General features: G+C 57.6%; 107 protein-coding genes, 1 tRNA gene and 1 pseudogene (1 of these 109 only partly in view). 43 read left to right on the top strand and 66 right to left on the bottom strand.

Annotated features, from left to right (window positions below):
- Both QMG40_RS12085 and QMG40_RS12080 read right to left on the bottom strand, forming a co-directional pair.
- Nucleotides 1–619: the 5' portion of a DMP19 family protein gene (locus QMG40_RS12085; protein ID WP_283531308.1), read on the bottom strand. Its footprint begins 212 nt before the window's first position; the window shows 619 of its 831 coding nt (coding positions 1–619); the start codon lies at nt 617–619; its stop codon lies off the left edge, out of view.
- A gap of 141 nt (nt 620–760) precedes the next feature.
- Nucleotides 761–2,248, bottom strand: coding sequence for a helix-turn-helix domain-containing protein (locus QMG40_RS12080; RefSeq protein WP_283531307.1), 1,488 nt, complete (start codon nt 2,246–2,248; stop codon nt 761–763).
- 171 nt (nt 2,249–2,419) lie between these two features.
- Here QMG40_RS12080 and aceA point away from each other — a divergent pair, with 171 nt between their 5' ends.
- The 4 genes from aceA to QMG40_RS12060 all read left to right on the top strand — a co-directional run bounded on the left by aceA (nt 2,420) and on the right by QMG40_RS12060 (nt 6,924).
- Nucleotides 2,420–3,742, top strand: coding sequence for an isocitrate lyase (gene aceA / locus QMG40_RS12075; RefSeq protein ID WP_283531306.1), 1,323 nt, complete (start codon nt 2,420–2,422; stop codon nt 3,740–3,742).
- A 109-nt stretch (nt 3,743–3,851) separates the two neighbouring features.
- The gene (gene aceB / locus QMG40_RS12070) at nt 3,852–5,516 is read left to right on the top strand and encodes a malate synthase A (protein WP_283531305.1); all 1,665 of its coding nucleotides are present in this window, start codon (nt 3,852–3,854) and stop codon (nt 5,514–5,516) included.
- Nucleotides 5,517–5,692: 176 nt separating this feature from the next.
- Nucleotides 5,693–6,397, top strand: coding sequence for a DsbA family oxidoreductase (locus QMG40_RS12065; protein ID WP_283531304.1), 705 nt, complete (start codon nt 5,693–5,695; stop codon nt 6,395–6,397).
- Nucleotides 6,398–6,540: 143 nt separating this feature from the next.
- Nucleotides 6,541–6,924: an RNA-binding S4 domain-containing protein gene (locus QMG40_RS12060; RefSeq protein ID WP_283531303.1), complete on the top strand. Its 384-nt coding sequence runs from the start codon at nt 6,541–6,543 to the stop codon at nt 6,922–6,924.
- 91 nt (nt 6,925–7,015) lie between these two features.
- Here the strand turns inward: QMG40_RS12060 and QMG40_RS12055 are convergent, their stop codons facing one another.
- The 4 genes from QMG40_RS12055 to QMG40_RS12040 all read right to left on the bottom strand — a co-directional run bounded on the left by QMG40_RS12055 (nt 7,016) and on the right by QMG40_RS12040 (nt 13,785).
- Nucleotides 7,016–8,689 (bottom strand): ribonuclease J, encoded by a 1,674-nt coding sequence (locus QMG40_RS12055; RefSeq protein ID WP_283531302.1) that lies wholly within the window; start codon nt 8,687–8,689, stop codon nt 7,016–7,018.
- A gap of 301 nt (nt 8,690–8,990) precedes the next feature.
- A complete protein-coding gene (locus QMG40_RS12050) occupies nt 8,991–10,736 on the bottom strand; it encodes an ABC transporter ATP-binding protein (protein WP_283531301.1) in 1,746 nt (581 codons plus the stop codon).
- Nucleotides 10,736–12,517: an ABC transporter ATP-binding protein gene (locus QMG40_RS12045; protein ID WP_283531300.1), complete on the bottom strand. Its 1,782-nt coding sequence runs from the start codon at nt 12,515–12,517 to the stop codon at nt 10,736–10,738. Before QMG40_RS12045 ends, QMG40_RS12050 begins: the two co-directional genes overlap by 1 nt.
- Before the next feature lie 260 nt (nt 12,518–12,777).
- Nucleotides 12,778–13,785: a 1-aminocyclopropane-1-carboxylate deaminase gene (locus QMG40_RS12040; protein ID WP_283531299.1), complete on the bottom strand. Its 1,008-nt coding sequence runs from the start codon at nt 13,783–13,785 to the stop codon at nt 12,778–12,780.
- 161 nt (nt 13,786–13,946) lie between these two features.
- Between QMG40_RS12040 and QMG40_RS12035 the strand changes: the two genes are divergently transcribed.
- Nucleotides 13,947–14,600: a GntR family transcriptional regulator gene (locus QMG40_RS12035; RefSeq protein ID WP_283531298.1), complete on the top strand. Its 654-nt coding sequence runs from the start codon at nt 13,947–13,949 to the stop codon at nt 14,598–14,600.
- Nucleotides 14,601–14,624: 24 nt separating this feature from the next.
- Here the strand turns inward: QMG40_RS12035 and QMG40_RS12030 are convergent, their stop codons facing one another.
- Nucleotides 14,625–15,173: an OsmC family protein gene (locus QMG40_RS12030; protein WP_283531297.1), complete on the bottom strand. Its 549-nt coding sequence runs from the start codon at nt 15,171–15,173 to the stop codon at nt 14,625–14,627.
- Between the two features lie 258 nt (nt 15,174–15,431).
- Between QMG40_RS12030 and QMG40_RS12025 the strand changes: the two genes are divergently transcribed.
- The 3 genes from QMG40_RS12025 (at nt 15,432) to QMG40_RS12015 (ending at nt 19,454) form a co-directional block, all read left to right on the top strand.
- A complete protein-coding gene (locus QMG40_RS12025) occupies nt 15,432–17,069 on the top strand; it encodes an ABC-F family ATP-binding cassette domain-containing protein (protein ID WP_283531296.1) in 1,638 nt (545 codons plus the stop codon).
- 363 nt (nt 17,070–17,432) lie between these two features.
- A complete protein-coding gene (locus QMG40_RS12020) occupies nt 17,433–18,833 on the top strand; it encodes an NAD(P)-binding domain-containing protein (protein WP_283531295.1) in 1,401 nt (466 codons plus the stop codon).
- Nucleotides 18,834–18,992: 159 nt separating this feature from the next.
- Nucleotides 18,993–19,454 (top strand): hypothetical protein, encoded by a 462-nt coding sequence (locus tag QMG40_RS12015; RefSeq protein ID WP_283531294.1) that lies wholly within the window; start codon nt 18,993–18,995, stop codon nt 19,452–19,454.
- Nucleotides 19,455–19,531: 77 nt separating this feature from the next.
- Here QMG40_RS12015 and ccsB read toward each other — a convergent pair whose 3' ends face one another.
- The 5 genes from ccsB to QMG40_RS11990 form a co-directional block, all read right to left on the bottom strand.
- Nucleotides 19,532–20,632: a c-type cytochrome biogenesis protein CcsB gene (ccsB, locus tag QMG40_RS12010; protein WP_283531293.1), complete on the bottom strand. Its 1,101-nt coding sequence runs from the start codon at nt 20,630–20,632 to the stop codon at nt 19,532–19,534.
- On the bottom strand, nt 20,632–22,341 hold the full coding sequence (gene resB / locus QMG40_RS12005; RefSeq protein ID WP_283531292.1) for a cytochrome c biogenesis protein ResB: 1,710 nt from the start codon (nt 22,339–22,341) through the stop codon (nt 20,632–20,634). The genes ccsB and resB overlap by 1 nt, the downstream gene beginning before the upstream one ends.
- Nucleotides 22,341–23,096: a cytochrome c biogenesis CcdA family protein gene (locus tag QMG40_RS12000; protein ID WP_283531291.1), complete on the bottom strand. Its 756-nt coding sequence runs from the start codon at nt 23,094–23,096 to the stop codon at nt 22,341–22,343. The genes resB and QMG40_RS12000 overlap by 1 nt, the downstream gene beginning before the upstream one ends.
- Before the next feature lie 16 nt (nt 23,097–23,112).
- Nucleotides 23,113–23,700, bottom strand: a complete 588-nt coding sequence (locus tag QMG40_RS11995; RefSeq protein WP_283531439.1) for a TlpA family protein disulfide reductase — start codon at nt 23,698–23,700, stop codon at nt 23,113–23,115.
- A gap of 122 nt (nt 23,701–23,822) precedes the next feature.
- Nucleotides 23,823–24,485 (bottom strand): histidine phosphatase family protein, encoded by a 663-nt coding sequence (locus QMG40_RS11990; protein WP_283531290.1) that lies wholly within the window; start codon nt 24,483–24,485, stop codon nt 23,823–23,825.
- A gap of 162 nt (nt 24,486–24,647) precedes the next feature.
- On the opposite strand from QMG40_RS11990, the gene QMG40_RS11985 reads away from it, so the two are divergent.
- The 3 genes from QMG40_RS11985 to QMG40_RS11975 all read left to right on the top strand — a co-directional run bounded on the left by QMG40_RS11985 (nt 24,648) and on the right by QMG40_RS11975 (nt 27,014).
- Nucleotides 24,648–25,205 carry a YceI family protein gene (locus QMG40_RS11985; RefSeq protein ID WP_283531289.1) on the top strand — a complete coding sequence of 186 codons (558 nt, stop codon included), beginning with the start codon at nt 24,648–24,650 and terminating at the stop codon, nt 25,203–25,205.
- A 129-nt stretch (nt 25,206–25,334) separates the two neighbouring features.
- Nucleotides 25,335–26,117, top strand: a complete 783-nt coding sequence (locus tag QMG40_RS11980; protein ID WP_283531288.1) for a hypothetical protein — start codon at nt 25,335–25,337, stop codon at nt 26,115–26,117.
- A gap of 186 nt (nt 26,118–26,303) precedes the next feature.
- Nucleotides 26,304–27,014 carry a hypothetical protein gene (locus tag QMG40_RS11975; RefSeq protein WP_283531287.1) on the top strand — a complete coding sequence of 237 codons (711 nt, stop codon included), beginning with the start codon at nt 26,304–26,306 and terminating at the stop codon, nt 27,012–27,014.
- Nucleotides 27,015–27,134: 120 nt separating this feature from the next.
- Here the strand turns inward: QMG40_RS11975 and QMG40_RS11970 are convergent, their stop codons facing one another.
- Complete coding sequence (locus tag QMG40_RS11970) at nt 27,135–27,833, bottom strand: redox-sensing transcriptional repressor Rex (protein ID WP_283531286.1); 699 nt, start codon at nt 27,831–27,833, stop codon at nt 27,135–27,137.
- A gap of 158 nt (nt 27,834–27,991) precedes the next feature.
- Complete coding sequence (locus QMG40_RS11965) at nt 27,992–28,285, bottom strand: glutaredoxin family protein (RefSeq protein WP_283531285.1); 294 nt, start codon at nt 28,283–28,285, stop codon at nt 27,992–27,994.
- 185 nt (nt 28,286–28,470) lie between these two features.
- Here QMG40_RS11965 and QMG40_RS11960 point away from each other — a divergent pair, with 185 nt between their 5' ends.
- Nucleotides 28,471–29,283 (top strand): HAD family hydrolase, encoded by an 813-nt coding sequence (locus QMG40_RS11960; RefSeq protein ID WP_283531284.1) that lies wholly within the window; start codon nt 28,471–28,473, stop codon nt 29,281–29,283.
- A gap of 115 nt (nt 29,284–29,398) precedes the next feature.
- Here QMG40_RS11960 and QMG40_RS11955 read toward each other — a convergent pair whose 3' ends face one another.
- The 3 genes from QMG40_RS11955 to QMG40_RS11945 form a co-directional block, all read right to left on the bottom strand.
- Entirely contained in the window at nt 29,399–29,497 is a 99-nt protein-coding gene (locus QMG40_RS11955; RefSeq protein WP_074712200.1) for a 30S ribosomal protein bS22, read from the bottom strand.
- A 113-nt stretch (nt 29,498–29,610) separates the two neighbouring features.
- Entirely contained in the window at nt 29,611–29,847 is a 237-nt protein-coding gene (locus QMG40_RS11950; RefSeq protein ID WP_283531283.1) for a helix-turn-helix domain-containing protein, read from the bottom strand.
- Between the two features lie 136 nt (nt 29,848–29,983).
- Complete coding sequence (locus QMG40_RS11945; RefSeq protein WP_283531282.1) at nt 29,984–31,111, bottom strand: 3-deoxy-7-phosphoheptulonate synthase; 1,128 nt, start codon at nt 31,109–31,111, stop codon at nt 29,984–29,986.
- 664 nt (nt 31,112–31,775) lie between these two features.
- Between QMG40_RS11945 and QMG40_RS11940 the strand changes: the two genes are divergently transcribed.
- Nucleotides 31,776–32,045 (top strand): hypothetical protein, encoded by a 270-nt coding sequence (locus QMG40_RS11940; RefSeq protein ID WP_283531281.1) that lies wholly within the window; start codon nt 31,776–31,778, stop codon nt 32,043–32,045.
- A gap of 5 nt (nt 32,046–32,050) precedes the next feature.
- Here QMG40_RS11940 and QMG40_RS11935 read toward each other — a convergent pair whose 3' ends face one another.
- From QMG40_RS11935 to QMG40_RS11915, 5 genes are all read right to left on the bottom strand, one after another.
- The gene (locus tag QMG40_RS11935; protein WP_283531280.1) at nt 32,051–33,310 is read right to left on the bottom strand and encodes an NAD(P)/FAD-dependent oxidoreductase; all 1,260 of its coding nucleotides are present in this window, start codon (nt 33,308–33,310) and stop codon (nt 32,051–32,053) included.
- A gap of 111 nt (nt 33,311–33,421) precedes the next feature.
- The gene (locus QMG40_RS11930) at nt 33,422–34,102 is read right to left on the bottom strand and encodes a DUF1961 family protein (RefSeq protein ID WP_283531279.1); all 681 of its coding nucleotides are present in this window, start codon (nt 34,100–34,102) and stop codon (nt 33,422–33,424) included.
- Nucleotides 34,103–34,405: 303 nt separating this feature from the next.
- Complete coding sequence (gene gdhA, locus QMG40_RS11925) at nt 34,406–35,746, bottom strand: NADP-specific glutamate dehydrogenase (RefSeq protein ID WP_283531278.1); 1,341 nt, start codon at nt 35,744–35,746, stop codon at nt 34,406–34,408.
- Between the two features lie 162 nt (nt 35,747–35,908).
- Complete coding sequence (locus QMG40_RS11920; RefSeq protein ID WP_283531277.1) at nt 35,909–36,685, bottom strand: ArsR/SmtB family transcription factor; 777 nt, start codon at nt 36,683–36,685, stop codon at nt 35,909–35,911.
- Between the two features lie 136 nt (nt 36,686–36,821).
- Nucleotides 36,822–37,970 (bottom strand): acetoin utilization protein AcuC, encoded by a 1,149-nt coding sequence (locus QMG40_RS11915; RefSeq protein ID WP_283531438.1) that lies wholly within the window; start codon nt 37,968–37,970, stop codon nt 36,822–36,824.
- Nucleotides 37,971–38,169: 199 nt separating this feature from the next.
- Between QMG40_RS11915 and QMG40_RS11910 the strand changes: the two genes are divergently transcribed.
- Genes QMG40_RS11910 through QMG40_RS11890 form a run of 5 tightly spaced genes read left to right on the top strand, consistent with a single transcriptional unit; the run spans nt 38,170 to nt 42,005 of the window.
- Complete coding sequence (locus QMG40_RS11910) at nt 38,170–39,522, top strand: TrkH family potassium uptake protein (protein ID WP_459253003.1); 1,353 nt, start codon at nt 38,170–38,172, stop codon at nt 39,520–39,522.
- Nucleotides 39,515–40,201: a potassium channel family protein gene (locus QMG40_RS11905; protein WP_283531276.1), complete on the top strand. Its 687-nt coding sequence runs from the start codon at nt 39,515–39,517 to the stop codon at nt 40,199–40,201. The genes QMG40_RS11910 and QMG40_RS11905 overlap by 8 nt, the downstream gene beginning before the upstream one ends.
- A gap of 51 nt (nt 40,202–40,252) precedes the next feature.
- Nucleotides 40,253–40,762, top strand: a complete 510-nt coding sequence (locus QMG40_RS11900; RefSeq protein ID WP_283531275.1) for a methylated-DNA--[protein]-cysteine S-methyltransferase — start codon at nt 40,253–40,255, stop codon at nt 40,760–40,762.
- Nucleotides 40,759–41,379, top strand: coding sequence for an RNA polymerase sigma factor (locus QMG40_RS11895; RefSeq protein ID WP_283531274.1), 621 nt, complete (start codon nt 40,759–40,761; stop codon nt 41,377–41,379). The genes QMG40_RS11900 and QMG40_RS11895 overlap by 4 nt, the downstream gene beginning before the upstream one ends.
- Nucleotides 41,376–42,005, top strand: a complete 630-nt coding sequence (locus QMG40_RS11890; protein WP_459253000.1) for a methylated-DNA--[protein]-cysteine S-methyltransferase — start codon at nt 41,376–41,378, stop codon at nt 42,003–42,005. Before QMG40_RS11895 ends, QMG40_RS11890 begins: the two co-directional genes overlap by 4 nt.
- A gap of 74 nt (nt 42,006–42,079) precedes the next feature.
- On the opposite strand, the gene proC is transcribed toward QMG40_RS11890, so the two are convergent.
- From proC to QMG40_RS11855, 7 genes are all read right to left on the bottom strand, one after another.
- On the bottom strand, nt 42,080–42,916 hold the full coding sequence (gene proC / locus QMG40_RS11885; protein ID WP_283531272.1) for a pyrroline-5-carboxylate reductase: 837 nt from the start codon (nt 42,914–42,916) through the stop codon (nt 42,080–42,082).
- A 284-nt stretch (nt 42,917–43,200) separates the two neighbouring features.
- Nucleotides 43,201–44,037, bottom strand: coding sequence for a sugar phosphate isomerase/epimerase family protein (locus tag QMG40_RS11880; protein WP_283531436.1), 837 nt, complete (start codon nt 44,035–44,037; stop codon nt 43,201–43,203).
- Entirely contained in the window at nt 44,024–45,046 is a 1,023-nt protein-coding gene (locus tag QMG40_RS11875) for a Ppx/GppA phosphatase family protein (RefSeq protein ID WP_283531271.1), read from the bottom strand. Before QMG40_RS11875 ends, QMG40_RS11880 begins: the two co-directional genes overlap by 14 nt.
- Nucleotides 45,047–45,204: 158 nt before the next feature.
- Complete coding sequence (gene topA / locus QMG40_RS11870; protein ID WP_283531270.1) at nt 45,205–47,970, bottom strand: type I DNA topoisomerase; 2,766 nt, start codon at nt 47,968–47,970, stop codon at nt 45,205–45,207.
- Nucleotides 47,971–48,095: 125 nt separating this feature from the next.
- On the bottom strand, nt 48,096–48,845 hold the full coding sequence (locus tag QMG40_RS11865; RefSeq protein ID WP_283531269.1) for an MgtC/SapB family protein: 750 nt from the start codon (nt 48,843–48,845) through the stop codon (nt 48,096–48,098).
- 87 nt (nt 48,846–48,932) lie between these two features.
- The gene (locus QMG40_RS11860; RefSeq protein WP_283531268.1) at nt 48,933–50,582 is read right to left on the bottom strand and encodes a DUF7059 domain-containing protein; all 1,650 of its coding nucleotides are present in this window, start codon (nt 50,580–50,582) and stop codon (nt 48,933–48,935) included.
- Nucleotides 50,583–50,611: 29 nt separating this feature from the next.
- Complete coding sequence (locus QMG40_RS11855) at nt 50,612–51,031, bottom strand: VOC family protein (protein WP_283531267.1); 420 nt, start codon at nt 51,029–51,031, stop codon at nt 50,612–50,614.
- 120 nt (nt 51,032–51,151) lie between these two features.
- Between QMG40_RS11855 and QMG40_RS11850 the strand changes: the two genes are divergently transcribed.
- On the top strand, nt 51,152–52,132 hold the full coding sequence (locus QMG40_RS11850) for a helix-turn-helix transcriptional regulator (RefSeq protein ID WP_283531266.1): 981 nt from the start codon (nt 51,152–51,154) through the stop codon (nt 52,130–52,132).
- A 60-nt stretch (nt 52,133–52,192) separates the two neighbouring features.
- Here QMG40_RS11850 and QMG40_RS11845 read toward each other — a convergent pair whose 3' ends face one another.
- The 3 genes from QMG40_RS11845 to trhO form a co-directional block, all read right to left on the bottom strand.
- Nucleotides 52,193–52,774, bottom strand: coding sequence for a DUF421 domain-containing protein (locus tag QMG40_RS11845; protein WP_283531265.1), 582 nt, complete (start codon nt 52,772–52,774; stop codon nt 52,193–52,195).
- A 74-nt stretch (nt 52,775–52,848) separates the two neighbouring features.
- A complete protein-coding gene (locus tag QMG40_RS11840) occupies nt 52,849–53,364 on the bottom strand; it encodes a tetratricopeptide repeat protein (RefSeq protein WP_283531264.1) in 516 nt (171 codons plus the stop codon).
- A 213-nt stretch (nt 53,365–53,577) separates the two neighbouring features.
- Nucleotides 53,578–54,471: an oxygen-dependent tRNA uridine(34) hydroxylase TrhO gene (gene trhO, locus QMG40_RS11835; protein WP_283531263.1), complete on the bottom strand. Its 894-nt coding sequence runs from the start codon at nt 54,469–54,471 to the stop codon at nt 53,578–53,580.
- Between the two features lie 75 nt (nt 54,472–54,546).
- Here trhO and QMG40_RS11830 point away from each other — a divergent pair, with 75 nt between their 5' ends.
- Complete coding sequence (locus QMG40_RS11830; protein ID WP_283531262.1) at nt 54,547–55,260, top strand: GNAT family N-acetyltransferase; 714 nt, start codon at nt 54,547–54,549, stop codon at nt 55,258–55,260.
- Between the two features lie 24 nt (nt 55,261–55,284).
- Nucleotides 55,285–57,612 (top strand): DEAD/DEAH box helicase, encoded by a 2,328-nt coding sequence (locus QMG40_RS11825; protein WP_283531261.1) that lies wholly within the window; start codon nt 55,285–55,287, stop codon nt 57,610–57,612.
- 136 nt (nt 57,613–57,748) lie between these two features.
- Here QMG40_RS11825 and QMG40_RS11820 read toward each other — a convergent pair whose 3' ends face one another.
- The 3 genes and pseudogenes from QMG40_RS11820 to QMG40_RS11810 form a co-directional block, all read right to left on the bottom strand.
- Nucleotides 57,749–58,123, bottom strand: coding sequence for an Rv3654c family TadE-like protein (locus tag QMG40_RS11820; protein ID WP_283531260.1), 375 nt, complete (start codon nt 58,121–58,123; stop codon nt 57,749–57,751).
- Nucleotides 58,107–58,598: a TadE family type IV pilus minor pilin gene (locus QMG40_RS11815; protein ID WP_283531259.1), complete on the bottom strand. Its 492-nt coding sequence runs from the start codon at nt 58,596–58,598 to the stop codon at nt 58,107–58,109. The genes QMG40_RS11820 and QMG40_RS11815 overlap by 17 nt, the downstream gene beginning before the upstream one ends.
- 192 nt (nt 58,599–58,790) lie before the next feature.
- A pseudogene (locus QMG40_RS11810) lies at nt 58,791–58,907 on the bottom strand (DUF4244 domain-containing protein); the annotation flags it as partial.
- 98 nt (nt 58,908–59,005) lie between these two features.
- Here QMG40_RS11810 and QMG40_RS11805 point away from each other — a divergent pair.
- The 3 genes from QMG40_RS11805 to QMG40_RS11795 all read left to right on the top strand — a co-directional run bounded on the left by QMG40_RS11805 (nt 59,006) and on the right by QMG40_RS11795 (nt 60,196).
- Complete coding sequence (locus QMG40_RS11805; RefSeq protein WP_283531258.1) at nt 59,006–59,134, top strand: hypothetical protein; 129 nt, start codon at nt 59,006–59,008, stop codon at nt 59,132–59,134.
- Nucleotides 59,131–59,547, top strand: a complete 417-nt coding sequence (locus tag QMG40_RS11800) for a helix-turn-helix domain-containing protein (protein WP_283531257.1) — start codon at nt 59,131–59,133, stop codon at nt 59,545–59,547. Before QMG40_RS11805 ends, QMG40_RS11800 begins: the two co-directional genes overlap by 4 nt.
- Before the next feature lie 424 nt (nt 59,548–59,971).
- The gene (locus tag QMG40_RS11795; protein WP_283531256.1) at nt 59,972–60,196 is read left to right on the top strand and encodes a hypothetical protein; all 225 of its coding nucleotides are present in this window, start codon (nt 59,972–59,974) and stop codon (nt 60,194–60,196) included.
- Between the two features lie 17 nt (nt 60,197–60,213).
- Here QMG40_RS11795 and QMG40_RS11790 read toward each other — a convergent pair whose 3' ends face one another.
- From QMG40_RS11790 to QMG40_RS11780, 3 genes are read right to left on the bottom strand one after another with little or no spacing between them, the layout of a single operon-like run.
- A complete protein-coding gene (locus QMG40_RS11790; protein WP_283531255.1) occupies nt 60,214–60,735 on the bottom strand; it encodes a hypothetical protein in 522 nt (173 codons plus the stop codon).
- Nucleotides 60,719–61,189, bottom strand: coding sequence for an arsenate reductase/protein-tyrosine-phosphatase family protein (locus tag QMG40_RS11785; RefSeq protein ID WP_283531254.1), 471 nt, complete (start codon nt 61,187–61,189; stop codon nt 60,719–60,721). Before QMG40_RS11785 ends, QMG40_RS11790 begins: the two co-directional genes overlap by 17 nt.
- Nucleotides 61,186–61,671, bottom strand: coding sequence for an NUDIX domain-containing protein (locus QMG40_RS11780; protein WP_283531253.1), 486 nt, complete (start codon nt 61,669–61,671; stop codon nt 61,186–61,188). Before QMG40_RS11780 ends, QMG40_RS11785 begins: the two co-directional genes overlap by 4 nt.
- Before the next feature lie 148 nt (nt 61,672–61,819).
- Between QMG40_RS11780 and QMG40_RS11775 the strand changes: the two genes are divergently transcribed.
- Complete coding sequence (locus QMG40_RS11775) at nt 61,820–62,266, top strand: hypothetical protein (RefSeq protein ID WP_283531252.1); 447 nt, start codon at nt 61,820–61,822, stop codon at nt 62,264–62,266.
- Between the two features lie 807 nt (nt 62,267–63,073).
- Here the strand turns inward: QMG40_RS11775 and QMG40_RS11770 are convergent.
- The 13 genes from QMG40_RS11770 to ssd all read right to left on the bottom strand — a co-directional run bounded on the left by QMG40_RS11770 (nt 63,074) and on the right by ssd (nt 73,728).
- Nucleotides 63,074–63,850: a hypothetical protein gene (locus tag QMG40_RS11770; RefSeq protein WP_283531251.1), complete on the bottom strand. Its 777-nt coding sequence runs from the start codon at nt 63,848–63,850 to the stop codon at nt 63,074–63,076.
- 14 nt (nt 63,851–63,864) lie between these two features.
- A complete protein-coding gene (locus tag QMG40_RS11765; RefSeq protein ID WP_283531250.1) occupies nt 63,865–64,011 on the bottom strand; it encodes a hypothetical protein in 147 nt (48 codons plus the stop codon).
- A gap of 301 nt (nt 64,012–64,312) precedes the next feature.
- Nucleotides 64,313–64,552, bottom strand: a complete 240-nt coding sequence (locus QMG40_RS11760; RefSeq protein ID WP_283531249.1) for a hypothetical protein — start codon at nt 64,550–64,552, stop codon at nt 64,313–64,315.
- Between the two features lie 188 nt (nt 64,553–64,740).
- Nucleotides 64,741–64,938, bottom strand: coding sequence for a hypothetical protein (locus QMG40_RS11755; RefSeq protein WP_283531248.1), 198 nt, complete (start codon nt 64,936–64,938; stop codon nt 64,741–64,743).
- Nucleotides 64,939–64,967: 29 nt separating this feature from the next.
- Nucleotides 64,968–66,230, bottom strand: a complete 1,263-nt coding sequence (locus QMG40_RS11750) for a DUF3631 domain-containing protein (RefSeq protein WP_283531247.1) — start codon at nt 66,228–66,230, stop codon at nt 64,968–64,970.
- Between the two features lie 493 nt (nt 66,231–66,723).
- Nucleotides 66,724–66,852: a hypothetical protein gene (locus QMG40_RS11745; RefSeq protein WP_283531246.1), complete on the bottom strand. Its 129-nt coding sequence runs from the start codon at nt 66,850–66,852 to the stop codon at nt 66,724–66,726.
- On the bottom strand, nt 66,849–67,031 hold the full coding sequence (locus QMG40_RS11740) for a helix-turn-helix domain-containing protein (RefSeq protein WP_283531245.1): 183 nt from the start codon (nt 67,029–67,031) through the stop codon (nt 66,849–66,851). Before QMG40_RS11740 ends, QMG40_RS11745 begins: the two co-directional genes overlap by 4 nt.
- Nucleotides 67,032–67,588: 557 nt before the next feature.
- A complete protein-coding gene (locus QMG40_RS11735; RefSeq protein WP_283531244.1) occupies nt 67,589–69,016 on the bottom strand; it encodes a recombinase family protein in 1,428 nt (475 codons plus the stop codon).
- A 17-nt stretch (nt 69,017–69,033) separates the two neighbouring features.
- Nucleotides 69,034–69,300 carry a hypothetical protein gene (locus tag QMG40_RS11730; protein ID WP_283531243.1) on the bottom strand — a complete coding sequence of 89 codons (267 nt, stop codon included), beginning with the start codon at nt 69,298–69,300 and terminating at the stop codon, nt 69,034–69,036.
- 306 nt (nt 69,301–69,606) lie between these two features.
- Nucleotides 69,607–70,032 carry a type II secretion system F family protein gene (locus QMG40_RS11725; protein WP_283531242.1) on the bottom strand — a complete coding sequence of 142 codons (426 nt, stop codon included), beginning with the start codon at nt 70,030–70,032 and terminating at the stop codon, nt 69,607–69,609.
- A gap of 185 nt (nt 70,033–70,217) precedes the next feature.
- Entirely contained in the window at nt 70,218–71,090 is an 873-nt protein-coding gene (locus tag QMG40_RS11720; RefSeq protein ID WP_283531241.1) for a type II secretion system F family protein, read from the bottom strand.
- Nucleotides 71,087–72,505: a TadA family conjugal transfer-associated ATPase gene (locus QMG40_RS11715; protein ID WP_283531240.1), complete on the bottom strand. Its 1,419-nt coding sequence runs from the start codon at nt 72,503–72,505 to the stop codon at nt 71,087–71,089. Before QMG40_RS11715 ends, QMG40_RS11720 begins: the two co-directional genes overlap by 4 nt.
- Nucleotides 72,502–73,728, bottom strand: coding sequence for a septum site-determining protein Ssd (gene ssd, locus QMG40_RS11710; RefSeq protein WP_283531239.1), 1,227 nt, complete (start codon nt 73,726–73,728; stop codon nt 72,502–72,504). Before ssd ends, QMG40_RS11715 begins: the two co-directional genes overlap by 4 nt.
- Before the next feature lie 120 nt (nt 73,729–73,848).
- Between ssd and QMG40_RS11705 the strand changes: the two genes are divergently transcribed.
- On the top strand, nt 73,849–75,579 hold the full coding sequence (locus QMG40_RS11705; protein WP_283531238.1) for a bifunctional 3'-5' exonuclease/DNA polymerase: 1,731 nt from the start codon (nt 73,849–73,851) through the stop codon (nt 75,577–75,579).
- A 68-nt stretch (nt 75,580–75,647) separates the two neighbouring features.
- Here QMG40_RS11705 and QMG40_RS11700 read toward each other — a convergent pair whose 3' ends face one another.
- From QMG40_RS11700 to QMG40_RS11690, 3 genes are read right to left on the bottom strand one after another with little or no spacing between them, the layout of a single operon-like run.
- Nucleotides 75,648–76,343, bottom strand: coding sequence for an NUDIX hydrolase (locus QMG40_RS11700; protein ID WP_283531237.1), 696 nt, complete (start codon nt 76,341–76,343; stop codon nt 75,648–75,650).
- Nucleotides 76,340–77,176 (bottom strand): endonuclease III, encoded by an 837-nt coding sequence (nth, locus tag QMG40_RS11695; protein ID WP_283531236.1) that lies wholly within the window; start codon nt 77,174–77,176, stop codon nt 76,340–76,342. Before nth ends, QMG40_RS11700 begins: the two co-directional genes overlap by 4 nt.
- A gap of 5 nt (nt 77,177–77,181) precedes the next feature.
- A complete protein-coding gene (locus tag QMG40_RS11690; RefSeq protein WP_283531235.1) occupies nt 77,182–78,564 on the bottom strand; it encodes a hypothetical protein in 1,383 nt (460 codons plus the stop codon).
- A gap of 339 nt (nt 78,565–78,903) precedes the next feature.
- Between QMG40_RS11690 and acs the strand changes: the two genes are divergently transcribed.
- Both acs and aroQ read left to right on the top strand, forming a co-directional pair.
- Nucleotides 78,904–80,880, top strand: coding sequence for an acetate--CoA ligase (gene acs / locus QMG40_RS11685; RefSeq protein WP_283531234.1), 1,977 nt, complete (start codon nt 78,904–78,906; stop codon nt 80,878–80,880).
- Nucleotides 80,881–80,981: 101 nt separating this feature from the next.
- The gene (aroQ, locus tag QMG40_RS11680) at nt 80,982–81,440 is read left to right on the top strand and encodes a type II 3-dehydroquinate dehydratase (protein WP_283531233.1); all 459 of its coding nucleotides are present in this window, start codon (nt 80,982–80,984) and stop codon (nt 81,438–81,440) included.
- 40 nt (nt 81,441–81,480) lie between these two features.
- On the opposite strand, the gene QMG40_RS11675 is transcribed toward aroQ, so the two are convergent.
- Nucleotides 81,481–82,701: a MarP family serine protease gene (locus QMG40_RS11675; protein WP_349361620.1), complete on the bottom strand. Its 1,221-nt coding sequence runs from the start codon at nt 82,699–82,701 to the stop codon at nt 81,481–81,483.
- Nucleotides 82,702–82,901: 200 nt separating this feature from the next.
- On the opposite strand from QMG40_RS11675, the gene QMG40_RS11670 reads away from it, so the two are divergent.
- The gene (locus QMG40_RS11670; protein ID WP_283531232.1) at nt 82,902–83,579 is read left to right on the top strand and encodes a Crp/Fnr family transcriptional regulator; all 678 of its coding nucleotides are present in this window, start codon (nt 82,902–82,904) and stop codon (nt 83,577–83,579) included.
- Between the two features lie 134 nt (nt 83,580–83,713).
- On the opposite strand, the gene QMG40_RS11665 is transcribed toward QMG40_RS11670, so the two are convergent.
- From QMG40_RS11665 to QMG40_RS11655, 3 genes are all read right to left on the bottom strand, one after another.
- Complete coding sequence (locus QMG40_RS11665; protein ID WP_283531231.1) at nt 83,714–84,538, bottom strand: 3-oxoacyl-[acyl-carrier-protein] synthase III C-terminal domain-containing protein; 825 nt, start codon at nt 84,536–84,538, stop codon at nt 83,714–83,716.
- Nucleotides 84,539–84,711: 173 nt separating this feature from the next.
- Complete coding sequence (locus QMG40_RS11660) at nt 84,712–85,479, bottom strand: MBL fold metallo-hydrolase (RefSeq protein ID WP_283531230.1); 768 nt, start codon at nt 85,477–85,479, stop codon at nt 84,712–84,714.
- Nucleotides 85,472–86,485, bottom strand: coding sequence for an NAD-dependent epimerase/dehydratase family protein (locus tag QMG40_RS11655; protein ID WP_283531229.1), 1,014 nt, complete (start codon nt 86,483–86,485; stop codon nt 85,472–85,474). Before QMG40_RS11655 ends, QMG40_RS11660 begins: the two co-directional genes overlap by 8 nt.
- A 154-nt stretch (nt 86,486–86,639) precedes the next feature.
- Here QMG40_RS11655 and QMG40_RS11650 point away from each other — a divergent pair, with 154 nt between their 5' ends.
- Nucleotides 86,640–87,878 carry a glycosyltransferase gene (locus tag QMG40_RS11650; RefSeq protein WP_283531228.1) on the top strand — a complete coding sequence of 413 codons (1,239 nt, stop codon included), beginning with the start codon at nt 86,640–86,642 and terminating at the stop codon, nt 87,876–87,878.
- A gap of 22 nt (nt 87,879–87,900) precedes the next feature.
- Here QMG40_RS11650 and QMG40_RS11645 read toward each other — a convergent pair whose 3' ends face one another.
- The 3 genes from QMG40_RS11645 to QMG40_RS11635 are packed head-to-tail and all read right to left on the bottom strand — an operon-like array spanning nt 87,901 to nt 89,472.
- Nucleotides 87,901–88,845: an NUDIX hydrolase gene (locus tag QMG40_RS11645; RefSeq protein WP_459252999.1), complete on the bottom strand. Its 945-nt coding sequence runs from the start codon at nt 88,843–88,845 to the stop codon at nt 87,901–87,903.
- On the bottom strand, nt 88,829–89,269 hold the full coding sequence (locus QMG40_RS11640) for a RidA family protein (protein WP_283531433.1): 441 nt from the start codon (nt 89,267–89,269) through the stop codon (nt 88,829–88,831). Before QMG40_RS11640 ends, QMG40_RS11645 begins: the two co-directional genes overlap by 17 nt.
- 47 nt (nt 89,270–89,316) lie before the next feature.
- Nucleotides 89,317–89,472, bottom strand: a complete 156-nt coding sequence (locus tag QMG40_RS11635) for a hypothetical protein (RefSeq protein WP_233913031.1) — start codon at nt 89,470–89,472, stop codon at nt 89,317–89,319.
- Between the two features lie 36 nt (nt 89,473–89,508).
- On the opposite strand from QMG40_RS11635, the gene QMG40_RS11630 reads away from it, so the two are divergent.
- From QMG40_RS11630 to QMG40_RS11605, 6 genes are all read left to right on the top strand, one after another.
- Complete coding sequence (locus QMG40_RS11630; protein ID WP_283531227.1) at nt 89,509–91,740, top strand: transglycosylase domain-containing protein; 2,232 nt, start codon at nt 89,509–89,511, stop codon at nt 91,738–91,740.
- Nucleotides 91,741–91,752: 12 nt separating this feature from the next.
- On the top strand, nt 91,753–92,703 hold the full coding sequence (locus QMG40_RS11625) for a metallophosphoesterase (protein WP_283531226.1): 951 nt from the start codon (nt 91,753–91,755) through the stop codon (nt 92,701–92,703).
- 180 nt (nt 92,704–92,883) lie between these two features.
- Nucleotides 92,884–92,960: transfer RNA gene (locus QMG40_RS11620), tRNA-Pro, on the top strand.
- 119 nt (nt 92,961–93,079) lie between these two features.
- Nucleotides 93,080–93,439, top strand: a complete 360-nt coding sequence (locus QMG40_RS11615) for a zinc ribbon domain-containing protein YjdM (RefSeq protein WP_283531225.1) — start codon at nt 93,080–93,082, stop codon at nt 93,437–93,439.
- A 32-nt stretch (nt 93,440–93,471) separates the two neighbouring features.
- A complete protein-coding gene (locus QMG40_RS11610) occupies nt 93,472–95,478 on the top strand; it encodes a DUF6541 family protein (protein WP_283531224.1) in 2,007 nt (668 codons plus the stop codon).
- 112 nt (nt 95,479–95,590) lie between these two features.
- Nucleotides 95,591–96,832 (top strand): helix-turn-helix domain-containing protein, encoded by a 1,242-nt coding sequence (locus QMG40_RS11605; RefSeq protein WP_283531223.1) that lies wholly within the window; start codon nt 95,591–95,593, stop codon nt 96,830–96,832.
- A gap of 18 nt (nt 96,833–96,850) precedes the next feature.
- Here the strand turns inward: QMG40_RS11605 and QMG40_RS11600 are convergent, their stop codons facing one another.
- Nucleotides 96,851–97,801 (bottom strand): phosphoribosylaminoimidazolesuccinocarboxamide synthase, encoded by a 951-nt coding sequence (locus tag QMG40_RS11600; protein WP_283531222.1) that lies wholly within the window; start codon nt 97,799–97,801, stop codon nt 96,851–96,853.
- A gap of 15 nt (nt 97,802–97,816) precedes the next feature.
- Entirely contained in the window at nt 97,817–99,109 is a 1,293-nt protein-coding gene (gene purD, locus QMG40_RS11595) for a phosphoribosylamine--glycine ligase (RefSeq protein WP_283531221.1), read from the bottom strand.
- A gap of 379 nt (nt 99,110–99,488) precedes the next feature.
- Between purD and QMG40_RS11590 the strand changes: the two genes are divergently transcribed.
- From QMG40_RS11590 to QMG40_RS11570, 5 genes are all read left to right on the top strand, one after another.
- Nucleotides 99,489–101,633: an LPXTG cell wall anchor domain-containing protein gene (locus tag QMG40_RS11590; RefSeq protein ID WP_283531220.1), complete on the top strand. Its 2,145-nt coding sequence runs from the start codon at nt 99,489–99,491 to the stop codon at nt 101,631–101,633.
- Between the two features lie 165 nt (nt 101,634–101,798).
- Nucleotides 101,799–102,326, top strand: a complete 528-nt coding sequence (locus QMG40_RS11585) for a hypothetical protein (RefSeq protein ID WP_283531219.1) — start codon at nt 101,799–101,801, stop codon at nt 102,324–102,326.
- Nucleotides 102,327–102,362: 36 nt separating this feature from the next.
- Nucleotides 102,363–103,367: an asparaginase gene (locus QMG40_RS11580; protein WP_283531218.1), complete on the top strand. Its 1,005-nt coding sequence runs from the start codon at nt 102,363–102,365 to the stop codon at nt 103,365–103,367.
- A gap of 102 nt (nt 103,368–103,469) precedes the next feature.
- Nucleotides 103,470–103,823: a sterol carrier family protein gene (locus tag QMG40_RS11575; protein WP_283531217.1), complete on the top strand. Its 354-nt coding sequence runs from the start codon at nt 103,470–103,472 to the stop codon at nt 103,821–103,823.
- Nucleotides 103,824–103,878: 55 nt separating this feature from the next.
- Nucleotides 103,879–104,202 carry a hypothetical protein gene (locus QMG40_RS11570; RefSeq protein WP_283531216.1) on the top strand — a complete coding sequence of 108 codons (324 nt, stop codon included), beginning with the start codon at nt 103,879–103,881 and terminating at the stop codon, nt 104,200–104,202.
- 116 nt (nt 104,203–104,318) lie between these two features.
- On the opposite strand, the gene QMG40_RS11565 is transcribed toward QMG40_RS11570, so the two are convergent.
- From QMG40_RS11565 to QMG40_RS11555, 3 genes are all read right to left on the bottom strand, one after another.
- Complete coding sequence (locus QMG40_RS11565) at nt 104,319–106,229, bottom strand: glycosyl hydrolase family 18 protein (protein ID WP_283531215.1); 1,911 nt, start codon at nt 106,227–106,229, stop codon at nt 104,319–104,321.
- 314 nt (nt 106,230–106,543) lie between these two features.
- Nucleotides 106,544–109,204 (bottom strand): glycosyl hydrolase family 18 protein, encoded by a 2,661-nt coding sequence (locus QMG40_RS11560; RefSeq protein WP_283531214.1) that lies wholly within the window; start codon nt 109,202–109,204, stop codon nt 106,544–106,546.
- 125 nt (nt 109,205–109,329) lie between these two features.
- On the bottom strand, nt 109,330–111,789 hold the full coding sequence (locus tag QMG40_RS11555; protein ID WP_283531213.1) for a helix-turn-helix transcriptional regulator: 2,460 nt from the start codon (nt 111,787–111,789) through the stop codon (nt 109,330–109,332).
- 323 nt (nt 111,790–112,112) lie between these two features.
- Here QMG40_RS11555 and purF point away from each other — a divergent pair, with 323 nt between their 5' ends.
- Both purF and purM read left to right on the top strand, forming a co-directional pair.
- Nucleotides 112,113–113,678: an amidophosphoribosyltransferase gene (gene purF / locus QMG40_RS11550; RefSeq protein WP_283531212.1), complete on the top strand. Its 1,566-nt coding sequence runs from the start codon at nt 112,113–112,115 to the stop codon at nt 113,676–113,678.
- Between the two features lie 23 nt (nt 113,679–113,701).
- Nucleotides 113,702–114,847, top strand: coding sequence for a phosphoribosylformylglycinamidine cyclo-ligase (gene purM, locus QMG40_RS11545; protein WP_283531211.1), 1,146 nt, complete (start codon nt 113,702–113,704; stop codon nt 114,845–114,847).
- Nucleotides 114,848–114,915: the final 68 nt, after the last annotated feature.

Below are 114,915 nucleotides of genomic sequence, written 5' to 3'. Positions count from 1 at the left end.
CACGAATGATCAGCTCAAACTCGGGGGCATCCTCTAGTTCAGCTTCCATTCGACGCTCTTCAAGGTCTGTCACAGTGCCAACGCGGGCTTCGATGTGAGCCCTCAGATCGTCGGCGTTCAGTATCAGCAGCCCATCCTGACCGCGCAGCCACTGCGCGTTCAGACCAGTGACGTCCTCGGTTTCCAGCAGTTCTTCAAATTCACTATCAAGGGCTTCAAGCGCTGCAACACCATCAGAGCGGTCAGCGCTTTGATCTACTTCATCTTCAAGGTAAGCGGCAGTATCGGCTTCGGAGAGGAGTTCATAAAGTGCCGCGGTACGGTTGAAAAGTTCCAGATGCCCTTTCGCCCCCATGCCTTCCAGCCCTTCCCGGATGTAGCCATCGAGCTCTTCTCGGTCTGGTGTCATGAAAACATACTGGGCGAATCCGCCGTCGAGCGCCGCGGTGAGGTAAAAGTCTACGAAGTAGCTGCGCAAGGCATTGGGTGCGATCTCATCGGCGTTCAACAGCGCCAAGTACATCTCGTTCACCACTGAAACGTTGTCGCCAACAACATCTTCGTTATCGGCGGCGGCGCCTTCAGTGGTCAATACGACGGGGAATTGTTGCGTGCTCATGAAAGTTCCTCACGTTTGGGAGCCTTATTGCCCTTGACACCTTCACGCTATGCGGCGCTGCCGGATAGGGACCCTAGACCAAGTGAACGTCAGAGGAAAATCAGTGGAACATATTGCGCCTTGCCCCTTAGCTAGCCCGTTTTACCTCCCTTGGTGGGCCTGCAGAAATTTGTACACTTCAGTCTCATCAACGCCTGGAAACGCTCCCTGGGGCATGGCTGCCAGCAAGTGTGAGTTGGCGCGCGTTGACGGCCAAGCAAGCCCCGCCCATTCAGCCGAAAGCTCCTCCGGCGGGCGACGGCAGCATGAAGGATCAGGGCATTTGGATGCCGAGCGCTCAGTGGTTTCCCGGCCACGGAACCACTTCACATGCGCATAAGGCACCCCGATGCTCAGTGAATAGTCACCCGAGGAGTGCTTTTCCGTCCGGGCGGTGCACCAGAACGTTCCCACCTCTGTGTCGGTGTACTGATTAAAGGCCCTGAACTTATCTGGCACGTCAAAAACGGCTCGTGAGGTCCAGAATCTGCACACCGCCTGCCCTTCGATGGCACCTGTGTGATCGGCGGGGAAGTTCACGTCGTCATTCTCATACGCTTTGTGGATAATCCCGGATTCATGCACTTTTTGAAAATGTGTGGTGATGCCTAAATGTTCGGTGGCTAGATTAGTGAACCGGTGAGCTGCCGTCTCATATGAAACAGCGAAGGCATCACGAATGTCCTCGATGGCCAACTCTTTAGCTGCCTTGGCTTCTTTAAGGAAGCTGACAGTGGCACGTTCTGGCATTAGCAGTGAAGCGGCAAAATAATTGGTGTAAACGCGCTGGCGTAAAAAGTCTGCGTAGTTACGGGGAGTCTTATGCCCCAAAACGTAGTGCCCCAGCGCCTGCAGCAGCACCGAACGGGGGTCATGATCCGATCGCTGACCCTGGGTGAGATAAATTCGGCGATTCTTCAAGTCCGTCACTGACCGGGTTGAATGTGGCAAATCCCCCACATAATGCAGGTCAAAGCCAAGGTGCTCCGCCACGTCTGCAGCCACGTGGTGGGACAACGGGCCCCTGTCGTGCCCCACAGCTTTCAACAGGTCTTGAGCTTGACGTTCAATCTCCGGGTAGTAGTTGTTGCGTTCACGCATTTCCATCCGCAACTCATTGTTGGCCCGCCGCGCTTCTTCCGGCGTGGCCGACTGCTCATCAAGGCGGCGTTCCAGCTCGTGCTGCAAACCAACAAGCGACTCCAAAACTTCCGTGGAAAGCCGCGAACCCACGCGCACTGTGGGTAATCCCAGCGACTGATAGAGCGGCCCACGCTGCGCCCGCTCCAGCTCAATTTCAAGAGCCGCCCGTCGGTTTGGCGGCTCCGCTCCCAGCAGCTGTTCAAGCCCAACTCCCAGTGCCACCGCTAGTTGCTGCAGCAGGGTTAGCTTGGGCTCCCGCTTGCCGTTCTCAATGAGAGAAAGTTGTGACGGGGCGGTCCCTACTTTCGCACCCAAATCATCCAGTGTCATGCCCAGATTCTTGCGCAGATGGCGGACCCTCCTGCCCAGCGAGATGATATCCAATTCACCCGCACCCTCGCCTCGCAGCGCCGGTGTTTTGCCCACATACCAACCAGTATTAGCCATTTCTTGAGTATATGCGAAGAAATGCGAATCTTTCCACTAAAGACCACTAGCTTTGGGCCGAAAACACCTGAATAGTTGAAATCACGAAGAAAGAACGTGGTTCTACAACCTCAGAGACGAGTTTGAGCCCGTGACTTCGGCAAAGGACACCCCCAACAAGGAGCCATCACCATGACTGCAGCATTCGAACCCGCAACGACGCCCGAGCAGACCAATGCACAGGCGGCCACAGCCCTCGAACTCGAGTGGGCAGCCAACCCCCGTTGGTCCGGCCTCGAACGCTCGTACCCTGCCGCCGATGTGATTAAGCTCCGCGGCCGGGTCCAAGAAGAGCACACCCTGGCCCGTCGCGGCTCCGAAAAATTGTGGGATCAGCTGCGCAACGCCGCCCCGGGTGGCTACACCAACGCACTGGGTGCCCTGACAGGAAATCAGGCAGTCCAGCAGGTCAAGGCTGGCCTGAAGGCCGTTTACCTCTCCGGCTGGCAGGTTGCTGCTGACGCCAACTCAAACGGCAATACCTACCCTGATCAGTCCCTGTACCCGGTGGACTCGGTGCCCAAGGTTGTGCGCCGCATCAACAATGCGTTGCTTCGCTCGGATCAGATCGAATTCTCCGAGGGTCTGAAAAGTGTTGATGATTGGCTAGTGCCGATCGTGGCCGACGCCGAAGCCGGCTTTGGTGGTCCGTTGAACGCCTACGAGCTCATGAAATCCATGATCGTTGCCGGCGCATCCGGTGTGCACTGGGAAGACCAGTTGGCCAGCGAGAAGAAGTGCGGCCATTTGGGCGGCAAGGTTCTCATTCCCACCTCCCAACATGTGCGGACACTGAACGCTGCACGCCTGGCAGCCGACGTTGCCGGCGTACCTTCAGTCATCATTGCCCGTACTGATGCCGAAGCCGCCACCCTCATCACCTCAGATGTGGATGAACGCGATCAGCAGTTCGTAACCGGCGAGCGCACAGCAGAAGGTTTCTACCACATCAAGAACGGTCTGGAGCCCTCCATTGCCAGGGCCCGCGCCTACGCCCCGTACTCCGACCTCATCTGGATGGAGACGGGAACCCCCGATCTGGAGCATGCGAAAAAGTTTGCCGAAGCCGTCAAATCCGAATTCCCTGACCAGATGCTCGCCTACAACTGCTCACCGTCATTCAACTGGAAAAAACACCTGGATGACTCAACAATCGCAAAGTTCCAACGGGAGCTTGGCGCCATGGGATACACCTTCCAGTTCATCACACTGGCTGGTTTCCACTCCCTGAATTACTCGATGTTTGATCTTGCCCATGGCTACGCCCGAGAAGGCATGAGTTCATACGTCGAACTGCAGGAGCGAGAATTCGACTCCGAAGCACGCGGCTACACCGCTACCAAGCACCAGCGCGAAGTGGGCACAGGCTACTTCGATCTGGTCGCGACAGCCCTGAACCCAAACAGCGGCACCCTCGCATTGGCTGGTTCCACCGAAGCCCAGCAGTTCCACTAACAGCTTTCACCTTTCTCATTTATGAGGCAGTTGATGGTGCAAAGAGGTCCAACCCGGTCTGCTTTGTTCCCCAGCTGCCTCATAGGTGAACCAGACTTGGAGAATTCCCATGAACTCGACTAACAGCCTGAACGGAATTACGTTCAACGGCATCACACTGACAGCCCCGCCGATTCACCGCCAGGATGAAATCCTGACTCCGGAGGCTCTGGATTTCATTGCGGCACTGAACCGCAAAACAACTGCACGCAGGCACGAGCTGCTCGCAGCCCGCCAGACTCGACGTCGCCAGATTCTCAGCGGCACCGATCCTCGCTACCTGCGCGAAACCTCCACTATCCGGGAAGATCCTAACTGGCGAGTAGCTCCGCCGGCACCCGGGCTGGAAGACCGTCGTGTAGAGATTACGGGTCCGGTTGATAAAAAGATGACCATCAACGCCCTGAACTCGGGGGCTAAAGTGTGGCTGGCTGACATGGAAGACTCCTCAACCCCTACCTGGGGCAACGTAATCCGTGGACAGCTGAACTTGATTGATGCGCTGGAACGCCGCATTGATTTCACCAGCCCCGAGGGCAAAGAATACCGTTTGGCCCCGCAGGAGGACCTGCCCACTATTGTTGTCCGTCCGCGCGGATGGCACCTGCCAGAGAAGCACCTGCTGATCAATTCCAAGCCGATGGCTGGTGGAGTTGTGGACTTCGGGCTGTACTTTTTCCACAACGCCCACCGTTTGATCGCCCAGGGCAAGGGACCGTACTTCTACCTTCCAAAGATTGAAAACCATTTGGAAGCCCGCCTGTGGAATGACATCTTCATCCACGCCCAGGACCTGTTGGGCATCCCGCAGGGCACCATCCGTGCCACGGTTTTAATCGAGACCATTACGGCCGCTTTCGAAATGGAAGAGATCCTCTACGAACTCCGTGATCACGCTGCCGGGTTGAACGCCGGACGCTGGGATTACCTGTTCTCAGTGATCAAGAACTTCCGTACCCGCGGGCCTCGTTTTGTACTCCCTGACCGCAACCAAATCACCATGACAGCACCGTTCATGCGCGCCTACACCGAACAGCTGGTAAGGGCCTGCCACCGTCGTGGCGCCATGGCTATCGGTGGGATGGCAGCATTTGTGCCCAACCGTCGCGATCCGGAAGCCAACGCCAACGCGATGGACAAGGTTCGCGCTGATAAGACCCGTGAAGCCAATGACGGCTTTGACGGCTCTTGGGTTGCCCACCCTGACCTGGTTCCTGTTGCCATGGAGGTCTTCGACGAGGTACTTGGCTGGAATCCCAATCAGATCAGCCGGCTGCGTGAGGATGTGGAGCTTGATGACAGGGCACTGCTGAACGTTGCCGGCACCCAGGGCAATATCACCGAACAGGGGATCCGAGACAACATTTGGGTTGGTGTCCAATACATCGAGTCTTGGTTGCGCGGGCACGGTGCCGTTGCACTGAACAACCTCATGGAGGATGCCGCCACCGCGGAGATCTCCCGCTCTCAGATCTGGCAGTGGATCAACAGCCAGGCCATCACAGACACAGGGGAACTGATTACCTACGACTGGGTCCACGAGATGGTTCAAGAGGAGTTCGCCAAACTTCCCCGATTCGATGCGGACCGTTTTGACGATGCCCTGGAAATCTTCACCGATGTTGCCATGGGCGAGGAATTTCCGGCCTTCTTGACCACATCCGCCTACGCCAACTACCTCCACGCAACACCAGAGCAGGCCTCCAGCGGAACACGCCAGCTGGCGGCAGCATAAGTTTGGTTGTTTCCCGGACGCTAGCCACTGCAGGCCCGATCGTCGGGTCCCGGTGAAGCAACCTTAATAGTGAGTATCCATAAGTACGACGGCGTTTGGCGGGTTCACATGGAACCCGGCAAGCGCCGTCGTGCTTGGGCTGGAATAACGGGCGTGCTGCCATGGTTCTGGCAGATATGAAGATCGAAATTTTCTCCGACGTGGCCTGCCCGTGGTGCTATATTGGCAAGCGCCGTTTTGAAACCGCCCTGAACGCATTCCCGCACAAGGATTCGGTGGAGGTGCTGTGGCGCAGTTATCAACTGGACCCCACACTTCCTCAGCACTATGACGGCACCGAGATGGACTACCTTGTGGAGCGCAAGGGCATGGATCGCGAGCAGCTCATGGGCATGCTCGGCCAGGTCAAGGATGCGGCTGAGGGCGAGGGGCTGCACTACAAATTTGAAGAGATTGTGGTGGCGAACAGTTTCTCCGCCCACGAACTGCTCCATTTGGCTGCCGCACACGGCAAGGCGGATGCTGTTAAAGAAGCGTTGCTCTCAGCGCACTTTGAGCACGGTGCGGACATCGGAGACCGCGAGGCGCTGGTGAGCATTGGCACCCGTGCGGGTCTTTCCGCCGTTGATATCAATGAGGCGCTGGACACCGGCAAGTATGCCGATGAGGTCCGCAACGACTTCGCCGAGGCACGTGCCATTGGTGTTACCGGTGTGCCGTTCTTTGTGATCGATCGGAAGTACGGAATTTCCGGCGCCCAACCGGCGGAATTGTTCAGCCAAGCACTCGAGGAGGCGTGGCAGGAAGCCAACCCGCTGACAATGGTTGACTCAGGATCTGAAACCGCCGAGTCCTGCGGTCCCCAGGGCTGCACCCCTTGAGAGTCCCTTGGCATTTAGCAACAAGGACTGAACTTTTTTCGCAAAAGCCGCCGTTTGGGAGATAAGCCACCGCGCGCGGGGTGGCTTATCTCCCAAACGGCGGCTTTTTTCGTATTCTGTGCCCGCGATAGAGTGGTTGAACTATGAGCATCCCCAAGAACGCGCCCGCTTCGGTGCGCATCGACGCGTGGTTGTGGTCAATTCGCGCGTACAAGACTCGTTCCATGGCCACCGCAGCCTGCCGCGCCGGTCACGTAAAACTCAACGACGCCAACGCCAAGGCCGCGCACACAGTTGTTCCCGGGGACACTATTCGAGTCCGTCAACCCGGTTACGACAGAATCCTTGAGGTCCGCAGGCTCATCAACAAGCGCGTCGGGGCCGAGGCCGCCTCGCACTGCTTCACCGACCACACTCCCGCACGCCCCGCCCTTCCGGCGCTTGGTCTGCCGCAGCGTGATCGCGGCACCGGCCGGCCCACTAAGAAGGACCGTAGAGACATGGACAAATTGCGCACAGAAGACTAGCCCGCACCCAGGGCAAAGTTTGCAGCGCAAAGCAAAGTGCCGCCGTCGTTCTTGAAGAACGACGGCGGCACGCAACTTGCAGTGGTGCGGATTACGCTTCCACGATGATGACTGTGTAGACCGGCTTGCGGCGCAACGCCCTGTCCGACCAGCGCAGCAAGGAATCGGCAATAGCCTTTTCTGCGACTGGACCCGTCTTCTCGCCACGGAGACCGGAGATTGCCTTCTCCACAACGCCGGTGGCCTTTTCCAGGTCCTTCTCAGTGAGGTTGAAGCCAACCGGGAAGAATTCCGGGTCTTCTTCAATGCTGCCGGTGTCAGGATTGACGATCAGCAATAAGGTCACAGCGCCGTCTGCACCCAAGCGGAGACGGTCCTGCAAGGACTCCTCCGTGGCGGCACCGGCAACCATATTTTCTACGTAGACGTACGCGGCGGGAACACTACCGCTCACCCGTGCCACGCCGTCCTTGAGGTCGATCGTGGTGCCATCTTCAACGATCAAAGTGTGCTTGGGATCAACACCGGTGCGGATGGCAAGTTCGGCGTTGGCCTTCAAGTGCCTGTACTCACCGTGGACCGGCATCACATTGCGCGGGCGGACCAGGTTGTAGCAGTAGACGAGTTCACCGGCGCTGGCGTGGCCAGAGACGTGAACCTTCGCGTTGCCCTTGTGAATAACATTTGCGCCCTGCTTGGTGAGATCGTTGATCAACCGGTAAATAGAGGATTCGTTACCCGGGACCAATGAGCTGGCCAACAGGACGGTGTCACCCTCTGTCAGGTTGATCTGGTGGTCGCCGTTGGCCATACGCGCCAGAGCAGCCATCGGCTCACCCTGAGAACCGGTGCAGATCAGAACAGCCTTGTTCGGCGCCATCTTCTCCAGTTCCCTGGCTTCTACCAGCATGCCGCGCGGGATTTTCAGGTATCCCAGTTCGCGCGCAGTGGTCATGTTCCGGACCATGGAGCGGCCAACGAACGCTATCTTGCGGTTGTATTTGTGCGCAGAATCGATGATCTGCTGGATGCGGTGCACGTGGCTGGCGAAGCTGGAGACCACTACGCGGCGCGGGGCGGTGCGCATAACCTGGTCAATCGCTGGAATCAGGTCAGCCTCAGCTGCCAAAAATCCAGGGACTTCGGCGTTGGTGGAATCAGGCATGAACAAGTCAACGCCTTCTTCTCCCAAGCGGGCAAAGCCGGCCAGGTCAGTGATGCGCTTATCCAACGGGAACTGGTCCATCTTGAAGTCACCAGTTTCCAGCACCAAACCGGCGGGCGTGCGGATGGCAACTGCAAGGCCGTCCGGGATGGAGTGGTTTACTGCCAGGAATTCAACGTCGAACGGGCCGAACTTGCGGCGGTCGCCTTCCTTGACCTGGATCATCTTGCCCTTGATCCGGTGCTCATCCAGCTTGGTCTTCAGGAACGCCAGCGTCAGTTTGGCTGAGATCACGGGGATGTCCCCGCGGTGCTTGAGCAGGTACGGCACTCCGCCAATGTGATCCTCGTGGCCGTGAGTTAGCACCAAGCCAACCACGTCCTGCCATCTGTCCTTCAAGTAGGAGAAGTCAGGCAGGATCAAATCGACGCCGGGGTGGTGCTCTTCAGGGAACAAAACTCCGCAGTCAACGATCAGCAGTTTTCCTGCGAATTCGAAGACGGTCATATTACGGCCAATCTCCCCCAAACCACCAAGGGCAACAATGCGCATGGCACCATCGGCAAGGGCGGGCGGGGTTTGGCGGGCAGTTCTTCTCATGGATTCCAGACTTTATGCTGTAGTGGGCGACAGGCTGGCGAGGTTGCGCCGCCGTTTGTTGCGATTCTTTCGGTCAAGTTTCAGACCGGTATCGCTAAAAATTTTGGGGTTGCTTAGCTGATTTTACCACCGCCACCGCACTTGATTTCCCGCATCCACGAAGAGCATGCATCACTTCGACCAAACGCGGGGGTAGTTGATACTTTTTGCACCCGGTAGACCACGTGCAAAAAGTATCAACTACCCCCGCGTAGACGAAAAATGGGTCTCGACTACGCACCCACCCACAACACGTGCAGGCTTACGCGTCTTGCCGCCACGAGTTCCACAACGCAGCGTAGGATCCGCCTTGCGCCAGCAGTTCATCGTGGGAACCCAGCTCGGAAATTCGTCCCTTTTCCACCACCGCCACACGATCGGCGTCGTGCGCGGTATGCAGGCGGTGCGCAATCGCCACAACAGTCCGTCCGGCCAAAACGGCGCTGAGTGAAAACTCCAGATCGCGGGCGGCCTGCGGATCGATCAACGAGGTCGCCTCGTCCAGCACCAGTGTGTGCGGATCCGCCAGCACTAGCCGGGCCAACGCCAGTTCCTGCGCCTGAGCGGGGGTCAGCGTGTGTGATCCCGAACCCACTTCAGTGGCAATACCTTCGGGGAGGGCACGCACCCAAGATAAGGATCCGACGTCGGAGAGGGCCTTTTCGATCTGCGCGTCAGTTGCATCGGCCTTCCCCAAGCGGACGTTGTCTGCCAGCGTTCCCACGAACACGTGGTGTTCTTGGGTGACCAAGGCGACCTCTCCACGTAATTCATCCAGCGGGCGGTCAACCAACGGCACCCCGCCCACCGTGACGGAACCGGAAGTAGGTCCATGGATTCCGGCCAGCAACCGGCCAAGGGTGGACTTACCCGCCCCAGAAGGACCCACCATGGCCAGACGCTCGCCGGGACGGAGCGTGAGATCGATCCCGTGCAAAACGTTGTGGCCTTCACGGTAGGCGTAACGGGCGTTGTTGAGAATAATTTGCTCATCTGTGGGCACCGCATCCGTGGCGATCCTGTCCGGAGAAACGTTGCGGATGCCCACAATGCGGGCCAACGATGAGGCGCCCACCTGGATCTCGTCGATCCACATGATCAGCGTGTCCACGGGGTCGATGAGTTGCATGGCATACAGCGCAACCGTGGCCACCATGCCAGTGGTGACAAGGTCTTGGGATGACAGCCAGCCGCCCCACAACAGCACGGCAGCCACCGGGAGCCAGAAAGCGAGTTCGGTCACCGGGAACAGTATTGTGCGCAATCCCAGCGTGTACTTTTCACGTTCAAAGCAGTTTTTTAGAGCCGCATCGATCCTGTTGCGCCGGTGCGGCCCAAGACTCAGCGCGTCAACTGTGCGGGCACCCTCGATGGTCTCGGTGATGGCGCCATTGAGCACCGCGTAGCTTTCGCGCTCCGCCAAGTATCCGGCGGTGGCGCGCTTGAGGTACCAGCGTGTGACGGGAATCAGCAATGGTGTACCCACCAGCAGGGCCACGGCCACAAGTGGACTGGTCAAGAGTGCTGCGGTGGCCGTCAGCGCAATGGTTGCTACTGAAACCAGCACCTGTGGAACACCAAAGCGGACGGTGTGTGAGACCGAGTCAACGTCGTTGGTTGTGCGGGACACAAGGTCACCGGTCCCCGCCTTTTCCACGGTAGATAGCGGAAGCGAGGTGACCTGCTCCATGAATTCCTCACGGAGTTGGGCAAATACTTTCTCCCCCAACACCATGCCTTTACGCCTGGCCCATCGCGCCAGTATGGTCTGCACAATCACAAAGCCAGCCAAGCTCATCGCCACAGTGGCAATAAACCCGGCCGTTGTGCCAACGCTGATGGCGTCTACCAGCCTGCCCAAGAGGAACGGTCCGGCCAGACCTGCCGCAGCAGACACAACATAGAGCCCAACCACACCGGCCAGTGGCTTTTTGTGTGCGCTCATCAAACGCAGACCCTCTGCCTTGACCTGAGCGGAATCCGCCACAGGAAGCTTGTTATCAGCCATCAGTTTCCCCCACCGTTTGTGCCGGTATTGTTCATAACTTCGGCGCTGTGGCCATCCATACCTTCGCCGCGGATCACCACTTTGCGGTAGTCCGGAACGGTGTCCAGGAGCTCCCGGTGCGTACCCTGCGCTAAAATTTTCCCGTCCTGCAGGAACACCACAGTATCCATGGCGCCCAGTAGCAGCGGGCTAACACTGACCACCACTGTGGTGTTCTCAGGTACCCCGCGAGTGCGTTGCAGGGCCGTGGCGATCCGTGATTCGGTGTGCGCATCAACAGCACTGGTCGGTTCAATTAGCACCAACACTTCCGCTTCCGTCAGCACTGCGCGCGCCAAAGTTAAACGTTGGCGCTGCCCGCCGGAGAAACCGCGCCCTTTCTCCGTTACTTCGTCATCTAGTCCGTGGTCCAGACCATCAAATACGTCATGGGCACTAGCTACCTCAATGGCATCCATGATCTGGGCATCGGTGTGCTTTCCCGTGGGATCCAGTTCCTCCCGCAGTGTTCCGGTGAACAACTGCGGCTCAGCATCAGAGACGACGATCCGTGAGCGCACCTCACGCAGCGGCATCAGGTGCAGCGCCTCGGCACCCCAGCGCACCTCCGCCTCACGCAATACAGCATCCTCAAACCGGCCAAGCCGCCGGGCCAGGTTCGCTGACTGGGCAGGATCGCCGGAGACGACGGCGGTTAGCGTACCTGGCGCAATCACCACCCCCGTTGCCGAGTCGAGCAAAGCGCTCGGTGCGAAGGGGGCCGGCACTGTAGTCTCGACGTCGTGCACGGCAGAAGGGGTGGCCAAAACATCAATGATTCGCCGGGCTCCCACTTGGGCGCGAATAAAACGTGAGACAGCATCGGCTGCGGTGCGGATGGGGGACACCAGGAATACCGCGTATCCATAAAGTGCCACGAGCTGGCCGGTGTCGATTTGTCCGGATAAAGCCTGCAGGGCGCCGATCCAGGTGAAAGCCACGCTGAACACGCCAACCACCAGGACCTGCGCAGCATCCAAATCGGCCAGCGAATACGCCACCTTATTACCCGCAAGCTGCGTAGTACGTGAACGCTCCCTGTAACGCTGAACGAAGATGTGCTCCCCGCCAATGCCACGCAGCACGCGCAGACCCGTCACGGTGTCCGCGCCCAGGGCAGTCATCTGCCCGGCGGCCTCGCGCTGTTCCTTTTGACGCCTTTGCAAAGGCCGGATCACGAACATCAGTGCGGCACCGCATAGCGGCACACCAAATAACACCACCAGGCCCAACTGCCACGATGATTGGAAGACTAAATAGGAGACCAGCAGGTAGCCCACCACGGAACCGGCCAAGCGCGCGGCCACGTCAAAGATTTCCCCAATGCGCATGGCATCGGAGGCACAAGTGGAGACCACTTCCCCCGTGGAGAATTTTTGCGGCAACGCATCTCCACTGCGGGTCACCTTGTAACCCACCACTTGGGCGGAACGGTACGCGGCCTGCAACCAATTGCTCACGGCTGCGCGGTGACGCAAGGTAGCGGAGATGGACTGCACGATTGTCAACGCAACCAATACGCCCACCCAGGTAGAGAGGCGGGCGAAGTTGCCGGGCAGAATGCCCTGGTCAATCGCCTGACCCAGTACATAGGGAGTCAGCGCTTGGCAAACAGTCCAAATGGAGCCGTACACGATGCCAATCAAGAGGGTCCCACGCTGAGCGCCAGCCAACCACAGAAGATAACGGCCAGGGGAGCTCAGATTCGGTTTTTTAGCGGATTTGTAAGGAAAAGAGCGCACTACGGCCTTCTAACACATTGCGGATTGGCAGGCATTTCTGACGCGATCCAGCAGTCCGCAGGCAATGCGGAGCGATCGGCGTGGGGCGGAGGCTGCGTTATCTATCTCACAAGTATTTACTCTAGTGCACATCGGGTTGAGATTGTTCACCAAAGAGCGGGCCACCACAAATTCATTGGCTGGCTGACCGCGTCCGGTGACTGGCTGGCTGTTGGGGAGCTCCCTAACAAAGCGCCCTAACCAACCGCTAGTAAAAAATCCTAGCGAAACAGCCCGCTGTAGGCGTTGAGCGCCAGTTGTCCGCCGAGGTGCGCGTAGAGGACGTTGCTAGTAGTCGGGATGTCCTTGGAACTGACCAGATCAATAAGTCCGGCCATGGACTTGCCCTCATAGACGGGATCAATAATCATTCCCTCGAGTGTGCCGGAGAGGCGGATAGCTTCCAGGGTGGAATCCACGGGAATCCCGTAGTAGTCACCGGCCCAGCCTTCCAGGACGGTGATCTCATCATCGCGAATGTCGCGCTCCAAGCCAATCAGTGCCGCGGTATGGCGGGCGATCCTTGCCACCTGAGCACGAGTTTTTTCGATCGTTGCGGAGGCGTCAATGCCAATGACTCGCCGCGGGCGGTCCTGTCCGGCGAACCCCGCGATCATCCCTGCGTGGGTGGATCCTGTCACTGTACAGACCACGATGGTGTCGAAAAAGATGCCAAGTTCCTGTTCCTGTTTTTCAACCTCGTAGGCCCAGTTCGCGAAACCAAGTCCGCCTAGGTGGTGCTCCGAGGCTCCAGCGGGAATGGGATAGGGCTTGCCGCCAGCGTCTTGCACATCTTTGATGGCCTGCTCCCAGCTGTTGCGAATGCCAATGTCAAAGCCCGCGGAGTCGAGGTGGACCTCAGCACCCATGATGCGGCTTAGCTGGATATTGCCCACACGATCACTGAGTGGGTCAGGCCAGTCCACCCAGTTTTCCTGCACGAGCCGGGCTTTCATCCCGAGTTTGGCGGCAACGGCAGCTACTTGGCGGGTGTGGTTGGACTGGTAGCCGCCAATGGACACCAAAGTGTCAGCGCCTTGGGCGATGGCGTCCGGGACGATGTATTCCAGTTTGCGTGTTTTGTTGCCGCCAAAAGCCAGGCCACTGTTCACATCCTCGCGTTTTGCCCAGATTTTTGCCCCGCCCAGGTGCTCACTTAAGCGTGGCAGGTCATGGATGGGACTGGGGCCAAAAGTCAGGGGATAACGCTCGAAATCTGAGATTGCCATGACGTCCTTGAACTTTAGAGTAAAACACACTAGGTATGCAATATATTGCATTCCATTAATACACTCTTGTCAAGGGCGCCGTTCAGGTGTTGGCACGCCTTCAGCATTCATACCGTCCCACGTGCGCCCACCACGCGGCTTGGCGATATATCCTATGTTGCATGCCCACTCCCTTGCCCCACGGAATCCACAAACGGTCTCTGCTGCGCAATGATGTCTATGAATCCATTCGCGACGCCATCATTGATGGCACCTTCGCCCCCGGCGAGCGGCTGCGTGATCCTGAACTGGAAGCGTGGCTGGGCGTGAGCAGGACCCCGATTCGGGAAGCTTTGCTGCGTTTGGAACGGGCCGGGCTGATTGTTTCCCAGCCGGGCAGGGCCACGATGGTGGCGTCCTTGGACCCTGCCGCCACAAAGGATGCCCGGCAGGTGGTGGCGGCGATGCATGAGCTGGCAACCAGATTGGCTGTCCCGGTCCTGACCGAAGAACATCTTGCCAATATGGTCGCGGCCAACGCCAAGTTCTCCGCCGCGCTGAAGACCGACGACGTCGATGCCGCCTTAGCTGCCGACGATCAGTTTCATGCCGAAATGGTTGCAGCCTGCGCCAACGCAATGATTCCGCTGGTGCTTGAGCAGAGCATGCCTGTGCTGCGGCGGATGGAGTATCAGCGCTTTAGTTCCGATCAGGCACGGCATTCGGTCACGGCACATGCGCAGATCATTAAACTGGCCAGCCTTGGGGACACCGAAGCCGCCTCGCTGGCTACCCGGGACAACTGGTTGTCACTGGATACTCAGATACAAAACTAAGTGCACCTGAAGTGCCAGCGGCGACTAGCTTTTCCTAACCACAGCGCTCACGGGTGTGGAGTTGCTGAGCATGTCCTGCACGGGACAGCGCGCCTCCACTGTACGGGCAAGTTCCTCATAGCGTTCCTGCGTTTCGGGGCCGGAGATCGAAACAGCCAACCGGATATCACTGAATCCAGGCCGCACGGCGGGGTCGATCCCAAACAGGCCGCGCACGTCCAAATCCCCTTCGGCGTTAATGGTGATGTCATCGATCTGGATCCCGAGTTGTTCGGCATATAGCCGGTACACCACCACCTGGCAGGCGATGACAGCGCCCAGCACGTACTCCACCGGACTGGCCGCCGCGTCGTCCCCGGCCAGCGCTGCCGGCTCATCCACAGTGAATTGGTGCTTGCCAGCGTTGAGTCGCGTGGCTACCGAGCCGACACCCACACCAGCCACCTTGTACGTCAGCTTGGCATTCTCGGCGTTGAGATCGATCCGCTGCGCCCAGGCTGCCCCGGCCTCACCCAACCGGGCCGAACGCTGTGCCGCGTCGTTGCTGTTTTCGGTAAGAGTTGCTTCGCTCATCTGCGTTTCCTTTGATTGCGGGCCAGTGCCTGTGGTTGAAATTCTTGATTCTTCAGTGTGACCACCCACCACTGGCGGCTTCAAACCGTTCGTCACATCTTGCAATACTTGGGCGGCTGTGGCCCCTTGCCCAGTACGACGCCGGGAATCATCTTCCAGCACCGGGCCACCCCCTTGCGGGTCAACAGATGCCAAGGAGTGAGAGGGCACACTTCGCTGAGGTTCAGAGAGTGCTCCGAAGCAACTTAAGATGGAGTCATGAGCGCAACACTTGTGGCAAAGGACCTTGCCGGCGGCCACGCACACCGCACCTTGTTCAATAACCTTTCTTTCACCGTGGCCCCAGGCGATGTGATTGGCGTTGTGGGCGCTAATGGTGCCGGGAAATCAACGCTGCTCAGTCTCTTAGCGGGTGCATCGATACCGCAGGGCGGCTCCGTCAGCACGGCCCCGCAGGATGCCTTTATCGGCTGGCTGCCACAGGAACATGAACGGATTGAGGGCGAATCAATTGCCTCCTACATTGGCCGACGTACCGGCTGCACCCAAGCAACGGTTGAGATGGAGACCTCGGCTGAGGCGTTGGGCACGGGCACCTCTGCGGATAATGACAGGTATGCTGCCTCGCTTGATCGCTGGCTGGCCTCTGGCGCCGTTGATCTTGCGGAGCGCATCCCTGCGATACTGGCAGAACTGGGACTCACCGTTGATCCCCATGGCGCCATGACAGGACTTTCCGGCGGTCAGGCCGCTCGCGTAGCGCTTGCCGCGCTGCTGCTGAGCCGTTTTGACATCGTCCTGCTGGACGAGCCCACCAACGACCTCGATTTGGCCGGACTTGCCCGGCTCGAAGATTTCGTAAAGGGACTACGCGGTGGTGTGGTTCTTGTTTCTCACGACCGGGAATTTCTTTCGAGGTGCATAACTTCGGTGGTGGAGCTGGACCAGGCACAAAACAAGGTAGCTGTTTATGAAGGTGGCTATGACTCGTTTCTGGAGGAGCGCGCCATCGCCAAACGGCACGCCCGCGAAGCTTATGACGAATTTTCCGATAAAAAGGCTGACCTCGTAGGGCGTGCACGGACCCAGCGTGAGTGGAGCTCTCAGGGTGTACGCAACGCCATGAAGAAGAGCCCGGACAATGACAAAATCCGTCGTCGCGCCAGCGCTGAGTCCTCCGAGAAGCAGGCCCAAAAGGTACGCCAAATGGAGTCCCGCATTGCCCGGCTCGATGAAGTAGAAGAACCACGCAAAGAATGGGCACTGCAATTTCGTATTGGTGAGGCACCGCGTTCCAGTACTGTAGTTTGCACATTAAATGCCGCCGTTCTCACTCAAGGCAGCTTCACCATGGGCCCGGTCTCGTTGCAAGTCAACGCGGGCGAACGGATTGGCATCACAGGCCCCAATGGCGCAGGCAAGTCGACCCTGCTGCGATTGCTGCTTGGCCAGCGCGCCCCGGACAGCGGAACAGCGTCTCTGGGGGCAAATGTCTCAATCGGAGAAGTAGACCAAACTCGCAGCCAGTTCCCCGAAGACCAGCCCCTGGGTGCTGCTTTTGAAGAGCTTGTGCCGGAGCTAAACCAAGGTGAGGTCAGGACGCTCTTGGCCAAGTTTGGCTTGAAGGCTGACCAAGTGAGTAGCGTCGTGGGCGCCCTCTCCCCCGGGGAGCGCACCCGTGCATCCTTGGCGCTTCTGCAGGCACGCGGAGTGAACGTCCTGGTGCTGGATGAACCAACCAACCATCTGGATCTGCCTGCGATCGAGCAACTGGAGCAGGCTCTGGATAGTTACGAAGGCACACTGCTACTTGTCACCCATGACAGGCGGCTATTGGAGAACGTTTCCCTTGACACCAGGTGGGCTGTCGATGGCGGTCAGGTCACAGAGCTTTAAAACGCCTTGATCAGTAAGCAGAAATAAACTATTTGTTGATTTTGACTTATTTTTACTAAAATGTTGCAATGGTTACAGGTTTGCTGCTTCTTGGATCTGCGGCAAACCGCTTAACGAATCCGGGTGCCCACAAACACCCAACCCCGGTTCCGGACAGTGCCACTGGCGCTTGAGTTCGGCATAACCGCAGGCGATCAACCGCCCGAACATTTGCCGCAGTCTTTATCTGCCGCCGCGCATTACGCGCCTTTGACGCTCTACCTTGAGGAACCGATCACGGCACCTCGCAACATAGCCACTGAGCGTGGATTCGAAGCGTCGATTCATGAAGACACAGAGGATCCAAGTGATGAGGAGAGCAGCATGAGATTACGAGTTGGAATCATTGGTGCCGGGCCCAGCGGTATGGCTCAGTTGCGGGCGTTTGAGTCTGCCCGGCAAAACGGCGCGGATATCCCTGAGATTTTGTGTTTTGAAAAGCAGAACAACTGGGGTGGCCAATGGAATAGTAGTTGGCGCACCGGTTTGGATGAGCATGGCGAGCCTGTGCACTCCAGCATGTACCGCCACCTGTGGTCCAACGGCCCCAAAGAGTGCCTGGAATTCGCCGACTACTCCTTTGATGAGCACTTTGGCCGCGCCATCTCATCATTCCCGCCCCGTGAAGTCCTTTTTGATTACATCAAGGGCCGCGTTGAAAGCTCCGATGTTCGCAAATATGTCCAGTTCAACACTGTGGCCCGCCACACCAGCTACAACCCGGACACGGAAGAATTCACCGTGACAGTGGAGGATCTAACCACGGCCACCACTACTGATCACGTCTTCGATAAACTGGTAGTCGCTACGGGCCACTTCTCCACTCCTGCCGTGCCGGAATTCACTGGTATCAACACCTTCCCCGGCGAAGTCCTCCACGCTCATGACTTCCGCGGTGCAGAACGCTTCGCAACCAAAAATCTACTCATGATCGGCAGCAGTTACTCGGCCGAAGACATTGGCATGCAAGCCCATAAAATGGGTGCGGCCTCCATTACTTTCAGCTACCGCACAGCTCCGATGGGCTTTGACTGGCCAGAAAACACAGTTGAACGCCCCCTCGTCAGCCACTTCCAGGGCAGCACCGCGCACTTCAGTGATGGCACCTGCGGGGAATTTGACGCCGTGGTACTTTGCACCGGGTACCAGCACAAATACCCGTTCCTACCCAGTGAGCTGAGCCTGAAATCCAAAAATGTGCTCTACCCTGCCAACCTGTACAAGGGCGTGGTGTGGCAAGAAAACACCAACCTGTTTTACTTGGGCGCGCAGGACCAGTATTACACCTTCAACATGTTTGACGCACAGGCATGGTTTGCCAGGGACGTCATCAGTGGCGCCATCGAGCTACCAGCCCCGGCTGAGCGCGAAACAAATATTCAGCTCTGGTTGGAACGCCAAGCGGCACTGCCCGATCACAACGCCCAAGCCGATTTCCAGTCGGAGTACCTGCGCGAGCTCATCGCAGCCACCGACTATCCAACCTTCGATCTTGACGCCGTTTCGCAGCTGTTTAAGGATTGGATGAGACAGAAGGAAACGGACATTCTGGGTTACCGCGACACTATCCACCGCTCGGTAATTACCGGAACGATGGCCAAAAAACACCACACGCGCTGGATCAACGCTATGGATGATTCCCTAGGACGCTACCTCAACGGCCCATCGCAGGATATTGATACTGGCACGCTAAAAGCTGTCACAGAGGAAATGCCCGCCAAGTAGCTTTTTTTGCACCGGGGAGCAGCGTGGCTTGGGGCTAGCCGGGAGGTTGATTCCGACAAGCCCCAAGCTGCAAAAAAAATAAGTCTCTTCGGGGCATTGACATGCAATCGCATCAGGCGCATTCTAAAAACATAAGAACAGTTTTTAGATGGAGGAGTCATGACAACGCATTCAATCCCCGCCCCATCCAGTGGATGGAGATCACAGGCACTGACGCGGGCCAGGTCCGAGCCAGCCTACGGCGCATTCTTGCTGCTGTGGGTTGGCTTTATCGCAATCCCCTTGATCATGGGACTGGATAAGTTCTTCAACGTCCTCGCCAATTGGGAAAGCTACTTGGCTCCGTGGATCGCGAATATTTCACCCTTGAGCGCCCAGGGCACCATGATGGCCATTGGCGTTGTTGAGATCATCGCAGCTATCTCTGTTGCCTTGCGGCCGCGGTATGCAGCCTATGTGGTGGCCCTGTGGCTGGCGGGGATCATCATGAACCTGCTCACCTACTCCGGGTTCTACGATGTGGCGCTGCGTGACTTTGGCCTGATGGTGGCAGCCATCGCCCTGGCCCTTCTTGCGCGCACATACACCAAGCCAGGTCTGCGCTCACCACAAAAGCGCTGATCAGGCCTATTGGGTGCACAAACAGCAACGCCCCAAAACGCGAAAATGCGTTCCGGGGCGTTGGCGCCTAACGGGGGTTAGCTGCCAACTCCTGCGTATGAGTGCAATCCGGAGAAGTACACGTTCACGATGGTGAAGTTAAAGACAACGCAAAGGTAGCCAACTATGGAAAGCCAAGCAGCGCGCGTCCCTGTCCAGCCCTTGGTAGCCCGGGCGTGCAGGTAGCCGGCGTAAACCACCCAGATTACGAACGTCCAAACTTCCTTGGTATCCCAGCCCCAGAAACGTCCCCACGCCTTTTCAGCCCAGATGGCACCGAACATGAGCGTCAATGTCCAGCCCACAAACGCAATACCGTTGATCCGGTAGGAGAGATTTTCAAGGCTTAGGGCGTTGGGCACAAGACGCAAAACAGGTGCCTTGTCTTTTTTGCCCAGAGCGATCGAGGCCTCGCGGCGGCCCTGAATAAGCTGCAGAACCGACATGGCAAAGGTAATAGTGAAGAATGCTGAGGACAGCACGGCAATGGAGACGTGGATGATCAGCCAGTAGCTTTGCAGAGCGGGCACCAGGTGGCCCACAGGCGTCCAGAACGAGACGGACGCGGCAACAATCATCACCAGCACCAGGCCAATGACGAACGTCCCAAGGAACCGCAGGTCCCGGCGGGTGAGGACCAGCAGGAACACTATCGCGACAACGAAGCTGCCCGTCGTGCAAAATTCGTACATGTTGCCCCACGGAACACGCCCTGCAGCCAGTCCGCGGAAAAGCACCGCAAAACCTTGTACGACGGCGGCCACAACTGTCAGTGCCACGGCCACGCGGGCAACAACCCGGCGTTCCTTGCCGTAAAGCATGGAGTCTCCGGCGGTAACACCGTCGGAGACGGTATGGGTCTTACTGCTGGGACGCGTGGCGCGGTCCAACGGGCCTGAGCCTAGATCCTGTCCCTCGGAGCTGCGCGCGCCAACACCACTAAGCGCCAGTTCTCTAGCCTCGGCGCCCTGACCAGCAGCCTTGCCTGCTGTTTCTTGGCCTGCCAAACCTTTCTTAACCGCTTGGTTAAATGTCACCAGGTCCCACGCGTAGGCACAAAACGCGACAGCATACGCCAGCCCGGCAACCAGCATGAGCTGCTCGCTGAGCTGGGCAAAGCTTTCATTGATCTCTGGCATTACTGATCCTTACTTGCCGCGGTGACGCTTTGTGCGGAGTCGTTGATTATTGGTTGTGCCTGCTCACCATTTTGCCCTGCAACATCAAATGGCACCAGCCATTTGGCATGCAGAGCTTTGTTGATTGCAGCATATTCGCCAGCCAGCCGGTGGTCCTCACCTCGAGCGAGTAGGCCGAACTCGACCATGGTGCGTCCATCAGGGTGATTTCCTGTGCGTACCCATACACGACGTCGGTTCAGGAACAGTGAACCCATGAGCCCGGCCAGCGCTATAAGTGCGAACACCAGAACATATACCTGTCCCGGGTCGTGCCTGATGTCCAGAGCAGCAAATCGTTTGATTCCGTCAAAGCTAATGGTGCCGCTACCTTCAGGCAATGTGTAGCTTTGGCCCGGCACCAGCACAATGCCTCCCGAGTCAAGGCTCCTGGAGTTGATCTCCTTCAGCTCTGAGGTATCCAGCGTGTACACGTTGCGCGGTACGCCATTATCCAAACCCAGATCGCCTGTATAAGCGTTCAGGTTCAGCTGGGGATTGAACGGATCAGGGTCGGAGCCGAAAGCAACACCTTTTTCATCAATGAGTGCCGTAGGCAGAAAAAATCCAACAAAGCCAAGCTGCTTCGGCTTGGCGTCAGGGACCTTGACAACCATCAAAGAGGTGTAAGCACCATCAGTGGGGATGGTGATGACGGGGCCCTGAAAAGCAACCTTGCCCTGTCCGTCCTTGACAGTGATGATCGGGGCATAACCATTACCCACCAAATACACGTTCGTTCCGCCCACAGCTACCGGTTCGTTGACTTTAAGCGTCTTTTTTTCCGGCGCCGCTCCGGGCTTGTCTTTGAGCGTGAGCGTGGCGTTGAAGTCCAGCGGCTGCCCATAATGAGCTTCTGTTGAGCGATCATATTTAACTACCAACCGGTCTAACTGAACAGAGTAGGGGCTCAAGCTCTCGTCACTGAAATTGGCTCCGGGCGTGAACGTGTCATAGCCCGTAAGAGTATTCACGAATGTCTCCCCCTCCACCAAAACTCGCTGACCGCTGTAGCCAAAGAGCCCGCTGAACGCGATCGCCGCAAGGACACCAATCATGGCCGTATGAAAGAGCAGGTTGCCTACTTCTTTGAGGAAGCCCACCTCAGCGCCCACTGAGGGACGGTCTGTATCAAGATCGCGCACATCAACCCGGTAGCGGCGGCTCTTTAAAATATCTGCGGCATCTTTTACTGCCGTCTCTGCGTCAATGCCACTACCAGCGGGGATCTCCACTGTGCCGTATTCGGCCAGGCGCGAGAGACGTTTGGGCGTACGCGGCGGTGCCGAACGCATAGCCTTCCAGTGAATTTTGGCTCGCGGCAATACACAGCCAACCAGGGAAGTGAATAACAACAGGTAAATGGCTGCGAACCAGGGCGATGAGTAAACATCGAAGAGTTTGAACCAGTCCATGACGGGCCCGGAACCAGGATTGTCCTTCAGGTACTGAGCAACTTCCGCCGGTGCTGACGGGCGTTGCGGGAAGAGTGAACCGGGCACTGCAGCCACGGCAAGCATCAGCAGCAGGAACAAGGCCGTGCGCATGCTTGTCAACTGCCGCCAAGCCCAGCGGAGCATACCGACAAACCCGAGTTGCGGCAGGACGGCTTCCTGGCCACTCGTCTTCGGCTTTTTGCTCTTGGCTTCTTTCACCACTGTCTCTTTCATTAGATTGGCAATCTCACATCATTGGCAAACCAGAACTGCAGTTGATTGATCCATATTCCCCACAACCCAGAAACCATCAGCAGACCCAACACAATCAACATGCCACCGCCAAAGTACTGCAACCCGCGGCGGTGTTTGCGGAAGAAAGCTAAAGCACCCAATCCCCTGCGTGCGCCCAGCGCAATCAGCAGGAAGGGCAAACCCAGCCCCAGGCAGTAAATAAACGTTAGGAACGCGCCCTTAATTGCATTTGGTCCGTCCGAGACCGCCAACAACTGTACGGCGCTGAAGGTGGGGCCTATACAAGGCGCCCAGCCCAATCCAAAGGTTAGCCCCAAAACAGGCGCACCCCACAGTCCAGCAGGTGGTTTCGCATGAATTTTGGCTTCTGACTGAAACCAACCCATGCCACCAAGGAAGACAACACCCATCAGGATCACAACAACACCAAGCACTTGCGTGACCCACGCGGCGTCGGGCCCCATCAGCCACGCACCCAACTGGCCGAATACGGCGCCGATGAGCATAAAGACAACTGAGAAGCCCAGCACGAAAAGGCCGATTCCGGCAAACATCCGCCCACGCCGCTGGTCCTGAAGATCAGCACCACTGAGCCCGCTCACATAGCCTAAATACCCTGGAACCAGCGGTAGTACGCAGGGTGACAGGAAGGAGACTAGCCCGGCGAGCAGGGCAACGGGGATGGCCAGCAGCATTGACCCGCTGAGGATTGTTTCGGCAAATGGATTGTTCATAGGGTGGGGGCGGCTGCTATTTTTCTGCCAGCGCGGTGGTGATAAGGGCTTTCAAAGTGCCCTTGTCGGCGACGCCCAGGATGCGGGCGGAGACCCTGCCCTTCTTGTCCAGAATCAGGGTGGTGGGAACGGCTGCCGGAGGAACAAACTTTGTCAGCGCCAACAGCACCCCGCCATCTTTGTCAGCGATGCTCGGGTAAGTCAGGGAGAAATTGCGTTCAAACGCTTCTGCGGTGGCTTTTTCATCCCTGACGTTGACTCCTAAGAAAGCAACACCCTGGGGTCCCATCTCCGCATGGAGTGCCTGCAAATCCGGAGCCTCCAGACGACACGGTGCACAAGCTGCATACCAAAAATTCATAACAGTGACTCGGCCAGGAAAATCGGCGGCATCAATCTTTCCACCATCGAAAAGTGTGCCTGTGAATGTGACGGGTTCCTTGCGGTCCGCTGCCCCGTACTCGGTTACTGAGCCGTCTCCGGCAATATAATTTTTATTATCACCGGCGTTAGCCTGCTGTGCCAGCGGGTCGTTGCTGGTGCAGGCGGCTAGTGCCATAGTGAGCACGGCGCCACCAGCCGCCAAAAGCGATCTACGGCTCATCGAAGAAGTCACGGCGCAAGTCTTTCATTTCATTGGGAAGCCACGTCACTGACGCAGACATGACACATTCTTCTACGCTACGTCGAAAAGCTGACTGTCAGCTGAGTGTAACGCCTTCGGCGCTAGGCCCCTGGGGTGGTGGCCGCACCGGGGAGCAGCGCGGCAGCGGGTTCGCTGTAGTGGACATCCACAATGTCATCGCCGTCAAATGTCAAAGAAGTCAGGGAGGCAAGTGTGCACTCTCGGTTCCGCGGGTCATGCCACAGCCGCTTCCCCTCTGCACTGCGCCGTGTGGACCAGATCGGCAACTGGTGGCTCACCATAACGGCCTGAGCGCCATCACCACCAATCTCCAGTGCACATCTGGCAGCATCCCGCGCCGCTTCAATCATGCGCTGAGCCTGCGCCGCGTACGCCTCGCCCCAGGAGGGGCGGAACGGATTGAGGAAATATGGCCAATGTTTGGGCTTGCCTAACTCAGTCTTGCTCATGCGCAGGCCCTCGAAATGATTCTCCGCTTCTATGATCCGCGGATCGGTCACAATCTCCAGACCCAACGCCTCAGCCGTGGGCTGTGCGGTTTCTTGGGCACGCGTCAGTGGTGAGGCAACAAGATAAACCGGTGCGCCGCCGTCGTTCGCCATAGCTGCGAAGTGCTCACTGACCATAACGGCCATGGCGCGGCCACGCTCGGAAAGATGAAATTCAGGGAGTCGACCGTAAAGGACGCCATCGGGATTGAATACCTCGCCGTGGCGCAGAAGATGAACTGTTACTCGGGACATGTCTGCCAGTTTCTCAAAGTTAGTGACCAAGAGGTTAATCCGGCTCTGGAAAGTTTTTTCAGGGCACGGGAATAGTATATGCAAACGCATGCTTATACGGGGTGGAAGTCAAGGACACGGGCCATTGCGCCCATGTGCGGACAAAATTAAAAGGAGCTCCACATGTCAGTCACCACCATTGAGTCAACCGGCCTCACCCAAGGCAACTGGAACTTCGACGCCTCGCACTCGGAGGTGGGTTTCACGGTTCGCCACGCAGGCATCTCTAAAGTTCGCGGAAAATTCACCGACCTCAGCGCCTCACTGACACTCGGGGAAACATTGGCACAATCCGTTGTCACGGCCACTATTCAGGCCGCGAGCTTCAACTCCGGCGATGAAAACCGCGACGGGCATGTCCGCGGCGCCGACTTCCTGGACGTTCAGGAGCACCCCACCCTGACATTTGTATCTTCCGCCGTGACTGGGGATGCACAGGACTTTGCGCTCACAGGCGAGCTGACGATCCACGGAATTACAGTCCCTGTCACGTTTAAGGGCGAGTTTAACGGCGTCGCAGTAGACCCCTTCGGCGCAACTCGTGCCGGCTTTGAAGCTAAAACCGTCATCAGTCGCAAGGAGTTCGGTTTGACGTGGAATGCAGCCCTGGAAGCCGGCGGAGTCCTAGTTTCAGATAAAGTCACAATTTCACTGGATGTGGCATTTGTGAGGAGCGCCTAGGCCGTTGCGCTAAAGTCCAGATCTTTAGCACACGCACCTCAAGGCCGGTCCGTCAGCGTGGTGGACCGGCCTTTTACGTGCTGTTTGCGTGCCTATACAACCGTTCTTCCCCCGACTAGGGTTCATGCTATGAGCACATCAAATGAGTTCCCAGGTCCCGAGCAGCCCGCCTCCGAGCCATCTGCTCCCGGTTATGGATCCCAGCGTGATCCAAATACGCCACCAGCACCCACTGGCGCTACGCCCACTGGTGCTACGCAGCCTCCCCCTGGCTACCAGGGCGCCCCGGGGCAACAGCCTCCTGCGGGCTACCAGCCACCTCCGAATAATCAGCCGCCAGCTGGCAATCAGCCTCCGCCGGGTTACCAGCAAGCCCCTGGCACATACCAGCAGCCTCAATACCAGCAGCCTCGATACCAGCAGCCTGGAGCACCTGCGGGCAGCGGGAAGTTTGAGATGCCAGCGGACATGCCCCGGTCAATCAAAGATGTCATGCCAGCGGGTGGCTTCACCGGCATTTTTAAAATGGGTGATTTACCTCAGCTACTGAAGATCTCTTACATCATCTGGCTGGTGACAGCGGCCCTTTGGCTGTTTTTCACTTTCTTCGCGTTTATCGGTTCGCTGTTCCTGTTGAGCTCTTCTTACTACCGCGGTTCAGGTGTGCGGGGAATCGTCATCTCCATCATTTCCTTGGCGCTGATCGCTGCGATCGTCGTCTGTGCCATGAAACTCAAGGAAGGAATGCAGTGGGCGAGGATAGCCCTTTCGATCATCGCACTGATCAGCATCTTCTTGTTCGTGACCAGCAGCCGTGGTGGCGGTTTGTTGAGCGTAGTGGCCGCCGTGTTGATGTGGCTGCCAGAATCCACTGCATGGCTGAATTCCAGGTCCAAGGGAGTTAGACAGTAGTTTGAGCACACAGTTCTAAGTCAACTTGATCAGGTGGTTGAGTTGGAGGAGGTCGCGTAGGGTTTGTAATAAACCCGACGCGGCCTTCCTTCTTCTGGTGCCACGTTCCGGCGTAATCATTTGGCCCGCACTTTCGGCCAAATCCTCAGCAATACCGAAATCGGCCACACTGAAAGAGCAGCTGTCATGAGCACCCATGGTGAAGAACCCCAAGAGCAACCTGCTTCCCGCCCGGGAAGCTACGGTGAGATCGCCCCAGGCGTGCCGCGCTACGGCCAGTACGCTCCGGTCGGGTGGGAACCGCCTCAGGACGTTATAGACGCACAGAAGGGCACCTCGCAGCCAGGCTCAATCACCCCATCGTCGGCATATCCCGGATTTACGGGCCTACAGCCTGGCGCTCGGGAGGACTCTGGGGCACCTACGGAAGCGCCAAAGAGGGTGCTGCTGGCTACCAAGTTCATTATGGCTGCCGGAATCTTGCAACTCATTGCACTGCTAATTTGGGCGTTTGCCCTAACGACACCGGGCGGACAAGAGGTCCTGAGATCCGCCGTCGGGCAAGCCATGGCTACGAACCCGGAAGCGGCGGCCACCGTCAGCGCCCAGCAGCTTTTCATTACAGTGGCCATCTTTATGGGCATCATTCAGCTCACCTGCGCTGCCGGCTATTTTTGGATTGCCGCCAAGCTGCGCCGAGGCCGTAATTGGGCCCGGACCACCGCGCTAGTCTTCGCCATCGTCTCGATTGTTCTTGTCCCGGAAGGTGGATCATATGCGTTTTATTCCGGTGCCCGCATCATTTTGGGGTTAGTCGCCGTATTCATGCTGTTCAGGTCCCCGGCGAAGGAATTCTTCTTGGCACACAAGGCCAAACGGAACGCATTGAAGCGGTAATCCGTTCAAACCCGGCGCTGCGCGTCGCCAGTTGCCACTTATGGCGCCCAAACACACGTTTTGGGCGCCATAAGTGGCAACTGGCGAAGGATCGGCCACAAAAATAGCACCCGTAGGGGTTTATGCTCCCGGCAGATCCTGTATGAGGGAGGGTTCTTGCAGACGTTGGGCGTGATAAGCCAGAATCTGCAGCTCGGTAGCCATGTCCACTTTGCGCAGATTCACGTGATCCGCCACCGTCAGTGCAATGGGAGCAAAGCTCAGCACGCTGCGCACCCCGGCTGCCACAACCCTGTCGCATACCGCTTGAGCCACGGAAGCAGGGAGTGCTAAAACAACCATGTTCACCCTGGCGCTCTCAACCACATCTTCCAGATTTGCCACATCGCTGACACGCAACCAACCGATTTCATTGCCAATGATCATCTGGTCTGCATCCAGTAGTGCCACAACGTCGAATCCACGCGATTCAAACCCGGCGTACCGTGCAAGAGCCCGGCCCAGGTTTCCCGCACCGACAATGGCTACCCGCCATTCGTTGGTTAAGCCAAGCGCTTGGGAGATTTTGCGGCTCAGATTGGCCACATCGTAGCCAACCCCACGTGTCCCGTAGGTCCCGAGGTAAGAAAGATCTTTCCTGACATTTGATGAGCCCACGCCGGCCGACTCCGCGAGAGCCTCAGACGATACACTTTCGGCACCTTCAGCAAGGAGCGCGTTGAGCGTACGAAGGTACAGCGTCAAGCGCGAAACGGTGGCAGAGGGTAACTGCCGGGCTGGCTCGTCCGGCTGACCATCCGAGGTCTGCGCTGAGGTCAAGACTTCACTCCACATTCTCAAACTAAGGCCGCGCCCAGATGCTGAACACGTGTCCGTGAGGTCCGCACCGACCTTCACCCACTGTAAGTCGTGGCACGGCCATAGCCAAAAATACGCAGCCCAGACCAAGCATCAAGGCAGAGCATCAGGGCAAGCGGCTAGCTCAGGAGGCGCCGGAGACGGGCAGGGTCTATATGCCAGAAGTCTCTCTGGATCCCGTCCACAAGCACCACCGGGATTTCTTCCCCGTAACGCGCTATGAGCTCGGGGTTGTTATCAATGCTCAGCTCGGACCAGGTCAAGCCAAGACTGCCCGTCACTTCGGCGACGACTGTGCGGGCAGCCTCACACAAGTGGCAATTGGACTTGGTGACCAGCTCCAGTAATGGAACGTGAGCATTACCTGCGGTAGAGACATCACTTGTGGCCGGATGGTTGGCAGCATATTCCATGTCTATAACGGTACCTAGTCAAAGTGTGTGGTGCCGCATCTGTTCCTTTGGCAGCGTCAGGACGGGCTCTGCTGCGTAAAGAGCGGGTTTCTCCACCAAACGGTAAATGAAAGTTTCACCACAGTTAACCGCTGCCTCCGGTGGCGGAGCGGGCAGAGCGTGTCTGGATTGACTAGACTCATTCCATGCCCGACGTGATTACCAACAGTGCCGAGGCCGCCTCGACCACTGCGCAACACCAGGGTGAGGCCGCTTTCTTTGATGTGGATAACACATTGATGAAGGGTGCCAGCTTGTTCCACGTGGCACGAAAAATGTATCAAAAAAAGGCATTCACGTTGACTGATGTCGCTGGCTTCGCGTGGAAACAAACCAAATTCATCATGCGCGGCGAGAACATGAACGACGTTCATTCCGTTCAGGACTCAGCACAGAAGTTGGCCGCTGGAATCAGTGCCGATTTTATCCGCCAACTCGGCGAAGAAGTCTATGACGAGATGATCGAATCTAAGATTTGGCCCGGCACCAAAGCCCTGACGAAAGAACACCTCAAATCTGGGCGGCAAGTGTGGCTCGTGACAGCCACCCCTGTTGAGGTTGCTGCTGTCATTGCGACTCGGCTGAACCTTACGGGCGCCCTTGGCACTGTGGCCGAGATAGAAGACGGCATCTACACCGGCCGCCTGGTGGGTGAGATCCTCCACGGCGCAGCAAAGTCACGTGCCGTGCGTGAACTGGCACACAGAGAAGGTGTGGATCTTTCGCGCAGCTGGGCCTACAGCGACTCTTACAACGACATCCCGCTGCTAACAGCCGTAGGTAATCCGGTTGCCATCAATCCCGACGCCAAGTTGCGAAAGCATGCACGGGAAAATAATTGGCCCGTTTACGATTACCGTTCAGGCCGTCGGGCCGCAACTCTGGGCCTACAAGCCGCAACGGGTGCCGGAGTGGTCTACGGATTGTGGAAAGGCATCGCGATGGTGCGTAAGCGCTAAATGATGCTGGCCACGTACTAAACCGGAAGCAGAAATCTCACACGCTAAGTTTGCTTGGACATAAAAACACCCGCACACCACAACGGTGAACGGGTATTTTTGTGAAGACGAAGCTTTACTTCTTGTTACGACGCTGGTGACGCGTCTTACGAAGCTGCTTACGGTGCTTCTTCTTGGACATCCGCTTGCGGCGCTTCTTAACTACTGAACCCATGAAAGTTCCTCACAAACTGCATAGAACAACCTCGAATGAGGCCGTAAACGATTAGGTTGACCGATCGCAGGAATCGGTCTAGCCGAAAATGGATCTTTCCTAGGGTACCGCCTTTACCCTGTATGCGCCGAACCGGAGGGGCCGTGAGTCTCTGTGCCATCCACCACGGCCGAGCGCAAATAGCTCTCAACTGCGTTGGCAGGCACCCGATATGACCGGCCAAAACGTACGGCAGGCAGTTCTCCAGCATGAACCATGCGGTAGACGGTCATTTTGGACACGCGCATGAGCTCGGCCACTTCCTGAACCGTCAAAAAGGTCACATTGGAGAAATTCTGCTCCTGCGTCATCGCTGTCCTCGGTATCCATTTCCATTAGAAAAGATCTAGCTGCCGGAGCACAGCACCTTCCGCTCCTAGAGCTAACTGTAGGTGCTGAAGGTGCTTATGTGAAAGCTGTTCCCTCGAATGACGACCTGAGAGCGTGCTAGCCCCTCTTCTCTGTACGGCGTGCACTGGAGGCGTAAGCCAACTTTGCCAGCACCTCTGCCGTTACTTCCCAGTCCATGCAGGCGTCCGTGACGCTCTGCCCGTAGACCAGCTCTGAACCGCCGGCGGCAATCTGCTCCACGTTGAGGTTCTGGGCTCCGCCTACAAGAAAGCTCTCCAACATGACCCCGGCAATGGTGTGCGCCGAGGCGTCACCCGCTTCCAGCTGGGCACCAATTTCCAACGCAACCTGGGCCTGACGGTGGTGACTTTTCCCAGAATTTGCGTGACTGGCATCAATGATCAGGCGTGGATTGACTCCAGCCGTTGTCGCAGCCGCCGTGGCCTGGGCGACGTCAGCGCTTCGGTAATTCGGTGCGTCGCGCCCACCACGCAGGATGATGTGCGCATCCAAGTTCCCGGAGGTGCTGACAAGGGCGGCCCGGCCATCGGCGTCGATCCCTAAGAACGACTGGGCAGCCAACGCGGCGTTGCACGCGTCAAGGGCCACTTGAAGTCCGCCGTCGGTCCCGTTCTTGAAACCCACCGGCATGGACAGCCCCGAAGAGAGTTGGCGGTGAATCTGACTTTCGGCAGTCCTGGCCCCTATGGCGCCCCAGGAGATAAGATCTGCCGTGTACTGCGGGCTGATCGGTTCAAGGAATTCGGTGCCGGTAGGCACGCCCAGTCGGGCAACCTCCAGCAAGAAACTACGCGCCAGCTCAAGTCCCCTGGCCACATCGTGGCTGCCATCAAGTCCTGGATCGTTGATCAGCCCCTTCCAGCCCACAGTGGTTCGGGGCTTCTCAAAGTACGCACGCATCACTATCAACAGGTCCGCTTGATGCTCCGTAGCCACTTCGGCGAGCCGGCGAGCGTATTCCAGCCCGGCTTCGGTGTCGTGAATTGAGCAAGGACCAACCACCACCAGCAGTCTGTCATCGAGCCCGTTCATGATGGCCCGAACCTGATCACGGCCGCGTTCGACGACGGTGCTGGCGTAGTCGTCGATCGGTAGCTTAGCGGCCAACTCCGCAGGAGACACCAACGCGGTGAATTGGCTGACACGCAGGTTGGCTGTGGTGTGCGGCGTGGCCGGGATTTTTTTGGCTGCTGTAAGGCTCATGGAAAGAATTTCCTTTGGTGGGAGCTGGCAGCGAGCCCCCACTTCGGAACCCGCTTGAAAATAGCGAAGGACAGAGAAAGATTTCTCTGTCCTGTTGGCTCTGAAGGTGATTGGATGCGTGTCAGTTAGACGCAGGCCCCTCCAGAGCCAACGAAAAATACGCATACCAACGGTTTGTCATGCACACACCATACTCCCGAATTTATTCGGTCAACAAATCTGTTTCGTCACAAAGCAGCCCTCAGCCTGTCAGCAAATGTGCAGATCTTGCCCGACCTGAATTGCTCGCAGCGGTGGTAGCCCCGGATCGCCTCATCATCGCCATATCTATCCACACTCATGCTGCCCTAGGGGTCGCTGTCCTGGCCGCCGGCGCCGGTGTATATATGCAAAGAGCCAACAGCTGCCTCCATGCCACAATTCCAGGAGCTACGCGCCGTCGCAGAGCTCACACGCGGAGCGGTTTAAGTTGGCTTCCACTCACGAGGTTCCCTAGCATTGCCGGGATTCACTCCGGGGATGCCGTTGAATCCGTAGAGACCGATCTGCACGGCGCCCACGACATCGAAGGCGATGACACTTCCACAGTGAGCATCACGCCCAGGGTGGGGCCACAGTTGTAAGCGCCTTGACGCTCTGTGCACCTGCTCAGATGGAACGATTCGTGAGCGTTCACGGCACTGCTGTGCTGGGCTCGCTGGAGAACAGCGGCGCCTTTGTGCGCGTACTGGAGGCAGTGCGCACGGCCGAGGCTCCCCAAATCATCCCCGCCACGTACATCAACTGCGTGGGAGAGGGGCAGGATGCATACCCAGTCATCGCCGATGCTGAGGCGTGGATAGGGCGCGCGATGTGGGCGCAAGCCACTTTTGCCGAACTGGGCGCCCGTGGGCCCGCCACCACAAGAACTGAAATGGTAGTGCGGACCCACTGAGCGTACTAGCGCAGGGGGTTGAAGTGGCGCATGCTCGGTGGCGGGGTGTTTGCCGTCATTTGTGCGGCAATCATTTTGCCCGTCAGCGGACCTAGCGCGATTCCCCACATACCGTGGCCGCCGGCAACGTGGACGCGCGGAGACCTTGTGGCCCCTACCAATGGGAAACCGTCGGTGGTGCACGGCCGCGCCCCCACCCATTCTTCGGCACGGTTCTCCCAGTCAATGCCTGTGAACATGGGAGATGCGGCCTCCACGATCGCCTTGATGCGCCGCGGATCCAAGGTTGCATCAACGTTGCGAAACTCCATCATCCCCGCAACCCTGAACCTGTCCCCCAAGGGTGTGCAAGCAACACGCTGCGCCGGAAAGTAGATGGGGTGACTGGGCATGGCTTCGGGAACCACCGTGAAACTGTAGCCGCGACCAGCCTGAACCACGGCTTTCACACCAAATTTACGCGCAAGGGCACCCAGCCACGCACCTGTGGCGAGGACGACGGCGTCGGCCGTAAGTGAGCGTCCTTCCGAGCCAATCACTTCCACTGCGGTGCCGGTGTCACGGACGTCAAGAACGTTGAAGGAATTCACCAGCGTGGCGCCTCTGGCCACCACAGTCTGCGCCAGGGAGTCCATAAACGCAGGTGGGTTAATGAACTTTTGATTGCGGATTTCTATTCCGGCAACAACACCAGCACCCAGGGTGGGTTCCAGCTGCCGGATCTCATCCCCGGTGATGAGGTTGAAATCGACCTGGCCGCCCGTTTCGCGGATCACGTGGAACTCTTTGACGAGGGCGTCACGGTCCTTCAGTGAAGCGAATCCAGTCAGGAACGGTTCGGCTGGATGAGTCGTTTCAGTCAGCGGAGGCGTCCCGGCGGCAAGCTCGTCGAAGGCATCGATCCCAGTGCGGCCGATTTCGGCAAAGACTGCCATGGCCGCCCGCCATCTCGCTGGAGTGCAGTTCCGGGCAAAGCCAAGAAGGAATTTCAATAGCGAGGGGTCAGTGGAAAACGGAATATACAGCGGGGATGCCGGATCCAACATGGCCTTGAGCCCATATTTCAGCACGGCTGGCTCGCTCAGCGGCAATGTTAGTGCCGGAGTGATCCAGCCTGCGTTTCCCCACGAGGAACCTGCGGCCACACCGCCACGGTCAACGATGGTGACTTTAATGCCGTGCTCCTGCAGATACCACGCAGTGGACAGCCCAATGATTCCTGCACCAACAATAACCACATGCTCAGGCGCCTTTGCACTGACCACGATTCACTCTCCTCGCGCGTTGGCCGGCCACTTTACTGCCGGTACTAGCACCAGCCTAACCGCGTTTGGGTTGGAGGTTCTCGCACTCACGCGGATCCAAGGATTGCACCCTCAATCCAGCTCAGTGACCACAAGATTTCTATAGGCTGCCCGCAACGGTGCCATCTGCCGAAACCCTATATAACCGCCGCCTAACTGCGGCCCTGTGGAGGGATCGTCGTCCATCCAGTCAAAAATGACAAGATTATTGATGCGCAAACGCACCCGGGCACCGTCCTTACACACTTCCATCCGGTAAAAACCGTCCGCTTCTTCAGGTGGCGGCAGCGGATCTGCCCCTTGGGCAACCAGGTGCGCGCCGGGACTTTTGCGCAAATTACAGGTCCGAAAGGCCCGTTCAGAGGCAAATTTTCGCCGATGGTAAGAGACATGCAACGTATTGATATCCGAGGAATGATACTGCGGATAAACGCCCTTGCGCGAGGCAAGTTCCGGGGAGAATAAATCCAAATTCTCCCCGCCTTCTGCACTAAAGAACAACATGGCAAGACCCTGGCCCTCCAGAGGGTAGTATTCCCAGGAAATCCGGATGCGATCGGGGAATTTTTCCGGACACCACAAGAGGAAGTGGGCCTGTTTGCCGAGTTCCTCCGCGCCCGCAGAGCTGCTCAGCACAGCACCACCCTCGCCATCAGCGACGGAGACCGGCCCCTCCCCCACCCAGTCCGCCAACGAATCAGCCGACATCTTATTGCTGTACAGGATGCGTTCTGGTTGGCTGGAGGCACTCATTTGTGTCCCCGGAGACGCAGAATCCTGCACCGGAGCGGCTCGGTCCCGAAGTAGCCACAGGTGGCTCCGTCTCCCACTACCCCGTCACCGGGGCCACCGGTGCCACTACTCTCGCCGCTCAGCAGGGTTCTCATTCTCCGACTCTCAGTTTCAGTTTCAGTTTCAGTTTCAGTTTCAGTTTCAGTTTCCATGTGCGGTGTTCTGGCATACATATATAGTTCCGCAATAAATGCTGCTACGGCGCGCCCCGGGATGATCCGGGACGCGCCGTCGAGTGTTCAGAGACTTTGTACAGAAAAGCCCTTAGATGAGCCCTTGGGCCAGCATGGCGTCAGCAACTTTGACGAAGCCGGCAATATTGGCGCCGACCACGTAGTTCCCCGGTGATCCGTACGTGTCCGCAGTTTCAGCGCAACGGTCGTGAATGCCCACCATGATCTGCGCCAGGCGAGATTCCGTGTGCTCAAACGACCATGCGTCCCGGCTAGCGTTTTGTTGCATCTCCAATGCGGATGTTGCAACGCCACCGGCGTTGGCTGCCTTGCCGGGTGCGAACAAGATTCCGGCTTCCTGGAAGACAGCTATGGCGCCGCTGGTGGAGGGCATGTTGGCCCCTTCCGCGATGGCTGTCAGCCCGCTTTTGACCATGCGGGTGGCGGACTCGGTGTTGATCTCATTCTGCGTTGCACAAGGCAGAGCGACCGAGGCGTTAACGTCCCATACGGAGCCGCCTTCAACGTAGCTGACAGAAGCGCCACGGCGCACAGCGTATTCCTTGAGTCGTCCACGCTCTTTTTCTTTGATCTGGCGCAACATGGGAACATCAATACCGTTCTCATCCACAATGTAGCCGGAGGAATCAGAGCAGGCCACTACTTTGGCGCCGAGCTGTTGTGCTTTGGCGATCGCGAAGGTGGCAACGTTACCGGAACCTGACACCACAACGCGCTTGCCATCAAGGGAGGTGCCGCGTGTTTTGAGCATTTCCTGAGTGAACATCACAGTGCCGAAACCCGTGGCTTCTGGACGGACAAGCGATCCGCCCCAACCAATACCCTTACCAGTCAATACGCCCGATTCGTAGCGATTGGTGATGCGCTTGTACTGGCCGAACAGGTAGCCGATCTCCCGACCACCAACACCAATGTCGCCCGCCGGGACGTCGGTGTACTCGCCAATGTGGCGGTACAACTCGGTCATGAAGCTCTGGCAGAAACGCATGACCTCACCATCAGACTTGCCACGCGGGTCAAAGTCGGAACCGCCCTTGCCGCCGCCAATGGGCATACCCGTCAGGGCATTTTTGAAGATCTGTTCGAAGCCAAGAAACTTCACAATGCCCAGGTACACCGAGGGATGAAACCGTAGCCCACCCTTGTACGGGCCGAGAGCTGAGTTAAACTCGACTCGGAAACCGCGGTTGATCTGCACGCGGCCGGCATCATCCATCCACGGCACGCGAAAGATAATCTGCCGCTCGGGTTCGCAAAGACGCTGGAGAACCGCTGCATCTACGAATTCTGGATGTTTATCCAAAACCGGGCCCAGACTTTCAAACACTTCCAGAACAGCCTGGTGAAATTCTTTTTCCCCGGGGTTGCGTTCTAGAACCTGCTCGCGAATGGCTTCTAACCTAGTATCCATGCGTCTCCTGAAAGGGTACGGCGCCGATGCACGGCGCATAAATATGCTCAATGGCAATTTTCCAGTCAGGCATGCACTTCGACTAATTTTGCTCAATAATCGAAACAGTATGCAAGATCATGCGTATATTATTAGTTCAGGACGAACATTCTGTGGTACTTTTCAGTCTTTTCGTCGCCTGAATGTAGGTAAAGCTGGGAGGTTCGCCAGTAAATCAGCAGCCTTGTTCGCCGCTCGGCCCACGCTGCGGCTAATTTGCCCCTGCACACCTCCGTCGGCCTCGCTCGATTGCACAACGCCCACCTGCGCTGAAGAGCTGGGGACGGCAATAAGCGAAGACTGACGGGGGGTTGCACCAGTGCCGTTGACAGTATTTTTTGCAGTCTGCGCTCCGGCGGCTATGTCTGCTCCGGCGGCTATGTCTGCTCCGGCGGCTGCCTCAGCGGCTAGAACATTAGCGGCATGAGAAGGCAGGCGATTCACAGCCGCTGCACTGACAGATGGCCTAACTATCTGCTGCCCCCTCTCTTCTCGCTCCGGAAGGAGTGCCGCCTTGGGCACCAGCTCAGATAGGGCCGCAGGTAGGGCCGTCTCAACGCCGTAATCGACTTTTCCGGGCTGCGCACCAGAAGCGGAAACGCGAGCAGCCGCTGAACTCGTGCTGGCGCCGTCAGGGGCGCCTGCGCCGAGCGATTCCAGCCAGAGCGAGACCAATGTCAAGGGCTCGGTGTTAATGCCGTAGAAGCGTTTCTGCCCCTGGGCTCGCATAGTCACCACTCCGGCCTCACGCAGAACACGCAAGTGTTTGGACACTGTTGGCTGCGAAACCCCGAGTTCATCCACCAGCTGGCCCACAGCTTTGCTCTCCTGGGCCAGCGCTGCCAAGATGTCCCGGCGGGTGCTTTCGGCAATTACCGCGAAGACTTTTTCTGCAACCATTCCACTACCCTAACGACATATGTCCGGCACAGCATCTTGAAAGATAAGATCCGCCGGTGCCTATGTGCAAAATGATCCGGACTGGTTAGGTTCTGCAGAGATTACTTCGGCGATTTATTCCGCAGGCTGGCGGGCACTAGTCAAACCACGGGTCAAGCCCGTACAAGGGAAAAACGGCTTTTCTGGTGGCCATGACTGTGCGATCCAACGCATCCGATGGGTTGTACCCAACTTCCCATGAGCGCCACCACGTATCAGCGTCTTCACCCATCAGCAGCGGAGCGACTTTGCCGTATTTTTCGGCCACGTAGTTTCGCCACGAGTCGGGTACGGGGGTGCGCAGCGGTACCGGTTTTCCGGCCACTATCGCCATCAGATGTGACCAGACCCTTGGCACCACGGAGACAATGTTGTATCCACCGCCTCCGGTGGCGATCCAGCGACCACCGCACACCTTATCGGCCAAGGCGGCGATGCTCAGGGCTGCCTCTCGTTGACCGTCTACCGATGTGTTTAGGTGGGTCAGCTCATCGTCTCGGTGGGAGTCACAGCCGTGCTGGCTGACTATAACTTCGGGGCCGAAGGCTTCAACGAGTTGAGGTACCACGGCGTGGAAGGCTCGCAACCAGCCGGCATCCGAGGTGCCCGCTGGCAGGGCGACGTTCACGGCTGAGCCCACAGCCTGCGGGCCGCCTAGATCGTTGGCGAAGCCCGTGCCGGGAAACAGCGTCAGGCCTGTTTCATGTAGTGAAATTGTTAGCACGCGCGGATCATCCCAAAAGATGCGTTCGGTGCCATCCCCGTGGTGCGCGTCTATGTCGATGTAGGCAACTTTAGAAACACCGGAGTCCAGCAACTTCTTGATGGATAACGCCGTGTCGTTGTAAATGCAGAATCCACTGGCCTTTTCCGGAAAAGCGTGGTGCATACCACCGCCGAAATTTACCGCCCGCGGGACTGCACCACTGATGAGGGCGTTGGCGCACACTATTGATCCACCGCCAAGCCGTGCACTGGCTTCATGAATTCCAGCAAACGCCGGGTCGTCTTCGGTGCCTAGCCCGTGATCAGGATCGGTCAGTGTGGGGTCATCTCCAACCCGGCGCACCGCCGCAATGTAGTCAGGGGTATGTACGGTGGCCAGTTCGTCGTCAGAGGCCACGTAAGACTCAACAACATCCACCTGTGGCATATCGAAGATCCCCAGCTCTCGCGCCAGCGAGGCAGTAAGGTCAAGGCGCTTGGGCGACATGGGATGATTTGGGCCGAAGTTGTACGCAGACATAGCTGCATCGCAGACTATGCTTGTCGGGACGGCCACTGGCCCTGAGCTGACAAAGGATGACATTCCTCACAGGCTACCGAAGTCTGGCCACAATTGCCGTATCCGCGGCATCTAAATAGTTTCTGGCAGGAGGGGCAATAGAGCGTTGAGCGCTAATTCGACACTTTCCCAGCGGCTGCCACAATGGCCTTTAAGAGTTGTGGTGAGCGTCCGCGACTTTGTTGACAAGGTTGCCAACAGCTCACCTGCCAGATTGGCGCTTATTGTTTTTGCCCTGGTCATCCTTGCCTTCACCCTAACGTTGTGCCTGCCCGCAGCGTCCCGTGACGGCCAGCCAACGGCTTTTCATGACGCATTGTTCACAGCCGCTTCAGCTGTCTGCGTGACGGGGCTGACAACTGTTTCAACTGCCTTGCACTGGTCTTTTTTTGGTCAGCTCGTCATTTTGATTGGTATTTTTGTTGGTGGTCTGGGCATCCTCACGCTGGCCTCCCTGATGTCACTCATGGTGAGCAAGCGCCTCGGTGTGCGTGGGAAACTTATTGCCCAAGAAGCCATGAATGCCGGGCGGCTAGGTGAAGTTGGTACCCTGCTGCGCATTGTTATCAGCACCTCCGTAGCCATTGAACTGGTGCTTGCCCTTGCACTGGCACCACGCTTTCTCATCTTGGGAGAGTCCTTGCCGGAGGCAATCTGGCATGCGGCCTTCTACTCCATCTCCGCTTTCAACAATGCTGGTTTCACACCACACTCAGACGGAGTTGTCCCCTACGAGGCGGACCTGTGGATCCTGACCCCGCTGATGATTGGCGGGTTCATCGGCAGCCTCGGTTTCCCAGTGTTGATGGTTCTGCTGGCCACCGGATTCCGCTTCAAAAAGTGGACCCTGCACGCCAAGCTCACCATTCAGGTCTCTTTGATGCTTCTTCTCACTGGCACCATCCTGTGGGGTGCCATGGAGTGGACTAATCCGGACACCATTGGCGGGTTAAGCGTGGGAGATAAAATCACGCACTCTCTGTTTGCTTCGGTGATGACACGCTCCCTTGGTTTCAACTTGGTGGATATGAATTCCATGCACTCCTCCACCATGTTGCTCACCGATGCCCTGATGTTTGTGGGAGGTGGTTCCGCCTCAACGGCCGGCGGTATCAAAGTCACTACACTGGCCGTGATGTTCTTAGCGATCGTCGCCGAGGCGCGAGGGGATAATGATGTAAAAATCTATGGCCGTACCATTCCCCAAGGCACCATGCGGGTCGCCATTTCAGTGATCATGATGGGCGCAACGTTCGTAATGATCGCCTGCGGTTTGCTGTTGGCAATCTCTGGGGAAAGCCTTGACAGGGTACTTTTTGAAACCATTTCGGCATTTGCCACGGTGGGCTTGAGCACGGGGCTCAGCGGTGAGCTGCCGCCCTCGGGCAAGTATGTGCTTAGTGCCATGATGTTCTTTGGTCGCGTCGGTTCCATCACTCTGGCAGCCGCTTTGGCCTTGCGTCAGCGTCGTCAGCTGTTCCACTACCCGGAAGAAAGGCCAATCATTGGCTGAGAAAATAGACTCCAGCAATCGTCCCCCGCACAACGCGCCGGTACTCGTCATTGGGCTGGGCCGCTTTGGGGCAGCCACCGCTCACCAACTTGTCAAACAGGGACGTGAAGTGCTGGCTATTGAGCGTGACCCCGCCCTTGTGCAGAAGTGGGCCGGCGTACTCACCCACGTGGTTGAGGCGGACGCCACAAATATTGATGCCCTCCGCCAGCTCGGCGCACAGGACTTCAGCTCCGCCGTCGTCGGAGTGGGTACCTCCATTGAATCCAGCGTGCTCATCACGGTGAATCTAGTGGACCTGGGCATCGCACACCTGTGGGTTAAAGCCATCACACAGTCGCACGGGAAAATCCTCACCCGAATTGGTGCCAATCACGTCATTTATCCTGAGGCTGACGCTGGCGTCCGTGCCGCACACTTGGTGGGCGGGCGAATGCTTGACTTCATTGAGTTCGATGACGATTTCGCCATCGTAAAAATGTACCCACCCAAGGAAACCCAGGGCTTCACTCTCGAGGAGTCCAAGGTGCGCTCCAAGTACGGGGTGACGGTGGTGGGAGTGAAGTCCCCGGGTGAAGATTTTACCTACGCACAGCCGAACACCCGGGTTTCCAGCCGGGACATGCTCATTGTCTCCGGCTATGTTGACCTCCTTGAGCGCTTCGCCTCCCGACCCTAAAACTCACGTTTTCCCATCGCGCCGCGTCTACAGGACAAGGAGGTAATTTTGATGCTCAGGCACTCAATTTTTGACTCGCCTTTGGGCCTGTTGACGGCAGTGGCGAACGACGGCGTACTGGCAGCTGTGTACATGGCGGAACATGTGCGCCGCCCGGCATTGGCTACGTTTGGTGAACGGGTGGCTGGCTCTGCCTGGCCCGTTCTGGCTGCGACGGAGGCACAATTGGGCGAGTACTTTGGAAGTGACCGGCGTACATTTTCCATTCCGTTGGCGCCGCAGGGCAGTGAATTCCAGCATCGTGTCTGGGCTGCGCTTAGTGAAATTCCTTTCGGTGAGCTACGCAGTTACGGTGAGCTCGCCGCGTTGTTGGGCGATAAATCTATGGCCCAAGCGGTGGGATCAGCCAACGGCCGCAACCCCATCAGCATCATCGTGCCGTGTCACCGGGTGGTGGGGGCCAACGGCTCCCTCGTTGGCTACGCAGGTGGACTTGAACGCAAACAGTTCCTGCTTGAGTTGGAAAACCCGTTGAGGTTCCACACAGAAGCGCTCTTTTGAGCACCGCTGCCGCGTTGCCACCCTTTGAAACTCTTGTGAGCGCCCACGGCGCCTGCGTATTGCGGGTGGCCCGGGGACTGGTGGGAGTTGTTGACGCCGACGATATTTGGCAGGAAACGTTCCTAGCAGCCTTGCGCGTCTACCCAAGCTCAACGAACGTGCACAACTGGGAGGCCTGGTTGGTCTCGATCGCCCGGAACAAGTCCATTGACCACCACCGTAAAGCTCTCAGGCTCCCCATCCCCATGAATAACCCCCTGGACGGCTTTGGGTCCATTGCTGGCGCATCCCGGGACGGGCGGCCACCGGATGCCAGCCCGGTCGGGTCCCCACGACCGTCAGGAGGTGCTTCTGGCGACAATGGCTGTGACAGCGTGGTGCGCGCAGTGGAAGCCGGTGAGGCTGCCACTGAGGTATGGGCGGCGCTAGCCAAGCTGCCACCAACACAACGGGAGGCGGTGGTTTATCATCATCTGGCCGGGCTCCGCCATGCTGTGGTGGCCGAACTTTTGGGCAACTCCGAGGCTGCTTCACGGCGAGCCTCTGCGGATGGGATGAAGACGTTGCGCACGCTACTATCGCCACCGGAAACTAGCGCCACCGGAAGAAAAGGATGACAGGGATGCTCTCTAGGCATGAAGTACCTGAACGGCTCGAGTCCTTACACGATGCAGAGCCTACGAAACTGACGCACTTGGGCCGGGCACTGTCTCAGGCAGCTGTAGCTGCTGGGCTCGTCGATGTTGCTTACAGGATTGTGGACTCTCCTGTTGGAGAGTTACTCCTGGCCGCGACGAGTGCCGGTTTGGTCCGTGTGGCTTTCGCGCGGGAAGGCCACGAGGCAGTGCTGGAATCATTGGCAGCAACTATCAGCCCCCGCGTTTTATTTGCACCTGGCCGGCTGGATGATGCCGCCAGGGAACTTGAGGAGTACTTTGCGCACCGGCGCCAGTCCTTTGACCTACCCCTGGATTTCCGGCTGACTCAGGGCTTCCGACGCGAGGTCCTGGGATATTTGCCTCGTATTGCCTACGGCCACACAGCCAGCTACGCCGCCCTGGCAGCCATGACCTCAAGCCCGCGTGCGGTGCGGGCCGTAGGAACTGCCTGTGCCCGCAATCCTCTCCCGCTAGTGGTCCCGTGCCATCGAGTTATCCGTACCGATGGAGGACAGGGAGCCTATCTGGGCGGGCCGGAAGCCAAAGCAACCCTGCTGGCCTTGGAGCTGGAATTAACAACTTAGCCCCTGACAGCCTCAGCGTCCGCTGGCAGCCGCACCAGTGGCCCAGCTGCCACCGGCGCCGTTCGCAGTGCCGCCTACTTTGAGTTGAGCTCTTCGGTGATCTGAGCGGCCCTGGCAGCAGCGGCCCGAGCACCAGTTTTGATAACTTCTCCCAGATTGTCCCGTTCGAAGCTTTTAATGGCCTGTTCGGTAGTGCCGTTGGGGCTGGTGACAGCACGACGCAGCTTTTGTGCATCGGCACCGGGCTCGGTCAGCATGATGCCCGCGCCTGCGACGGTTTCGCGTGCCAGCACCTGAGCGACTTCGGGGGTAAGGCCCATGGCTTCACCAGCGGCAGCCATGGCCTCGGCCAGGAAGAACGTGTAGGCGGGTCCGGAGCCACTGATGGCCGACACCGCGTTTTGTGCCTCCTCAGGTACATCCAGGACCACGCCAGCGCCATTGAAGATCTCGTGAACTGCGTTCAGGTGCTCCTCCTTGACGGCGGAGCCAGCAGAAAGGGCGACCACTCCGCGGCCCACCTTCAGCGGCGTATTGGGCATTGAGCGCACAGCAGGCTGCCCGGGTAAGAGTGCGCTTTCCATCTGCGCCAAGGAAACAGCAGCCGCGACGCTGACCACTACCGTATGGGAATCCAGGGCCTGGGCAACTTCTAAGCACATATCCATGATCCCGATGGGTTTAACCGCCAGAATCACTACACTGGCACCCTCGACGGCCTGGACGTTGGCCCCGGCTTCCTCATTTGTGGCCATAGCGGTGACGCCGTGGCGACTGGCTAGTTCAGTGGCCCGCTCCGGCCTGCGAACAGTAACAACCACTGACTGCGGAGATACACCGGAAGCCAACAAACCAGCAAGAATAGCTTCACCCATGGAACCACAGCCAAGAAATACAATCTTTTTCATCATCGTTCCATACTTCTATGCTGGGCCAAGGCATGCAAACGCGCGGTTGCTGCAGCCAACGAATCCCGCCAATAAATAGCCGTTCAGGGCAAACGCACAGCTTGTGCCCCGGCAATTCCCAAACGGGGGACGTATTCTTTTAATTACCTCATAAGGGTGCGAGTGATGATCGGATTGACCTTGTCCTGAAGGTCAATCAAATCGCCGGAGACCTCGCCAGTGAATCCCCCCTCCACTGGTGAAGCGTCTCCGGCGATTTCACGTTAACGCGCTGTTTAGCGCCGGCCCTATTTGGCCTTCTGGCCCAAGTGCATCCGGGCAAACTCCAACGTTTCCGCCAGCCATTCTTCGCGCTGCCCGGCTCCCTTGGCTTTGCGGGTGGATATTTCCGCCACCACTGCGCCGTCGAACCCGTTGTTGGCAATGTGCTCCAACACCTCAACACACTCTTGAGTGCCGTGACCTGGAATCAAATGCTGATCCTTGGTGGAGGGTGAGACACCGTCAGTGAGGTGAATGTGCCGCAAACGTGAACCCAAGGCCTTCACAGCGTCAAGGCTGGAGGCTCCCGCAGAAGCTGCATGGGAGAAATCCCAGGTGACGTCTTTGTAATCTTGCGGAACCGGATCCCAATGCGGCAGATATGCTAACGCCTCGCGGCCGCGCAGCCTCCACGGGTACATGTTTTCAACAGCGATCTTGACCCCAAACGCATCAGCAATGTCACGCACACCCTGGGCGAACGTTTCCGCGTAATCGTTTTGCCAGCGGAACGGCGGATGCACCACAACAACGTCCGCGCCAACATCCACAGCCATTTGCGCGGAGCGCTGGACTTTATTCCATGCACTGCCCCAGACCTGTTGAGTCAGAAGCAGTGTAGGGGCATGGATAGCGAGAATGGGTTGCTCGTAGCGCTCCGAGAGCCGCATCAGTGCTGACGCATCCTGACTGTCGCCGTTATGCGTCACAAGCACCTCAACGCCGTCGTACCCGAGGTCTGCAGCCACGGCAAAGCCGTCATGAACCGAGAGCGGATACACCGAGGCGGTGGACAGTGCCACAGGAATGTGAGCGCGGGCCACACCGAAATCATCAGCGCCTTGATCGTCAGTGGAATTCATGGGTGTTTGGGTCATTTTTTCCTTGTTTTGTCTCCGAATTGCTCAGCTTACCAACGTGGGCGGGCGGGTCCAGCGGGCCGTCAAACACCAACTGATCAAGGCGGCGTAAAATCAGCCCTTCACGCAACGCCCACGGGCTAATCTGCATGCTCGTCACATTGAACATTTCTAATGCGGTTTGTGCCACCAGCGCCCCGGCCAGCACCTGTGGGGCTCGTGCGGCGGACACTCCTGGAAGGTGCAGCCTGTCAGCCGAGGACATTGCCGATAACCGTTGAGACCATAACCCTAAGTCACTTAGGTGCAGTTCCCTGCGAACATAGGGTCCCATGGACGACGGCGCTGCTCCCGTTATGCGTGCCAGTGCCCGGAACGTCTTGGAAGATCCAGTGACAATATTTGGTGCGCCAAGAGTCTTGGTGGCGGCCACAGGATCCTTCAGTGTCTCTTTGATGTGCTTGCGCAGCCGTTTCACACTCTTGGCCGTGGGAGGATCCTCCTCCAGCCATTCCCGGGTCAACCGGCCCGCACCTAGCTGTACCGAATGTGCCAGCTCAGGCAACTCGTTGCTGCCTTGGGAGATTTCAAAGGACCCGCCGCCAATGTCCAGATTCAAAATCGTGCCCGCACCCCAACCATGCCAACGCCGCACAGCAAAGAAGGTCATAGCTGACTCTTCTTCACCGGTGAGTTCGGTCAGCCGGATGGTGGTTTCATGTTGCACCCGCTCCAGCACTGCGGCCCCGTTGGTTGACTCCCGGATGGCGGAGGTACAAAACGCCAACAGGTCCTTGGCCTTGTGCTTGGCCGCGAATTCCCACGCTTCAAGAATGAACTCAATCAGTTCATGTTGGCCTTCATCACTGATGTTGCCCTCGGCATCCAAGTATTTCACCAGGCTCAACGGCCGCTTGTGCGAGGCGTATGGCACAGGATTAGCCCCCGGGCGGGCATCAACAAGGAGCAGGTGGACAGTATTTGAGCCGATATCGAGCACGCCTAATCTCATGAGGCCATTATTCCCCCTCCACCCCCTTTCCACGCCAATGGCCGCACCGCTCCTCCCACCCGAGGTGGGTTTGTGTCAGGATATGCACCATGAAAAAGCAGCCCCGCGCTCCCTTTCGGGAATGCGGGGCTGCTTTTTGCGGAGCGCTTTTCTCTTGATTACTTCTTAGCGGCTGCTTTTTTCTTGGGTGCAGCTTTCTTGGCTGGCGCTTTTGTGGCCCGCTTAACAGGTCCACGCTCACGTTTATCGGCCAAAAGTTCAACGGCGGTTTCCCGGGTCAGCTCCTCAACATCAGTACCGCGAGGCACAGTAATGTTGGTGATGCCGTCGGTGATGTAGGCGCCGAAGCGGCCTTCCTTGACCACAATATTTTTCCCTGAGACGGGATCTTCACCGAACTCAGCCAGCGGAGCCACTGCTGCACGAGCTCCGCGCTGCTTGGGCTGCGAGTAGATCTCCAGCGCGGCCTCCAAGGTGATGCTGAAGATCTCCTCCTCAGTGCCGATGGAACGTGAGTCTGAGCCCTTCTTCAGATAGGGTCCGAAACGGCCGTTTTGAACCGTGATTTCATTCTCTTCAGCATCGGTTCCTAGGACTCGAGGCAGGCTCATAATCGCCAGCGCCTCCTCCAAAGTGACACTGTCAACGCTCATGGTTTTAAACAACGAACCAGTACGCGGTTTGGCCTTGACTGGCTTCTTCGCGGGCTTTGGTTTCCCGTTCTTGTAGTACTCCACCGGCTGATTGGCGATCTCTTCTTCTGTCATCTCCGGGATCAGTTCGGTGACGTAAGGACCGTAGCGGCCGTTCTTGGCAACAATCGTGTGCCCGGAAACGTCGTCAATACCAAGAACACGCTCTTCGGGGGCGGCTGTATCCATGAGTTCTTGCGCTTTATCAGGCGTGAGCTCATCCGGGGCCAGGTCCTCGGGCACGTTGGCGCGTGCGGCCTCAATGATCTCGCCGGTTTTGGCATCCAGGGTGGGGACGGTGCTCTCCAGATACGGACCAAATTTGCCCACCCGCAGTACCAGGGTGTCGGTGATGGGCATGGAGTTGATGTCCCGTGCGTCAATCTCGCCCAAGTTATTGACAATGTCTTGCAGTCCACGGTTGCCGTCATCACCAAAGTAGAAGTGCTTGAGCCAGTCGGAGCCCTGCTCTTGGCCGTTGGCAATCCTGTCCAAGCCTTTTTCCATGCCGGCGGTGAACTCGTAGTCCACGTAGTCAGTGAAGTGCAGTTCCAGCAGGCGCACCACAGAGAACGCAATCCAGCTCGGAACCAGAGCCGAGCCCTGTTTGCTCACGTAGCCGCGGTCCATGATGGTGGACAGGGTCGAGGCGTAGGTGGATGGGCGGCCAATGCCGCGTTCTTCCATTTCCTTCGTCAGCGACGCTTCGGTAAAGCGTGGCGGTGGTGAGGTGTCATGGCCGTTGGCCTTGACTTCGGTGGCGCTGAGAGTGTCCTTTTCCTTGACGTTGGGCAGGCGGCGGTCCGAATCCTCGGAGTCGTTGCGGGACTCGTCACGGCCTTCCTCGTAGGCAGCCAGGAAGCCGCGGAAGGTGATGACAGTACCGGAGGCAGAGAACTCCGCATCCTGACCATCTGCAGCACCGCCGGAAGCGGTGGCGCCCAACTTAATGGTGGCCGTGGAACCTTTCGCATCAGCCATCTGGGAGGCAACTGTGCGCTTCCAAATCAGCTCGTACAGTTTGAACTCATCCTTGCCCAAGGCGCTTGCCACTTGTGCCGGGGTGCGGAATGAGTCACCGGCGGGGCGGATGGCCTCGTGCGCTTCTTGGGCGTTCGCGCTCTTGCTGGCGTAAACCCGCTTGGCGGCGGGCACAAATTCGGGGCCGTACAGCTCCGAGGCCTGGCGGCGTGCTGCGTTCACTGCCTCATCGCTGAGCGAGGATGAATCGGTACGCATATACGTGATGTAACCGTTTTCATACAGACGCTGGGCTGTCTGCATGGTGGATTTTGAGGAGAAGCGCAACTTGCGCCCGGCCTCCTGCTGCAGGGTCGAGGTCGTAAACGGCGCAGCGGGACGGCGGGTGTACGGCTTGTGCTCAACTGAGCGGACGGCGAAGGGCGCATCTTGCAGGGCTGAGGCGAGAGCCTTGGCGGCAACCTCGTCCAGGTGGGCAACGTTCTTGCCCGTCAACTCACCCTTGTCGTTAAAGTCCCGTCCTGAAGCCACCCGTTTGCCATCCAAAGCGGCCAGTTTGGCGTTGAACGGCTCTTGACCGTCCACTGGAGCGAACGTACCAGCTAGGTCCCAATAGTTGGCGGTACGGAACGCCATACGCTCACGCTCACGCTCAACCACCATGCGGGTTACCACGGACTGAACTCGACCCGCCGAGAGTTTTGGTGCCACCTTGCGCCACAGCACCGGGGACAGTTCGTAACCAAACAAGCGGTCAACCACACGGCGCGTTTCCTGCGCATCCACCAAGTCAGTGTCCAGCTCCCGCAGGTTCCCGAGAGCGCGCTGCAGTGATTCCTTGGTGATTTCCGCAAATGTCATCCGGTGCACCGGCACCTTGGGCTTGAGCACCTCAAGTAAATGCCACGCGATGGCTTCGCCTTCGCGATCCCCATCAGTTGCGAGGTAAAGTTCGTCGGCGTCTTTGAGCTGTGCTTTGAGCTCCGCCACCTTCTTTTTCTTGTCGGAAGAGATGACGTAGTAGGGCTTGAAATCGTTCTCAAGATCCACGGCAAACTTACCGATTGAAGACTTCTTCAGCTCCGCGGGCAGCTCGGAAGGCTGCGGCAGGTCACGGATGTGACCAATGGAGGCTTCGACGACGAAACCCTCGCCCAGGTACTTGGCGATGGTCTTGCTTTTGGCCGGGGACTCTACAATTACGAGCTTTTTGCCGGTCTTGGGCTTGCTGGCTGCTGCCTTGCTGGGCACTGTACTCCTACGGGGAATGAAAGGTGGACGAACGGCGTCCCCAAGAGCCTAGTTCACCATATTTTTGTCACGAACGCGTATTGGACCCAAATCTGAACGCAAAATCTAGGCCCCACACACCGTCGCTATTCGTTCTCATCGTCAAAGGAAATAGCCTTAATACCGGGTAGCGCCGAAAGCTCTTGGAGGAGCGTCCCACGTGGCGCCAGTCCCTCAATTTCCAGCTCAACTTCGATAAAGTCAGTTCCGTTGGCATCAGTTTCGTCATTGAGCACCCGGCCTAGTACCCCGCTGCCTGAATGTTCCAACGGCCGTGTGGTGAATCCCTGGACCTGAAAGCCAAGACTCGTACAATGTTGCAGGATTTCTCGCAGGGCACCTGTCCCGTCCACATACGTAACCTGCAGCGCGTGGTAACGCCGTCCGGATACCCGCAACCGCGCAATGACCTTGGCATACACCACTACCACCAGGAAATATGCACCGGTGGCGAAGACTGCTGGCAACACGAGCCCGGCCCCGGCTGCCGAACCCACGGCGGCCGTGAGCCAAACTGAGGACGCCGTGGTCAGCCCCCGCACCTTGTTTCTGCGCACAAACACCAGCCCTGCGCCAATGAAACCAATACCTGTCACAATCTGTGAAGCCACCCGAGACGGATCCAACCGGACCAGATCAACCTCAAGCACATCAGAAAATCCGTATTTGCTGACCACCACAAAAAGCGCCGCACCCAACCCAACGAGGGCGTGAGTACGCATGCCTGCTGACTTGTTGTTGATCTGCCGTTCCAGCCCAATCAGCGTGGGAAGCACGACGGCGGCAAGCAAGCACAGCAAAATGGCCCACCAAGGAGCATTGCTGGCCAACATCATATCGACTGCCTCATTCAGGTTCCCTTATTGTCCTCGTGCCGTGCCCTCACCGTACTACTCCACTGCCGTCCTGCGGGCCCACTGCTGTCATGCGGGGAGGAGAAAGCCATCGCGCACCAGGTTGCACACCTCGGAGTAGAGGTTCCGGGAAAATTCGGCGTCAGGCCGATCCAGGAGATCCGCGAGCGCACCAATCAGCGCTGCTACGGTGAGATCGCCGTCGCTGGCGGAGACGAACCCGGCGAGTTCGGTGCTGAGCAAGTTGGTGCGGCGCAGCCCAGCGCCCTGCCGCAGCAGGATGACTCCGGGATGTTCGGCGCCCGGGCGTTGATGGCGTTCCTCGGTGACATCCTCAGCCGCCACAAGGAGTTCATCATGGATGGACTCTCGGTGCTCCAGCCACCTTTCCCGGTCCAACGCGGCGGCCAGGTGGGGACCTACGGGTTGTTCAATGGGGTACAGAATTTCCTCAAAGCGCGCTTCTGGCACACCCTCCCCTGCAGCGGGTGTGCGCAGCAAGATGTAGCCGAATCCAATTCCAGCCACGGCACGGGAGGCAAAGTCCAGCACATAGTTCTCGTAGGCGGTCACATAAGCCTGGGACTCCCGCCCTTGGGAAGCATCCTGCAGCCACGTTTCGGCGTAGCCGCCGGGACTGACCTGCTCTCGCTGGATAAACCAGGCCTGTACCCCCTCTGGTATCCACAGACGGGGGCGGTCGGACCACTCAACTGGGGCGCCGGCGTCGTTCGCGGTGGTCTTGATCTCCCAGTTGCCCAACATTTGCGCCGTACCACCGGGAGCAAGAACTGCAGGTAGTTCCCGAACCAGCCTCTCCACTATTGCATCCCCGGCCAGGCCGCCGTCCCGGTAGGTGAACTGTTGGCCCGCATCTTCACCGAAGTGACGAGGAGTGATGACGAAGGGCGGGTTGGAAACAATGAGATCGAAGCTCTCCCCGGCGACGGGCTCCAGCAAGCTGCCAAGGCGCAGAGAAACGCGCGGGGCAACCCGCTCTGGGTTCCCGGCAGGGTTCACATCATTGGGCTCCAAGTCACCAACGTTGAGGCCCAGTGCGGGAGCGTTCAGGAGCAGATTGAAACGGGTGAACGCTAGCGCGCGGACGGAAATATCGGTGGCTACAACGGTTTTGGCGTGCTGGAGTAGATGGAAAAGCTGGATGCCACAGCCCGTTCCCACATCCAATGCCTTATTTACTTCACGGCGGATGGTGCCCTGAGCCAAAGTCAGTGAAGCCTGCCCGATGCCCAAAACATGATCATGACGCAGAACCCCGGGACGCTGGTGTGCGCCGAGATCGCTAGCCACCCACAGATTTGTATCATTTCCACCTTTCCCGTCAGCCGGCCAGCCATAAGGACGCAGATCGATGGCAGCGCGCACCCTGTCCGCACCCGGAACCGCTTCAATGAGCCCAAGCAATGAAAGCGTCTCGATGCTCAAGCTGGGCAGTACCACGCTCAGCTCCTTGTTCTGGATGTCTTGGGCCAACAGCCAAAGCTTGCACACAGTTGCCAGTGGCTCCGTACTCTCACGCAACACCAGAACGGCGGGCACTGTCTGGTCCCTGCCCAAGGCTTGGTGAGCTTCCTCACCCAGGAGCTCCGCCACGCCGTCGACCGTGTAATCAAGGGCGAGCAAATCGGCAGCCAGGGCGGCTAGCAGGTCAGGGTTGTCGCTGCGCGGGGCATCTGGCACTGTGGAGAAGTCAGTCATACACCAAGCTTAACGACTCTTTCAGGCGCTTAGACGCTGTTGCGGCGCGTCCGCATTTCTAGGAAGTGCGGGTTTGTCATCACACCCAAAATGTTGCCGAAGGGGTCAATGAACGATGCAGTGGCGAACCCGGATTCGCGCTCCGTCAACGGCTCATATTCGCTGGCTCCCATTGCCACCAGTTCATTCACAGTCGCGGACAGGTCATCCACATGCCAAAATGCCACGGCACCGCCCGAACCGCTGGAGGCTGCGGACGGTGCATACTTGCGATCGATGAAACCAAGCTCGGCTTGGTCCCCGCCAACTCTAAACTCGATGTACGCCGCGGGCGCAGGCTGCGCAGGAAACACGTAATAAGGTTCGACCCCGAGCAACTCGGTGTACCAGTGTGCTGCCGCGACCAGGTCGTCCGCGTAGAAACTTATAGTGGCTAGTCCTTGAAACATCGTTGCTCCCTTTGCTGATGCGGTTATCTGAGCAGGTGTGTGGCTGCTCACTTGATATCCATCAGCATGACGGATGAAAGTGCTCACCTGGTGAGCACTTTCATCTGTCAAACTTATGCCATGAGAGCGGACAGGCTGCTTGCCACGTTGTTGCAAATGCAGGCCCGCGGCCGGGTTACCGCCGCCGAAGTCGCAGCAGAGCTCGAGGTGTCTCTGGCGACCAGCCGGCGTGATTTCGTGGCGCTGTCCACGGCGGGCATTCCTGTGTACGCGCAACCAGGGCGTGGTGGCGGCTGGACATTGCTCGGTGGTGCTCGCACGGATCTGACGGGCCTGACTTTGGGTGAAGTAAGGGCCCTGTTTTTGCTCACAGGTTCTGCCGCAACATTGGATTCCACGGCGCGTTCTGCTCTGTCGAAGCTTGTGCAGGCCCTGCCCCAGACCTTTCGCGCTCAGGCTCAAACGGCGGCCACTGCCATGGCTCTGGATCCCACGCCGTGGGGTGAGCATGAGCACCTCCGCCCCGAACCGGTTGCTGCACTTCAGGACGCCATTGTTGCTGGCCGCAAGGTCACGCTCGAATATGAAAATCATGCCCATGAATTAACCCGACGCTTGGTTGACCCGTGGGGCGTAGTTAGCAAAAACAATATCTGGTACCTCATCGCCGGAACCGAGGCGGGGCAGCGCACGTTCCGTATAGAGCGGATCATTGAGACAGTAGTTAGCGACCTTGCCTCTACCCGTCCCAGCAACTTCGAGCTGACGCGTGAATGGGGGCTTATAGTTGAGGACCTCGAGCAGCGACGCTCCCTGGTCCAAGCCACAATACTTACCGATCCTGGCCTGGTTCTGCCACTTCGCGAACATTTTGGCCGTCACTGCCAGGAGCTCGGCCTCGATGCTGACGGACGGGTTCGGTTGCAAGTCGCGGCGCCAATGGCCCGCTCGATCGCAGAACAGCTCGCGGGTTGGGGAGGTGGCGTGGAAGTACTGGAACCTGAAGCGGTCAAAACTCATTTGGCCGCTCTAGGGGCGGAGTTGGTTCACTTATACGACCCTAATCCAGCAGGGCGTCCGCAGGCTCAGCAGGAGGGTTGACGCTGTCTTTTTTCGGCGTTCACACAGGTTGCGCTCGGGCAAGCAGTAGCCGGGGGAGGACTAGGGGACGGCTAGATATGATGCTGGAATTAGCTCCGCACCCTTCACATTGGCAAGAAACTCCGGTTCAATAGGGAAACCTGCTCGCAACACACTGATTTCTCCTGTCGATTCAAGGATCACACAGGCGACTTCCTTGCGGCTGCGGATACCGGCCACGCGTAGCCGCGCGGTAATTTCCGCCTCCGAGACGTGCGTTCTGCGAAGGTTTGAGACAACGATCTCGCTTCCAGCCATGAGCAGATACGCGCGGTTATTGACCGCGGCTAGGCCTCCGGGAAAGCGGCGCAGCTGCCCCGTGAGCGCCTGCAGAACCAGCAACGTCACCAAGCCCAAGGCTCCGGCCACCAACGTAGGGGTGTAACCCAGTATTGCCCGTCCCACAACAGCGCCGAGGGCAACCGCGGCCGCGAGATCAAAGCTGGACAAGTTCGCCATAGTGCGCTGGCCCATGAACCGAATCAGAAGCAGCACAAGAGCGTACAACCCCACTGCGGAGAGCACTACCCGGCCAGCATCGCCCCAAGTCAAGCCAAATTCATTCCACATGATGCTGCCTTCCTGAAGATCTATTTCTGTCATCCTGGCGCTACCTGGCACCAACAAACTTATGCAGATTCCTTTATGCCGATGACCGGTTACTTGATTGCTCGGCGTTACGTGCCTGAGGCAGGTGCTTCGTTTCTGTCCAGAGACCGGATGTAAGCTGCGTTTCCGCTAATAGCGCTCTTGTAACGATCTATATCGGAACTTTCTACGTAGTCCACCGTCAGCTCGAGTAGCGAAGCAAAAGCTTCATTTGCTCGTCCCTCCGCATGGAACGTGATTGCTTCAAATACAGCCAACGCAGGGGAATCGGGGAACTCTTTGCGGGCTGCTGCAAAAACATCACGGGACTTCCCGAACTCACCCACGTTCCGGAGGGTGGAACCATATTGAACATAGCATCGGCGAAGAAGATCACCTTCCAGACCGGCCTCAAGAGCTCGCTCGTAAAACCCCTGCGCTACTTGTTCTTGACCTGCCGTGTCATAAGCGCCCGCAACCTCATAAAGCACGCGAGCGTTCTCGGGATGAGCTGCATGGAGGCACAGCACAGCCTCGATCGTTGGCGCCATGTTGTTGCGGTCCCGGGTGGCTAAAAGATGGTCAAGCTCGTCATTCAAGGTCATGCCGATCATTCTCCCACGCACCGATAAAGCGGGAGGGCGCCGGTAGTCCTACACTCACCAGATTCCCACGGGAGGCTGTGGAGGGCATGGGCGTGGGTGGGCCCACGCGCCCGGGGGACCCGGCACGAGCTTGCGAGTGTTGGGAGGGCGTGGGTGGGCCCACGCGCCCGGGGGACCCGGCACGAGCTTGCGAGTGTTGGGAGGGCGTGGGGACTAGTCGGTGCAGCCTTGGGGGCAGAGCAACGTTTCGGGTGTGCTGGCGCAGTCAGCACAGTAAAGATTGAGATTTCGACAGCTTGGGTTGGAGCAGTTCTCAAACTTATTGCTGGGTTTATTGCATCGGATGCAATGGCCGATTTCTAGAGCTTCGTCACTGAATTCAAGGTGCATGCGCTTGTCAAACACATAGAGCGAGCCTTCCCACAGGCCTTTGTCCTTGAACGTTTCTCCGTAGCGGACTATGCCGCCGTCCATTTGGTAGACCTCTTTAAAGCCACGGTTGATCATAAGCGAGCTGAGGACTTCACAGCGGATCCCACCCGTGCAGTACGTGACAACCGGTTTGTCTTTGAGCCCGTCGTATTTACCGGAGTCCAGTTCCTTGATGAAGTCTGCTGTGGTGGCGACGTCCGGGACTATGGCATCTTTAAACTTACCGATTTGGGCTTCGAAAGCGTTGCGGCCGTCGAAGAACACAACTTCATCGCCGTTGGCTTCCTTGGCGGCAACGAGCTCGTGGAGTTCTTCGGGTTGCAGGTGAGTGCCCCCTCCCACGACGCCGTTTTGATCTACTTTGAGCTCACCGGGCGCGCCGAAGCTGACAATTTCCTCACGGACTTTCACACTCAGACGAGGAAAATCATCCCCCATGCCATCGGACCATTTGATGTCCATGTCCTTAAAACCGGGATACTCACGCGTGGCTTTTAGGTATTGTTTCAGGTCTCTGATGTCACCACCCACAGTGGCGTTGATGCCATCCTTGGAGATGATGATGCGACCCTTGAGGTGCAGCTTCTCACCCAACGCGCGCTGCCACAGTCTGATCGCCGTCGGATCACTGAGCGGGGTAAAACCATAAAAAAGCACAATTTTGTTCATCGACACGTCTTAAAGCCTACTTTGCGCCACCAAATGCCGGCATTCACGGCTGACCCCACCGTCCGGGGCTAGGCTGAGGACATGTTGGTTGGTGCCAAAGAACTGAGAGAGCATGCAGAGGCATGGTTTACCGGCTGGAGCGCGCTACGAAGCTATCAAACCCGCTCGGGGGAAGACTATTGGGCCGCCCTAAGGCTTGATCGAAGCAGTGACTGGGAGTATTTCACCTGCGATCCTTCCCCTGCTGCTTTTACAGCCTTGGCTGCTGAAGTAGCGGCTTCGCCGAAACGGGCGTTATGCGTGATCGGACCTCGTGTGCATGAATATGTAAAGCTTGCGCACCACGCCAAAATGGGCATGGTCTCAACCTCTGAACATCTCATGATGTGTGACATGGAAAACCAAGATAACCAAGACCCTTTCCTTGGTGATCCTGAGTTGACTCTACTGGTCAAAAAATTTGGTGGAAAACGCACTACCTCTCCCTGCCAAGCCCGTTTTTCAGTGGCCATCGTGCGGGGAGAAACAGTCATGGCCAGAGGAACGGTCGGCATATATGGTGAGAATGCGATTTTTGACGGGCTAAAAACGCGTGCCGCCTACCGCCGCCGCGGATTCGGGATGCTCATGATGAAAACTCTCACCGCCAAGGCCCTTGACTACCCTGTGACCACCGGTCTGCTCTTGGCCAGCACGCGCGGCCAACGCCTGTACAGCAAACTTGGCTGGGCCTCTCTAAGCCCCGTCACTGTTCTGGTGCCCAAGGAGCGACTGGCGCAGATGACAAGGCTGTAATGGTAGCGGTGGCACAATGATGTGATGCCCACAAATACTTCGTTGATCTCTTTGCTGGGCGGAGGAATGAATCCTCCGCAATTGCAACACGTCCACAGGATTCCGTCCCGGCAAGCCATCAACGAGGCATGGCCCGAGTGGGTCCATCCCGACCTTGTCAGCGCCTATTCATTCCTTGGCGTGGTGCAGCCGTGGCGTCACCAGATACTAGGAGCTAACGCCGCCCACCAGGGCCAGCACACAATCATCGCAACAGGAACAGCTTCGGGGAAGTCCCTGGCGTATCAGCTGCCCGCGGTCGATGCTGTTCATAGAGCCGCACTTGCGGTAAGGGAAAATCCTGGCCAACTAGAGGCCAACGGCGCAGTTGCCTTGTATCTTTCTCCCACCAAGGCGCTCGCCGCAGACCAACTGGCCGCGTTGAACGCACTGAAACTGTCCACTCTTCGTGCTTCCACTTACGACGGTGACACTGCCACAACTGACCGTCGTTGGATTCGGGACCACAGTAATTTCATCTTGTGCAATCCGGATATGCTCCATTTTGGTGTCCTGCCCAACCACACGTGGTGGGCCCATTTTTTCAAGCGTCTGAAATATGTCATCGTCGATGAAGCCCACAGTTACCGCGGCGTTTTCGGCTCCCATGTGGCCGTGCTGCTTCGTCGATTGCGCCGGATATGCGCGCACTACGGGTCAGAGCCTGTTTTCATTGGGGCTTCAGCCACTTCTGCGGATCCTGGCACTGCCTTTTCTCGTCTAATCGGAGCAGACGTCACGACCAGCACTGAAGACTGCTCCCCTCATGGTGCAACCACAGTTGCCTTGTGGGAGCCGGAGTTGACCGACTTTAAGGGTGAGAACGGAGCCAAGTCCCGTCGCACTGCCATTGCTGAAACCTCTGATTTGTTAGCTAACCTTGTCTCCTCGCATGTTCGGACCATTGCATTCATAAAGTCTAGGCGCGGCGCTGAAACCATCTCTAGTGTGACCAAAAGACTCTTGGAGGACGTGGATCCGAGTCTTCCTCCTCGGGTTGCTGCTTACCGTTCAGGTTATTTGCCGGAGGAGCGCCGTGAGCTTGAGAAGGCTTTGCGTGCGGGAGACCTTCTGGGTGTTTCAAGTACTTCTGCACTGGAACTTGGCATTGACATCTCCGGCCTGGACGCCGTCCTGGTTGCTGGCTGGCCAGGCACTAGAGCCTCCTTCTTTCAACAGATCGGCAGGGCAGGGCGGTCCGGCCAAGACGCCTTGGCCGCGTTTGTGGCAAGCGATGACCCGTTGGACACATTCCTGGTTCACCATCCGGAAGCAATCTTTGACCGGGCGGTGGAGGCTACAGTGTTCGATCCTGCCAATCCATACGTTCTTGGTCCTCACCTCTGTGCAGCTGCCGCGGAGCTTCCCATCACTGAACAGGACTTGGCCCTTTTTGACTCAACTACTCCTGCTTTACTGGAGCAGTTGGTAGCGCAGGGATATTTGCGAAAACGTCCTGCCGGTTGGTTTTGGACACATCCTCAAAACGCAGCCGCCATGGTAAATCTGCGTGAAGACGGTGGTGGGCCCATCAACATCATTGAGGCAGACACCGGTACTCTGCTGGGAACAATGGGCTCGCCGCAGTCCCACTATCAAGCTCATACAGGCGCCGTCTACGTTCATCAGGGGACAAATTACGTGGTGCTTGAACTCAATGAGGCAGAGCATTGCGCCCTGGTACGCCGTGGCACACCAGATTTCTACACCACTGCACGAGATGTCACACAGATCGAGGTGCTGGAATCGACAAAACACGAATTGTGGGGCCCGGTGGAAATGCACTTTGGATCCGTCCAAGTCCAAACCCAGGTTGTTTCCTTCCAACGTAAGGCCATCATCTCCAATGAAGTATTGGGCGAGGAACCGCTGGAGCTAGAAGCCAGGGACCTCTTCACCAAGGCTGTCTGGTTCACCGTGGACAATGCGACGCTGCTAGCCGGTGGCCTGGTGGAACCACAATTTCCGGGTGCCCTGCACGCCGCCGAGCATGCGGCCATCGGCCTGCTCCCACTAGTCGCCTCCAGCGACAGATGGGATGTTGGCGGCGTATCCACCGCCATTCACGCTGACACCGGACAACCAACAGTGTTTGTCTATGACGGCCATCCCGGAGGTGCGGGGTTTGCCGAGCGTGGATTCGATATGGCTCGTGTCTGGCTCAGGGCCACCATGGAAGCTATCCAAGCGTGTGAGTGTCAGTCCGGGTGCCCCTCATGTGTCCAATCCCCTAAATGCGGCAACAAGAATAACCCCTTGGATAAAGCCGGCGCAGTCCTGCTGCTGCAGATCTTGCTTAACAACGCACCGTAACGATGGGGCCGCAATGAAGGTCCTGGAAGCAAAACACCGAAATGAAGTCCTTGGAGTAATTGCCCTGCTTAGGCCCGGGTAGTCGTGGTGGAAAACAGCGTAGGAACCAACGTTAAGTCAGGCTTTGTGATAGCTATCAGGGCTGCAGCGGTGGGCTGGAGTCCGGAGGTGGGCCTGCTCTGGCCTTGCCGGTTGCCTGCAAGGGAACCCCCATACCAGTTGCCAAGTGAACCTCTACCTGTACCGAGAAATCACCTGCCGCAATGCACCCAATAAGTATGGCTCCGTGCCGCCCTGCCACGTCAGCAGCAACGAGGCACGGCTCTCCCTCTGTAAGCCCTCGGTAAGTATCTGCCGCCGCAAGGGCGGCCATATCCGCGGCGGTGGCTGCCTTGGCAGCTGCGGCCGCTGCTTGAGCTAACCCTAGGATCAAAACCATGAGTATAAGCATGGTCAGCGCAAGCCCGGCAGCCAATACCGTTCCCGAGCCTCGCTCACCCGCGGACAACACAACTACCGCTCAGAGCTAAGGCCGATCCCCCACACAGACCCGATCGAAACAGATATTCATCAGACCGGGCCCACCGCCACAGTGCGGTCCTGAGCGCCCTAGCTCCGCCAAGAAGATTCCTTTGTATTGGCTTGTGCCGGACAAGTAAAAGTGCCGTTTGTGCTTCTACCTTGACGCTGGAATGCGCAGTTTGGGTCCATTGAATGAGACCGGAGAGAACCCCTCCAACTCGGCCCTGAACTGTAACGGTGGCATAGCCGCCGGACGTCCCCACGGAGACATCTACTTTCTGCCCCGACACCCGGGCCACAATTTCCAGGACCTCCACTGAAGAATCGCCTCGAGCCAGGGCGCGAGCCCCTGCTCTAGCACCCTCCTCCAAACGCAATTGCAAGATGCCAGCCGCAACACTGAACAGCAAAATAGCAAGAAGAACCGTCATCGCCGGCAGTAAAATGGCGAATTCAGCTGTCACCGATCCTGTCTCAGCTTTCGCATTCCGGACTCCACCTAATGTCTCTTTCCTAAGGACAGATACTCTGCGGCCCCTGCCTGGCCAGAATGAATGCTGGCGCCGCATTCGGATCACGCGTCTATGTTTTTCCTGTGGCTGCATTACTTTCCTCCTCCCACACTCACGCCCGGTGATTGGTGCCTTTTTCCGGGGCTAGAAGCTCAGGGCTGTTCGGATAATGTTCAGCAAGAATCCCCGTACCTCGTCACTTTTGAGAATTACAACAAGGAGCCCGGCAAACCCCACAGCCGCCAACGTTGCGATGGCATATGGGGAGACTATTTGAAGTTACCCGTTCAAATGCGGGAAATGCCCCGGCAGGATGACAGTCCTCCGAGGCGTGGCTACCAGTGAAAAGGACCGGCAACATGAACAACCTTACAGCCCGCGCCGTGCAAGGCACAGTGCAATTCGTTTTCTACACGCTCATTTCAGCGTGCATCCTACTTTCCCCCGGCATCATTGGTGTTCTGGCTGAGAGCGTGGTGGGAGCATGAACAACATTGTCAGCACTGAAAACATGGCCGTCCCCATGCGTGCCAAACACCGGGCAACAGGTGAGATGGGCACTGTTACCGCTCTAGAGCCAACAGCTCACGGAACATTCGTCCATGTCACTTGGGACGATGCCGACGCAGCAGATATGCCGTCAACGCTGCGTGTCGAGTACGTCATGCTCACTGAAGAACTACTCACCACGGCAGGGCCTTACAGCTACTACGATGCGATGCTTGCCAAGATCAACACTCGCGTTTCAAATTCCGCTGCCACTCGTAAGGAAATTGCTGCTGCCGTTGGATGTTCTCAGGACACGTTACGCCGCAAATTAAACGGTAAGTCGATGCTGACCGTTCGCAACATTGGTTCCCTATCCCGTATCTTAGGCTGCCGCATGTCGGAACTCGTCTAACCTCCCAGCCCTGCCAGCCCGGATTTCAAATCCGGGCTAGGTCGCGTTTGAAACGCGACCTACTGGCAGCGGCCGGGATGCAAGCAAGATCGTCAATTTGACGAACCTGCTCGTTTCCAGGTTTCTGCCTGAGTCTTCCAGCCCTTCGACTTACTCAATAGGGCGCGGTGTTCATACCAACCTTCAAGCCATAACCGCATGGCTACCGATACCCACGGCCGGGGTACCGGGTGACGCCAGCCTGCCCGGATCTTCCCGGCGGGCTACAGGCGTTCAAATATCGCTGAGAGTTGGCGGGGGCTTTGGGAATCGTCGGCGGTAGGGGACTTGCAAGGCCAGCCCTTTAGGTCCGTTTCATCTTGAGTCCCGCTCAATGTCACACCCTGCCTATAACGTCACCACCAACAACCCAAGGAGATCCACCATGAAAACTCTCAACCCCGCCATCGCTGAACAGTACAACCACACCTTGACCCATATCCGCCAGCTTGTAGAAACGTCCACACTGCCCCGCAAAGCCATTGCTGATAGCGTCGGCCTCTCCGCTGCAAGGATGCGCCGCAAGCTTGCAGGAGAAACAGTGCTCACCGTAAACGACGTGTGCGCCTTCGCCTATGTGTTCAAGGTCGATCCGGCCGAACTGGTCTAACCTGACCTGATTCAAAATCAAACCATGGGGTCTGTAGTAAACCACTTCCAAACCTGTGCTGCGGACTCGTACTTCGCAGGCTGCACATCTCCAATGTCCACAAGGACCTCCATCTCACCCTCGATAAGCCTAGGCTGCGCCAAGAACATTTCAGGTGTCATTTGGACAGTCCAGATCGACGCACCACTATTGAAGTTGTACTGAGATGAACCGGCGAACATGCGAGCAACGTGGAGTGACGTGGTCCACGACACGCCACGGCGCGACTGGTTTGGCGCGCCTCGGTATAGCTGCCTACCTTCCGGCGCCTCGGGTAGAGGCTGGAACCTGACATCATCACCATCGTAATGCTCTTTGGCATATGTGAACATAGTGATCCACTTATTGCGGCTGAGATTCCAACATGGCCAGCGCTCATTGAAATACTGTCCCAAGACTCGCTTCGCAAAGTCTGGTTTCAATTCTCCTGAATCGAACTCGTCCCACAAGTCCTGCGGTGTGGTTTGCCGCCGATTCATAAAGCTACCCCAAACGTCCATACTGAATTCCTTCCATGATGCCAGCGCATCCTTGCTCAATAGTTTGAAATACAGATTCATAGATCACGCGCTCATGTCCCCATGGATTGAAAATGTCTGGATTAGTGACTCCTGGGCAGAAATCGGCGAAGCTACGGATCTTCTTATGGAGGCTCTTGTCAGTAATTCTGATTCTTAGAATCGATCTGGTGAAGGAGTCCATAGGTAATATCAAATCTGCGGTATCAGCCCACCCCCATGCGAACGGTTGCGAACCAGCCGAAGCGCCGTCATACCCATTCGCAGTTAGCACCTCGAGTGAAACCGGGTCCACAGGCTCACCGTGCTTAACCTGAACGCCAGCAGACCAAACCTCAACATCTTCTTGACCAACACCATGCAGCATGTCTTTTAGAACAATCTCGGCAGAAGGAGACCTGCAAACGTTCCCGATACAGACAAAAACGATTCTCATTTGATCAACTTTCTAAGTGACGGCCATGAAGCCCTGAGAGCAGGATGCAAGCGCATCCCCGTTATATCTTTGATTCCTACCCATCTATGCTCTGTGGACTCAAAGTCTGAGATAGCATCGAAACGTTCTTCTACGCTCGCAACAACAGTGGTGTACTTCCAGAAATCTAGATCGAACTCATGTGTTCCAACTATGTGCAGGGATGCCTCAGGTAGTCCGCATTCTTCGCCCGCCTCACGCAATGCACCATCAACCGCAGACTCGCCGAACCGCAAAGCGCCGCCGGGAACGCACCACGTACATCCATCGTCAGTCCATGCTGCTCTCTTTTGCATCAGAATATTGCTGTTGGAGTCATAGACAAGGATTCCTGCGGCGCCATAGCGACCCCAATATCGTTGACCATCATTGCCATAAACCCATGCTTCGCTATTCAAGTGCGCTAGACCTACGTTATTGAGCCTCAATCCAGAAGCCTCCATGATGTGTCCTTTCTAATTTGAGTGCCTTATTGCAGCCCGCCGCAGTGACGGACGCACCCCATCCAATGCCGTCAGCGCAGCTGACACCATGCCCCAAGTAGTGGTGAGCCCATACCCTGAGGTCAGTGGAGGTCAATATACTGGCCGTATGCAAAAATCCCCGAATAGAGATTTTCAATACAAGGCAGTGTCGGCCGGAATCGCGCTAGGCATGTGCATTCTCGAACGTTACGAATTGCCCGGCGCTAAAATGCCTCTGGAATTTGCTTTCGAGAACGCGTGGCGGTCGTGGGGACACCGCATTAGATTTCCCGCGATGGACAAGGTATTCGATTTTAATGTGCCTACCCAAGATCCATACATCGTATTGACCAGCGCTAATGAGCGAGTGCAGACACCGCGAGTGCCTTACTACTGGGACGATGGCGAATTGGGAGGTCACCAAATCTACGGCCGCGATGGCTGGGAATGGGACCCAACCATTCAAGACGATGCGGATTTTGTTGCCGGGCTGCTCACCGATGACCCCACTATCCCAGCTAGAGCTTGGAAAGCACTCGCACGCGCCCTGTTTGCAGAACTAGACGCAAGCTAGAACACCACAAACGACTAAGGACCCCCGGCCGGCTTACTGGCTGGCCGGGGATTCCACAAAGCTGACGGCCTCCGGTCGCCCGTTGGTTAGGGGAGTTCCTTTCAAAGAACACGCCAGAGCTTGCCCGTCAAAGCGCTGGCCTATCAATGCGGACGCAACCGCTCCAAACCATCGTTCAGCCCCACCGCGTGGTGAGGTACCCGCGACGTTCACGCTCCCTCAATTTTAACAGAATCGTCAGCGCAAAACCTGGCAACGCTGGGCGCATGAATCCCACCAAAACCGAAGCCCCAGAGTGGTCAACGCGCCCTGGGGATAGGACCCTCCCCTCCCCACGCTGGGCACTCCCCCGGCTATAGTGCCATTTTCACTCATGACGTTTTTTCCACACAGCCCTGTTTCGACGTTTTCCCACACTACGGGCACAAAACCGCCGTTTGGCGGTCGTTGTGGGCGTCCCGGTTCATCTTTGAACCGACGGGAAATGGGCTCCCCTGCACGCATTCATCCTTTGGCGAATTGTCACGGATAATCCTTGTAAACACGCGGATCTTGAAGCTTAGCATCCTGTGCCGGACTGGAAAATTTGGCAGGGCAAATATGCCGCTAAACCACTGTCTGGCACGTCAGAGACACCCCTCGGAGGGCTTGACACATGGTCAGCCCGTTTGGAGCGAACCCCACGGGGGTATTGGCCCTATAGCCTGGGGTGGGCCTGGCGGTGGTGTGGGGAGGGGGCACTCCCCTGGGTCATTCGGTTAGTGCAATGGCCGCGCCGTGTGATTGACGCGGCCATTGGTTCTGTTGTTAGTTGTGTAGTTCTGTTCCGAGTTGGAAGACTTCTACGGTGACTTCTTGGCTTGCCCTGTAGTCTGCGTGGGCTGTGCTGTTGTGGAGTTTTTGCCATTCACTGACGGTGGGGAAGATGGGGTTGTATCCGTCGCGGATGAGTGTTGCCCACCATGAGAGTTTTTTTGGGTTGGGCTCTCCGGTTTTGTCGATGCTGCCGGGCTCTTGGGTCCATGCTGCGTCTCCGGTGAATGCTCCGCTGTGTAGGATTCGGCGGGCCTTTTCGGTTTGTTCCAGGCGGGTGATGATGTCGGCGTTGTCTTTGATGATCTGCGCTTGTTTGTAGTCGCCTTCGGCTAGGGCTGTGTCTAGATCCCATGAGGCGTGGGGGGCGTTGTCGATGAGTGCGGTGAGTTGGCCTATGGCGGGGTTGAATATCTCGGCACGGAGGGCCTTGATGATGTTGTCGGCGTTGGTGTTGAGTTTGTCCACGTAGGTTTGTGAGCCAAGTTCTACGATGGCTTGGGCTAGTGGGATGCGCATATTTTCGGCTGCGGCGAGTGCGAGGTGTTGTGCGGGGCTTTCTCCGTTGAGGACTGCACGGGCTGCGGCTGCCATGTGGTCAGCGTAGGGCAGTACCTTTTCGATGAGCTGGCTTGCACCGATGGCGTGTGTTGTGGGTGGGCCGTCTGTGATGTCTTTGGGTAGGTTGAGCTTTAGGCGGCGCAGGATGGTAGCTAGGGTTTGGGGGTCTTGGGGGCGTTCGCCGTTGGGGGTCATATCGTAGGTGCGCATTGTGTGGTCCTTTTCTAGCGGTTGTTTTTGGTTTGGTAGATGGCACGTCCGGCGTCTGTGGTGCCGGGGTCGGGTGTCACGGGTTCTAGTGGTTCTGGTGCTTTCCCGTGTTGTTGTAGGTAGATTTGTCGTCCTGCGTCGGTGGCTCGGTTTTCGGTCATTGTGTGGGTTCCTGTCTTTGGAATTTGATGGTGAATGTGTTTGTTATGCCGGGTCCCCATGTGAGGGCGTTTGCAGCGTTGCTGTTGCCAGCAGCGGCCATGCGTCTGTCTGTGCGGTAGCACTGTGCTGTGACGGTGCGTTCGTGTCCGGGGCGTATGGGCCAGGGTTTGAGTTCTTCGGCGTGGTACTGGTGGAGGTCTCCGCAGCGCGGGCATTTGATGGTTACTGATCGGTCGTGGATGGTGATGGGGTGAATTATGGTGGTTCGTGGCATTGGCGGTTCTCGGTCTCCTTCGCGGGCTATGCGGGGTCAATCTCAGCGGTGGTGCGGGTTTCGATGGCGTCAAGAATGTCGTTTGCCATTTCTATGGCTACTGAGTCTGGGATGACGAGCCAAGTGCGGGCTTGTTTGATGAATAGCCCTAGGGTGTTTTCGCCGTTAGGGGTGGTCAGTTTGGCTTGGCGTACTTCTATCGAACGTATGTTGTTCGTCCACTGTTCGGGGCCTGAGATGAATGGTGTCCAAGTATTAGTTGACATGCCCTATTCCTGTTCTGCTGGTGTGGTTTCGAGGGGCTGTGACGGGTTTCCTGCGGCGTCCATCATGGGCAAACTGTGGGGGCGTGGGCGGGGCATGTACTGGCTCGGGCACTCTGGATGGTGGGCAGTGGACCCCCGAAGCCCCCATCCTTCAAGAGCGGCTTTGCAGTATGAGCATCCGTTGGTGGTCATTTAGTTACCCGTTTCCGGTAGGTGGGGCAAGTGCCCTCGTGCATGACGTTCACGGCGACGATGGGGCCGTTGATGAACGCTTCAACCTCGGCGTTACAGTCGTGGCAGGCAGGGCCGTCGAGCATGAGCGCCTGATTGTCAACGAAATTGGTAATGTGCGGGGCGATGGTCTTGGGGTGCATGTGATTGGTCATCGTCTTATCTCCTTGGTGGTTCGCGGTGTTCATGCACATGCCTGGTGAATGTTGGTTTCGGTGTCGTCGAGCAGGTCGCCGCATTCGGTGCAAATGGGGAGATTCTGAACGGATGGTGAGCTTTGAACGGATGGAACGGATTGATTAGGGGGTGTGTGCCCGAACCGTTCCCAAGCGTTCTCGAACTCGGCCCGGTAATATCCTCGGGCTCGGTCGCCGTCTGATCGCTGCTTGGAATGAATCTTGAAAGCTTGGGAAAGCATTCCTGCCATGCGCTTAGTCGTGATCGTTTTACCCATGTAGTTCTGCATCCCCCACATTTCTGGATTGTGCTTGGCGAGCTGTAAGGCAATGACGCTTGATGGTTTGAATAGGGTGTCCCCCCAGGTTGCGTGAACGTCCCTGAGTAGGGTTACCGCTGGTGGGAGTTTGGAAATTCCGTCCGCTCGTTCCATATTCACTTCTTCAATGTCCCTTCGTATGAGCTCGTCAACGACTCCGGGCCACCGTCCGCCTGCTACTTCGGCAATTCGGCGTAGTGGGTTCCATTTCTCTTTCATGCGCCCAATGCATCCCTCGGGAAGTTCGGGGCGTGCTGTCCTGACGTTTTCGCGGAATTCGTCCGCAGCTTGGCTGATTGCTTCGAGAAGGTCTCCTGCCATGGGTTCGATGTTTTCCCAGTCGGATTCCTCCACGGTGCCGTTGAAGTCCGGCATGAGTAGAACGCGGATAATGCGTGTTCTCGTGTCATCCGGAAGTGCAGGTGCGTTTCCGGCTATGGCAATTGGGGAGTATGTCGGCATACGGTGAACATCCCAGCCACCCCCAGCTACGGGAACAAGAGTGGGGCGAGAAGCGCCGCGTTTGTAACCGGCGTTGATGATCGCAATGAGTTCCCCAACCTCGGGTTTCTTCGGGTCAAGGGTCCTGTCCGCTTCGTCAATCAAGATGGTGGTTAGTCCCTTGTCGATCATCCGGGGAATCAGTGCCGGGGAACTGATGGAGGATGCCTGTAACGGATTGAAGGAGAGACGTTCAAGATGTTCTAGGACGGTCGTTTTGCCTGAGTTCGGCATGGTGGAATCAATCTGTAATCGGGGCGTTGTATAGCTCACATCACAGAAATGTGTATGCACTGCCCAAAGTGCCAGAATGTCGAGGTCGGCATCATCCATGACGCAAATAAAGCGGCTGAGCCATACCCGCGAACGGATCAACACCTCCCCCAGTAATGATCCGTTCGAAGCGTTCGAAGCGCTCCAAGTGTTCGTTAGGTCCATAGTTGCGGTCATCGTGCATCACGCTCCCTTGCGGCTTTTACGTCGATAAAGCTGATGGTCGTCACGAGGTTCTTTCTGATTTCGGCTCTGAGTTGAGGTAACGCCAGGGCGCGGCATGATGGGCATAGCCAGTCATCTGGGCTGATGCAGTCGCATTGGGGCGGCTGAACGTCGGCGGTTTCTGCTAGGCTGTTGAGTGCAAGATTTATTAGGCCCTTGGATTCGTTGCCGGGGGCCTTTTCTTGTGTCTGAGACACTAAAAATCACCTTCTGTTGGGATTAGTTGGCAGAGTTGAATGCTGGCGTCAAGCCCTGCCATGTGAGCTCTGTCCACTGCCCTTTGTGCGCTCGGGAGATTGAATAGAACGCGGCGGCGGTACTTGGGATCGGTGACTGAACCACGTACTTGCACCACTGCGACGTAAACGCCAGCCACTAGACCCGTGTGATCGGGTAGGGGTTGGATCGTTTCTAGCTCACTTGTGTTAACGCGGTCGGGCTTCACTTAGGCATCACCGCTTGTTGGGCGCAGAAGAACCGTTACGCGGCGGATCTGTTCAGGGGTTGGTGCAGCCCAGGTGGCGACTGTGGCGGCGATGTGGGCGGCCAGTTTGTCTGTGTATGGACTCTTCACGGTCGATCCTGCAGAAATCGAGCGTCCGTTTCGGAGATGTTGATTCGAATGATTTTTGGTCCTACGCGGTACACGGCGATTTCTCCAGACTCAATAAGTCGGCGGATTGTTCGCGGGTGGCAGCTATAGCGCGTGGCGGCTTCGTTGATGCTAGCCAGTTCAGGGAGTGAGCGGGGCATGATTTCTCCTTAAATAGGAATGCCCCAGCGAGAGCCGGGGCATGGTGTGGTGGTTAAACAACAAAACCGACCACGGGGTGTGATCGGTTCAATTTCAGCGGGTGTTCAGTTTTTGGGCATAAGAAAAGCCCGTATCTCCCAGTAACTTCATGGGGTGATTTTCGGGATTTGTGGAACTCGGTGCTCCTAACAGGCGCGAATGCCTGCTGTCCGTAGCTCTTTCTTGGCTACAGGGACGCCGGGTTTGCGTCCTGTCTATGTTTTTAGAGACTTCTGGGCCTCTTTGAGACACTTTACATGAAAGACCTCCATAGTCCTAATGTGTCACTGAAATGCACACATAGAAGCGAACTTGGCGCGGGAGAATACTTTACTGCGGCTGTTAGGCCTGCCGTCAAACGACGGTCTTCTGTAATGCTTACTCCCCGCAGTGCTACACGAGGGTGACTCTTACCTGTAAGGCTAGAGGCCGTACTCTGACGGTCTTGGTGATTCAGAGACTTGTGCGCCTCTACTGTCATACTTTACATGAAAGTACACGTGTGTCAAAAGCTGCCCTAAAGCGTCACCTGAAAAATTGGTTTTATGTCCACCGTCGTAGGATCAAAAGTGCCACGGTAAGGCCCTGACGGCTGCAGTGTGATATCGAAAAGGACCCGCAGCAGTTCACGTTTTACGTCCGTATCCTTAGCGAGGAATACTTCACCGGCATTCTCGGCAAATGCGAAACTTGCCATGATCCGACTACCGACATTCGCGGCTGCGCTCTGCTGCATGGAGTCGAGTTTCTGTTCAACTTCGCGACTGCCCTCCACTAGCTGACTCTCTGAGATGACACCCTGAGCAAACATCCGGGCCAAAGAATTCTTGCGCGCAATAAGCTCCCCAACGTCTGCAGATTCTTCCGGCGCTTCACGCTCGGCCAGTGACTTGGCATCGGCCATTACAGCGGCTTTGAAGTCTTCGCGGTCAAGGTAGGCGGCGGCGAGGCGCAGCACGTAATCATCCAAAGATGACATTGCTCGGTTAGCGTGGCCTGGAACGTATTTACCGCCCTCTTGGTGGATCTTGCACCGATAGTTACGGCGGTGCCCCTCAGCTCCGAAACCTGTCATGTATCTTCCGCAATAGCACTTCATGATCCCGCTCAATAGGTACTTGAATTTGGCCTCTGACTGTTGCGGGCGCTCGGGGCTGGTCAGTATTGCTTCGCACTGGCGGAACATCTCCAAGGGCAGGATCGCGGGCCATGTATCTGCCACCACTTCGCCATGAAAGGTCGTGAGTCCCGCGTTTCGGGACCGCAAAAGAACCCGCTTCACTTGAGTGGTGTTCATGGGTGTTCCTGCCAAGCTGACCACGCCAGCATCCGCCCAAGCCCTCGTGACGCTCACCAAAGACTTACCACCGATGATGGCGCGTGTCCCGTCGAGGATCTGTTTTCCGGCCATGGGCTCTACTTCGATCACGTCGCCCTGCTTATGCCATCCCCACGGCACGCGCCCGCCTAAATACTTTCCGGCTTTGGCTGCCTGGGCTTTCTGTCGGCGGATGCGCTCCCCTTTGAGCTCTGATTCTTGCTGTGAAACGGCACCAAGCATTTTCGCGACCATGCGGCCGTTGGCGGTGGTAAATTCAAGGATGCCAGCCTGTACTGTGTGAGTGTCCACGCCACGAGGCAAACATAAATCCATGTATCGTTCGAGTTCTTTGGTTTGGCGGTGAAGCCTGTCTGAGTTCCACGCTATGACGAGTTCCACGCGGCCAGCTGAAATGTCGGCCAGCATCTTTTCGTACTCGGGGCGCTTGCGGCCACTGAATGCAGAAACGTCATTGTCTGAGTATTCCTTCACGACTTTGGCGCCGATACGCTGGGCTAGGGTACGGCAGTCTTCCAGCTGGCGCTGCACGCCCAATCCTTCGCCTTTGGTGTCCCGGCTGATGCGCGTGTAGATGGCGGCCCGCTTGCCCTTTGAAGTCGTCATGCAATGAGTTTATCTCACTAGTGACTTGACACCATGGCCGCGTATTCAGCTGTCGCCATGCCCGCTTCCCTGCCTGACTTTGCCCAACGGCTTGCCCAACGGCTTGTCCAACGGCTTGTCCAACGGCTTGAATGCTCATGCTTCCTCGCGTGGCCTGGTGGCACTAAATAGTTCACCACAGGCGGGCTGCTGCAGGCCCCCACAAAAATTTCGCGGACGTTCTCTGCCGCAAAAACTCCCTCTTTGCCTGGTATGTGTCCTCTGGCGGCTTCGTTGGTGGTCATTTTCACTCCTTGAATTAATTTGAATCAATCGCTTGTGCGAATAGGTTGTACGAGCAGTTTTTCTCACTTGCTTTTTCTTGCCTTCACGCACTAAATGTTGTTGCGAGGCCTGCTGTGAACCCCGCCCACTTTCGGCTGGTAAAGCAACTCTTCTCCTCATCGGAGCTTCGCGAAAGGTACCTTCCAGCGTTAGTGGACTTGTGAGATGACAGCCCTGCCTGTGGATAAATTGATCCCGTGAAGAACCAGCAAAAAAACCTGTTTACCGACTCCCGGAGACGGCCTGACGGGGCTAGAAAAATGAAACTAGAAAGTCGGAATCATCGCCATCACTACCGGAACCACGCCCAACGCAATGAAAGCCGGCAACGAGCAGAGCCCCAGTGGCAGCACAAGCTTCACGCCCAGGGCTGCTGCACATTTCTCAGCACTGCGAGCGGCTGCTACTCGGCATTGTTTCGCCTCGGCGTACAGCAAGGGTGCTGCGGATGCCCCAGTGAGTGCCCCAAAACTTAGTGCTTCATGGATTTGTGCGACATCGCTACGGATAAAATTTCCATCCCACGAGTCTTGCCACGAGGCCCCAATCTCCATACCTGCCACCACCCTGAGCAAACTCTCACGCATATCTTGTTCTGCCACCGCGGCAACCACGCGCAAGACGCTTGGGAGCGTAAGTCCGGCGTCCAAGGCTGTTCCAAGGAAGTCCAGTAAGAGTGGCACAGAGGTCACGCCGCCAGCGCTACCTTCAGCTGCGAAGGAGCCATAGCTATTTGGAATACCTGCAAGAAATCGCGTCCCAGAGGTTTTCTTTCTATCCCGCGCCACTTGGCCTCGGAATAGTCCTGGGCAGGACCCACCCCACAGACAGAGGAATGCCAGCATAGATAGCGTCATTGCTAGCCACCCATTCACGGTCACCGCCGCCCACCGGGCTTGGCATGAACGGGCCGTGCAGCATCACCGATCATTTTTGCTGACCATAATTTGCCCACCATAGTAAATCCCACCCCTACCATCAGCACCATCCAGCCCCTAGGACTGCCAAGGAGTGCGGCCAATGGGTCAACGCCCATCACCATGCCTAATCCAAGCCCAATAAAAGGCAGCCAGCTTAACAGCCGTGCTGTTGCACGAGGACCCGCGAGCGCAGTTTCACGAAGCGCAGCGGCATCGTTATCGGCATCGATGCTGCACGCAAGACGCTCTAACACGGCCGCAACCGGAGCCCCGCTTGTCTCACACAGCTCAAAGCATGCCGCTAAATCCAACCAGGTCCTATGCTGTTGGGTTCTCCGAGCATTGCGGCCGTGCGTGATTCTGCGGCCATGCTCAAAATCAGCTGCGCAGGCATTGCGGATCGCTGTTGCAGTTGGCAGTCCCATGGCGCTGGCTCGTTGGACAGCAAGCACCAACAGTAGTGTGGCGTTCGATTCCCCAGCAGGGGGTGGAATTGCCCCTGAGCCTGGTATTTGTTGCGGCGTCCTAACGGCATTGACTGCCGAGACTCGGCGCAGAACCTTGGCACCATTGTCGACCCGGTATTGTTCCGCACCCAGAACATATGCCATGGCTCCCCACAGGGCTGGTCCGCTTCGTCCTGCTGCCAACAGGGATGCCAGTTGGCGAACCATCCGGGGTAGGGACTCTGCTGACGGCACAGAACCACGAGTCCAGATTCTGTGCCGGCGCCTTCTGTATGACCTCGAGCCTGCCCACGAATGCGAGTTGTTGACGGCAAAGAGGAAAAATGCTGCGCCTACAAGGGCAAGCAATACACCGGCGTTCATGGCTTCTCATTGAGTTTGTCGGCAGCGATTTTGTTGGCAGTATATTTTTCGCTGGGTTGCGCATCGAGACGCTCATCGAAGCCTAGTCGCGCCGCCAGTATGGGCCAGCCGGGGCCTTTGATCAATTCGGATGATATCCGCTCAGAGTCTTTGGGAGTGAGGCTAGCTGAATCCCTACTGGCCAGACTGTCAGGCTGACCTGCGTGCCTGCCAGCCCTTCCTCGAGCCACCCACTGCTGTTCAACGGATTCCTTGGCCTCAGCCTCCATGCCGTTCCCACAAGCAGCAAGTGAGAGCGCTGGAATAATATCAAGTCCCTTGTTGTGCAAAGCTACGACGGCCACCTCAGAGACCACCCGGAGCCCCCTGATCCTCACTAGGTGGATGACAATATCCAATGCGCTGGCGCCTTGTAAAAACACCGCTTCCGGGCTCATGGAGGCAAGTGCTCCTAAAGCTGCCAACCTGGCTGGGACGTCGTGAGCGCTATTTGCGTGGATTGTTCCGCCGCCGCCACTATGACCGGTGTTCATGGCCATCAACAGTTCGCGAACTTCCTTTCCTCGGCACTCGCCAACAATGAGCCGACCCGGGTTCATGCGCAGGGCGTGGCGGACCAATTCCGCCAAATCTAAAGCGCCAGCCCCTTCCGCATTTTCATGACGCGCTTCCAAAGTCACAACGTGCGGATGCTCCGGGTCCAGCTCGGCTGCATCCTCTATGAGTACCAGCCGTTCTCTGGCAGGGCACAAGCCCAAAAGCGTTGACAACAGTGTGGTTTTGCCAGCCCCTGTTGCACCACTGATGAGAAAGTTCAGCCTCCGCTCCACTACGGCAACCAGCACTTGGGCTAGAAAAGGGTGGATGCTCCCAGTCGCAACCATTTCTGCCAACGTCAGGACAGTGCGGCGTTTGATTCGGATGGAAAGCAGTGTCCCTGCGGCAGAGATCGGCGGCAAAACAGCGTGGATTCGATAGCCGCAGGCTATTTTCACGTCAACACACGGACTACTTTCATCGAGTCTGCGTCCGCCACTGGCAACCAGCCGCACTGCGAATGCGCGAAGTTCTTCCTCAGTGGAAAATTCCACTGGCACTCGTTCTGGCCCATCGCCACGGTCCTGCCAAACAGAGTCAGGGGCATTGACGAAAATATCGGTCACATGAGGGTCTTTGGCCAATCCTTGCAACGGCCCCAGTCCATTGAGTTCCGCCGCGATTCGCTCCATGGCAAGCAAAGATCCAGCTGCCCCAAGCAGCCTGCCGCTTTCCCTTACTGCCGCAGCCATCTGCAGGTCTGTCACCGGGCCCGATCGGGAAAGAACGCTGCGCCTGACAACGTCCAACAGGTCCGCGTCGACTGGCCCTCCCCAAGGGTCTGGTGTGTGGCTGCCGGTCTGCCGTTGCGCATTCATGGTTTGCTCCCGTTTAAACCGGTGCCAGTGTCACTGCGCGGGCTATCCCCAACCATCCAGTCCAAGATGTTGGCGACAACAACTCGCACGGGTCTACGCCGCAACAGTTCCAACAGGCGCTGCGACTCCAAAGCCTCGCTGACCCCGCGCAGTTGTGGCAGTCTGCCCACAAGAGGCAGCCCCACAGCGCTAGCAACCATAGTTGCATCCAGCCCCTCCCCCAGCGCCCCACGCACAACTGCACCTACCGGCATTGGCGGCAGGACAGTCATCATTTGCCGTGTAGCTGCTAGAGCACGCGCCCGTGCAGGGATCACCACCACTAACCCGTCGCATTGCAACGCCAACGAACTAAAGGCTTCCGGTGTTCTGCCCAAATCCACGACAATTAGTCCAAAGGCTCCACGTGCGGACCTCATCACCTCTCCAATAGCCGTCCGCGTGTGGGTGGCATCCTCTCCGGGAGCTGGAGTCGCGCCACCCCTAGATAGACCGGAGAATGACCCGTCCATGGTGCCGGCGTTCCCTGCGTTATGGCCGCTGTCCCAGGACAACAGGGTCAGCCCCGCAACCTGAGGAAGGGACATGGCAAGTTGTTCTGGATTAATCGCCCCGGAAGCCATTAATAATTCCGGCCAACGCAACCCTGGGCTGGCCTCGGCAGATAACGCGGCACATAAGCCGCCACCCCATGGGTCCCCGTCCACCAATAAAGTCCGGGTGCCTCGCTCAGCAGCCTCGGCTGCCACAAGCACGGCAAGCGTTGAGGCGCCTGCCCCTCCGCAACCCCCGACAACACCCACGACGCCGGCACCCGTTGCGGGGTTCTTCAAACAACTCAGATAGTTCGCCAGCCAGGGGGCTGAATCTGGCAGAACAGCTACTCTGTCGGCTCCCAGCCGTTCGGCGCTATGCCACATCAACGCTGAATCCTGTGCAAGTCCAACAATTATTGTTGGTCCACGCCACCCTGCAAATCCAACGTCCAGTCCTGTCTTCTCCGCCACGACCGCATCAATGAGTACTGCTGCCACTTCATCCCACGGCCCCGCAACCGCGTCCAACCGCTCCTCCACGATCAGTTCGACAGCCGCCGCAGCGCTGACTCGCCCCACTGCGCCTTGGAGCTCGGTGCCAACGGAGAGCAACAACACTGTGGTGTCGCGACGCGGGAGCCACTGTTCCGATCCGGGTCTGTTGGGCAAACTGTTTCGGTGCTTCATGAAGCAACTGTGCGCTTCTCTTCCGCCGAAGCACACAGCTATGGACATCAAAGTGTGGAAGATCAAGGACAGCCCTATCTGTGGAGGAACCACGGGCCACATCAGTGGAGAATAGGAGCTATGTACGCATTGCTGGCCGCAGGCCCTGAAGCTTCCACCGCCGTGGTTCAGCTCAGGTATGAAGACGGTGCCCCCGCTTCTTCCCTTCAAACCGTTGCCCTCGACACCCTAGCCTCACTCGTGCGCGACATCGAAGATGCGCACCATCCTCGTTGGGTTTGGGATAGGGCCTCACATTGGTACCCCGCACTGCTCGCCGCCAATGTGCGTCTAGAGCGGTGCCACGATCTATCCCTGTGTCAGAACATTTTGTTGGACTCCGAATTTGCTGCACTCACCGAATACCACCAGCAATTCACTTCGTTGCCACCGGAAAGTCACTTGCTGCGAGAAGACTCATCGATCACGGGCGCACAGGCAGGGCAGGAAAGTTTATTTCAGACTCCCGCCACCCAGAGTGAGAGTCAAGACTGGGATCTTGCCACCGTAGCGAAGGAGCTTGGTGCCCAAAAAGCAGCCACGAGTTCCTCCACACATCCGCCTAGGCTCACACTTTTGCTCAGTGCAGAATCTGCTGGTGCTTTAGTGGCTGCAGAGATGCAGTATGAAGGTATGCCTTGGAGAGAAGACCTGCATAGGAGGTTGCTGAGTGACTTGCTTGGTCCGGAACCACAAAATCAAGCCCGCCCGGAAAAATTGGAGGCGCTTGCCGCAGAGCTGCGCGCCGCTTTGAACGCCCCCGCACTGAATCCTGACTCTCCGCAGGACCTCATCCGGGCCCTGCACAGAGCGGGAATTGACGTCAAATCAACTCGTAGCTGGGAGCTTATGGAGTTCAAGCATCCTGCCATAGAACCCCTGCTGACGTACCGCAAACTGAGCAGGCTTTTCACCACCAACGGCTGGAACTGGCTCAGGCAGTGGGTGCGTGTCGGTCGCTTTCACTCTGAGTATGTTGTTGGCGGTGTCGTGTCAGGACGGTGGGCTTCTCGTGGTGGCGGTGCCATGCAAATTCCCGCGCAGATTCGGGGGGCCGCCGTTGCCGACCCCGGGCACACGTTCGTGGTCGCAGACGCGGCCCAGCTGGAGCCTCGAGTGCTGGCCGCGCTCGCACAGGATAGCGCCATGGCCGCCGCCGGTCAGGACTCTGCCGGAAAAAACAAGGATCTCTACGCCGGAATTGCGACTCAAGGATTTGGCGGTGACCGCAGCATGGCCAAGGTCGCTTTGCTTGGTGCCATCTATGGCGCCACCTCCGGGGAATCCGGCAGATTAGTGCCCCAGCTTGCCCGTATGTATCCCCGCGCACTGGATTTTGTGGAACAGGCCGCCCGTGCCGGCGAGCGCGGCGAACGCGTCAGCACCTACCTGGGCCGCAGCACACCCGCCACTACCCAAGAATGGCATGCTGGGCAGCAAAGCTCTACCGCTCAGGAACAGCGCCGGGCAGAGTCGGCAGCTCGCTCAAGAGGCCGTTTTACCCGCAATTTTGTGGTTCAGGGAACGGCTGCAGAATGGGCGTGTTGCTGGTTGGCTGAATTGAGACGTCGCTTGCGGGTCCTCGCTGCCACCCTCCCTCCTGCCGGTGCCAACCCAGCAATTGGTACACCGCAGTTGGTGGCTTTCCTCCACGACGAGGTGGTGGTGCATTGTCCGCTTGGCTTGGTGGATGAAGTCACGACTATTTTGCATGAGTCCTCCCGTGCAGCAACTGGACTGATCTTTGGCAACATTCCACTGGAATTTCCTGTCAAAGTCACCGTTGTTCCGTGCTACGCCGATGCGAAATAGGACGCAAATAATCACGCCCGGCCAATCATCTCCCCGACTGGTGTGCTCAGATGAGCTGGACGCCTAATTTAGAGCGGCGCCGGAATTTCGCGCTGCGCGTCCCACGGCACAGCCCAACCCATTTCCTCAAACACATACGTGAGAATGCCAGCCGTGAATCCCCACACCACCACGCCATTGACAGCGAACGCGGGGCCGCGATGAGTATGCCCCTCACGGACCAGCACAGCCGTAAAACGGTTGTCCGGGTCCAAGAGGTCCCGGACAGGAACCCTAAATACTTGGGCTGATTCGCCATAATCCACCACGTTGACAGGTGTTTGTTTTGCCCACCAGCCAACTACAGGAGTTACCACAAAATTACTCACTGGCAAGGGGACCTCGGGCAGCAGCCCCAGAACTTCAATCCCCAAGGGATCGAGCCCGGTTTCTTCCTCAGCTTCCCGCAATGCAGCAGCGGTGATGGATGCGTCTCCAACATCCACTCCCCCACCGGGGAAAGCCACCTGCCCCGGATGATCGTTTAACGTGAGTGCACGCTCAATCAGCAGTACATCCAAATCTGCTGAAGCGAGCGGTTTCGTTGAGGCCGCAGGTATGTCATCCAAGGCACCAAAGAGCATCAGCACAGCAGCTTTGCGAGTTGTGGCGGGATCCATAGGCATCTTCCACAGAGTGGCCCGACCCAATGTGGCCGCATCAGGAAGCGCCGCAGTGGCTGCTGCTTTCCCAGCCAATACTACTAAATCCGTGTAGGCACTCACCCTTGGGTTCCCGTGGCCAAAATTTCTTGGGACCCATTCTTGGTCCTTGCCGCCAGTTGGGATTCCTGACGGTAGCGAGCGGCATTATCCACATCAGCCAGCATCCGTGCCAGCAGTTCCTCTTGCCCGGGTGCCAACTCATATTTGAGCAGCTTCGCCGCTTTCACTGGATCGACCTCACCGTCCCCGTAGGAAGGGCACAGGTGGGCGATGGGGCAAACCCCGCACGCTGGCTTCCGTGCGTGGCAGATGCGCCTCCCATGAAACACAACACGATGAGAAACCATTGTCCAGTCTTTGGATTCAAACAAAGCCGCAACGTCTGCTTCAATGCGGACAGGGTCTGTGGACTCTGTCCAGCCAAAACGACGGGCCAATCTGATGAAGTGGGTGTCGATAGTGATCCCAGGAACCCCAAAAGCATTACCCAACACCACATTGGCCGTCTTTCTCCCCACTCCAGGCAGCGTCACTAAAGCCTCAAGCGACCCAGGCACCTCGCCGTCGTACTCATCAACCAGGCGGTTCGCCAGGGCAAGCAGATTCGCTGACTTGGCCCGAAAAAATCCTGTTGACTTGATCAGCTCCTCCAACTCCACGCTGTGCGCCTGGGCCAACATTATTGGCGTAGGAAAACGAGCGAAAAGTGCCGGAGTTACAGCATTGACACGGATATCAGTGGTTTGAGCTGAGAGTACCGTGGCCACCAGCAATTCAAACGGATTCCGAAAATCCAGCTCTGCGTGGGCATAGGGGTAGAGCTGCGCCAGCTCACGATTGATCTTGCGGGCACGACGCTTGAGACCCAGCGCCGATTCCGCTGCCACAACCATGGCCGTTAAGCACTATCCGAGGCGCGCTCAATTCCCACAATGTCCAGCAGAACACCCGTCTTGCCATGGTTGTTCTGAACGAGGAAGCTGGTCCCGCGGTCCTCCAAAGCCAGAATCCACGAGCCCGGTGTCAGCTTGAAAACAAATTGGCGTGATTTATCATCGATCACGTTCTGTGGCCGATCCACCGCAAACCAGAACGGCTCGGCAATCACGGCTGCGGCGCTGGTTTTGGGGCTAACCGTGGCAGCAATGCTCTCCTTAGCCGGTGACGCGTCACCATGAGTGGTGCCGGGGTCAGTGGTGCTTGGGTCAGTGGTGCTTGGGCGCGAAAGAGCGGAGTCGCCCTTTGCGGGGGCGCTCTCCTTTGCTGGCACCGCAACCTGCGGGTTCAAGGTGGTTGCTGCGCCATCGTCGGAGCGAACGGCTGTGCTTGAATCCGAGGAACCGTGTGCCGGCGCGGGAGCTTGATTTGAAAGCTGTGCCGGAGCCGCAGCTGAGCTGGATGCGTGCCCGTGGGTGTCCGCGATATTTGCGCCGTCCCAGGAAACGCCCTCCGCTGCAACGGCTGCCGCGGCCGCAGCAGCCGGGGCATGGCTCGTGTCCGCCGCAGCGGATCCAGCCTGAGCTGGGCCCGTGGAGCTATTCGCCGGGGTGAAGATTTGGCCAGCGGAGGTGTGCCCGGAGTGTTCCTGTGCTGCGGGCCAAGCACCTGTCGGCTGGTTCTGCTGCCCACCTACAGGAGCCTGCGTCGTCTGGCCGGGCACATATTGCCCCTGAGCCCCGGGCCCTTGGGGCTTGCCCTGACCAAATGCTCCGCCGCCGTTCTGGTTGGCGACTACCGGCTTGGGTGCAGCGGGACGCTTGTGCGCTGGTACGGCGTCACGCGCCGCAATATGTGCAGGAACCTCAACGCGGCCGGCAAAGTCGGAGGCGAGGAAAGGTATCCACTGGGCGCAAACGGTGGCTGCCAGAAGGATCAACGATCCAACCAACCCCACCAGAAGAGCGAAACTGAAGTTGGTTACTGTGCCGGTGAAGAAGAAAAATGTGGCGAAGGCGGCCACCACTGAGGCGAACTGATCAATTGAAAGTGACCCAACCCGGACCTGGGTTTGCGGGCTCAGCCTGCGTGCCAGGAACAGGCCACCAACTACCAGCGGCAGGATGACTCCTATCCCAAGGAAGAACAGCCCACTGGTGTTCCAGATGTTCAGGCTGCCCGCGATTGTCACAATGATCGGCACCACTGAGGCGATAAAAATGATCGCTACGCCGCCCAGGACAACAAGGTCCCGTATGGTCAGCGGGCCAACTACGGCGTTGCTGACAGCCGAGTTCTCAGGGCTGGTAGCTGCCTGCTTAGAAGGCGTGTGTTGCTCTGTCATGGTCTTACTCCTCAAAGTCACGTTCGCTATCCAGCCTAGTTACCCCAGCCAAGCAACACTAGCCAGCCACAGCTTAAACAGCTCTAAAATGCCCTAATGGGGAGAACTACCCATCAACGTAGGGAGCCTGTGGATGCACTTGAGCGCAGATATGACGCCATTGGACCCGTTGAGCTGTGACGACAGACACGTTATGTTCCCCAAAGGGCTACAGTTAAAGCTGGAATAAAACGTTGCCCCCCCAGTATCCATTTCGCGTATCTCCGCCTTCCCAAGAGGTAAAAGCCACGCATCTGGATTCAACGGGGCATCAGCTAAGAAGGAACGAAGGGATTTTAGATGTCTGAGGTCACAACCGCAGCGGACAACCAGTCCGGGGATGCGCTGGAGAACTTACTCACGGAGAGCCGCCAGTTCGAGCCGAGCCCGGAATTTGTCGCCAACTCGGTGATCCATGGTGACGAATATGCCAAGGCCGCCGCTGACCGTCCGGAATTCTGGGCCCAGCAGGCGCGCGAACTCCTGAGCTGGTCCAAGCCCTTCACAAAGACACTTGATTGGACCAACCCACCTTTTGCAACATGGTTTGAGGACGGCGAAATCAACGCTGCCTACAACGCGCTGGACCGTCACGTTGAGGCCGGCAATGGCAACCGCGTGGCCATCTACTTTGAGGGTGAGCCAGGCGATACTCGCACTTACACGTACGCGCAGTTGACCGAAGAGGTCAAAAAGGCCGCCAACGCTTTCCAGACTCTGGGACTTATTAAGGGTGACCGCGTGGCGGTTTACCTGCCCATGATTCCCGAAGCCGTCATCACGCTGCTGGCCTGCGCCCGCATTGGCGCCATCCATTCTGTTGTTTTTGGCGGCTTCTCCGCGGACGCCCTTCGTTCACGCGTAGATGACGCCGAAGCCAAGCTTGTTATCACCGCTGATGGAACTTTCCGTCGGGGCAAGCCAAGTTCCTTAAAGACTGCTGTTGACGAAGCCTTGAGTGCCCCCGGGCACAGCGTCCAGCACGTTGTTGTTGTCAAGCGCAATGGTCAGGACGTCGACTGGGTTGCGGGCCGCGATGTTTGGTGGGATGACACTGTGGGCACCGCATCGATCGAGCACACAGCCATTGGCCACGCCGCCGAGCATCCGCTATTCATTCTGTATACCTCTGGGACCACGGGGAAGCCAAAAGGCATCCTGCACACCACCGGCGGCTACCTCACACAAACGGCTTACACCCATCGCGCCGTGTTTGACCTGCACCCGGAAACGGATGTTTTCTGGTGTACGGCCGACGTCGGATGGGTCACCGGCCACTCCTATGTCACCTATGCGCCACTGATCAACGGGGCAACCCAGGTCATGTATGAGGGAACCCCGGATTCCCCCCACCAGGGCCGCTTTTGGGAGATCGTACAAAAGTACAAAGTATCGATTTTGTACACTGCACCCACCGCGATTCGAACTTTCATGAAGTGGGGCGAGGATATCCCCGCCAAGTACGATCTTTCCTCCATTCGACTTCTCGGTTCTGTGGGCGAACCCATCAACCCTGAGGCCTGGATGTGGTACCGCCGTGTCATTGGTGGGAACCAGGCACCCATCGTGGACACGTGGTGGCAGACGGAGACTGGGGCCATCATGATTGCCCCACTACCCGGGGTTACCAGCACCAAACCCGGATCGGCTCAGGTGCCCATGCCAGGGATCGCCGTTGACGTGGTTGATGAGATGGGCGCTTCAGTGGGCAACGGGCACGGCGGCTACTTGGTGATCCGCGAACCATGGCCGGCGATGTTGCGTGGAATTTGGGGCGACAACGAACGCTACAAAGACACGTACTGGTCTCGTTTCGATGACATGTACTTCGCCGGCGACGGCGCCAAATGGGATGAAGACGGCGACGTTTGGTTGCTGGGCCGCGTTGATGACGTCATGAACGTGTCCGGGCACCGACTTTCCACCACGGAAATCGAATCTGCCCTTGTCAGCCATCCCTCCGTTGCGGAGGCAGCAGTTGTAGGTGCAGCGGATGAAACCACCGGTCAAGCAGTTGTGGCATTTGTGATTCTGCGCGGTTCCGCTGTAGAAGATGACGACATCGTCACCACCTTGCGCAACCACGTAGGCAAGGAAATTGGTCCCATCGCCAAACCAAAAACCATCTTGGTTGTGCCGGAACTACCCAAAACCCGCTCAGGCAAGATCATGCGCCGTCTCCTCAAGGACGTAGCGGAGGGCCGTGCAGCCGGCGATTCCTCAACCCTTGCCGATAACACGGTCATGAACCAGATCGTCGAGTCGCTAAAGGCCTAGCAACTCCCAACTGACCCGCACTAGTTGTTGAAAATCCACAGTTTGTGATGATTTCCTGCCACTAGTGCGGGTTTGTTGCTTCTCTGAGGCATTATTAAGCCATGACCTCAACCACTGCTGCTGACCGCGGCGCTTTGCTGATCCTCAATGGACCTAACTTGAATCTGTTGGGTACCCGCGAACCACAGATCTACGGCTCAACCACACTTACCGACGTCGAAGCGCTCACCACAGAAGCGGCCGGGGCAGCAGGGTTCAGTACCATCTGCGTGCAGTCAAACCATGAGGGTGCCCTGATCGATGCAATTCATTCAGCACGCGGCACTGCCGTAGGTATTATCATCAACGCAGGCGCCTACACGCACACCTCAGTTGCGCTGCGCGACGCGATTGTCGCCGTCGAGCTCCCCGCAGTGGAGGTGCACATCTCAAACGTTCACCAACGCGAGGAATTCAGGCAGCATTCGTACCTGTCGGCGGTGTGCAGCACAGTCATTGTCGGGGCCGGAGTACACGGTTACGTCCTGGCAGTGAGCGCTTTGGAGAAGTCGCTGCCGTAGCGCTCCGTTGCACCCAGTTAGTTCAGAATAATCCCAGCAGCTAGCCGACCCTACAGGCCCCTGAAGGAACAGCACTGTTGAGCATGGGCGCCGCTGAAATGACGGGGCCGGCTTCCTTCATTGTGAGTGCGAAGCCCACGTTCTCGGTTGTAGTGGCCTTCGCGAAGACCACACCGACCACCTGGCCCTTCGCATCAAGCAATGGTCCGCCCGAGTTGCCCGACTGAACGGTGCCGGCCAGCTGGTAGATATCCAGAAGCGACTTGGCGCCGCCGGTAATATCCGGGACAAGTACGGGGCCGGCAGACAGGACCGTTGCCGGCCGCACCTGCAAGGGTCCGCCCAAGGGATAGCCGGCAAATGCCGTGGCCGTGTTTGCCGTTACCGTGTCCGCCGCGGGTAGCGGGGCCGCAGCCAAGGAATCTACCGCGAGGATAGCCAGGTCTTGAACCGGGTTAAAGTACACCACCCGGGCAGGCAACGCACCCTGTTTTTGCGTCTGCACCACTGGCATCGACACGCCAGCAACTACGTGCGCATTTGTCAGCACCCGTTCTGGTGAAATGACGAACCCGGTTCCTGTCTGGTTTTGTCCGCACTGGAACGCCGTGCCTGAGATTTTCATGACTGACTGCGCCGCCTTATTCCATGCCGCTGTGTTCGTGTCCGCATTGGGGACTGCTATCTCAACGTTGGGTCCCGACGGGGCCAGCAACGCGGGGATGCCTTCCTCCAACACCAAGGAACGGATCTGGGCGACAGCAACTTTAACAGGATCGGGGGTCCAGGAATCGATTCTGGAAACAATCTGCGAACCGCTCAATGCTGTGGAGACGGCAGGGATACCCAAGTTGGAGACGCCAAAGGCAAGCATCGAGATAACGAGGGCACCAACAAAAAGATTCAGAGCACCACCCAACAGACGGTTGACGGCACGGATGGGTTCGGACTTAACCCTTCGTCCCATGGCTCGGCCCAAGCGGATACCCACAGCATGACCAACAAGTATCAACACGATCGTGGCGCCGATCACCATAGCTGTTCGCCAGCTTGGACTTGGCGCGAATTGGTTGACGAACGGCGCGGCGAAAAAGGCCGCAACGCCTCCCGCGACAAATCCGGCGAGACCGCCCAAACCAACCACGAGTCCAACGTTCAAGCCGTAGATCAATTGCCACAAAAGCCAAATGATCAGCACCGCATCCAGCCACGAGAACCCAAACACCCTTGTGCACAGCCTGTCCCGGGCAAAAGCCCACATTGCGTTTTATTGGCATGGTTATGCCCCGGATCCACATATTACCGGCCCAACCATGCCAGTGCTGACGTTTTTCGGTGTCTAATCTGCCAATATGCTGATAACGAACGCTCCGAATGCCAAATTGGTCACAAAAGCAGAAAAGTTCTGGAACAATCAGTAATAGGTCACAACTGATTAGTTACATACTGTAAGGAGTTTTCATGGACATCGAGGTACTACGCCGGGCACCATTATTTGCCACTCTCGACGATGAGGCTTTCCGCCTTGTCACCGATGAGCTGGCCGAGGTGGATCTTTCCCGCGGGGCTTCAGTGTTCCGTGAAGGCGATCAAGGCGATCAGCTGTATTTCATTGTTTCAGGCAAGGTGAAGCTAGGCCGAACATCCTCTGATGGCCGCGAATCACTGGTCGCGATCCTTGGACCAGGAGAGCTGTTCGGGGAAATGGCGCTCTTTGATCCGGCACCTCGCAGCACCACAGCTACTGCCGTGTCTGAAACTCGGCTCGCCGGTTTGAAGAATGAATCTCTTAACGCTCTGCTGCGCAACCGTCCCGAGGTGTCCATGCAGCTGCTGCAGGCTCTCGCCCGCCGTCTGCGACGCACCAATGACAACCTCTCCGATCTTGTGTTCTCCGACGTGCCTGGCCGCGTCGCCAAGGCCATCTTGGATCTAGCGGACCGGTTCGGTCGCCCGGCCACCGACGGCATCCTGGTAGCTCACGAACTGACCCAGGAAGAATTGGCCCAGCTGGTCGGCGCTTCGCGAGAGACTGTCAACAAGGCGCTGGCCGAGTTTGTTCAGCGCGGCTGGCTTCGTTTGGAAGCCCGCGCCGTTGTGATCTTGGACGTCAATCGTTTGCGCCAGCGTTCACGCTAGACACCAGGCTACCCGCCCACTTTAGGGCGCCCGCCTAGAAGAAACGGCCCGGCCACCTTAGGGTGGCCGGGCCGGAGTTATCTGCGCTGAAACCCATAATTCCTGTTTGGCGGATTGCCTTAGGTGGCATATTTTTACAGCCGGAGCACCAACGCGTTGGCGGTCAACCCGGCCGCCGTTCCAAAAAGAAGTACTGTCTGGCCCTCACGCACCCGTTCTTGCTCCATCACCTGCGCCAGCACATAGCCGACAGATGCGGAAACCATATTTCCAATCTCGGCCACCCAGTCAATATAGCTATCCTTCGGGATTCCTATCCTCTGCATTGCCAAACCCAGGGCCGGGCTCGCCTGATGCGGGATAACAAGAGAAATATCACTTAGATCAAGACTCGAACGGGCAAGGAAATCGCCCAAGAAGTCAGGGAGTACCCGCATCATGTTCCGCAATGCTGCCCGGCCATTCATGTCAAAGAGATAATCGGCAGGGTCGGCCCCCGCATAGAGTTGAGCCGGGGAGCGGCTTAGCCCGCCTCTAATCTCGGTGTCATGGGCGTAAGCGGCCCACGTTCGTTGGGTGCTGGCCACGACTCCTTGAGAAGGGTCATCGGTGGAGGTCAGCACAAAGGCAACGGCGGCATCGGAGAACAGGGAAAAGCTTTCCTTCTGCTCCGGGTTCAGAAAACGGGAACCTACGTCCCCGGCTGTAATGAGAATGCTCTTGTATGTGCCGTCGGCAATATAACGGGAGGCAATATCCAGGGCAGTAATCATGGAAGTACAGGTGGAGTTCACATCGAAAGCCGCTGCCACCCCATGAGGTGCAATCTTTTCAAGTACCAGGGCAGCGGTGCAAGGAATAGGCTGGATGCCCGCTGCACTGGCGCCAATGACACATTCCAGCTCGTCCGCGTTGACACCGGCCCGGGCTAAGGCGTCCGCGGCTGCCGAAGTGAGCATGTCAAGCTGACTTACCCCCTCCGGAACCCGGTACCGTCTCTGATTCCCAAATTTTATTTGATTCTCCGGAAGGTACGTTCCGTATCCAGCAATACGGCAATTACGAATTCTGGGTATTCGGCCAGGCTCCGTCATTGTATTTCCCCCTGTTGAGTGTTGTTGGTTCCTGCAGGTCATGAGAACAATTGCTTGCGATCTTGGGGATCATGACTGAAATATAGTTGAATTCCATTGCCTTTCATCCTTTGCAATCGCTGGACGGTTTCCTGGTATTCAACCCAGTTGTGCGTAATCGCCTTAGGCACTGTCTTCATACGCGGAACCTCCCCCATCAAGTCCTCGCCCCAGGAGGCATCCCCGGCCAGCAGGGCGCGCTCTTCAACCAGTGCACCCATGTGTCCTTGCGCATGCCCGGGCAGACTAACTAAGCGATAGCTGCCATCGCCCAGGAGGTCGAATTCACTTAATTCTGGATCAACAATCAGTTTCTGGGCTGCGCTAAACCACGGCGGCAGCAGCCCGGGAAGGAAACCTTCCTTCAGCTTGGCATGAGAAAGCGTTGCCAGCATCGGTGTACTTAGGACAAAGGTGGCTTGAGGAAAGTACCGTGCGCCGCCAATGTGATCCGGGTGCAAGTGGGACAACACCACGTACGTGATCGAGTCCACGGATATGCCATCACGTGATAGCTGTGCGGCAATATTTTGTTCTTTGACTAGGCGTACAGGCAGTAGCAGATTATAAAGAAATCCCTTGACCCCGGCCCGCCAGGTTGCCGGTGCGTAGCCGGTGTCGAACAGCACGTTGCGCCCGTCTGGGTGCTGATACAGGAATACCCCAGCGGGAAAGGTTCTGCGCTCGCGTGGCGCAGAGCGCATCAGTTGCTTCATCTGATGCGTGGTGTATCCACAGGCGTAATAGCTCAGCCGTCCTTTAGGCATGTTCTCCCCTGTATCCGGTTGCAAAGGCGGCAAGTGCAGATTCAATATCCACCTGAGGCTCATAACCTAGCTGATTGCGGGCGCGCGAGATGTCCAGAGTCTGAGAATAGGCAATGGTGGAGACCATGTACCTTGTCAACGGCGGCTCGGGTGAACCCGGGACCAGCTCGAAAATATTCTCCAAGACCGCACCCAATGCGAAGAACAAGGAGGCGTTGGCCCGGCGGTAGCGTGGTGGCAGATCCAACTCCCGAAAGAGGATCTCCAGCAAGTCTTTGAAGGCCCGTGGCTGGCCGTTCGTGATGTTGTACACCTGCCCAGAAGCATCCTGAACACAAGCGGCCAGCCGCAGCGCGTACGCTACGTTCTGAACTGCTGTGAGGTCCACCAGGTTCTCCCCGCCGGCAAAAAGAGGGACACCAATCTTGCGATACGCAGAAAGTAGCCGCGGCGCAACACTTGTGTCGCCGGCACCAATGATGCCCCTCGGACGAATCATCACCAATTCCTTCACCCGTCCCAAGTCGTGAGCTTCTTGCAGAAGCGCCTCGGCTGCCACCTTGGAACGGATGTAGGAGTTTAGCGGTCGACGCCGGATAGGCTCGCTTTCCTTGATGGCAAGACGGTCCCCCCTATCCGCGTACACGCTGGGGGAAGAGACAAAGACCAGACGCGGAACTGCGTTTCTTTCCATAAAGCTGACCACGTGGGCTGTGCCGGTTACGTTGTTGAGTTCAAAATCCGGCCACCGCCCCCAAGGGCTCGAAAGTGCAGCCGCGTGCACCACAACATCAACAGGTCTCCGGAGCTGCGAAAGCCCGGCAAGATCACCCACTATCGTTTGGGCGCCCAGGAGCTCTAGCCGCTGAAGCGCGGCAGGGTTGCGGCCATGGGCGAGCACGCGGAATCCTTGGGAGATGAATTCCTGGACTGCATATCCGCCAAGGAACCCCGTGGCTCCAGTAATCAGAACCACGGGCGGCTCACCGGAAGGATCAGTAGTCATTTGCCTATCGTAGAACCACAGGGCCAAACCACAATCCACCACGCGGACATCTGCCCATGTCCAATTGGGCGTGGTGAACGTTTGCGCGCTGGCTTGGGGGCGCACTGGCGTTTGGTGTGGGGAGGAATCGCTGGGACGTCCCTATAGTTGAAACATGCACATTGCCATGGTGACCGACTATTACCTGCCAACGCTTGGCGGGGTACAGACAGCCATCAAGGCGGCAAAGGAGTCGCTGAGTCAACTGGGCCATCACGTTACTATCTTCGCCCCACTTCATACTCCTTCCACTGACCTGGATTCCCTTGACCCGGATGTGGTGGCTTTGCCTGCTTCCAAGGCGTTCAAACCGGATGGGTCTCCGTTCACGTGGCCACCTCAAAAAGCGTTTGAGGTGCTCACGGCAGCGCTCGCAGAGAGGAACGTTGATGTGGTGCATGTACATTCAGAAATTTTCGCCGCCCTTGCCGGTATAAAGGCCGCTCGGACGCTGAGTCTGCCTTTGGTGCAGAGCATGCACGGTCGCTTGGATGTCTACACAGCCAATGTTCTTCCCGTTCCCGAGATTACTACTCGCGTGCTTGCCGCAGTTCACCGACGCCACCTTGGCCATGGGTCTGCGCCGGAGCATCCCGAAGATGCTTATATGCATTCCGCGGTGGCGCGACGGATGTGGCAGCTGATGACCACCCAAGGTAATACCGCCGATGCTGTGGTGGTGCCATCAGCTCACTTTGCCGCCAAATTGGTCCGTCAAGGGCTCACGGCACCAGTTCACGTGATCTCCAACGGTCTAGAAGACTCCGTGCTAAATTCTGTGGGCACCGCCCAACCTCGCACCAAGGCTGCCCACGAGCCGCTTAAGTTGATGTGGTGTGGGCGGATCTCCCCGGAAAAACGGCCCGAAGTGTTTGTACAAGCTGTAGCCGCCGCTGGCGAGGCCGTGGTAGCCAATATTTACGGCGACGGCGCGGCTGCGGCCAAGCTCCAACGGCTCGTCAAACACCTTGGAGTGGACCATAGAGTACGGATGCACGGCAGTGTTGCACAGGAGGAAGTTCTGGCGGCCATGCAACAACACCACGCTTTTGTATCATCTTCTTATGGTTTTGATAATCAACCCATGGTGATACTTGAAGCAATGTCCTGTGGCTTACCAATTGTGCTTTCCGACCCTGATTTAGGGGAAGGGTTGCCGGTTGGCGCTTACGTAGTAGCCGCTACCCAGAGCCACCAGGATCTCGCAGCGGCATTTCGGTTGTTGATGGCCAACACAAGCACCCTGCCGTCAATGAGCACGACACTAGCTATCCCTCAACAGCGGGTTTCAGCAAGTGCACATGCAGAACTTCTCGTGGGCATCTACAGCAATCTGCTTGCAGCACGGAGCTAGCACGCTCACGCTGCAGAAGTGCCTACCGTTCCCGGCAGGGGCCACCTTCAGATGCTGGAGCCGTCGAGACTTCAAGACTGAAATCCTCGTCGGTATCGGTGACAAGCTTCGGCTGGTACTCGTTGATGGCGCGTTTGTGGTTTAAGTAGGCAATACAGCCTCGGGCAGCAGCGATTTTTTCCAGAATTATTTCAACGCCCGGGACAACAAGTTCACCCAGAGCCAGTCCGGCCGTGGCGGGCACACCTATTTCATCGCCCAGGGCGGCGGTGGCACGGTCGCCAAGAATCTCTGCGGCACTTGCCCATCGGCCCCATACTCCCTTGCTTGTGAGCAGCGATGGTTCCTGATTCACTGGCCTTGCTGCCGCAAAATATCGTGTGTCGAATCGTCGGTGCGCGAAGTCCGGGCTCATCCAGTGGCTCAGCGGCTTGAGCAGATCGGTACGCAGGGCCAAGCCGTAGCGTTCCAGAAGTGCGGAGAATGTAGATTCCTGGGCCGCAATAGACTCACGTGCGCGCATCCAGTCTGCCCCAGAGATATTTTCCACCAGAGACGACGCGTCCGGTCCGGCAAGCAACACACCGGTCTCTTCAAACAGTTCACGGATAGCAGCCACCACGTGACGTTTGGCCAGGGAACTGTCAACAGTGCCCATGCTTTTGGCCCACGCAAGCGCCGAGGGACCCACCCAGTCGGTCACGTCGTCGTCCGCGGGATCAATGGTGCCGCCGGGAAAAGCAACTGTGCCCAGCGGTGATCCGCCGGGCCGGTACGTCAAAAACGTTTTCAACCCGGCTGGGCTGTCCTTCAACAACACCACGGATGACGCCTGCCGCGGTTTACTGGGGGTGCGCGCACCAAATTCAACCCAAGCCTGCGCAGCTTCCCGCTGATCATTGTTCAGCGGGAAGCACCGCGTACCGCCGGGTCTGAAGACGGCAGGATTATTACTGGAATTCGGCAATCAGCTCAACCTCAACGGGGGAATCCAATGGCAAAACGGAAACCCCAACAGCGGAGCGTGCGTGCACGCCTGCCTCGCCAAATATTTCACCGAGCAGTTCCGAGGCACCGTTAATAACACCCGGCTGACCGGTGAAAGACGGATCCGAGGCAACAAAGCCCACAACTTTCACGATCCGGATCACACGGTCAAGGTCACCAATGACACTTTTAACTGCCGCAATGGCGTTGATAGCGGCAGTTGCGGCCATGGAGTTTGCGTCCTCAGCGGAAACCTCGGCGCCCACCTTGCCGGTAGCTGTGAGTTTGCCATCAATAAATGGCAGCTGGCCTGAGGTATAAACGTGCTTGCCTGAGACCACGGCCGGCACATAGGCCGCCACCGGGGCGGCCACGGCAGGAAGGCTTAAGCCAAGCTCCGCCATGCGCGCTTCAATACGTGAAGTTCCTTGATCTGATGCGGTATTCAAGACTAAGCCTTCTCTCGTTTCAAATACGCAACAAGGCCTTTGCCATCCGGGCCAGGAACAACTTGGACCAGCTCCCAGCCCTCGTCACCCCACTGGTCAAGAATCGCCTTGGTGGCATGGATAATCAGCGGAATCGTAGAGTACTCCCATTTGGTCATACTTCAAAGCGTAGCCCCTGCAGCTAAGCTGAGAAAATGGCAGCAAAAAAACACCCTATTTTCGATACCGCCACAACTCTGGGCAAACTGGTCGCCTTCATGGGCATTAGCTCTATTTGTGGTGTCCTTGTGGCAGGACTCATGGTCCCGGCAGTAGCCCTGGCAGGCGGCACGGCGTCCTCATCGATCACATTCTTCGATGACCTTCCCGATGAGATGGCCATCGGCACTCCTGCCTTGTCATCGAAGATTCTGGCCTCAGACGGCTCGTTACTTGCCACTTTCTACGATCAAAACCGGACAGAGGTGGGGTTGGATAGCATCTCCGACTTCATGAAGGATGCAATCGTCGCCGTTGAGGACGCTCGCTACTACGAGCATGGTGGCATCGACACTCGCGGCCTGATGCGTGCTGTAACTGCCATGGCCAGAGGCGGTGACCGCCAAGGCGCCTCCACCATCACACAGCAATACGTGAACAACGTAATTATTCAGACATTCGCGGCCAACGGTGAACTGGAGAAGGTCAAACAAGGTGGGGACAAGAAGGTCGGGGACAAAGTCCGCGAAATTAAGCTCGCCATTGCTGTGGACAAAAAATATTCCAAGGATGAGATTCTTCAGGGTTATTTGAACTGGGTGTTTTTTGCCAACAACAACTACGGCATTGAATCGGCGTCCAACTTCTACTTTGGTGCCCATGCCAAGGACTTGAACTTGCCTCAGGCTGCGTTACTTGCAGGTGTGGTTAACCGGCCCAGTTATTACGATCCTCTGGTCAATCCCGAGAACGCTATTTCACGCCGAAACATGGTTTTGGATCATATGCTGGATCAGGGAAAAATTGATAAAAAGCAGCACGAAGAGGCCGTGGCCACGGACATTGGGCTCAATGTCCAACCCAATCAACGGGGCTGCACTACGGCGGTCCGTGCAGAGTACTTCTGCGAGTACGTCACTCATCTTTTCGTCAACGACCCTAGCTACGGAAAAACTGTGGAAGCACGGCAAAAACTGCTGCTGCAGGGTGGATTGACCATCACCACCACACTGGATGCCGGTCTGCAGGATGCGGCCCAAACCCAACTGCAAAACTTCACGCCAATGGATAACAACCCGGATAAAGTTGGTCAATCGCTGGTGACGGTCCAGCCAGCCAGTGGAAAGATTTTGGCAATGGCGCAAAACACCAAGTTGGCAGCACCGGAAGGACAGTGGAAGACCGACTACAACTTCAATGTTGATCGTGTTGATACCAAAGGCAATTCCCTCGGTGGCTCCGGTGGTTTCGATGTGGGCTCAACCATTAAGCCATTCACCTTTGCCGAATGGCTTAACTCCGGGCACAAGATCAACGACTCTGTGAATGCCGCGGTGCGCCGGTACCCGGCCTCCCACCAATGGAATAACTCCTGTGGGGCAACCGGAGGTATCTACGATTCCAGTAATCCGGAAGCCGCCGACGATCTCCAGAACGCGACTGAGGACTATTACCGGACCGTGACGGCTCGGGAGGGCTTGTACAACTCCCTAAACACTGCCACGTTCGCCAGCGCTGACAAACTGGATGTCTGTAACATTCAGAAAATGATGACGGCAACCGGCATTCACTTGGGAGAAGACCCCAATAAGCCATACAACGTTGACTACATCAGCAGCCTGCTGGGTAGTGGCGAGGTTGCACCCCTGACCATGGCAGCCTCATTTGCCACCTTCGCCGCAGGTGGGATTCACTGCGACCCCATCGCGTTGATTTCCATCAAAAATGCGAAAGATGAACCACTTCCCGTGCCCAGCGCCAACTGCAATCAATCGATCAAGCCAGAAGTTGCTGCGGGTGTGAACAACGTGCTCCAGGAGGTCCTGGTTCGTGGCTCCGGCTACCAGCTGGGCTTGCAGTACCCGGCAGCAGCCAAGACGGGAACAACCAATGACTCCCAACACACGTGGACCATTGGTTTCACCCGCGGTTTGGCGACGGCCTCATGGCTGGGTAGCCCGGAGGATAAGAACGCATCCAACAACGGCAAACTGATCGCCAACCAGCGCATCGACTACGTTGACGGCGCAACCTACGCTGGGAAGGCCTGGCAGGGTTACATGAACCAGATCGCGGGGTTCTTTGATGTCAATGGCTTTGACCTCCCACCGGCCAGCATGGTCAACGCGCCGGTGATAATTCCGCCCAAGCCCAAGGATTCTGACAAGCCCACGGACGGCGACGATAAAGGCAATAACAAACCTGACGATAAAGACAAGAAAGAGTAGAGCGTCGCCCTGATGTCACGAACGTACGCAGCCCCGTCCCGCTTATCCACATTCAGTGCGGCGGCGGGGGTTGTCTTGGCCGCTGGTGCCGGCGCTGTGGCGTACGGTGCCTTAATTGAACGGCATTGGTTTGCACTCCGGGAAGAATCTTTGGCCATTCTCCCGCCCGGTTCGGCGCCCTTTACTGTGCTGCATCTTTCTGACATCCACTTATCCCCGGGCCAGCACAAGAAGACCCGGTGGCTCAGGGAGTTGGCCTCGTTGCAGCCGGATCTTGTGGTCAACACCGGCGATAACCTTAGCCACCCGGATGCGATTGCTCCGCTTTTGGATGCCCTCGGTCCGCTAATGAAGTTCCCGGGGGTTTTTGTACCGGGCTCAAACGACTATTTCGCACCGAGTTTCAAAAACCCTTTCTCCTATCTAACAGGTCCCTCTAAGCACCCATCCGGGACCAGGCACCATCCCATCCCGCTGGACACGCAGGCACTGCACACCGGCTTTGGGCTTGGTGGTTGGGTCGATCTGACAAACCGTGCCCAATCCCTTCCGATGAACGGCATTCGCTTCGATTTCAGCGGCGTTGACGATCCACATCTAAACCGGGAGCGTTACGCCGGTTGGCCGCAGGGTTCAATCAACCAAGATTCCGCCCCGCACGTGAAAATCGCTGTGGCGCATGCCCCGTATCAGCGTGTTCTTGACCATTTCACTCAAGAGGGCGCGGATTTGATCCTTGCTGGCCATACCCATGGCGGCCAGGTCTGCATTCCCGGCTACGGGGCACTTGTCAGTAATTGCGACTTGCCTACGTGGCGAGCTCGGGGCCTCAATGACTGGGAGGCCTATGGACGTACGACGCCGGTGAACGTCTCCGCAGGGATAGGCACCGCACGCACTGCCCCCTTCCGCTTCGCGTGCAGGCCTGAAGCTGTTGTGTTGACTCTCACGGCTCGACGCTAGGAACCTAAGAACCTAAGGAAACAGGCAGTTTGGTCAGTTCGTATTCACGTGTTTCCTTGACCTAATACCTCGTAATCTACGGGTCAGTGGCACGCCACGATTTCGTGATCATGGCCCCTGTCCGCTAGTCTTGAGTGGTTGCTTTTTCAGACCTTCGCAGGTTAGGTGAAAGCTACGGATCGGGGTGTGGCGCAGCTTGGTAGCGCGCGTCGTTCGGGACGACGAGGCCGCAGGTTCAAATCCTGTCACCCCGACCAGATTAAACAGCAGCGGCATCCAATGGATGTCGCTGTTTTTTATTCCGTACGTTTCTCAGGGCTTTAGTGCAGGCTGGTGGCTCCAAGACTAAAATGGGGATGCGGCTAAGATGGAGGCCATGAGTGAGACCCTTTCTCCGTGCCCCGTTTGCGCCTGTGAATACACCTACCAGATGGGCGAATTATTGGTTTGCCCAGAATGTGCACATGAATTTGTGCCGGTCCAAGCACCTGATGCGGCGCACGACGCGTTGGTTCAGGCGGTAGTTAAGGATGCTGTGGGAAATGTCCTGAACGACGGCGACACTGTGAGCATCGTGAAAACGATGAAGATTAAAGGTAGCCCGCAAGATTTGAAAATTGGTACCAAAGTTCGCAATATCCGCCTTATAGACCCCGTCAATGGGCATGACATTGACGCCAAGGTCGACGGCTTCGGCGCCATGAAACTTAAATCCAGTGTGGTCAAAAAGGCCTGACCCGGCCCAACAATCTAAGACAGGATGTTTGGGTGAGTTCATGGTTTGAAGCGCTGCCAGCTTTCATTGTGGCGTTGTTTATACTCACCCTGCCCGGCGCGGCTGTGCTGGCAACGTTGCGTGTACGCTCTTTGATGGCCTTTTGTCTGGCCCCTGCAGTATCTGTTTCGATTGTGGCTGTCAGCGCCATAGTTGCCCCCTTGATCCATCTGCCATGGCACATCCCGGTGGTGCTGCTGGGGACGCTAGTTACGGCCGCGACAGCTGCTTCTGCACGGTACTTCATCCCGGCCCTAAAAATTGCGTTACCCCTGCGCAAGGAAAAGTTCAGGGCAAGCATCCTCCCAATGCTGGCGGGAGTCTTGCTGGCACTGGCAATGACAACGACATTGTTGGTCTTGGTTGCCCAAAATCCTGAACAGTTCACCCAAGGCTACGACTCGGTATTCCACCTGAACGCCACAGCGTTTGCCGTGGAAACATCCAACGCCTCCTCCTTCGCCCTCTCAAGCTTCATTCTTCCCACAGTTAAAGCCGCCTTCTACCCTGGCGCATGGCACGGTCTCACCAGTCTGCTTGCCATCCTCACCGGCATCAGCATTCCCGCTGCCACCAACATCATGTGGCTAGCAGTGGCCGGTGTTGTATGGCCGCTAAGTTGCGTGTTCCTCACGCGTGTGTTGTTCGGCGGCAAAGCTATGCTGCTCGTCTGCGCAGGTGCTTTTGCCGCAGCTTTTCCTGCTTTCCCGTGGCTTTTAGTGCAGTACGGCTCCGCCTATCCAAATGCTCTGTCCAACGCACTGGTGCCTGTGGGGATCGGGTTGGTGTTGCTGATCCTGCGACCCACCGTCCATTCGGGCCTGAACCCTGCACAAGCGTTGGCTGTCGTGGCACTGTTCCTGCCTGGTGCAATCACAGCCCAGCCCAACGGCGTGTTCAGCGTCCTGCTGGTGCTAACACCCCTGTTGGGCTATTTGCTGTATTCCTGGATACGCACCGCTTTTGGCCGCAGCTCCTTCCATGGCTGGAAGCGGTTGGGTTTCTTTGTGATGGTGACAGCTGCCGTTTTAGCCGCGTTGTATACGCTTCCCCAAATTCGTAGTCTGTTCAATTACACAAGCCCAGCGTTTTTGTCCTTCCCGCTGGCGCTGATCCGCAATTTCACCCACGCTCCGGCGCCCATCTGGTTTCCGGCGTTGGCCTTGAGCGCATTGGTTCTCATAGGTGTGCGCGCCGGTTTTCATCTCACTGGATTGCGCTGGTTGCCGGCCTCTTTGGTGCTGCTAATTCTCACTTATCCACTATCAGCCGGCACAAACTTTGTGCTGGCGAACATCGCGATGGCTCCCTGGTGGGACAATCCGGAACGAATTGCTGCGCTGATGCCCCTGCTGGCGGTGCCACTGGCGGCCCTTGGCATGGTCACGCTTTCTGGCTGGTTTAGCCACCGTTTCCCAAAGATCTTTTCCGGTTCGGCCCTGTGGCAGCGCAAAGGCAAGACGGCGGCGGTGGCAGCGCTCGTCGTCGTACTGACTTTCGCTAACCCGGGACTGTGGCAGATGAAAGAGCAGGTGGGCATTATGTATAACGTCCCTGCGAATCCTAACGGGCTGGCGCAGGTGGATGCCCAGGAGCTTGCGTTGATCCACCGGCTCGGGAACTACACCACCAAGGATGATGTGATTGCCAATAATCCTTATAACGGCTCAGCTCTTGCCATGGCGCTGGCAGAGCGGACAATGCTCTTTCCTTATAGTTCCCAAGGCGATCTAAGTCCGGACTTGTACATGCTGCGGTTTTGGCTCAACCGCATCGGTACTGATCAAGAGGTTTGTGCGGCTGCAAAACGGCTGGGTGTGACATACCTCCTTGATTTTGGCACGGACTATATTCCAGCGTTTAATAACCCCCGATCCCTCTACCCGGGTGTGACTCTGGCACCAGATTCGGCGGCCTTTTCCTTGGTGGCCAGTGAGGGCCATGCCAAGCTGTACAGGCTGACCAAGTGTGGCGGCGTCTCGATCTCCGAAAAGCCCTAGGTGCTTCCCCAACCCTCTTTGACAGATTCTGTTAGGTTTTAGGCTAGACATGGTTCATCTGGCCTTAGGGTTGAGCCAACAGTGTGGTGAAACCCAAGCAAGGAGCAATAGAGTGGGCAGCAGTTTTGGTGACCGGCTGAAACAAGAACGCTTATCTCGGAGCCTGACTCAAGGCGAACTTGGCGGCGAACTTTATTCAGCGAGCTATATTTCACTCCTTGAAAGCGCCCGCCGCGAGCCTACGACGGACATCATCCGGCAGCTCGCACGCCAACTCCAACTCACACCTTGCACAGTTGCGGAGTGGGCAGAAACCGCCTCCCCGGAAGAAAGCGAATACCTCAGACTTTCCCTTAGTGCCCGGCAAAGTTGGGACACCCGTGACTACGTCGGTGCGGCAAATAGTGCCCAGTACGCCGCAAACCTTGCACGCGCCAGCAAAGACCCAATCACATGGTGGGATATGACCTTTTTGGCAGCTAACTCGCTGCGTCAAAATGGGGACTACAGTGGCGCGTGCGAAGTCCTGCAATCACTGTTAGGCCACTCCCTCACCCGGGAAAACGATGCTCTCTCGCTGCGCGCCCATCAAGTCATGGCAGCGGCAATGCTTGACGCAGGTTCTTTGCAGGACTCGATTATCCACGCAACCCAGGCTGTTGAAATTGGCTCCGGCGATAGTGCCGAAGAGTTTAGCGCGTACCTTATGGCGCTACAGACACTTGTTGGCGCCCTTGCTGAGTCCGGCCGCCTCGACGAGGCCTGGACACATACCCTAACTCTTGCCGAAGCTGTCAATGAGGAGACCTCTGCGCAGATAGCGGGAGAAATTCATTGGGTCATCGGCAACGTGGCGTTCATTCGTCAAGACACTCGCGCAGGACTCAAACATCATGCCAAGGCGAGCCACCTTCTTTCCCCTTCTGTGGATCTTTCTCGTTGGGCCCAGTTCAACAAAGCAACAGCCTGGGTGCGGCTAACAGCAGGAGTCGTGGAACCAGCCACGCTGCAAGCCATTGAACGCAGCGAGCTGGCGCACTCAATAGTTGGTGCCACGACGGCTGAAAACTTAGAAATCTTGCTTTTGCGTGCCCGCTGGAATTATCTCAACGGGGACTTTCCCCAGGCTTTAGAACTTTTGGGGCTCATTGAAGCGCAGAAGACCGAGCTTGCTCCTCACATTGCCGGGGACAGCGCTTTGGTATTGGGCAATGTTTTGCAGGCATCGGGCCGTCTCCAAGATGCCCTTGGTGCATATCGGGACGCTCAGGATAGGTATGTCCGGGCTGGCGCACTTGATCGTGCAGCCGTGGCTCGGGACCATGCGGCCCAGATTGCTACCGACCGTACCTAAACCACTTCGCGCGTGCGGCTAAATAAAAGTGCGGCCCGTCAACCGCTCAAAGGCTTCAATGTACCGTGCACGGGTACGCTCCACAACCTCTGCCGGGAGTGCTGGGGGCTCAGTGTCTGAGGATCGGTCCCAACCGGACTCCGGGCTAGCCAGCCAGTCACGCACGTATTGTTTGTCAAAGCTTGGTTGCGCCTGACCGGGAGCCCACAGCTCGGCATCCCAGAAACGTGAGGAATCAGGTGTTAGCACTTCATCACCTAAGGTGATGACTCCGGTCGCAGGATCGGTGCCAAACTCAACCTTCGTGTCAGCTAAGATGATGCCGCGTTCCCGGGCCACTTCCTCTGCACGTGAATAAATTTCCAAAGTTAGCTTCCGCAAAGCTTCTGCAGCCGGAGCGCCAACAGTGCCCACCATGGTTTCAAAGGTGATGTTTTCATCGTGTTCACCCACTTGGGCCTTTGCTGAAGGGGTGAAGATGGCTTCTTTCAACCGTGAACCATCCAGCAGACCAGCAGGCAGTGGCAGGCTGCAGACCGTTTGTGAGGCACGGTATTCAAGCAGCCCGGAACCCGTGAGATAGCCGCGGGAAATGCACTCGATGGGGAACATTTGAAGTTTCTTGCACACCATTGCCCGGCCCGCCACTTCGGCGGGCACACCATCGGCAACAGTGGTTGCCAGCAGGTGGTTTGGCACGTTCAGCTGCTCAAACCACCACAGGCTTAGCCCTGTCAGAATTCTTCCCTTATCGGGGATTTCGGTGGCTAAGATATGATCGAATGCGCTGATTCGATCGCTAGCGACCACTAGAACAACGTCGTCACGACCTGCGAACGGAGTGCTAACAGAGTCTCCAGCAGAGTCCTGCTCGGGGCCCGCTGCTGGCACATACAGCTCACGGACTTTGCCCGAGTATACGTGTGTCCAACCAGCTAGAAGTGGTGCTGCCGGGATTGCTGAATTCATGGTGCGCCTTGGTCCTTATCCATGAGTGGCGGGGTCCGCCACGGTGATTTCGCCACGGGCAGCCTTCGCCGCAATGTCTGTGCGATACTGTCCGCCTTCGAGGGATATCTGCTCTATGCCGGCATACGCTCGCTCCCGAGCATCCTGCAGGTCAACGCCCAATCCAACAACTGCCAGTACGCGACCGCCAGTGCTGACAGTGTTCTCCTCCTGGTCAGTACCGGTACCCGCATGCAGAACATGGACGCCGTCGAGCCTGTTTGCCTTCTTCAAGCCGCGGATCTTCTCACCTGTGCGGGGGTTCTCTGGATAGTTTTCGCTGGCAAGTACCACGGCGACGGCGGTCTCTGGTGCCCAGCGCAGTTCTTCGATCTCATCTAACTGACCCCTAGCAGCAGCCATCAGCACCCCGCCGAGCGGTGTTTTTAAACGGGCTAACACTGCCTGCGTCTCAGGGTCGCCAAAGCGGGCGTTAAATTCGATAACGCGGGTTCCCCGACTGGTCAGCGCCAAGCCGCAGTACAAAACACCCGTGAAAGGTGTCCCTCGGTGGGCCATGGCGTCGATAGTTGGCTGGGCCACGCGGTCAATAACTTCCTGCACAAGACCTGCCGGCGCCCACTCAAGCGGAGAGTAAGCACCCATACCTCCGGTGTTCGGGCCCTCATCACCGTCAAAAATACGTTTGAAGTCCTGGGCCGGAGCCAGCGGGACTACGCTGCGTCCGTCGGCAAGAACAAAGAGGGAAACCTCCGGACCATCAAGAAATTCCTCAATGACAACCGTTCCACCCACGGTGAAGCAGGACTTCGCATGAGCCAGGGCCTCGGCGCGATCATTGGTGACAACAACGCCCTTACCTGCGGCCAATCCATCATCTTTGACCACATACGGGGCGCCAAAGGTATCGAGGGCATCAGCTGCCTCCGCCGCGTTGACGGCAACCATTGCCATTGCCGTAGGCACCTGAGCTTCTGCCATCACCTTTTTTGCAAAAGCCTTGGACGCTTCTAGCTGCGCCGCTTCCTTGCTGGGACCAAATACGGGAATTCCGGCTTCCCGCACCGCATCGGCCACTCCGGCAGCCAGCGGAGCCTCGGGCCCCACAACAACCAAATCACTTCCAAGCCTGACAGCAAGAGCGGCAACCGCGACGGGATCGCAGGTGTCGAGCTGATGGGTAGGAACTATTGCAGCAATCCCGGCGTTGCCTGGTGCAGCATGGACCTCGCTGACGTTGGGGTCGCTGAGCAACGAGCGGACAATGGCGTGTTCGCGGCCTCCGGGGCCAATGACTAAAACCTTCACGATCCTAGGGTACTTGGCTTCAGCGTTGAGGCCGCAAAATGACGCTGGTCCAGCGGGGCACAGTTACCAACGGGCTTATCTACCGGGTCGTCTCCGAGTTGCTCGCAGCAGCGTTATGTGGCATCACGAGGTCTATGCACACTTACGCGAGAGCGTCAATGGAGAGTTCTGCCATCCGCGCCAAAGCTGGGATGCGAGTCAAAATGTGTCGAAACTATCACTCACGTGTTGCATCGCCTTATTCCACTTGATAGCTTTATTTTTGGACTGCCTACTTTTTTACACGCACCAGGCACGGGCGCTTTCTCGCCCACATCAGGCCCGGTGACTTTGGCATCATCACCGAACACCTTTTAATTCCTTCAGGGGGAACCTCTACATGCAAGCATCCAAACGCGCCTTTTTCAGCCGCGGCGGTGCGGCCTGCGCCGCAGCCGCGATTTTGATTGGCAGCTCACTGACGGCGAGCGCCGCCTATGCAGCACCCTCAACCGCGCTGGCACCGGCCCCGATCACGGCAGAGGTCCAGTCCTCGGCTGCAACCGACGTTGAATCGCTATTCGCCGCATATGTGGCCGAGTATGGCGTCCAGAAACTTGAGGCGGTCACGGTTGACGCCGCGGGCAACTTCACCATCCGCACCGGTGAGCCAGCTGCGGCCGCCCCAGCAACTTCCAGCGCCCAAAGCCGCTCCGCCGCCCCCGAGACCAAGCAGACGGACGAGGAGTTCAAGGCCACTGTCGGCGGGAATGTCACGATTGACCGTGAAAACGTTGCTGGCCCGGCAGCCGCCTTCGCTACGGACGTCACAAACGGCCAGGGCTATACCCTTGACAACAACAACTACACCTGCTCGATTGGCTGGAACGGTTTTAATGCGGCAGGCAAGCCTGCTGTCATCACGGCCGGCCACTGCGCGAACGATGGTGCCGCCACCAAGACGGAGCTTACCGACTCGGAAGAGGAAGTAACGGCGGGCGGTCCCGGATTTATAACCACCGGTCCTCTGGGAACTTTTGGCTTTTCACAGTTCGGCGGACCTGGCAACTCGCGCGCAACAAACGTTGACACTCCCAATCCGGGGAACATCGGCACGGATATTGCGGTCATCGACGGCATCGACACCGACCTGAACCAGCTGGCCAAGGTCACCGACTGGACAACTCCCGCTGACCCCAAGGCCTCCGGCCCGAAGGTAACAGGCGTTTCCGAGGCCATCCCCGGTACCAAAATTTGCAAATCGGGCCGCACCACAGGCTGGAGCTGCGGAACCGTCGAGGCAAAGGCAATCTTCCTCGTTGGCGGCGGCAGCGGTGAAGCGGACGACGTCCGCGCCGTCCGCGGTTTCTCCTCAGCAGACCTCGAGTCCGCACCGGGCGACTCCGGTGGAGCCATCATTTCCGATACGACGGCAGTGGGCATGATCAGCGCCGGTAGCAAAGACGGTAAGGTCGTTTACGGCGTCAGCATCAAGGACGCCCTGGCCGCAACTGACGGCTACACAGTGAAGATCTTCCTGAACGCACCCAAGGTCACCACCACGGCGCCCGTTTACCGCAAGGGTGCCATCACCGGCTCCGTTGCTGGCGCCCCTGCTGGTACCAAAGTTGCTGTCAAAATTGACGGTACAACTACCGAAGTTGCCGTTGACAGCGAAGGTAAGTGGACTGCAGCAGCTCCCAACAAGTTCGGCACCTTCACGGTGACTGCCGCAACCAAGAATGGTTACAGCACGTCAGAGACCACCGAGGCTTCCATTGAGGTCATCAAGGAGACCCTTGCCGTTCCGGCAATCACGGCACCTGCACAGGACAGTAAAGTCGCTGCTCCGGTTACTACCATCACAGGCACGGGTAAGGCTGGAGCAACCATCGAGCTGACCGGCGACGTTAGCGGCAACGCTGAAGTTGGTACAGACGGCACTTGGTCCTTCACCGTTTCCCCTGCCCTGAAAGTTGGCAACTACGCGGTCACCGCCAAGCAAACTCTGGACAACTGGAACGATTCCAAGACTGTCACAAACAAGTTCAACGTACTCCCGGCGGCCCCAGCAGTAACCTCGCCTACTGACGGCCAGAAGTTCGCCTACGATCAAGGTCCGTCGGTTCTCTCCGGCACCAACATTGCAGGTGCAACGGTTTCTGTGGATATCAACGGCGTGCAGCTGAAGGCCACCGTATCCGGCACCACTTGGAGCGTATCGCTGGGTGAGAAGCTCAGAACCGGCCAATACAGCGTCTCTGTAGTGCAGAGCGTTGATGGCATCGACTCATTGCCAGGGACTTCCGCATTCAGTGTTTCCGAAGCTCCGGCACCGGCCCCCACCACGGAGCCTGCACCGGTTGTACCGGCACCCACCACAGACCCGGCACCGTCAGCAACACCTGCACCCGCACCTAACGAGAACGATCTGGCCAACACAGGTGTATCCAACCCGGTCATGCTCCTCGGGGCAGCCGGTGGAGTACTCATGATCGGTGGAATTGCGTTCTTGCTCTTCCGCCGCCGCAACTCAATGAACTAGCAGCGAAAAGCGCTAAACTGTAAAAAGTTTGCTGCAACACCATAAGCAGTGGGTCCCATTCAACAATGAATGGGACCCACTGCTTTATACCCACCGTTTTATCCCCGCTGCTCAAACAGCGGGCCCCCACCAGCGGCACAATTTCAAGAAGCCCAGGAGGCACCAATGACTAACAGAAAAATGGCAGCAGTGGTCTTGGTTGCCACCTTGACAGGAGGTCTCGTTATGAGCGCATGTGGACCAGTAGATGGCCCTGAAAAAGCACCGTCCGCAGAATCAACCGCCAGCACCAATTCCAGCGCCTTGCTGCTACTCAACGACACCTTGCGCACCAAACTGGGTGCTGCTTACTCGGATTCCTGGATCGAGGAGAACAAACTTCATATTGCCGTCACCACAGAGTCTGCAGCAGAAATTGTGAAAGAAGCCGGTGCAGTTCCAAAAATCGTCAGCATTGACGCCGCCCAACTTGAGGCTGCCCTGCAGGCAGTCTCGGCCTGGCAAGCAAAACTCCCTGAGGGTCAGGGCGCAGCCATTCACAAGATCGTCCCCGATGGCCGCACTGGAACCCTGACCATCTTCGTTGCTGCCGAGAAACTCGACGCCGTATCCATAGCCGCGAGCGCCGATAAACCTGCCGGTGAGGTACCCCTGGTAATTAAAGAATCTGCCGGACTTGCCACCCCTTACTAACAAGTATTAGCTTCCAACACTCGCTAAGATGACACCATGATCCATACCTTCAGGGCGCACGACGCCGTTGAACTCGCCGTCCTGGAACGCAGTGGTTTTGTTGAATCTGCTCACGTTGGCTCCGCCGTTGTTGTAGCAGCAGACGGTTCGGTTGTAACGGCGCTAGGCAATATTGCAGCTCCCATCTATCCGCGCTCGGCCACCAAACCATTTCAAGCTCTTGCCGCGATGCAGGCAGGAGTGCCGCTGCGAGGTGTCCAGGTAGCTATCGCAGCCGGCAGTCACACCGGCTCCCTTGATCACATGGATGTGGTGTCCGGGATGCTCAAGAACGCCGGACTCAGCGAAAACCATTTGCGCTGCCCCTCAGACTGGCCCTCTGACGGAGCCGCCCGAGCCTGGATGGTGCGTACGGATCGGGCCAAGTCCAAGCTGGCCATGAACTGCTCAGGTAAACACGCAGCTTTTCTTTGGGCCTGTGTTGAAAACGGGTGGGACCTTTCCGGATACTTGGAACCCAACCACCCAATGCAGAGGGCCGTGCGAACAGTTCTGGAGGAATATACCCAAGAACCAGTGCTCCACACAGGCGTTGACGGTTGCGGGGCACCCGTCATGGCGGTGACGCTCACAGGTTTGGCCCGCGCCTTCAGCACACTTGCGAAGGCGCCATCGGATAAAAATGCCAATGCTCGCGCCGCCACGATCGCCACCTCAATGCTTGATTATCCATGGGCAGTGCAAGGTCATGGCAAGCCCAATACCGTGGTTATGGAAGATCTGGGTATTCTGGCCAAACTGGGTGCCGAGGGCGTTCTGGCCATGGCCACACCCACAGGTGCCAGCGTGGCAGTAAAAATTCTTGACGGCAATGGCCGGGCCGCAACTCTTGTAGGGCTGACATTGCTGGCGGCAACAGGTGCCATCGACATCCCTGCTGCGGCTACCGTCCTGGCAAAAGTTGTCCCTCCCGTCATGGGTGGAGACGGCCCGGCCGGGAGCCTGCGCTTGGGTCAAGCAGTCTTGGCCCTTCTGGATTAACCCTTCAGGATTAACTACCCCGCTCGCATACCGGGTCAGATGGACCAGCCTGGGCCACCGCCGTCGAGCATCAAAAAAAAATTAACTCAGGGAGAATCACACATGAGTGCACGGCGTCGCATAGTCATTCTCGAGGGCCAGGCGGCACTGTCAGCCTGGCTCCACGGGGAGAGTTCGCGCCCCGTCACGGCCATGGCAGTGCGCTACACCTTAGAGGAATTGGCCGCTCGCGCGCCGGGCAACTCGGTCGAGGTGCGGGTACCTCCCTTTGGCGTCACCCAATGCATCGCCGGGCCCAGGCACACCCGTGGCACCCCGCCAAATGTGGTGGAGTGCGACGCCGGAACCTGGCTGGCGCTGGTGAGCGGCGGAACCAGCTGGGCTGACGCCGTCGGCCGCGGACTGGTGGCAGCCTCAGGCTTGCGTGCGGACTTATCTGCAGAACTACCCTTTTAGCGAACCCTTCCCACACGCTTAAACTGCTCTCATGTTGGGGCGGTACCCTTGATTCATGACCTCTCACCCTGAAACCACCGCAGGGGAGCCGCGCAAGCTCACTGTGCGCCGGGCCCCCAAGTATGTCCCGTTCCTGATAGCAGGAGCCTTGGCCGGTGTTGTAACTGCCGCAATTTTCACGTTCTCACTGCCAGCAGATGGAGAGTTCGCAGCTTCCAGCGTCTTTGGTCTGTTTGCCGTGCTCATGGTGCTGCCGGGTGCCGGATTGGGGGCCATCGTGGCTCTTGTCCTTGACCGTCAAGGCAGGCGCCGGGCAAGCACCTTGGTCGTGGAATCGTTGCCCGATGATGACAGTAACGCCGAGGCCGAGATCGCGTAGTCCTGCTGCAATGCAGGAAAGTCCCGCCAAGCCGTGGAGATCGGCTGGACGGGACTTTCCTGTGTGAACTCAGGATTTTGAGAACCCGAGCTTTTATACGTGAAGGGAACTTGCCCTTATTTACAGGCCCCTACATTTTCCCAGGCACCCCACTGTGAAGTACCGGGCTTCTCACCAACCGTCCACCACTTTGCCTTGTAGCTGGAGCCGTCAAGGGAAACCTTGGTACCGCCAACATAGGTCGCAGTTGCGTTCCACACCTGGCCACAGTTCGAATTTGCTGGCGGTGTTGTGGGGGCAACCGTCGGAGCGGTGGTCGGGGTGGGTGTCGGCGTGGGCGTCGGGTCTGTGGGGACTCCTGCGCAATTGGCTACCTTCTGCCACGCACCGTCGGCACCCGGTACACCACCTTGTGTCCACCACTTGGCTTTGTACTCAACTCCCTTATGGCTGACCTTCTCACCACCGTTATACACAGCGGATGCGGACCAAGGCGTTGCTGTACATTCCCCCGGAACGGGAGGATCAGTGGGACTCGGAGTAGGCGTTGCGCTCGGAGTGGGCGTGGGACCGGTGGTGCCTGGAGGGGCTGTCTCGGTGACCGGCCCCGGTGCTGCTGCCCGGAACTTATCAGACATGGCGCCAATCAGTTCACCATTGCGGTCACCTGAGAGCTCCCACCACATTCCGCCACCAAGACCCTTACTGACAATGTAGTCAGTTTTTTGTTTAGTGGTGGCAATGTTGTCATAGCTCCACCACTGTGTGCCGTCATAGCGCCACGCAGAGCCGGTTGCGGCGTCGTAGTGATCCGTACCAAGTGTCTTTAGCTTGTCGTAATCCTCATTTGCCTTTTCGTACGTGCCCGGAGCGCCATCGGTGGCCGGACCCCATGGGGCAACACTCGTGGCCCCGGTCCAGCCGCGGCCGTACGCTGCCAAGCCCAGGCCCAGCTGCTTGGGATCAATGCCAGCTTCAAGGTACTTCTTCACTGCCTTGTCGGCACTGAATTTTTTGTTCGGCTCACGAGGATCCGCGGGGTCGTCGTAGAGGTTGGCCTGGTGACCGGTGAGCGTGGGGTTCCACGCACCATGCAGGTCATAGCCCTGGATATTGCCAAAGTCCAAGGACTTGAAGTTGGCCGGATCATTCCAGCCGCCTGCATCAATATCCTCGGGGTTGGCCGGCAGGAAGGCACTCAGGACATACTTCTTGCCATTTGTGGTGCCGTACGCGTCGAGTTGCTTACGGAACTCGGCCAGCAGGGCCTTGAAGTTTGCACGGTCATTGACTGTGTCTACACCGTTGCCTTCTAGACCGGAGTTGGTACCCGGCCATTCCCAGTCAATATCAATGCCATCAAAGATCCCCGCAGCCGCACCAGGGCCGCCACGTCCTTCGAAGTTTGGCAGGTTGCCCTTGATGTACAGATCAATACAGCTAGAGACCAGTTTCTGGCGGGACTGCTCGGTGGCTGCTGCCTTCGAGAAGTTCTTGGACCAGGTCCAGCCACCCAGGGAGATCATGACCTTCAGCTTCGGGTTCTTGGCTTTGAGCTGTTTGAGCTGATTGAAAGAACCTGCCAACGGCTGGTCCCAGGTATCGGCCTTGCCAGAGACAGACTTATCTGCCGCGTAGCCCATACCAAAGTCGGCCCAAGCATCGCCTGCACCGTCGGAACCGTTGGGACCAGTCCCCTGCGCCTTATTTGCCATGAAACAGGTCAATGACTGGTTGTTGATGTTACCGAAGGAGTAGTTGATGTGGGTGAGATCTTTCGCAGTTCCGGAAACGTCGAGCTGCTTTGCTTGGAACGCACGCCCGTACACTCCCCACTGCGCAAAATATCCAACATTGCGGTAACCGTTGACAGTTGAGGTGAGCGGAGCATCTGCACCTGTGTCGACAGGTGCGGCATTTGCCCCGAGGGCACCCACACCACCTGCCAATCCAGCAACCATGGTGCCCGCAGCCACAGCAGCCCACACCTTCGTGAGGCGCTTGCGCCGATTGATTTTTTCTGACATTCGTAATCCCTTGAACAGTGAGGTGCGCTGATCGCACCGTCGTCCGGGAACAACGCTATTCTTCCGTGGCCCAAGTCACATCAGCATCTTCCACATACTTTCCCCAGCTGATAGTCACCTAGGTATTGATACCTAGGTTCTTGTGAGTGTTGGTTTCTGGAACCCTCATATCCGTTTCAGCTCGGGTCCGTGTTTGCCTGCACCATCACGTAATAAACGCAAAAGTGGCGGGATTCCAAAGAACCCCGCCACTTCATGTTGCTTGTATCGCCTTAATTACGTTGCTACTTACGCTCCAGCCCGCGGAGCTCGGCTCACTTACCGCACAGGATAGGAGAACCCCAGGCGTTGGCCGCGCCGGAACCCGGGACTTCGCCCTGGTTCCACCACTTGGCCTTGTAACTGGAACCGCCGTGGCTAACAACGTCCCCGCCGGTGTAAACGGCAGCAGCGGACCAGGCACCGGCTCCGTTGCAGCTTTCAACCGGTCCCGCGCCGTTACCGCCGCCGGTGCCTGCAGAAGGCTCCACAACACTGACGCCACGAGGGTAGTCAGCCAAGATGGCGTACGTTTCCGAACCAATGCTGACCCGGAAGTTGGAGATCATGGCAGTGGGAAGCGTCCATGCCAGCTTGGTGCTGACAGTTGCGCCAGCCGCAATACCTCCGGATGGTACCTTGATCGTGTAGGTGTGGAAATCGCCTTTAAGCCCTCCAACATTGTTGCCGGAGTGGTCGCTGAATACCTTGGTGATGGACCACCCACTTTGTTCTTTCATCTCACCGGTGTCGCTTGTTGCACTGTCGAACGTGATTGTTGCTCCGGCCGGAATGGCGGTTTTGGAGTTGTTTGTGAAGTGCACTTCCGGGTTGATGGGGTAGTTATTGTCACCCAAGGCGAAGTTCTTCAGTTCAACACCAAGATCAATGGCCTTGGTGGGCATTTTCACGTTTGCCTTGGTTGCGCCGTAGGGCTTGGAATTTGACAAGGTGGAGTGGATCTTGTTCACGAGCGTGGACCCCATCTCATACTGGCCTTTGCTGGCGTTGTACTCGTAGTCGCCTGCAAGCTCCCAAATCATGACCCCGCCAAGACCTTTGTCTGCCACATAGTCGGCCTTGGCTTGGATGGCTTGGTCGGCGTCTCCGGTAAGGAACGTCTTGGTGGTGTCATTCCACCACCACTCGTTTTTGGTGACGTTATCAAAATGGCGTGTATAGGTGCCCTTAAGCGCACCCGTTGGTGAACCATATGAAGCAGCGTAGTCGCCTACAACACCCTTTTGCAGGTTCAGCACATGCCATATTGGGTTAGCCCCTGCGGCCAATTCGCCGCCCATTGGGTCGCTGTCATGCCACAGGTTGTCGATGCCGCCGGCACCGTCACCACATTTGGAGTTTCCACCGGCTTTAGGGCCGGTTCCGGGAGCACACTTGTTCTGGTCGGCCAGCACGGAGCTACCGTAAAGGCCATTGGTTCCGCCCTTTACGTTTGTCCAGCCGCGAGTGTAGAACGGTACGCCCAGGTTGATGCGACCGGCCGGCATTGCGCCACGGAAGTAGTGGTACGCCCAGTCAGAGTTCAAGTAGCCAACCCCCTTGTAGGCGTTGTACACGCCTCCAGCTGCGAGTTCCGGGTCCTTTCCATCGTCGAAGAGCGCTGCGTTGCCGCCTACGTAGTTATTCCATGCACCGTGCAAGTCATAACTCATCATGTTAACGAAGTCCAGGTATTTGACCACCTGATGCGCTTCCATGCCACGCAGTAGCCAGCCCGATGCTGGAGCGGCAACTGTGAGCTGGTAGTACGTGCCATCAGCAACACTGGCTTTGTCCAGTTTTTCGCGCAGGGTCTTCATCAGTTTCATGTAGTTCTCAAAGAGCACGGCACGGCGAGGCTCAGAGATGGCGAAGTCATCCGGGTTACCCGCCTTAGAGTTGCTGGTGGCGTATTCGTAATCGATATCAACACCGCTAAAGCCATACTTACGGATAAATTCCACGGCTGAATCGGAGAAGGTATCGATCTTGGCCTGGGATTCTGTCAACGTATAGAAGCCGCCATCCCCCACACGAGTGCCATCAGCAGCGAAGTAACCACCGGTCTCCGCCCAACCACCAACCGAAACAAGAGTCTTCACTCCAGGGTTTTCCTTCTTGAACTTCTTCAGCAGGTTCAAGTGCCCCTTGTAGGGCAACGTCGGGTCCAGCTCGGCCCCAGCAACGCCGGGCCAGGTCAGGTCAGTGGCCGCATTACCGGGCGCCTCTGCACCGACGGAAACTTTATTGTTGCCGTCAATGTGGGCAAAAGCGTAGTTGATGTGGCTGAGTTTCTTCCACGGGATATCACTGGCGAGGTAGCGCGGGGCGCCGTTCTCACCGGTGCGCCAGCTGGTGAAATAGCCGATCACGCGCTGTTCCAGACCATTAGGAAGAAGTTCCCTGCCCGTTTCGTCATATACGGAGCAATAGGGAACATCAACACCGGGGGTCTGGTACAGGCCGTCGGGCCGGCATTTCTCATCCGGGTTAGACGTCCATGGAGTTCCAGGAGCGTCAGTGGGCGGCGTTGTCGGGGTTGGGGTAGCCGTTGGGGTAGCCGTTGGTGTTGCGGTCGGCGTTGCGGTCGGAACCGCAGTGGGAGTGGAGGTTGAGGTGGCAGTGGGAGTCGGCGTCGGATCCGTCCCCGCCCCGCATGCCCCTTGACTGGTCCACGGCCCCCATGGATCAGCGCCCGGCACGTTGTTTTGAGTCCACCACTTGGCGGAGTAGTTCACGTTCTGATGGGAAACAACCGTGCTCCCCGTATAAACGCTGGACGGAGCCCAGGCGGGGGCGCACGCCTTTGTGGTCGATGTTTGAGACGGTGCGGCGTGAGCCATCTGCGTCGTTATGCCGATCGAGGCAACAAGGGCGAACCCCGTCACGATGGCGGCACTACGATGCCGCCATCCCGGCAATGTTGGTGTCTGCATGGATTTCCTGTTCTGCTGTGCGAATGAGACCGCTGCAGCGCAGGAAGTAAGCTCCTACGCTTGCTGGCCCAAGGTTATCCATGGCTAGGGTCACCGCACATCAGCACAACCACGCATAGGTGCGACTACGTATCGACCTGGTGCCATTCGCTACCCATGCGGTGCGCCAACACGCTTAACTCCACCCGCGAACGCACATCGAGTTTGGTGAAGACATGGCCCAAGTGGACCTCTACCGTGCGCACAGAAACATGTAGCTGTGCCGCTACCTGCCGGTTTGGGGCACCGTCAACAACGAGCATGGCCACCTCGAGCTCCCGCTCAGTCAACACCTCGCCCCACTCTTGCCGACAGCGTTGCAGAGGACCGTCGTCGTACTCTTTCAAGGCTTTGGCGGGTGCCGCAACGTTCCCCGGCCGCCCACGGGGCTGATCCTGCGCCGTCGTGGAGCTCATCGCTTTCCGCGGCCCAGCGTCCTCATCACTGGTTTCCTTTTCAGTAGCTACCCCCGGCCCCATTACACGGGCAGCGAGGTGACCATCAGGCGGTGGCAGACTGCTTAGCGTATTTTCCACGCAACGCAGCCACGCCATGGCACCCACTTCCCGGAAGAGGTCAGCGGCCACAACAAGATGTTCCCGGGCCATGGCAACAGTGCTGTGCAACAGGCATGCCCGACCAATAACGAACTCGGTGCGGGCTCGTTCGTAATGCGAGCGCAACATCACGCTAACACCCTCGGCATACTCATAATCCTTGGCAAACCGGGAGTTATCGGTGGAACAAAGGGCCACGCGGGCGGAGCTTGCTCGACGGTGCCCTGACGGCATTCGTGGTCCGGGGGCAACTCCACCATTGTGCGTTTGCCCCTGCTCATCAGCGGTGGCACTTCCCCGCGGTGCCATCTCATCAAAGCCGGGGACATACAGTGGCGACGCTGCGCCCCGCAACGCCCGCTGCGCTGCCAGCCTGCCCAACGTGGAGGCTTCTTCGACCCGGCCATCCAGGTAAGCGCTCAACGTCCTGTCCATGAGGTCTCCGGTGCGGATGAATGCTGAGCTGGCGGCTGGATAGCTTGCTTCCATGGCGTGCGCCAAGGTACCCACCTCGCCTGTTGTCAGCACGTCAAGGCGGCGGGCTACAATGACGCCCAGGCCAAAGAAAGGCAGACCCACGGGCACCGAAACTGCTGCTCGTCCCAGTTCGGCGGCCGCTCTGGAAACATCGCCGAGCCAAAGCTGAAGTAGTGCTGCGACTACTGCCCCGTATGCCAATCCCAATGGAGTTGGCGCCCACCGGACCTCACTGCCTCGGTTGCCACCGCTCACAGACCGTCCGGATTCTGGACCGTCGTGTAGTAAGCGCAGACCGGCGTAGGCATCATCATCAAGTCCAAGCGTTAACGCGTCCATAACAACGCGTGCATCCGAAAAATCAGGCAACCCATCCAGGCATTGGCGACACCGGCAGGCATATTCAGGCTCGACGGCGGGACCTCCGAAGGTGGCACACCAGAGTCGCGCTGCGCATAGCGGCAACCCGTCAACGTTATGTTCTTCCGCAAGCCGTTCTGCCTCATCGAGTAGCCGTGCGGCTTCTTCATGCGTGCCCCGTGCCGCACACAGGCCAGCTGCCAGACCCGTGGCCTTGGCAACTTGGCGGGCAACCGTGGCGGAGTCCGCGGCTTCCAGCGCCTCTGCTCTTTTGAGAAAGGAATCACTATGGCGGGCCAGAGCCACAATAGGTACCTCTCCTGCCAGGAGTGACTCGGCATGAACAAACGGCGGCAGCGCCCGTGCAGCCACCAACACATCCGGGGAAGACATTGCCCCGCCAAGCCAATTGGCTGCATCTTCCACTAACCCAAGGTTGAGTGCGGCCACGCCAGCACACAGCTGCGATTCAAAAAATTCTGCACCAAGAGCATGGCTGGAAGCTTCGCGAGCAATGGCATGTGCCCAGACGGCGTTGTCGGCAGCATTCGCTTTGCGTGAGAGCCTAAGCAGAGCCGGGACAAGCAAGTTATCACCCTCAAGGGTTGCCAAGGACTCGTGCCAAGTGGCCTTATCCGTGTCACCCAGGGCGGTATAGGCGCGCTGCATTTGAACATGTTCCGTTGTCCGCTCAGCCAATGTAGCTGACCCGTGGACCCATACGCGCATGCGTGGATCAACAAAGGAAAAGTGTCCTGCTACGAAGAGCAGGTGGGTGCCCAAACGGGTGGCTATGAGTTCGTTCATGGTGACCTGCTGTTGCTCCAGCAGTACTTCGGTCCGATCCTCAACGCAGATTGCTGCAGCCAGCAGACCAGCTCGCTCTTCGGCGTCGAGTTCTCCACCGACGGCTCCTACACGTGCCAGAAGACCCGGCAGCAAAGGCAAAGGGTCAGGGAGCGCGCAGTGCCCCGAGAGTTGGGAAGGGGTGAGGAATCCTGCCACTTCAAGCACCGCGTCAATGTCGGAGGACAAATCCGTGAACAAGGCCGATGCAACATGGGGAGCCAAGGTAAACCCCTTCTGGGAAAGGAGCTCCAGCAATGCAGGGACTGTGTCCACCGTTGTATGGGCCAAAGGGAAAACCGCCACCGTTCAAGTCCTCCATTCGAGTCGTCATCATTAACGCGCTGGTTGTATGTTAGCAGTCCTTACAAAGTGACCGCCATCACCATCCATAACTAGAATCAGGCCACGGATCCCACTCGGAAATATGAAGAACGCACCTTGTATCCCCGGAATATCGCCACGAGCACTCACCGCTTTTCATGGGCGTAGAGGCAGCCATGAAAGCCACACACAGCTAGGACAATAGCTTCGAACCCAAGGTGGCCCAACAGCCTCGCTGTGGATCATTTTCGCTCAGTCCACTCCCCCCGGTTACGGCCCGGGCCTTTACATGAGATAATTCTCAGGTGGCACGCGGAGACGGAAAATTATCCCATGATCTTTTACCCGGCGAAAAGGGACCTCAGGACGCTTGCGGCGTTCTGGGCATCTGGGCACCCGGTGAAGAGGTTGCAAAACTAACCTATTACGGACTGTATTCACTACAGCACCGCGGTCAGGAATCTGCTGGTATCGCTACAAGCGATGGCAAGCGGATCAGTGTGTACAAGGACATGGGTCTGGTATCCCAAGTCTTTGATGAATCCACGCTGAATACCCTGACCGGGCACATGGCCGTGGGCCACTGTCGGTATTCCACAACGGGAGCCGCCAACTGGGCCAATGCCCAACCCACTCTGGGCGCAACAGGCAGCGGCACAGTCGCGCTGGCGCACAACGGCAATCTCACCAACTCAGCGGAACTGCATGAGATGGTCATTGCCAAGTACGGTGTCCCAACCTCTGGGGAAATGGCCCAAGGCAACACCACAGACACTGCTCTTGTTACCACCTTGCTGCAAGGCGATGAGGGCCGCTCCCTGGAAGACACAGCCATGGAGTTGCTACCCAAAATCCATGGTGCCTTTAGTTTCGTCTTCATGGACGAACATACGCTATACGCAGCACGCGACCCCCATGGTGTGCGCCCGCTGGTACTTGGCCGCCTGGACAGTGGCTGGGTTGTTGCCTCTGAAGGCGCAGCGCTAAGCACCATCGGCGCTACTTTCATCCGTGAAATTGAACCCGGCGAATTCATTGCTATCGATGAAGACGGTGTCCGCGCACAGCGGTTTGCCCCGGCAACACCGGCCGGTTGCGTCTTTGAATACGTTTACCTGGCCCGCCCGGACGCCACCATTGCTGGCCGCTCAGTCTACGAATCCCGCGTTGAAATGGGACGTCAACTTGCACGTGAAAACCACGCAGAGGCCGATCTTGTCATTCCCGTACCGGAGTCAGGCACCCCAGCGGCAATTGGCTATGCCGAGGAATCGGGCATCCCTTTCGCTCACGGATTCGTCAAAAATGCCTATGTTGGCCGTACTTTCATCCAGCCCAGCGAAACCTTGCGCAAACTCGGGATTAGGCTCAAACTCAGCGCCCTTGAATCGGTAATCCGCGGCAAACGCATCATTGTTGTGGATGATTCCATTGTCCGTGGCAACACTCAGCGAGCCGTTGTCCGCATGCTTAAGGAAGCCGGCGCAGCAGAAATCCATGTCAAGATTTCTTCCCCCCCAGTACGCTGGCCATGCTTCTACGGGATTGACTTTGCTTCACGCGCTGAGCTGATCGCCAACGGCGCCGCAATAGATGAGATCGCCAAATCAATTGGCGCCAATTCCCTGGAGTACATCTCCGAGGACGGCATGATCAACGCCACGCAGCAGCCGCGCGAACGCTTATGCACGGCCTGCTTCACCGGCACGTACCCCATTGAACTTCCCAGCAGCGACAGCCTAGGCAAAAATTTGCTTGAACGTACAGCAGCCGGCAATTCCACCCCCTCCACCGGATGCGACCCCGGCCCCGATTCGGAAATGGAATCCATCCTGTCCGAGCAAGACCGCGCCGTATCCAACGGTTCCTAAGAAATTCCACGAAAAGAGACGCCATGACCAACGCCTCCCACGATTCCGCTGCGGCAATCACTTATGCCAGTGCCGGCGTTGACACCGAAGCCGGTGACCTCGCAGTTGAGCTGATGAAGGAGGCCGTTAAGGCTACCCACGGCCCAAACGTTGTTGGCGGCTTCGGCGGCTTTGCCGGTTTGTTTGATGCTTCCAAACTGCTCAGCTACAAGAAGCCGTATTTGGCAACATCCACTGACGGTGTGGGTACCAAGGTGGCAATCGCCCAGGCCATGGATATCCACGACACCATTGGTTTTGACCTGGTGGGTATGGTTGTCGATGACATTGTTGTGGTGGGTGCCGAGCCGCTGTTCATGACGGACTACATTGCCACCGGTAAGGTTGTTCCCCAGCGCGTGGCAGATATTGTCCGTGGCATTGCTGCTGCCTGCAAGGTTGCCGGGACCGCCCTGGTGGGTGGCGAGACTGCTGAACACCCAGGCCTGCTTGCCCCGGATGAGTACGACGTCGCGGGTGCTTGTACCGGAGTCGTCGAGGCTGACTTGCTGCTGGGTCCGGAACGAGTACGCGAGGGTGATGTCATCATCGGTATGGCGTCTTCCGGCCTGCATTCCAACGGCTACTCGCTTGTTCGTCGCGTTATCAACCACGCGGGTTGGGCTCTTGAGCGTCAGGTGTCTGAACTCGGACGCACCCTGGGCGAAGAGCTCCTTGAACCAACCCGCGTGTATGCAGCCGACTGCTTGGATCTGACCCGGTACCTTCCTGTTACGCAGGAAAAAGCTGTGCACGGTTTCAGTCACATCACCGGTGGCGGTCTGGCTGCCAACTTGGCACGCGTCCTTCCGCAGGGCCTGATTGGCACGGTTGACCGTTCCACGTGGAGCCTACCGGCCATTTTCAACTTGGTTTCACAGCTGGGCAATGTCCCGTTGGCCGATCTCGAACGGACACTGAATTTGGGTGTTGGCATGGTGGCAGTGGTGTCAGCCGACGCCGCAGACTCAGCAGTTGAGCGGTTGAATTCTCGTGGCTTGCCGTCATGGGTCATGGGAACCGTCACCACGGAGTCTTCCAATTCAGATAAAACTGGCTCTGATTACACTCAGGGCGCCAAGGGTGTCAATGGCGGCGCTGTTCGCCTCGTGGGTAGCTACGCTTCCTGAGACGTAACGATGGTCCGTAAAAAGCCGCCGTTTGCGGATAAAGCCACCCGGCGCCGGGTGGCTTTATC

This window comes from Arthrobacter antibioticus, assembly GCF_030063205.1.
Classification (GTDB): domain Bacteria; phylum Actinomycetota; class Actinomycetes; order Actinomycetales; family Micrococcaceae; genus Specibacter.
The sequence above is the reverse complement of the archived record's forward strand: the minus strand, read 5'-3'. Positions and strand labels throughout refer to the sequence as shown.

Excerpts from the sequence above, each read along its gene's own strand:
- QMG40_RS11920 (WP_283531277.1), bottom strand. The coding sequence starts at position 36,685 with ATGGTTGCAGAAAAAGTCTTCGCGGTAATTGCCGAAAGCACCCGCCGG.
- resB (WP_283531292.1), bottom strand. The coding sequence starts at position 22,341 with ATGAAAGAGACAGTGGTGAAAGAAGCCAAGAGCAAAAAGCCGAAGACG.
- QMG40_RS11650 (WP_283531228.1), top strand. The coding sequence starts at position 86,640 with ATGCACATTGCCATGGTGACCGACTATTACCTGCCAACGCTTGGCGGG.
- QMG40_RS11790 (WP_283531255.1), bottom strand. The coding sequence starts at position 60,735 with ATGGACGTTTGGGGTAGCTTTATGAATCGGCGGCAAACCACACCGCAG.
- QMG40_RS11655 (WP_283531229.1), bottom strand. The coding sequence starts at position 86,485 with ATGACTACTGATCCTTCCGGTGAGCCGCCCGTGGTTCTGATTACTGGA.
- QMG40_RS12025 (WP_283531296.1), top strand. The coding sequence starts at position 15,432 with ATGAGCGCAACACTTGTGGCAAAGGACCTTGCCGGCGGCCACGCACAC.
- QMG40_RS11840 (WP_283531264.1), bottom strand. The coding sequence starts at position 53,364 with ATGACCTTGAATGACGAGCTTGACCATCTTTTAGCCACCCGGGACCGC.
- QMG40_RS11795 (WP_283531256.1), top strand. The coding sequence starts at position 59,972 with ATGAAAACTCTCAACCCCGCCATCGCTGAACAGTACAACCACACCTTG.
- QMG40_RS11990 (WP_283531290.1), bottom strand. The coding sequence starts at position 24,485 with ATGTCCCGAGTAACAGTTCATCTTCTGCGCCACGGCGAGGTATTCAAT.
- QMG40_RS11670 (WP_283531232.1), top strand. The coding sequence starts at position 82,902 with ATGGACATCGAGGTACTACGCCGGGCACCATTATTTGCCACTCTCGAC.
- QMG40_RS11830 (WP_283531262.1), top strand. The coding sequence starts at position 54,547 with ATGTTGGTTGGTGCCAAAGAACTGAGAGAGCATGCAGAGGCATGGTTT.
- QMG40_RS11995 (WP_283531439.1), bottom strand. The coding sequence starts at position 23,700 with ATGAGCCGTAGATCGCTTTTGGCGGCTGGTGGCGCCGTGCTCACTATG.
- QMG40_RS11635 (WP_233913031.1), bottom strand. The coding sequence starts at position 89,472 with ATGACCAAATGGGAGTACTCTACGATTCCGCTGATTATCCATGCCACC.
- QMG40_RS11800 (WP_283531257.1), top strand. The coding sequence starts at position 59,131 with ATGAACAACATTGTCAGCACTGAAAACATGGCCGTCCCCATGCGTGCC.
- QMG40_RS11965 (WP_283531285.1), bottom strand. The coding sequence starts at position 28,285 with ATGGAATATGCTGCCAACCATCCGGCCACAAGTGATGTCTCTACCGCA.
- QMG40_RS11850 (WP_283531266.1), top strand. The coding sequence starts at position 51,152 with ATGAGAGCGGACAGGCTGCTTGCCACGTTGTTGCAAATGCAGGCCCGC.
- QMG40_RS11985 (WP_283531289.1), top strand. The coding sequence starts at position 24,648 with ATGTCAGTCACCACCATTGAGTCAACCGGCCTCACCCAAGGCAACTGG.
- QMG40_RS11930 (WP_283531279.1), bottom strand. The coding sequence starts at position 34,102 with ATGAGTGCCTCCAGCCAACCAGAACGCATCCTGTACAGCAATAAGATG.
- QMG40_RS11730 (WP_283531243.1), bottom strand. The coding sequence starts at position 69,300 with ATGACCACCAACGAAGCCGCCAGAGGACACATACCAGGCAAAGAGGGA.
- aceB (WP_283531305.1), top strand. The coding sequence starts at position 3,852 with ATGAACTCGACTAACAGCCTGAACGGAATTACGTTCAACGGCATCACA.
- QMG40_RS11950 (WP_283531283.1), bottom strand. The coding sequence starts at position 29,847 with ATGACGCAGGAGCAGAATTTCTCCAATGTGACCTTTTTGACGGTTCAG.
- QMG40_RS11975 (WP_283531287.1), top strand. The coding sequence starts at position 26,304 with ATGAGCACCCATGGTGAAGAACCCCAAGAGCAACCTGCTTCCCGCCCG.
- QMG40_RS11590 (WP_283531220.1), top strand. The coding sequence starts at position 99,489 with ATGCAAGCATCCAAACGCGCCTTTTTCAGCCGCGGCGGTGCGGCCTGC.
- QMG40_RS12035 (WP_283531298.1), top strand. The coding sequence starts at position 13,947 with ATGCCCACTCCCTTGCCCCACGGAATCCACAAACGGTCTCTGCTGCGC.
- QMG40_RS12080 (WP_283531307.1), bottom strand. The coding sequence starts at position 2,248 with ATGGCTAATACTGGTTGGTATGTGGGCAAAACACCGGCGCTGCGAGGC.
- aroQ (WP_283531233.1), top strand. The coding sequence starts at position 80,982 with ATGACCTCAACCACTGCTGCTGACCGCGGCGCTTTGCTGATCCTCAAT.
- QMG40_RS11615 (WP_283531225.1), top strand. The coding sequence starts at position 93,080 with ATGAGTGAGACCCTTTCTCCGTGCCCCGTTTGCGCCTGTGAATACACC.
- QMG40_RS12065 (WP_283531304.1), top strand. The coding sequence starts at position 5,693 with ATGAAGATCGAAATTTTCTCCGACGTGGCCTGCCCGTGGTGCTATATT.
- QMG40_RS11570 (WP_283531216.1), top strand. The coding sequence starts at position 103,879 with ATGACCTCTCACCCTGAAACCACCGCAGGGGAGCCGCGCAAGCTCACT.
- QMG40_RS11955 (WP_074712200.1), bottom strand. The coding sequence starts at position 29,497 with ATGGGTTCAGTAGTTAAGAAGCGCCGCAAGCGGATGTCCAAGAAGAAG.
- QMG40_RS11945 (WP_283531282.1), bottom strand. The coding sequence starts at position 31,111 with ATGAGCCTTACAGCAGCCAAAAAAATCCCGGCCACGCCGCACACCACA.
- QMG40_RS11575 (WP_283531217.1), top strand. The coding sequence starts at position 103,470 with ATGAGTGCACGGCGTCGCATAGTCATTCTCGAGGGCCAGGCGGCACTG.
- QMG40_RS11855 (WP_283531267.1), bottom strand. The coding sequence starts at position 51,031 with ATGTTTCAAGGACTAGCCACTATAAGTTTCTACGCGGACGACCTGGTC.
- QMG40_RS11750 (WP_283531247.1), bottom strand. The coding sequence starts at position 66,230 with ATGACCGCAACTATGGACCTAACGAACACTTGGAGCGCTTCGAACGCT.
- QMG40_RS11915 (WP_283531438.1), bottom strand. The coding sequence starts at position 37,970 with ATGTCTGCGTACAACTTCGGCCCAAATCATCCCATGTCGCCCAAGCGC.
- QMG40_RS11770 (WP_283531251.1), bottom strand. The coding sequence starts at position 63,850 with ATGCGCACCTACGATATGACCCCCAACGGCGAACGCCCCCAAGACCCC.
- QMG40_RS11875 (WP_283531271.1), bottom strand. The coding sequence starts at position 45,046 with ATGAGATTAGGCGTGCTCGATATCGGCTCAAATACTGTCCACCTGCTC.
- QMG40_RS11960 (WP_283531284.1), top strand. The coding sequence starts at position 28,471 with ATGCCCGACGTGATTACCAACAGTGCCGAGGCCGCCTCGACCACTGCG.
- QMG40_RS12055 (WP_283531302.1), bottom strand. The coding sequence starts at position 8,689 with ATGAGAAGAACTGCCCGCCAAACCCCGCCCGCCCTTGCCGATGGTGCC.
- QMG40_RS11660 (WP_283531230.1), bottom strand. The coding sequence starts at position 85,479 with ATGCCTAAAGGACGGCTGAGCTATTACGCCTGTGGATACACCACGCAT.
- QMG40_RS11630 (WP_283531227.1), top strand. The coding sequence starts at position 89,509 with ATGGCAGCAAAAAAACACCCTATTTTCGATACCGCCACAACTCTGGGC.
- QMG40_RS12060 (WP_283531303.1), top strand. The coding sequence starts at position 6,541 with ATGAGCATCCCCAAGAACGCGCCCGCTTCGGTGCGCATCGACGCGTGG.
- QMG40_RS11865 (WP_283531269.1), bottom strand. The coding sequence starts at position 48,845 with ATGATGTTGGCCAGCAATGCTCCTTGGTGGGCCATTTTGCTGTGCTTG.
- gdhA (WP_283531278.1), bottom strand. The coding sequence starts at position 35,746 with ATGGATACTAGGTTAGAAGCCATTCGCGAGCAGGTTCTAGAACGCAAC.
- QMG40_RS12020 (WP_283531295.1), top strand. The coding sequence starts at position 17,433 with ATGAGATTACGAGTTGGAATCATTGGTGCCGGGCCCAGCGGTATGGCT.
- QMG40_RS11735 (WP_283531244.1), bottom strand. The coding sequence starts at position 69,016 with ATGACGACTTCAAAGGGCAAGCGGGCCGCCATCTACACGCGCATCAGC.
- QMG40_RS11845 (WP_283531265.1), bottom strand. The coding sequence starts at position 52,774 with ATGACAGAAATAGATCTTCAGGAAGGCAGCATCATGTGGAATGAATTT.
- QMG40_RS11980 (WP_283531288.1), top strand. The coding sequence starts at position 25,335 with ATGAGCACATCAAATGAGTTCCCAGGTCCCGAGCAGCCCGCCTCCGAG.
- nth (WP_283531236.1), bottom strand. The coding sequence starts at position 77,176 with ATGGTTGTGGCAGCGGAATCGGCGCTGGGTCTCAAGCGTCGTGCCCGC.
- ssd (WP_283531239.1), bottom strand. The coding sequence starts at position 73,728 with ATGAAGCACCGAAACAGTTTGCCCAACAGACCCGGATCGGAACAGTGG.
- QMG40_RS12050 (WP_283531301.1), bottom strand. The coding sequence starts at position 10,736 with ATGGCTGATAACAAGCTTCCTGTGGCGGATTCCGCTCAGGTCAAGGCA.
- QMG40_RS11780 (WP_283531253.1), bottom strand. The coding sequence starts at position 61,671 with ATGGAGGCTTCTGGATTGAGGCTCAATAACGTAGGTCTAGCGCACTTG.
- acs (WP_283531234.1), top strand. The coding sequence starts at position 78,904 with ATGTCTGAGGTCACAACCGCAGCGGACAACCAGTCCGGGGATGCGCTG.
- aceA (WP_283531306.1), top strand. The coding sequence starts at position 2,420 with ATGACTGCAGCATTCGAACCCGCAACGACGCCCGAGCAGACCAATGCA.
- QMG40_RS11690 (WP_283531235.1), bottom strand. The coding sequence starts at position 78,564 with ATGACAGAGCAACACACGCCTTCTAAGCAGGCAGCTACCAGCCCTGAG.
- purM (WP_283531211.1), top strand. The coding sequence starts at position 113,702 with ATGACCAACGCCTCCCACGATTCCGCTGCGGCAATCACTTATGCCAGT.
- QMG40_RS11675 (WP_349361620.1), bottom strand. The coding sequence starts at position 82,701 with ATGTGGGCTTTTGCCCGGGACAGGCTGTGCACAAGGGTGTTTGGGTTC.
- QMG40_RS12015 (WP_283531294.1), top strand. The coding sequence starts at position 18,993 with ATGACAACGCATTCAATCCCCGCCCCATCCAGTGGATGGAGATCACAG.
- QMG40_RS12030 (WP_283531297.1), bottom strand. The coding sequence starts at position 15,173 with ATGAGCGAAGCAACTCTTACCGAAAACAGCAACGACGCGGCACAGCGT.
- QMG40_RS11775 (WP_283531252.1), top strand. The coding sequence starts at position 61,820 with ATGCAAAAATCCCCGAATAGAGATTTTCAATACAAGGCAGTGTCGGCC.
- QMG40_RS12000 (WP_283531291.1), bottom strand. The coding sequence starts at position 23,096 with ATGAACAATCCATTTGCCGAAACAATCCTCAGCGGGTCAATGCTGCTG.
- QMG40_RS11765 (WP_283531250.1), bottom strand. The coding sequence starts at position 64,011 with ATGACCGAAAACCGAGCCACCGACGCAGGACGACAAATCTACCTACAA.
- QMG40_RS11900 (WP_283531275.1), top strand. The coding sequence starts at position 40,253 with ATGCTCAGGCACTCAATTTTTGACTCGCCTTTGGGCCTGTTGACGGCA.
- QMG40_RS11755 (WP_283531248.1), bottom strand. The coding sequence starts at position 64,938 with ATGACCAATCACATGCACCCCAAGACCATCGCCCCGCACATTACCAAT.
- QMG40_RS11625 (WP_283531226.1), top strand. The coding sequence starts at position 91,753 with ATGTCACGAACGTACGCAGCCCCGTCCCGCTTATCCACATTCAGTGCG.
- QMG40_RS11740 (WP_283531245.1), bottom strand. The coding sequence starts at position 67,031 with ATGCCCCGCTCACTCCCTGAACTGGCTAGCATCAACGAAGCCGCCACG.
- QMG40_RS11715 (WP_283531240.1), bottom strand. The coding sequence starts at position 72,505 with ATGAATGCGCAACGGCAGACCGGCAGCCACACACCAGACCCTTGGGGA.
- QMG40_RS11705 (WP_283531238.1), top strand. The coding sequence starts at position 73,849 with ATGTACGCATTGCTGGCCGCAGGCCCTGAAGCTTCCACCGCCGTGGTT.
- QMG40_RS11785 (WP_283531254.1), bottom strand. The coding sequence starts at position 61,189 with ATGAGAATCGTTTTTGTCTGTATCGGGAACGTTTGCAGGTCTCCTTCT.
- QMG40_RS11890 (WP_459253000.1), top strand. The coding sequence starts at position 41,376 with ATGACAGGGATGCTCTCTAGGCATGAAGTACCTGAACGGCTCGAGTCC.
- ccsB (WP_283531293.1), bottom strand. The coding sequence starts at position 20,632 with ATGCCAGAGATCAATGAAAGCTTTGCCCAGCTCAGCGAGCAGCTCATG.
- QMG40_RS12040 (WP_283531299.1), bottom strand. The coding sequence starts at position 13,785 with ATGGCAATCTCAGATTTCGAGCGTTATCCCCTGACTTTTGGCCCCAGT.
- proC (WP_283531272.1), bottom strand. The coding sequence starts at position 42,916 with ATGATGAAAAAGATTGTATTTCTTGGCTGTGGTTCCATGGGTGAAGCT.
- QMG40_RS11600 (WP_283531222.1), bottom strand. The coding sequence starts at position 97,801 with ATGAATTCAGCAATCCCGGCAGCACCACTTCTAGCTGGTTGGACACAC.
- QMG40_RS11560 (WP_283531214.1), bottom strand. The coding sequence starts at position 109,204 with ATGCAGACACCAACATTGCCGGGATGGCGGCATCGTAGTGCCGCCATC.
- QMG40_RS11880 (WP_283531436.1), bottom strand. The coding sequence starts at position 44,037 with ATGAATTCCACTGACGATCAAGGCGCTGATGATTTCGGTGTGGCCCGC.
- QMG40_RS11760 (WP_283531249.1), bottom strand. The coding sequence starts at position 64,552 with ATGTCAACTAATACTTGGACACCATTCATCTCAGGCCCCGAACAGTGG.
- QMG40_RS11640 (WP_283531433.1), bottom strand. The coding sequence starts at position 89,269 with ATGGCGGAGCTTGGCTTAAGCCTTCCTGCCGTGGCCGCCCCGGTGGCG.
- QMG40_RS11665 (WP_283531231.1), bottom strand. The coding sequence starts at position 84,538 with ATGCTCACTTCGGCAGCCGCGGACGCCTTAGCCCGGGCCGGTGTCAAC.
- QMG40_RS11580 (WP_283531218.1), top strand. The coding sequence starts at position 102,363 with ATGATCCATACCTTCAGGGCGCACGACGCCGTTGAACTCGCCGTCCTG.
- QMG40_RS11720 (WP_283531241.1), bottom strand. The coding sequence starts at position 71,090 with ATGAACGCCGGTGTATTGCTTGCCCTTGTAGGCGCAGCATTTTTCCTC.
- QMG40_RS11825 (WP_283531261.1), top strand. The coding sequence starts at position 55,285 with ATGCCCACAAATACTTCGTTGATCTCTTTGCTGGGCGGAGGAATGAAT.
- QMG40_RS11860 (WP_283531268.1), bottom strand. The coding sequence starts at position 50,582 with ATGACTGACTTCTCCACAGTGCCAGATGCCCCGCGCAGCGACAACCCT.
- QMG40_RS11565 (WP_283531215.1), bottom strand. The coding sequence starts at position 106,229 with ATGTCAGAAAAAATCAATCGGCGCAAGCGCCTCACGAAGGTGTGGGCT.
- QMG40_RS11585 (WP_283531219.1), top strand. The coding sequence starts at position 101,799 with ATGACTAACAGAAAAATGGCAGCAGTGGTCTTGGTTGCCACCTTGACA.
- QMG40_RS11805 (WP_283531258.1), top strand. The coding sequence starts at position 59,006 with ATGAACAACCTTACAGCCCGCGCCGTGCAAGGCACAGTGCAATTCGTT.